101 protein-coding genes, 2 tRNA genes and 2 pseudogenes (1 of these 105 cut by a window edge) are annotated in these 113,671 nt (G+C 59.0%); 46 read left to right on the top strand and 59 right to left on the bottom strand.

The genetic code is table 11. The annotated features are described in order from the left end of the window. Positions 1–340: the final stretch of an alpha/beta fold hydrolase gene (locus ACOAP0_RS00915; protein WP_498375993.1), read on the top strand. Its footprint begins 548 nt before the window's first position; 340 of the gene's 888 nt are visible here — the last part of the coding sequence; its start codon lies beyond the left edge, outside the window; it ends in the stop codon at positions 338–340. A 24-nt stretch (positions 341–364) separates the two neighbouring features. Continuing rightward, positions 365–2,602 carry a RelA/SpoT family protein gene (locus tag ACOAP0_RS00910; RefSeq protein WP_498375994.1) on the top strand — a complete coding sequence of 746 codons (2,238 nt, stop codon included), beginning with the start codon at positions 365–367 and terminating at the stop codon, positions 2,600–2,602. Between the two features lie 11 nt (positions 2,603–2,613). Here the strand turns inward: ACOAP0_RS00910 and ACOAP0_RS00905 are convergent, their stop codons facing one another. The 6 genes from ACOAP0_RS00905 to ACOAP0_RS00880 form a co-directional block, all read right to left on the bottom strand. Beyond that, complete coding sequence (locus tag ACOAP0_RS00905) at positions 2,614–3,105, bottom strand: heme-degrading domain-containing protein (RefSeq protein WP_498375995.1); 492 nt, start codon at positions 3,103–3,105, stop codon at positions 2,614–2,616. 78 nt (positions 3,106–3,183) lie between these two features. Then, complete coding sequence (locus ACOAP0_RS00900; protein WP_498375996.1) at positions 3,184–3,591, bottom strand: MAPEG family protein; 408 nt, start codon at positions 3,589–3,591, stop codon at positions 3,184–3,186. Between the two features lie 63 nt (positions 3,592–3,654). Then, positions 3,655–4,668 carry an AraC family transcriptional regulator gene (locus ACOAP0_RS00895; RefSeq protein ID WP_498375997.1) on the bottom strand — a complete coding sequence of 338 codons (1,014 nt, stop codon included), beginning with the start codon at positions 4,666–4,668 and terminating at the stop codon, positions 3,655–3,657. Positions 4,669–4,694: 26 nt separating this feature from the next. Beyond that, a complete protein-coding gene (locus tag ACOAP0_RS00890; RefSeq protein WP_498375998.1) occupies positions 4,695–5,531 on the bottom strand; it encodes an oxidoreductase in 837 nt (278 codons plus the stop codon). A 125-nt stretch (positions 5,532–5,656) separates the two neighbouring features. Then, complete coding sequence (locus tag ACOAP0_RS00885) at positions 5,657–7,555, bottom strand: hypothetical protein (protein ID WP_498375999.1); 1,899 nt, start codon at positions 7,553–7,555, stop codon at positions 5,657–5,659. A gap of 3 nt (positions 7,556–7,558) precedes the next feature. Further along, entirely contained in the window at positions 7,559–8,050 is a 492-nt protein-coding gene (locus ACOAP0_RS00880) for an EVE domain-containing protein (RefSeq protein ID WP_498376000.1), read from the bottom strand. 149 nt (positions 8,051–8,199) lie between these two features. Between ACOAP0_RS00880 and ACOAP0_RS00875 the strand changes: the two genes are divergently transcribed. Further along, the gene (locus tag ACOAP0_RS00875; protein WP_498376001.1) at positions 8,200–8,889 is read left to right on the top strand and encodes a YgdI/YgdR family lipoprotein; all 690 of its coding nucleotides are present in this window, start codon (positions 8,200–8,202) and stop codon (positions 8,887–8,889) included. A gap of 28 nt (positions 8,890–8,917) precedes the next feature. Here the strand turns inward: ACOAP0_RS00875 and ACOAP0_RS00870 are convergent, their stop codons facing one another. The 4 genes from ACOAP0_RS00870 to ACOAP0_RS00855 all read right to left on the bottom strand — a co-directional run bounded on the left by ACOAP0_RS00870 (position 8,918) and on the right by ACOAP0_RS00855 (position 13,326). Further along, positions 8,918–9,622 carry a carbon-nitrogen hydrolase family protein gene (locus ACOAP0_RS00870; RefSeq protein WP_498376002.1) on the bottom strand — a complete coding sequence of 235 codons (705 nt, stop codon included), beginning with the start codon at positions 9,620–9,622 and terminating at the stop codon, positions 8,918–8,920. Between the two features lie 55 nt (positions 9,623–9,677). Beyond that, on the bottom strand, positions 9,678–10,964 hold the full coding sequence (locus tag ACOAP0_RS00865) for an amidohydrolase family protein (RefSeq protein WP_498391288.1): 1,287 nt from the start codon (positions 10,962–10,964) through the stop codon (positions 9,678–9,680). 98 nt (positions 10,965–11,062) lie between these two features. Next, a complete protein-coding gene (gene upp, locus ACOAP0_RS00860) occupies positions 11,063–11,716 on the bottom strand; it encodes a uracil phosphoribosyltransferase (RefSeq protein ID WP_087493997.1) in 654 nt (217 codons plus the stop codon). A gap of 20 nt (positions 11,717–11,736) precedes the next feature. Next, positions 11,737–13,326 (bottom strand): helicase HerA-like domain-containing protein, encoded by a 1,590-nt coding sequence (locus tag ACOAP0_RS00855; protein WP_498376004.1) that lies wholly within the window; start codon positions 13,324–13,326, stop codon positions 11,737–11,739. A gap of 58 nt (positions 13,327–13,384) precedes the next feature. On the opposite strand from ACOAP0_RS00855, the gene ACOAP0_RS00850 reads away from it, so the two are divergent. The 12 genes from ACOAP0_RS00850 to ACOAP0_RS00795 all read left to right on the top strand — a co-directional run bounded on the left by ACOAP0_RS00850 (position 13,385) and on the right by ACOAP0_RS00795 (position 26,888). Then, the gene (locus ACOAP0_RS00850) at positions 13,385–14,104 is read left to right on the top strand and encodes a YebC/PmpR family DNA-binding transcriptional regulator (protein ID WP_087493995.1); all 720 of its coding nucleotides are present in this window, start codon (positions 13,385–13,387) and stop codon (positions 14,102–14,104) included. A gap of 9 nt (positions 14,105–14,113) precedes the next feature. After that, positions 14,114–15,421, top strand: coding sequence for a phosphoribosylamine--glycine ligase (gene purD, locus ACOAP0_RS00845; protein WP_498376005.1), 1,308 nt, complete (start codon positions 14,114–14,116; stop codon positions 15,419–15,421). Further along, on the top strand, positions 15,390–16,079 hold the full coding sequence (locus tag ACOAP0_RS00840) for a 1-acyl-sn-glycerol-3-phosphate acyltransferase (protein ID WP_498376006.1): 690 nt from the start codon (positions 15,390–15,392) through the stop codon (positions 16,077–16,079). Before purD ends, ACOAP0_RS00840 begins: the two co-directional genes overlap by 32 nt. Further along, positions 16,072–16,995, top strand: coding sequence for an oxygen-dependent coproporphyrinogen oxidase (gene hemF, locus ACOAP0_RS00835; protein WP_498376007.1), 924 nt, complete (start codon positions 16,072–16,074; stop codon positions 16,993–16,995). The genes ACOAP0_RS00840 and hemF overlap by 8 nt, the downstream gene beginning before the upstream one ends. After that, complete coding sequence (nadD, locus tag ACOAP0_RS00830) at positions 16,986–17,609, top strand: nicotinate (nicotinamide) nucleotide adenylyltransferase (protein WP_498376113.1); 624 nt, start codon at positions 16,986–16,988, stop codon at positions 17,607–17,609. Before hemF ends, nadD begins: the two co-directional genes overlap by 10 nt. Further along, positions 17,609–18,328 (top strand): ribosome silencing factor, encoded by a 720-nt coding sequence (gene rsfS / locus ACOAP0_RS00825; RefSeq protein ID WP_498376008.1) that lies wholly within the window; start codon positions 17,609–17,611, stop codon positions 18,326–18,328. The genes nadD and rsfS overlap by 1 nt, the downstream gene beginning before the upstream one ends. Positions 18,329–18,336: 8 nt before the next feature. Then, positions 18,337–18,804 carry a 23S rRNA (pseudouridine(1915)-N(3))-methyltransferase RlmH gene (gene rlmH / locus ACOAP0_RS00820; RefSeq protein WP_498376009.1) on the top strand — a complete coding sequence of 156 codons (468 nt, stop codon included), beginning with the start codon at positions 18,337–18,339 and terminating at the stop codon, positions 18,802–18,804. A gap of 2 nt (positions 18,805–18,806) precedes the next feature. Continuing rightward, a complete protein-coding gene (locus tag ACOAP0_RS00815; protein WP_498376010.1) occupies positions 18,807–19,427 on the top strand; it encodes a Maf family protein in 621 nt (206 codons plus the stop codon). Beyond that, positions 19,409–20,884: a ribonuclease G gene (gene rng, locus ACOAP0_RS00810; protein ID WP_498376011.1), complete on the top strand. Its 1,476-nt coding sequence runs from the start codon at positions 19,409–19,411 to the stop codon at positions 20,882–20,884. The genes ACOAP0_RS00815 and rng overlap by 19 nt, the downstream gene beginning before the upstream one ends. Positions 20,885–20,893: 9 nt before the next feature. After that, positions 20,894–23,344 (top strand): glycosyltransferase family 4 protein, encoded by a 2,451-nt coding sequence (locus ACOAP0_RS00805; protein WP_498376012.1) that lies wholly within the window; start codon positions 20,894–20,896, stop codon positions 23,342–23,344. Positions 23,345–23,361: 17 nt separating this feature from the next. Beyond that, positions 23,362–25,275 carry an acyltransferase family protein gene (locus ACOAP0_RS00800; RefSeq protein WP_498391287.1) on the top strand — a complete coding sequence of 638 codons (1,914 nt, stop codon included), beginning with the start codon at positions 23,362–23,364 and terminating at the stop codon, positions 25,273–25,275. 122 nt (positions 25,276–25,397) lie between these two features. After that, the gene (locus tag ACOAP0_RS00795) at positions 25,398–26,888 is read left to right on the top strand and encodes an O-antigen ligase family protein (RefSeq protein WP_498376014.1); all 1,491 of its coding nucleotides are present in this window, start codon (positions 25,398–25,400) and stop codon (positions 26,886–26,888) included. 9 nt (positions 26,889–26,897) lie between these two features. Here the strand turns inward: ACOAP0_RS00795 and ACOAP0_RS00790 are convergent, their stop codons facing one another. The 5 genes from ACOAP0_RS00790 to ACOAP0_RS00770 are packed head-to-tail and all read right to left on the bottom strand — an operon-like array spanning position 26,898 to position 31,795. Beyond that, positions 26,898–27,674 (bottom strand): hypothetical protein, encoded by a 777-nt coding sequence (locus ACOAP0_RS00790; protein WP_498376015.1) that lies wholly within the window; start codon positions 27,672–27,674, stop codon positions 26,898–26,900. 3 nt (positions 27,675–27,677) lie between these two features. Then, on the bottom strand, positions 27,678–28,565 hold the full coding sequence (locus ACOAP0_RS00785) for a DUF6492 family protein (protein WP_498376016.1): 888 nt from the start codon (positions 28,563–28,565) through the stop codon (positions 27,678–27,680). Next, a complete protein-coding gene (locus ACOAP0_RS00780; RefSeq protein ID WP_498376017.1) occupies positions 28,562–29,278 on the bottom strand; it encodes a polysaccharide deacetylase family protein in 717 nt (238 codons plus the stop codon). The genes ACOAP0_RS00785 and ACOAP0_RS00780 overlap by 4 nt, the downstream gene beginning before the upstream one ends. Continuing rightward, a complete protein-coding gene (msbA, locus tag ACOAP0_RS00775; RefSeq protein ID WP_498376018.1) occupies positions 29,275–31,008 on the bottom strand; it encodes a lipid A export permease/ATP-binding protein MsbA in 1,734 nt (577 codons plus the stop codon). Before msbA ends, ACOAP0_RS00780 begins: the two co-directional genes overlap by 4 nt. Beyond that, positions 31,001–31,795: a glycosyltransferase family 2 protein gene (locus ACOAP0_RS00770; protein ID WP_087493928.1), complete on the bottom strand. Its 795-nt coding sequence runs from the start codon at positions 31,793–31,795 to the stop codon at positions 31,001–31,003. Before ACOAP0_RS00770 ends, msbA begins: the two co-directional genes overlap by 8 nt. Positions 31,796–31,890: 95 nt before the next feature. Between ACOAP0_RS00770 and ACOAP0_RS00765 the strand changes: the two genes are divergently transcribed. From ACOAP0_RS00765 to ACOAP0_RS00735, 7 genes are all read left to right on the top strand, one after another. Next, complete coding sequence (locus tag ACOAP0_RS00765; RefSeq protein ID WP_498376019.1) at positions 31,891–32,742, top strand: glycosyltransferase family 2 protein; 852 nt, start codon at positions 31,891–31,893, stop codon at positions 32,740–32,742. A gap of 13 nt (positions 32,743–32,755) precedes the next feature. Continuing rightward, a complete protein-coding gene (gene tolB, locus ACOAP0_RS00760; protein WP_498376020.1) occupies positions 32,756–34,015 on the top strand; it encodes a Tol-Pal system beta propeller repeat protein TolB in 1,260 nt (419 codons plus the stop codon). Between the two features lie 27 nt (positions 34,016–34,042). Next, positions 34,043–34,585, top strand: coding sequence for a peptidoglycan-associated lipoprotein Pal (gene pal / locus ACOAP0_RS00755; RefSeq protein ID WP_087493925.1), 543 nt, complete (start codon positions 34,043–34,045; stop codon positions 34,583–34,585). Positions 34,586–34,588: 3 nt separating this feature from the next. Beyond that, positions 34,589–35,383, top strand: coding sequence for a tol-pal system protein YbgF (gene ybgF / locus ACOAP0_RS00750; RefSeq protein WP_087493924.1), 795 nt, complete (start codon positions 34,589–34,591; stop codon positions 35,381–35,383). Continuing rightward, on the top strand, positions 35,380–36,186 hold the full coding sequence (locus tag ACOAP0_RS00745) for a tRNA threonylcarbamoyladenosine dehydratase (RefSeq protein WP_498376021.1): 807 nt from the start codon (positions 35,380–35,382) through the stop codon (positions 36,184–36,186). The genes ybgF and ACOAP0_RS00745 overlap by 4 nt, the downstream gene beginning before the upstream one ends. Positions 36,187–36,230: 44 nt before the next feature. Beyond that, positions 36,231–36,306: transfer RNA gene (locus ACOAP0_RS00740), tRNA-Lys, on the top strand. Between the two features lie 17 nt (positions 36,307–36,323). After that, positions 36,324–36,399 (top strand) — tRNA-Lys (locus ACOAP0_RS00735). 78 nt (positions 36,400–36,477) lie between these two features. Here the strand turns inward: ACOAP0_RS00735 and ACOAP0_RS00730 are convergent. Beyond that, positions 36,478–37,362: pseudogene (locus ACOAP0_RS00730) on the bottom strand (ATP-binding cassette domain-containing protein); the annotation flags it as partial. 145 nt (positions 37,363–37,507) lie between these two features. Between ACOAP0_RS00730 and ACOAP0_RS00725 the strand changes: the two are divergent. Next, on the top strand, positions 37,508–40,423 hold the full coding sequence (locus ACOAP0_RS00725) for a Tn3-like element IS1071 family transposase (RefSeq protein ID WP_003049965.1): 2,916 nt from the start codon (positions 37,508–37,510) through the stop codon (positions 40,421–40,423). A 245-nt stretch (positions 40,424–40,668) separates the two neighbouring features. Here ACOAP0_RS00725 and ACOAP0_RS00720 read toward each other — a convergent pair whose 3' ends face one another. The 6 genes from ACOAP0_RS00720 to mltG form a co-directional block, all read right to left on the bottom strand. Beyond that, positions 40,669–41,328, bottom strand: coding sequence for an ankyrin repeat domain-containing protein (locus ACOAP0_RS00720; protein ID WP_498376022.1), 660 nt, complete (start codon positions 41,326–41,328; stop codon positions 40,669–40,671). Then, positions 41,325–42,116 (bottom strand): TatD family hydrolase, encoded by a 792-nt coding sequence (locus ACOAP0_RS00715; protein ID WP_498376023.1) that lies wholly within the window; start codon positions 42,114–42,116, stop codon positions 41,325–41,327. Before ACOAP0_RS00715 ends, ACOAP0_RS00720 begins: the two co-directional genes overlap by 4 nt. 70 nt (positions 42,117–42,186) lie before the next feature. Further along, positions 42,187–42,549 carry a PilZ domain-containing protein gene (locus ACOAP0_RS00710; protein ID WP_087493824.1) on the bottom strand — a complete coding sequence of 121 codons (363 nt, stop codon included), beginning with the start codon at positions 42,547–42,549 and terminating at the stop codon, positions 42,187–42,189. Then, on the bottom strand, positions 42,546–43,571 hold the full coding sequence (locus ACOAP0_RS00705; protein ID WP_498376025.1) for a DNA polymerase III delta subunit-related protein: 1,026 nt from the start codon (positions 43,569–43,571) through the stop codon (positions 42,546–42,548). The genes ACOAP0_RS00710 and ACOAP0_RS00705 overlap by 4 nt, the downstream gene beginning before the upstream one ends. After that, complete coding sequence (gene tmk / locus ACOAP0_RS00700) at positions 43,568–44,224, bottom strand: dTMP kinase (RefSeq protein WP_498376026.1); 657 nt, start codon at positions 44,222–44,224, stop codon at positions 43,568–43,570. The genes ACOAP0_RS00705 and tmk overlap by 4 nt, the downstream gene beginning before the upstream one ends. 10 nt (positions 44,225–44,234) lie before the next feature. Beyond that, positions 44,235–45,251: an endolytic transglycosylase MltG gene (gene mltG, locus ACOAP0_RS00695; RefSeq protein ID WP_481873344.1), complete on the bottom strand. Its 1,017-nt coding sequence runs from the start codon at positions 45,249–45,251 to the stop codon at positions 44,235–44,237. 10 nt (positions 45,252–45,261) lie between these two features. Between mltG and ygfZ the strand changes: the two genes are divergently transcribed. Continuing rightward, positions 45,262–46,191, top strand: coding sequence for a CAF17-like 4Fe-4S cluster assembly/insertion protein YgfZ (gene ygfZ, locus ACOAP0_RS00690; protein WP_498376027.1), 930 nt, complete (start codon positions 45,262–45,264; stop codon positions 46,189–46,191). A 104-nt stretch (positions 46,192–46,295) separates the two neighbouring features. Continuing rightward, on the top strand, positions 46,296–46,931 hold the full coding sequence (locus ACOAP0_RS00685; RefSeq protein WP_087493829.1) for a protein phosphatase CheZ: 636 nt from the start codon (positions 46,296–46,298) through the stop codon (positions 46,929–46,931). Between the two features lie 13 nt (positions 46,932–46,944). On the opposite strand, the gene ACOAP0_RS00680 is transcribed toward ACOAP0_RS00685, so the two are convergent. Together ACOAP0_RS00680 and ACOAP0_RS00675 are read right to left on the bottom strand one after the other, a co-directional pair. Then, positions 46,945–47,811, bottom strand: coding sequence for a YbgC/FadM family acyl-CoA thioesterase (locus tag ACOAP0_RS00680; RefSeq protein ID WP_498376028.1), 867 nt, complete (start codon positions 47,809–47,811; stop codon positions 46,945–46,947). A 12-nt stretch (positions 47,812–47,823) separates the two neighbouring features. Next, positions 47,824–48,816, bottom strand: coding sequence for an alpha/beta hydrolase (locus ACOAP0_RS00675; RefSeq protein ID WP_498376029.1), 993 nt, complete (start codon positions 48,814–48,816; stop codon positions 47,824–47,826). Between the two features lie 55 nt (positions 48,817–48,871). On the opposite strand from ACOAP0_RS00675, the gene gbd reads away from it, so the two are divergent. Further along, the gene (gene gbd / locus ACOAP0_RS00670) at positions 48,872–50,008 is read left to right on the top strand and encodes a 4-hydroxybutyrate dehydrogenase (RefSeq protein ID WP_498376030.1); all 1,137 of its coding nucleotides are present in this window, start codon (positions 48,872–48,874) and stop codon (positions 50,006–50,008) included. Between the two features lie 29 nt (positions 50,009–50,037). On the opposite strand, the gene ACOAP0_RS00665 is transcribed toward gbd, so the two are convergent. The 4 genes from ACOAP0_RS00665 to ACOAP0_RS00650 form a co-directional block, all read right to left on the bottom strand. After that, complete coding sequence (locus tag ACOAP0_RS00665) at positions 50,038–51,024, bottom strand: alpha/beta hydrolase (protein WP_498376031.1); 987 nt, start codon at positions 51,022–51,024, stop codon at positions 50,038–50,040. Continuing rightward, the gene (locus ACOAP0_RS00660) at positions 51,021–52,184 is read right to left on the bottom strand and encodes a phospholipase (RefSeq protein WP_498376033.1); all 1,164 of its coding nucleotides are present in this window, start codon (positions 52,182–52,184) and stop codon (positions 51,021–51,023) included. The genes ACOAP0_RS00665 and ACOAP0_RS00660 overlap by 4 nt, the downstream gene beginning before the upstream one ends. Before the next feature lie 7 nt (positions 52,185–52,191). Further along, positions 52,192–52,998 carry an HDOD domain-containing protein gene (locus ACOAP0_RS00655; RefSeq protein ID WP_481873337.1) on the bottom strand — a complete coding sequence of 269 codons (807 nt, stop codon included), beginning with the start codon at positions 52,996–52,998 and terminating at the stop codon, positions 52,192–52,194. Between the two features lie 75 nt (positions 52,999–53,073). Next, the gene (locus ACOAP0_RS00650) at positions 53,074–55,515 is read right to left on the bottom strand and encodes a Tex family protein (protein WP_498376034.1); all 2,442 of its coding nucleotides are present in this window, start codon (positions 55,513–55,515) and stop codon (positions 53,074–53,076) included. A 117-nt stretch (positions 55,516–55,632) separates the two neighbouring features. Here ACOAP0_RS00650 and ACOAP0_RS00645 point away from each other — a divergent pair, with 117 nt between their 5' ends. From ACOAP0_RS00645 to ACOAP0_RS00630, 4 genes are all read left to right on the top strand, one after another. Next, on the top strand, positions 55,633–56,904 hold the full coding sequence (locus ACOAP0_RS00645) for a methyltransferase (protein ID WP_498376035.1): 1,272 nt from the start codon (positions 55,633–55,635) through the stop codon (positions 56,902–56,904). A 40-nt stretch (positions 56,905–56,944) separates the two neighbouring features. Beyond that, complete coding sequence (locus tag ACOAP0_RS00640; protein ID WP_498376036.1) at positions 56,945–57,358, top strand: VOC family protein; 414 nt, start codon at positions 56,945–56,947, stop codon at positions 57,356–57,358. Positions 57,359–57,473: 115 nt separating this feature from the next. Next, a complete protein-coding gene (locus tag ACOAP0_RS00635) occupies positions 57,474–58,442 on the top strand; it encodes a DUF2971 domain-containing protein (RefSeq protein WP_498376037.1) in 969 nt (322 codons plus the stop codon). A 321-nt stretch (positions 58,443–58,763) separates the two neighbouring features. Further along, entirely contained in the window at positions 58,764–59,087 is a 324-nt protein-coding gene (locus ACOAP0_RS00630; protein WP_498376038.1) for a type II toxin-antitoxin system HicB family antitoxin, read from the top strand. Positions 59,088–59,195: 108 nt separating this feature from the next. On the opposite strand, the gene ACOAP0_RS00625 is transcribed toward ACOAP0_RS00630, so the two are convergent. Beyond that, positions 59,196–59,357: a hypothetical protein gene (locus ACOAP0_RS00625; protein ID WP_198301883.1), complete on the bottom strand. Its 162-nt coding sequence runs from the start codon at positions 59,355–59,357 to the stop codon at positions 59,196–59,198. A 137-nt stretch (positions 59,358–59,494) separates the two neighbouring features. Between ACOAP0_RS00625 and ACOAP0_RS00620 the strand changes: the two genes are divergently transcribed. Beyond that, positions 59,495–60,448, top strand: coding sequence for a histone deacetylase family protein (locus ACOAP0_RS00620; RefSeq protein WP_498376039.1), 954 nt, complete (start codon positions 59,495–59,497; stop codon positions 60,446–60,448). A 1-nt stretch (position 60,449) separates the two neighbouring features. Here the strand turns inward: ACOAP0_RS00620 and ACOAP0_RS00615 are convergent, their stop codons facing one another. The 15 genes from ACOAP0_RS00615 to ACOAP0_RS00545 form a co-directional block, all read right to left on the bottom strand. Continuing rightward, entirely contained in the window at positions 60,450–60,929 is a 480-nt protein-coding gene (locus tag ACOAP0_RS00615; RefSeq protein ID WP_498391508.1) for an EAL domain-containing protein, read from the bottom strand. A gap of 26 nt (positions 60,930–60,955) precedes the next feature. Beyond that, a complete protein-coding gene (locus tag ACOAP0_RS00610) occupies positions 60,956–62,770 on the bottom strand; it encodes a putative bifunctional diguanylate cyclase/phosphodiesterase (RefSeq protein ID WP_498391286.1) in 1,815 nt (604 codons plus the stop codon). Positions 62,771–62,799: 29 nt separating this feature from the next. Then, positions 62,800–63,414 carry a methylamine utilization protein gene (locus tag ACOAP0_RS00605; RefSeq protein WP_498376040.1) on the bottom strand — a complete coding sequence of 205 codons (615 nt, stop codon included), beginning with the start codon at positions 63,412–63,414 and terminating at the stop codon, positions 62,800–62,802. A 74-nt stretch (positions 63,415–63,488) separates the two neighbouring features. Continuing rightward, a complete protein-coding gene (locus ACOAP0_RS00600; protein WP_498376042.1) occupies positions 63,489–64,397 on the bottom strand; it encodes an SDR family oxidoreductase in 909 nt (302 codons plus the stop codon). Between the two features lie 40 nt (positions 64,398–64,437). Then, a complete protein-coding gene (locus ACOAP0_RS00595) occupies positions 64,438–65,001 on the bottom strand; it encodes a GNAT family N-acetyltransferase (RefSeq protein WP_498376043.1) in 564 nt (187 codons plus the stop codon). Beyond that, entirely contained in the window at positions 64,998–65,936 is a 939-nt protein-coding gene (locus ACOAP0_RS00590; RefSeq protein WP_498376044.1) for a glutathione S-transferase family protein, read from the bottom strand. Before ACOAP0_RS00590 ends, ACOAP0_RS00595 begins: the two co-directional genes overlap by 4 nt. Positions 65,937–65,953: 17 nt before the next feature. Then, positions 65,954–67,636: an isovaleryl-CoA dehydrogenase gene (locus tag ACOAP0_RS00585; protein ID WP_498376046.1), complete on the bottom strand. Its 1,683-nt coding sequence runs from the start codon at positions 67,634–67,636 to the stop codon at positions 65,954–65,956. 82 nt (positions 67,637–67,718) lie between these two features. Further along, entirely contained in the window at positions 67,719–68,183 is a 465-nt protein-coding gene (locus ACOAP0_RS00580; RefSeq protein WP_087493845.1) for a PaaI family thioesterase, read from the bottom strand. Beyond that, complete coding sequence (locus tag ACOAP0_RS00575; protein WP_087493846.1) at positions 68,180–68,971, bottom strand: SDR family oxidoreductase; 792 nt, start codon at positions 68,969–68,971, stop codon at positions 68,180–68,182. Before ACOAP0_RS00575 ends, ACOAP0_RS00580 begins: the two co-directional genes overlap by 4 nt. Before the next feature lie 95 nt (positions 68,972–69,066). Next, positions 69,067–69,291, bottom strand: a complete 225-nt coding sequence (locus ACOAP0_RS00570; RefSeq protein ID WP_087493847.1) for a hypothetical protein — start codon at positions 69,289–69,291, stop codon at positions 69,067–69,069. After that, complete coding sequence (locus ACOAP0_RS00565) at positions 69,291–71,123, bottom strand: acyl-CoA dehydrogenase (protein ID WP_498376047.1); 1,833 nt, start codon at positions 71,121–71,123, stop codon at positions 69,291–69,293. The genes ACOAP0_RS00570 and ACOAP0_RS00565 overlap by 1 nt, the downstream gene beginning before the upstream one ends. Before the next feature lie 83 nt (positions 71,124–71,206). After that, entirely contained in the window at positions 71,207–72,382 is a 1,176-nt protein-coding gene (locus ACOAP0_RS00560; protein ID WP_498391285.1) for an acetyl-CoA C-acyltransferase, read from the bottom strand. A 20-nt stretch (positions 72,383–72,402) separates the two neighbouring features. Then, positions 72,403–73,896: a M20 family peptidase gene (locus ACOAP0_RS00555; protein WP_498376049.1), complete on the bottom strand. Its 1,494-nt coding sequence runs from the start codon at positions 73,894–73,896 to the stop codon at positions 72,403–72,405. A gap of 14 nt (positions 73,897–73,910) precedes the next feature. Further along, positions 73,911–76,010: a 3-hydroxyacyl-CoA dehydrogenase NAD-binding domain-containing protein gene (locus tag ACOAP0_RS00550; RefSeq protein WP_498376050.1), complete on the bottom strand. Its 2,100-nt coding sequence runs from the start codon at positions 76,008–76,010 to the stop codon at positions 73,911–73,913. A 155-nt stretch (positions 76,011–76,165) separates the two neighbouring features. Further along, complete coding sequence (locus ACOAP0_RS00545) at positions 76,166–77,794, bottom strand: 3-(methylthio)propionyl-CoA ligase (protein WP_498376051.1); 1,629 nt, start codon at positions 77,792–77,794, stop codon at positions 76,166–76,168. 137 nt (positions 77,795–77,931) lie between these two features. On the opposite strand from ACOAP0_RS00545, the gene ACOAP0_RS00540 reads away from it, so the two are divergent. The 5 genes from ACOAP0_RS00540 to ACOAP0_RS00520 are packed head-to-tail and all read left to right on the top strand — an operon-like array spanning position 77,932 to position 81,541. Next, positions 77,932–79,416: a protein adenylyltransferase SelO gene (locus ACOAP0_RS00540; protein WP_498376052.1), complete on the top strand. Its 1,485-nt coding sequence runs from the start codon at positions 77,932–77,934 to the stop codon at positions 79,414–79,416. Between the two features lie 42 nt (positions 79,417–79,458). After that, the gene (gene msrB / locus ACOAP0_RS00535) at positions 79,459–79,866 is read left to right on the top strand and encodes a peptide-methionine (R)-S-oxide reductase MsrB (RefSeq protein ID WP_498376053.1); all 408 of its coding nucleotides are present in this window, start codon (positions 79,459–79,461) and stop codon (positions 79,864–79,866) included. Next, positions 79,863–80,444 carry a septation protein A gene (locus ACOAP0_RS00530; protein ID WP_087493903.1) on the top strand — a complete coding sequence of 194 codons (582 nt, stop codon included), beginning with the start codon at positions 79,863–79,865 and terminating at the stop codon, positions 80,442–80,444. Before msrB ends, ACOAP0_RS00530 begins: the two co-directional genes overlap by 4 nt. Then, positions 80,441–80,737 (top strand): BolA family protein, encoded by a 297-nt coding sequence (locus tag ACOAP0_RS00525; protein WP_481873314.1) that lies wholly within the window; start codon positions 80,441–80,443, stop codon positions 80,735–80,737. Before ACOAP0_RS00530 ends, ACOAP0_RS00525 begins: the two co-directional genes overlap by 4 nt. Before the next feature lie 21 nt (positions 80,738–80,758). Beyond that, the gene (locus tag ACOAP0_RS00520) at positions 80,759–81,541 is read left to right on the top strand and encodes a foldase protein PrsA (RefSeq protein WP_498376054.1); all 783 of its coding nucleotides are present in this window, start codon (positions 80,759–80,761) and stop codon (positions 81,539–81,541) included. 52 nt (positions 81,542–81,593) lie between these two features. On the opposite strand, the gene ACOAP0_RS00515 is transcribed toward ACOAP0_RS00520, so the two are convergent. After that, entirely contained in the window at positions 81,594–82,340 is a 747-nt protein-coding gene (locus tag ACOAP0_RS00515) for an acetyltransferase domain-containing protein (protein ID WP_498376055.1), read from the bottom strand. Between the two features lie 21 nt (positions 82,341–82,361). After that, positions 82,362–83,537, bottom strand: a complete 1,176-nt coding sequence (locus ACOAP0_RS00510; RefSeq protein WP_498376056.1) for an MFS transporter — start codon at positions 83,535–83,537, stop codon at positions 82,362–82,364. Positions 83,538–83,557: 20 nt separating this feature from the next. Here ACOAP0_RS00510 and ACOAP0_RS00505 point away from each other — a divergent pair, with 20 nt between their 5' ends. Then, on the top strand, positions 83,558–85,090 hold the full coding sequence (locus tag ACOAP0_RS00505; protein WP_498376057.1) for a hypothetical protein: 1,533 nt from the start codon (positions 83,558–83,560) through the stop codon (positions 85,088–85,090). A 5-nt stretch (positions 85,091–85,095) separates the two neighbouring features. On the opposite strand, the gene ACOAP0_RS00500 is transcribed toward ACOAP0_RS00505, so the two are convergent. Genes ACOAP0_RS00500 through ACOAP0_RS00485 form a run of 4 tightly spaced genes read right to left on the bottom strand, consistent with a single transcriptional unit; the run spans position 85,096 to position 86,796 of the window. After that, complete coding sequence (locus ACOAP0_RS00500) at positions 85,096–85,425, bottom strand: hypothetical protein (RefSeq protein ID WP_498376058.1); 330 nt, start codon at positions 85,423–85,425, stop codon at positions 85,096–85,098. Further along, entirely contained in the window at positions 85,418–85,840 is a 423-nt protein-coding gene (locus ACOAP0_RS00495; protein ID WP_498376060.1) for a GtrA family protein, read from the bottom strand. Before ACOAP0_RS00495 ends, ACOAP0_RS00500 begins: the two co-directional genes overlap by 8 nt. A 9-nt stretch (positions 85,841–85,849) precedes the next feature. After that, positions 85,850–86,068, bottom strand: a complete 219-nt coding sequence (locus ACOAP0_RS00490; protein WP_498376061.1) for a hypothetical protein — start codon at positions 86,066–86,068, stop codon at positions 85,850–85,852. After that, positions 86,035–86,796 (bottom strand): glycosyltransferase family 2 protein, encoded by a 762-nt coding sequence (locus tag ACOAP0_RS00485; protein ID WP_498376063.1) that lies wholly within the window; start codon positions 86,794–86,796, stop codon positions 86,035–86,037. Before ACOAP0_RS00485 ends, ACOAP0_RS00490 begins: the two co-directional genes overlap by 34 nt. Positions 86,797–86,855: 59 nt before the next feature. Between ACOAP0_RS00485 and ACOAP0_RS00480 the strand changes: the two genes are divergently transcribed. Then, positions 86,856–88,874: a peptidase U32 family protein gene (locus ACOAP0_RS00480; protein ID WP_498376064.1), complete on the top strand. Its 2,019-nt coding sequence runs from the start codon at positions 86,856–86,858 to the stop codon at positions 88,872–88,874. Positions 88,875–88,877: 3 nt separating this feature from the next. On the opposite strand, the gene ACOAP0_RS00475 is transcribed toward ACOAP0_RS00480, so the two are convergent. The 3 genes from ACOAP0_RS00475 to purL form a co-directional block, all read right to left on the bottom strand. Then, positions 88,878–89,114 (bottom strand): hypothetical protein, encoded by a 237-nt coding sequence (locus ACOAP0_RS00475; RefSeq protein ID WP_232459909.1) that lies wholly within the window; start codon positions 89,112–89,114, stop codon positions 88,878–88,880. Then, the gene (locus ACOAP0_RS00470) at positions 89,111–89,749 is read right to left on the bottom strand and encodes an NAD(P)H-dependent oxidoreductase (RefSeq protein ID WP_498391284.1); all 639 of its coding nucleotides are present in this window, start codon (positions 89,747–89,749) and stop codon (positions 89,111–89,113) included. Before ACOAP0_RS00470 ends, ACOAP0_RS00475 begins: the two co-directional genes overlap by 4 nt. Before the next feature lie 130 nt (positions 89,750–89,879). Continuing rightward, positions 89,880–93,905 carry a phosphoribosylformylglycinamidine synthase gene (purL, locus tag ACOAP0_RS00465; protein WP_498376066.1) on the bottom strand — a complete coding sequence of 1,342 codons (4,026 nt, stop codon included), beginning with the start codon at positions 93,903–93,905 and terminating at the stop codon, positions 89,880–89,882. A gap of 158 nt (positions 93,906–94,063) precedes the next feature. Between purL and map the strand changes: the two genes are divergently transcribed. Next, positions 94,064–94,873, top strand: coding sequence for a type I methionyl aminopeptidase (gene map / locus ACOAP0_RS00460; RefSeq protein ID WP_087493911.1), 810 nt, complete (start codon positions 94,064–94,066; stop codon positions 94,871–94,873). Positions 94,874–94,885: 12 nt separating this feature from the next. Continuing rightward, on the top strand, positions 94,886–97,483 hold the full coding sequence (locus tag ACOAP0_RS00455) for a [protein-PII] uridylyltransferase (RefSeq protein ID WP_498376067.1): 2,598 nt from the start codon (positions 94,886–94,888) through the stop codon (positions 97,481–97,483). A 12-nt stretch (positions 97,484–97,495) separates the two neighbouring features. Here the strand turns inward: ACOAP0_RS00455 and ACOAP0_RS00450 are convergent, their stop codons facing one another. From ACOAP0_RS00450 to ACOAP0_RS00425, 6 genes are all read right to left on the bottom strand, one after another. Continuing rightward, positions 97,496–99,088, bottom strand: coding sequence for a sensor domain-containing diguanylate cyclase (locus ACOAP0_RS00450; protein ID WP_498391283.1), 1,593 nt, complete (start codon positions 99,086–99,088; stop codon positions 97,496–97,498). 120 nt (positions 99,089–99,208) lie between these two features. Further along, the gene (def, locus tag ACOAP0_RS00445; protein WP_498391282.1) at positions 99,209–99,748 is read right to left on the bottom strand and encodes a peptide deformylase; all 540 of its coding nucleotides are present in this window, start codon (positions 99,746–99,748) and stop codon (positions 99,209–99,211) included. After that, the gene (gene ligA / locus ACOAP0_RS00440; protein ID WP_498376070.1) at positions 99,745–101,835 is read right to left on the bottom strand and encodes an NAD-dependent DNA ligase LigA; all 2,091 of its coding nucleotides are present in this window, start codon (positions 101,833–101,835) and stop codon (positions 99,745–99,747) included. Before ligA ends, def begins: the two co-directional genes overlap by 4 nt. A 15-nt stretch (positions 101,836–101,850) precedes the next feature. After that, positions 101,851–102,888: a cell division protein ZipA C-terminal FtsZ-binding domain-containing protein gene (locus ACOAP0_RS00435; protein ID WP_498376071.1), complete on the bottom strand. Its 1,038-nt coding sequence runs from the start codon at positions 102,886–102,888 to the stop codon at positions 101,851–101,853. Positions 102,889–102,910: 22 nt separating this feature from the next. Next, positions 102,911–106,426, bottom strand: a complete 3,516-nt coding sequence (gene smc, locus ACOAP0_RS00430) for a chromosome segregation protein SMC (protein WP_498376072.1) — start codon at positions 106,424–106,426, stop codon at positions 102,911–102,913. 128 nt (positions 106,427–106,554) lie between these two features. Beyond that, entirely contained in the window at positions 106,555–106,926 is a 372-nt protein-coding gene (locus ACOAP0_RS00425) for an Hpt domain-containing protein (RefSeq protein ID WP_498376073.1), read from the bottom strand. An 83-nt stretch (positions 106,927–107,009) separates the two neighbouring features. Here ACOAP0_RS00425 and dapC point away from each other — a divergent pair, with 83 nt between their 5' ends. The 6 genes and pseudogenes from dapC to ACOAP0_RS00395 all read left to right on the top strand — a co-directional run. Next, positions 107,010–108,221 carry a succinyldiaminopimelate transaminase gene (dapC, locus tag ACOAP0_RS00420; RefSeq protein ID WP_498376074.1) on the top strand — a complete coding sequence of 404 codons (1,212 nt, stop codon included), beginning with the start codon at positions 107,010–107,012 and terminating at the stop codon, positions 108,219–108,221. Positions 108,222–108,270: 49 nt separating this feature from the next. Beyond that, the gene (dapD, locus tag ACOAP0_RS00415) at positions 108,271–109,095 is read left to right on the top strand and encodes a 2,3,4,5-tetrahydropyridine-2,6-dicarboxylate N-succinyltransferase (protein WP_498376075.1); all 825 of its coding nucleotides are present in this window, start codon (positions 108,271–108,273) and stop codon (positions 109,093–109,095) included. 23 nt (positions 109,096–109,118) lie between these two features. Beyond that, positions 109,119–110,288, top strand: a complete 1,170-nt coding sequence (locus ACOAP0_RS00410) for a PilT/PilU family type 4a pilus ATPase (RefSeq protein WP_232459910.1) — start codon at positions 109,119–109,121, stop codon at positions 110,286–110,288. After that, positions 110,288–111,475, top strand: coding sequence for a succinyl-diaminopimelate desuccinylase (gene dapE / locus ACOAP0_RS00405; RefSeq protein WP_498376076.1), 1,188 nt, complete (start codon positions 110,288–110,290; stop codon positions 111,473–111,475). Before ACOAP0_RS00410 ends, dapE begins: the two co-directional genes overlap by 1 nt. Beyond that, a complete protein-coding gene (gene prmB, locus ACOAP0_RS00400; protein WP_498376077.1) occupies positions 111,472–112,374 on the top strand; it encodes a 50S ribosomal protein L3 N(5)-glutamine methyltransferase in 903 nt (300 codons plus the stop codon). The genes dapE and prmB overlap by 4 nt, the downstream gene beginning before the upstream one ends. A gap of 110 nt (positions 112,375–112,484) precedes the next feature. Beyond that, positions 112,485–113,552 (top strand): annotated as a pseudogene (locus ACOAP0_RS00395) (ABC-F family ATP-binding cassette domain-containing protein); the annotation flags it as partial. Between the last annotated feature and the right edge of the window lie 119 nt (positions 113,553–113,671).

The following is a 113,671-nucleotide window of genomic DNA, read 5'->3' as shown; positions in this document are numbered from 1 at the left end:
GGCGCAGTGGCTGGAGTTGTCACGCCACATGGTCAAGACCCTGCCGGACGGCAAAGTCGGGCTGCACTACGACCCTGCGATAGCCATCCCGTTCAGGGCGGTGACAGAGGAGCTGGCGCTAGCCGGCCAGGCCCAGCTGTGGCAGTTGTATGACGCCATCACGGCAGACACTTTGTTGATTCGCGGCGCGGAGTCCGACCTTTTGTCACCCGAGACGGCACTGGCCATGACGCAGCGTGGCCCCAAAGCCCGCCTGGTGGAGTTTGCCGGTGTGGGCCACGCCCCGACCCTGATTGCACAAGACCAACAGGACGCAGTGACTTCTTTTTTGCTGGGGTAACGTTCCCCGCCTTGTGAGCCTTCCATGAAAAGTTTGTACGCCGGGGACATTGCCACGGCCACCCCTCAAGTGATTGCGGCCACCGCAGACAGCCTGCCCGAGCAGGTCGGAGCCCTGCAGCGCGCTCGCGCCTTTGCAGAGCCTTTGTTGGCGACGGAGTCGCTGGATACCGGCGAAAACGTACTGCAACACGCGGATGCCGTAGCCGCTATTCTGCACACCATTGGCGGCTCGGAGGCCATGCAGGCTGCCAGCTACTTGGTGTATGCCTGTGACCACCTGAACAAGCCCCACGAAATCATCGCCAAAGCTTTCGGCGACAACTTTGCCGACCTAGCCCTGGAAACCACCAAGCTGGTGCGCTTGCAGCGTATGGCCCGGCTGGCCCAGCAGTCGGCCAGCCACAGCAGTAGTGCGGCACCCATGGCGCAAACCGCCGCAGCACAAACGGAGAGCGTTCGCAAGATGCTGTTGGCCTTCAGCAAGGACCTGCGTGTGGTCATGCTGCGCTTGGCGTCGCGCTTGCAGACCTTGCGGCACTTTGCGGCGACCAAGTTGCCGGTGCCGCCGGGGCTGGCTTCTGAGGCCCTGCAGGTGTTTGCGCCCCTGGCCAACCGGCTGGGCATCTGGGAAATCAAATGGGAGATGGAGGACCTGTCGTTCCGCTTCCTCGAGCCCGATACCTACAAGCAGGTCGCCAAACTGCTGGACGAAAAGCGGACTGAGCGGGAAGCCTCGGTGGAGCGACTGCGCCAGCAGTTGGCAGATGAACTGGCAGCGCAAGGTGTGCACGCCACCGTGCAGGGCCGGCCCAAACACATTTACAGCATCGTCAAAAAGATGCGGGGCAAATCGCTGGGCTTCGATCAGGTGTACGACATCCGGGCGCTGCGCATCGTGGTGCCCACGGTGCCGGACTGCTACGCGGCACTCAGCCTGGTGCACACCCGCTTTACACCGATCACTGAAGAATTTGACGACTACATCGCCCGGCCCAAGCCCAATGGGTACCAGTCGCTGCACACCGTTGTAAGGGATGCAGGCAGCCAACCCATTGAGGTGCAAATCCGCACCCAGGCCATGCACGACCATGCCGAGCATGGTGTTGCCGCCCATTGGGCCTACAAAGAAGCAGGCGCCAAAGGCTATGGCGGCAGCGTGACAGCCGCTGGTGAGTACGACGCCAAGATCGCCGTGCTGCGCCAATTGCTAGCCTGGGAGCGCGATCTCTCTGGAGCCCACGCAACGCCTGACGGCCAGGGCATGTTTGACGACCGCATTTATGTGCTGACGCCGGATGCCGCCATTGTGGAGCTGCCGCAGGGGGCAACCGCGGTCGACTTTGCCTACAGCGTGCACACCAACCTGGGCCACCGTTGCCGGGGCGCCAAGGTGGATGGGGCCATGGTGCCGCTGAACACCCCTCTCAAAAACGGCCAGACCGTGGAAGTGACCGCCGTGAAAGAAGGCGGCCCCTCGCGCGATTGGCTCAACCCTGAGCTGGGCTACCTGGTCAGCCACCGCGCGCGGGCCAAGGTGCGGGCCTGGTTCAATGCGCTGGCCATGGGTGAGACCATGGCCAAGGGCCGCGAGGCGGTAGAAAAGCTGCTGCAGCGTGAAGGCAAGACCGCTATCAAGCTGGATGACCTGGCCAGCCAGTTGGGCTTCAACAATGCCGACGCCTTGTTTGAGGTGGTGGGCAAAGACGAGTTTTCGCTGCGCAACATCGAGCTTCTGCTGCGCCCGCCAGAGCCCGTCGGCACGCAAGACGACTACATGCCGCTCAAAAAGCCACGGGCCCTGTCCGGCGGCAAGGGCGGGGTGCTGGTGGTGGGTATCGACTCGCTGATGACGCAGTTGGCCAAGTGCTGCAAGCCGGCTCCGCCGGATTTGATCAGCGGCTTTGTGACCCGTGGCAAGGGCGTGAGCGTGCACCGGTCGGACTGCTCGAACTTGCGCAACATGGTGCAGCGCAGTGGCGACCGCCTGATCGAGGTGGAGTGGGGCGCCCCGAGTGGCAAAGACGGGAACGTGTATCCGGTGGACGTTGCAGTTGAGGCTTTGGACCGCCAGGGCCTGCTGCGCGACATCTCGGAGGTATTCGCCAAAGAAAAGATGAATGTCATCGGGGTGCAGACCCAGTCTGTCAAAGGCACCGCCTGGATGACGTTCACCGTGGAAGTGGCCGAATCCGGCCGCCTGACCCGGGTGCTCAAGATCGTGAACGAGCTCTCCGGCGTGCGCTCTGCGCGGCGGCGCTAACCGGTTCCGCGTTAATCCAGCGCCACTTCGTGCAAAGGGACTCCGCAAAGCTCGGCCAGTGCTTTGATGGCCATGGCGTGGTCGTCCCGCTGCGGGATGCCTGAAACGGTCACCACCCCGACCACACCCACGCCGCGCACCCGTATGGGCACGCTGCCACCGTGCGTGGCGTAGTCGCGCAGGGGCAGGCCTTGTTTGGCCTCCAGGGTGCTGCCTTCTTTTTCCAGCTTGAGGTTGAGCGCGTAAGAGCTGGTATGCAGCAACTCCACCGAGTTGCGCTTGCGCCGCGCCCAGTCCGCGTTGGTGGGGCCGGTGCCGGGCATGCTGTAGAAGAACACGGTGTCCTTGCCCAGGCGAATTTCTATCGCCAGCGCTACGCCGGCCTCTTCGCTAAGGGCCTTGATGCGGCTGCCCAGCGCCCATGCGGTGCGTTGGTCAAAGGCGTCAAACTGCAGGCGCTCTTCCTGGAGGGCAAGGCGGGCGAGGTCAGTGTTTATGATCATGGTGTTTGCTATCAATTCAGGAGCTACCTGCGCATATTCCATGGGCGTCAAGTGCTCGTTGGATGATGAATGGGTCCCTCAGGCCGCCAGCAGCTGAATGGCCATCCAGAGGCAAATCACCAGCTGTACGCTCCAGAAACTGGCTCGCACAAACACCTGCAGCGGGCCTGTGCCCCACAGATGCGCCAGGGTCTGGCCGATGCGGGCGTAGAGAACGAAGGGCGCGATCGTTTGAATGGTGTTGGACTTGTCCATGAGGCTGGCCGCAAGCACGAGCACCGCAAAAACCGGCAGGTTTTCCATGCAGTTGGCGTGGGCGTCTTCGAGGCGTTTGACCAGGCTGGCGTCGTCCTGCGGTTTGTTGCCCCGCGGCCAGTGGTTGATGGGCGTGCCCCGCAAAAAGCGCAGGCCGCGGTACAAAAACACCAGCGTGATCAAGGCCAGCGTCCAAAGTGCAAAACCCACCAATGCTTGCAATGCAGTCATGAAACATGTCTCCTTTGTTGTGATGTGAAACCATAGCAGACCGCCCCCTAGGGGCAACCCGCATTACACGGGGGCAGCCTGGCGCGGCATGTTGCTGCGGTACTGACCGGGTGTGCTGCCGGTCCAGCCCTTGAAGGCGCGAATGAATGAGTTGCCGTCCTGAAAGCCCAGCAGCCACGATACCTCTCCGGGCGTGATGGCATCCTGGTGCAGGTAGTGCTCGGCCAGCTCCCGGCGGGTGCGGTTGAGCACATCCTGAAAGCTCAGGCCTTCTGCGAGCAACTGCCGTTGCAAGGTCCGCCGGCTGGTGAGCAGTTTGGTGGCCACATCGTCAATGCCGCTACGCCCGCCGGGCAGCAGCTCCAGCAAGGCGCTGTGCACCCGCTCAGAGGCTTTGGCCGTGTGGTCCTGATCGGTGATGCGCTTCATCAAGGCGGGCTCAAAGCTCTCCCACATGGCGTTGTCTTCGGTCAAAAACGGGCGTGCTGCGTCTTGAGGGCTGAAGGTAATGCGGTTACGGTCGGCGGCTTGCAAGGCGCAGCCGAAGAAGGCCTCCAGCGGGGCGCAGTCATCCGGTAATTGCACCAGCTCCACCCGCAGGGGCACCACCTGTTTGCGGGTGGCCAGACGCGCCAGCTGGGTAAAAAACACCATTTCGGTGGCCGCAAGGCTGCGGGGCAGATGCCCCTCATAGCCGTAGCAGCTCAAGTCTGCCGAGGTGCCGTTGGAGGTGACTTGCACTTCCAGAATCATGGGCCCGATAAGGCGCTTGAAGCTGGAGAGCCGCTGCAGTGCCACATTCATGTTGGGGGCACACAGGCTGGCGAAGATGGGCGGATCAAACGCCTCGACCGAAATGGCCCGGCCGAAGCGCAGGGGCAGGTCGTCGCCACCGGCCACTTGCTCCATGCCGTTCCAGAGCTTGAAGAAGTCTGCCGGGCTCAGGCTGGCATCCGGGCGCGAAAACATGTCGCCCGGCAGGCCTGCCCACGCGAGCACCTCACCCACGGGGAGCGCCATGTCGGCCAGAAGCAGCTTCCAGCCGCGTTGAATGGCAAATTTGCTGGCGTGTTTCACAGGGTGCTCCTGTCAGGTGGCGATGATTACTTCATCTGGCTCATGACCGCCATGTCAAAGAAGCGGTCACCGAACCATTTGCGGATGAACATCAGAGGTTTGGCCATTTTGCCTGCCACGTAGCGGGTTTTGGGCTTGGGTGTGGCAATGGCTTCGGCGATCACGTCCGCAATCACGGAAGCCGGGGACGCAGCATTGGGCTTGCTGTAAGCGTCTCCGGTGGCCTTGGCCACGATGTGTGCCAGCTTGGCGTAAGGGCCTTTGCCGGAGCGTTCCAGCAGCGGGCCGGTCATCACGTCGCCGAACTCGGTGGCAATGATGCCGGGCTCCACAATCACCACCTGTATGCCGAAGGGCGCCAGCTCCAGGCGCAGGCAATCGCTCCAGCCCTCCAGGGCGTGCTTGGTGGCGTGGTACCAGCTACCCAGCGGGGTATACATCTTGCCGCCCATGGACGAGATGTTGATGATGCGCCCGCGCTGTTGGCTGCGCATATGGGGCAGCACCAATTGGGTCAAGCGTGCCAGGCCGAAGAAGTTCACATCGAACTGGTAGCGCGCATCGGCCATGCTGGTGTCTTCCATGGCACCGTAGATGCCGAAGCCAGCGTTGTTCACCAGCACGTCCACGCCGCCGTGGGCTGCGGTGATTTGCGCGATACCGGCTTGCATCTGGGCTTCATCAGTGACATCCATTTTGAGGGGATGTGCACCCAGAGCCTGCAGGTCTTGCATCAGCTCGACGCGGCGCGCAGCGGTGTAGACCACATGGCCTTGGCGAAGCAGTAACTTGGCGGCTTCTTTGCCCATGCCGGATGAAGCACCGGTGATGAGGACGACTTGGGAGCGTGAAGATGTAGACATGGCGTTTTCCTGTGAATGCAGAGAGGGTTGTTGACGGAATGGCTGAATCGTAGGCGGCAAGACGCGCCACGTCACTCGCCATTCGCGCCAAGGCGCATGCAAATCGCGCCTGCCCTTGCCGGCGATCAGCGGGGCGCGGGGGTGAATTCCATGCGCACCCAGGCATTGCCGGTGACGGCTTGAAGGAAGCGGATGGCGGTGCGGTTGAAGGTGAGCCCTTCTTCCGTCACCGTCTCTGTCTGAAGCTCGAAGGCCTGCGAGGCGCTGATTTTGGCCCGCAGGTGTTCCCGTTTTTGCCAGAAGTCCAAGGTGTCGTCCGCTACACGCTGGAACTGGCCGGTGCTGATGATGGCTGTTTCAAAGGGCTGAGGGGTGCTGAAGCGAAAAGCCTCCTCAATGATCACTTTGGGCTCTGGCCCCCGAATATGCTGTGCGGAGCGCTCCAGTTTTTGTAGCGAATCCAGTGCATAGGCGGGCTTCATGTCGATGCGCATCATGCTGGCGTTGGCGTCGCCTCGTTGCTCGAGAACTGGCGCTTTGACCTTGGTGGACTCGCGTTGCAACTGGCCCGCCACCACGGGAACCGGGTGGCCCCAGGAGTTGATGCCGCGGATGGTGAAGCGGTCTTTGCTGAAGGTTTTGGAGGAGTACACCGTGGCACCCGCATCGCCCACCGGCTGTTCGGCGCCAAGGGCGATGGTGTAGGAGCCCACATCATTGTGGCTGTGGTTGCCGTTGCCGCCCGCCTTGATGGCAAAGCCCAGGGTCTCGCCCGGCCCGGGGCGGGACACCAGCACGCCCACAGTGTTGAAGTAGGTCTGCAAGCCCACTGTCGAGGCGCTGCCAGGTCCTGCAGGCGCCGGCTTGCTGAACAGCTTGATGGATGCCTGCACCAGCGGGCTGGAGTTGGCCGGGGCATTGACACTCACGCTTTGGCTGAACAGGGTTTGCGGCTGGCCCAGACCATAGGCCTCGTTGGCATAGGCGCGGGTGGTGTCATCCATGCGGGTGTTACGCCCAGCGTCTCCAAACAGCGCCACATTCCCCGGCGTCATCTCAAACCGGTACCCATAGAGCGCCACTTCGCGCACAAGCGGGTGGTCAAACAGGTCGAGCCGGTTAGCGGTGGCCTGCATCAGCATTTCCCGCAACTCTGTGTAGTGCGAGAAGCCATAGTTCCAGTAGCCGGGGCCCTCCAGCGCGTAGCCGTCCGGCGGGAAACCACCCAGGTAGTTGCGGATGTAATGCTCCGCGCCCGCCACAAACACTGCACGGTCTTCACGGTCGGGCAGCAGCGCCAATGCAGTGCCTGTCACCCCTTTGAGGCACACCGCGCTCCAGTTGTGGTCTGCCTTGAGCCACCAGTGGTCTTTGCCTCCGGTCTCGTAGCTGGCGCGCACCGGGGCGAGTACGCGTTGCACCACGGTATCCCGCACCATCTTTCGTGTCGAGCCATCCAACTTGTCGCCCAGCAGGTAAAGCGTCTGAGCCAGTTCGTTGGCTGTGTCGGCGGCAAACAAGTCCACCTCAAAACGCTGCCCGCGGAAATTGCGCAAATCCTTGTCATGGGCCGGCCACGTCCAGGTGGGTTGTGTGCTCAGGGCTTGGAGCAAGCGTGAGATGGAGGGCAGGTAGCTGCCGGCCCATTGGCTGCATTCCGCCAGCACCAGCACATGCAGCCCCGCTTTGCGCGCGTTCATCATGCGTTCGCCATTGCCACGAACGCCATTGCGGCTGTATTCGAGGTAGGCCTCGTCGTCCCACGGAGGCACGGGCTGCGCGACGATTTTTCCAGCGGCTTTGGTGACCTCTTGCAGGCGCCGTTGAACGTCTGCTTGCCCCCAGGCGGAGCGATCCTGACAAGCAGGCCCCAAACCGGATGGTTTTTCAGGCAATTGTTGGGTGAGGCTGGCCACCCGCTCGGGCGCAATGTCTACGAAGCGACCGGCATGGGCACTTGAAAGCAGCGCACCTGCCAGCCAAAGAACGCACGCCCATAACTTTGGAAAACGCGGCCTCTGCATCGTTCAGGCTCCCGGATGTCCGAGCACGCTCACGATTTGTTGCCAATGCGCAGGCTCCACCGGCGTGATGGACAGCCGGTTGCCTTTTTTGAGAATGAGGAGATCGGCGAGGGCCGCATCAGCCCGAAGCTCCGGCAACGTGAGGTTGCGCGTCTTGTGGACTACCTGTACATCGACCAGGAGCCAGCGGGGCGCTTCGGGCTTGCTCGCCGCATCGAAATAGGGCGACGCGGGGTCAAATTGGGTGGGGTCTACCTTGATGCCGGACGCGACCCGCGCAATGCCCACCACACCGGGCTGCGCACAACTGGAGTGGTAGAACAGCACCCCATCGCCCACCTGCATGCTGTCGCGCATGAAGTTGCGGGCTTGGTAGTTGCGCACGCCGGTCCAGCCCACGGTGGCGTCGGGCATGGCCAGCACGTCGTCAATCGAGGCCTCGGCGGGCTCGGCTTTCATGAGCCAGTAGTGAGTGGCAGAAATCGGCAGTGGCATGTGTGTAACCAGTACAAGAGTTTTTTGCTTTCGTCCGCGGAATTGTGAAACACCTCGGCTATAAACACGAGGCTCCGATTTCCGGGCGGCGGATGCAAGTGCTGATGCTATTTTGCGTGCGCAACAATTAAACAAAAAGGGATGAATCAATGATCAAAAAACTAATCACCTTGGGCGTACTGCTGTTTGCGGTGTTGCTGACCGGTTGTGCAACACGTACCAAGATGGCGTTTGAAAACGATGGCGACAAAATCACGGCCAGTAGCAAGCCGGTTTTGCTAATGACAGTCACGCTTAAGAACTCGTACAAAACCTCATATCAACCCAAGCTGTTGGTCGTCAATGTGGAAAAGCCGGACGCCAAGGATTCCAAGGATCGACTGAACTTCACCATGGACGACAAAGCCCGGGTGGAGTCAAACAAGGCGGAGATAGGCAACAGCTATTTCGTACGTATGGAGCTTGATCCCGGATCCTACAAACTCCTGGGTCTGACCAGCACCGCAAGCGGCTTTCTGATAAATGGCTACTTTTTTGCCCCCTTACATAGCGACATTGTTGCTAAGAAATCTGGCGTTTATTACTTGGGTCACGTAGACGCGACTGTCCGGGAACGTAAGGGCGAGGAATTCAAGGCGGGTTCCCAAGTTCCGTTGATTGATCAAGCGGTGGTTGGCGCTTCGGGTGGTACCTTTGACATCGCAATTAGCGATGCCTTTGCGACTGATGAGGCCTTGTTTCGCAGTAAGTTTCCGGCTTTGAAAGGTGTCACTATCGTCAAGGACATCTTGCCAGCTTTTGACCGTGCCCAAGCCCAAGCCTGGTGGGAAGCTCACTAATTACAGTGAGCTGCCTAGGGGCCCTTCTTCAGCGATCGGGATTGGCAATCACTAACCAGTCTCCGTTACCCTTGGCACTCGCTAGGCAGGTGCCTGATGAATCCCAGATTCCGCTTCTCCCCGCCGACAAATAGCACCCCGATGGTCCCCCGTGGTTGGCGATCACGACCGTCATGGCGTGTTCCCGCGCATAGCTGGCCCACAGGGGGGCTTCGGCGGCATAGCCATTGGCAGAAGTGAGGATGCCGGCTGCGTAGACGCAGGCGCCTGCAGCAGCAGCTTGCGCTGCATGGCTGGGGTAATTGGTGTCGGCACAGATCGCACTGGCGATCTGCTGACCTGCCCATGCCTGCAGGCCTACCTGCACTGAGCCGGCGGTGGCGAACCGGGTTTCGCTGCCATGCAGGTGGTGCTTCGCGTAAACGGAGTGTTGGCCATCCGGTCGCAGGGTGATCGCGCCTATGAAGGGCAGGGGGCTGCCGCTGTCCACCGGAGCGCCCACGGTAATGGCCATGCCTGTGCGTTGGGCTGCTTCGCGCAGGGGCGCCAAGAGCGCGTGGTCCGCGTGCAGCACCAAGTCGGGCATTGCGGCCAGTTCGTAGCCGGTGAGGGACAGTTCCGGGAAGACCAGCCACTGCACGCCATGCTGCGCAGCGGCTTCCACAAAGCGCAGGTGGTTTTGCACATTGGCCACCACCTCCAGCGGGACCGAGGTGCTTTGCGCAGCAGCCATCGAGAACGCTATGTTTTTGCTAGCTGCTCGCGCAATATCCATGAGCGCTAGAGACCTATTTGGTATGCAAGAAAGATGTGCTCTCCGGCCGGCCTGGCAGTGTCAACGCCGCTGTCCGCGCCGGAGTTTGTGCCACCAACGCGCCCCTGCGCCAGACCTTGAGGCGGGTGGCTTTGAGGCGGATGGCCTCAATCGGGTTTTGGGCTTGCAGCAACACCAGGTCTGCGTGGCAGCCTTTTTCGAGGCCATAGCCTTCCAGGTGCAGGATGCGGGCGGGGTTGGTGGTAACTGCGTCGAAGCATTGCTGCATGGCTGGCTGGCTGGTCATTTGCGCCACGTGCAGGCCCATGCTGGCGACCTCCAACATGTCGCCGCTTCCCATGCTGTACCAGGGGTCCATGCAGCAGTCCTGACCAAAGACCACCGTCATACCGGCTGCCATGATTTCAGGCACCCGGGTCATGCCGCGGCGCTTGGGGTAGGTGTCGTGCCGGCCCTGAAGCGTGATGTTGATGAGCGGGTTGCTCACCACGCTCAATTGCGCCTCCGCCATCAGCGGCAGCAGTTTGCTCACGTAGTAGTTGTCCATGCTGTGCATGGAGGTGAGGTGCGAGCCGGTCACGCGGCCGTGCAGGCCCAGACGATTGGCTTCATAGGCCAGGGTTTCGACGTGGCGCGAGAGCGGGTCGTCCGACTCGTCGCAGTGCATGTCGACTAGTTTGCCTTGCTCAGCAGCCAGCTCGCACAGCAGTTTGACGCTGGCTGCCCCATCAGCCATGGTCCGCTCGAAGTGCGGAATGCCACCCACCACGTCTACACCCAGGCTCAGCGCCTTCTTGAGGTTCTCGACACCCCCTTTGCTGCGCAACACGCCGTCTTGCGGAAAAGCGACCAGCTGCAGGTCGATATAGGGCGCGACCTTCTTTTTGACAGCCAACAGGGCTTCCACCGCCAGCATGCTCGGGTCACTGGTGTCCACATGGCTGCGGATGGCCAACAGACCGTTGGCGACGGCCCAGTCGCAGTAGGCCAGCGCGCGATCCACCAGCGCATCAAAAGTGAGATGGGGTTTGAGCTCGCCCCACAGCGCAATGCCCTCCAACAAGGTGCCACTCTGGTTCAGTCGCGGCAAGCCCAGGCTGAGCGTGGCGTCCATGTGGAAGTGCGCATCCACAAATGGGCTGCTGAGAAGCATGCCGCGAGCGTCCACCACCTCAGCCGCCGGAGCGGCCTCGGGCGTGAGCCCTTGTGTCACCTCGGTGATGCGGCCGCCTTGTACCGCCACCGACATGTGGCTGCGCCCGTCTGGCAAGGTGGCGTTGTGGAAAAGCAGGTCGAGCATGGTGAAAACTCCCGCACCCTGTGAGGCAGAGTGCTATCAAAAACCTAGCTGCCCGCGCATATTCCACGGGCGCCAACGGCTATTTTTTTGCAAATCGCCTACTGCGTACCGAATATGCGATCGCCCGCATCACCCAGGCCCGGCATGATGTAACCGTGGTCGTTCAGGCCACGGTCGATGGCAGCGGTGAAGATGCGAACATCGGGGTGTTCCTTGTACATGGTGTTGATGCCTTCAGGGCAGGTCAGCAGGCACAGGAATTTGATGGACTTGGGGTTGCAGGCCTTGAGGCGCGTGACGGCCGCAGCCGCTGAGTTGCCGGTGGCCAACATGGGGTCCACGACGACGACATCGCGTTCTTCCATATTGCTGGGCATCTTGAAGTAGTACTCCACCGCCTGCAGGGTTTTGGGGTCGCGGTACAGGCCCACGTGGCCTACGCGGGCGCCCGGCACCACGGAGAGCACGCCGTCCAGAATGCCGTTGCCGGCACGCAGCACGCTGGCAAATACCAGCTTCTTGCCGTCAATGACCTTGCCGGTGGTGGTTTCCAACGGGGTTTCAATTTCCAGATCTTGCAGCGGCATGTCGCGGCAGACTTCGTAAATCATCAGGCCGGCCAGTTCGTTGAGCAGCCGACGGAAGCTGCTGGTGCTGGCTTCCTTTTTGCGCATGAGGGTGAGCTTGTGCTGCACCAGCGGGTGGTCGATGAGGGTGACGTTGGCACGTGCCGCGGGATCGATGGTGACCATGTTCTTGTTCCTTGTGGTGGTTATCGCTTGCTGCCGCCCAGGATGCTGCCCAGCACCCCGCGGATGATCTGGCGGCCCACTTCGCGGCCGATGGAGCTGGCTGCACTCTTGATGAGCTGCTCGCCCACGCTGGCGCGCGAACGGCGGGCGCCGCCACCCAACATGTCGCCAATGCTGTCCAGGATGCCGCCGCCGGCGGGCGCTGCCTCCGGCTCCGCAGCAGGCGCTGCGCGGCCGGCACGGGTACGCGGAGCGGCAGGGGCTGCATCGCCTTCAGCTTCCGCTTCCGCTGCAGCCGGCGCACGGTTTTGCGTGCGACCCTTGAGGGCTTCGAATGCAGATTCGCGGTCTACCGCTTTTTCGTACACACCGGCCACGATGGATTCGGTGATCAGCGTCTTGCGTTGCTCGGGGGTGATAGGGCCAATCTGGCTGGCCGGAGGAATGACGAAGACGCGTTCGGTGAGAGAAGGGCGGCCTTTTTCATCCATCAGGCTCACCAGCGCTTCACCAACCCCCAGCTCGGTGATGGCAGTTGCCACGTCCAGACCGGGGTTGGCGCGCATGGTGTCTGCAGCGCTCTTTACGGCTTTCTGGTCGCGCGGGGTGAAGGCGCGCAAGGCGTGTTGTACGCGGTTGCCCAGCTGGGCCAGTACGCTGTCGGGAATGTCCAGGGGGTTTTGCGTCACAAAGAATACGCCCACGCCCTTGGAACGAACCAGTCGCACCACCAACTCAATGCGCTCGATCAGCACCTTGGGCGCGTCGGCAAACAACAGGTGAGCCTCGTCGAAGAAGAACACGAGCTTGGGCTTATCGAGGTCGCCCACCTCAGGCAAAGCCTCGAACAGTTCGCTCAGCATCCACAACAAAAAGGTCGCATACAGACGGGGCGACTGCATGAGCTTGTCTGCCGCGAGGATGTTGACCACCCCTTTGCCCGAGCCATCGGTCTGCATGAAGTCTTCGATGTTGAGCATGGGCTCGCCGAAGAATTGGTCGCCACCTTGCTCTTCGATCTGCATCAGGCCACGCTGGATGGCGCCAATGCTGGCGGCGCTGATGTTGCCGTATTCGGTGGTGTAGCTGGCGGCGTTGTCGCCCACGTCCTGGCACATGGCGCGCAGGTCTTTCATGTCGAGCAGCAACAAGCCGTCGTCATCCGCAATCTTGAACACCAGTTGCAGCACGCCGGCCTGGGTTTCGTTGAGGTTGAGCATGCGGGCCAGCAGCAACGGTCCCAGGTCGCTGACCGTGGCGCGCACGGGGTGGCCTTGTTGGCCGAACACGTCCCACAGCGTGGTGGGGAAGGCGGAAAACGCGGGTTCTTCAAAACCCCGTTCCTTGATGACCTTGGCCAGCTTCTCGGTCAATGCACCTTTTTGGGAGATGCCGGTCAGGTCGCCTTTGACGTCGGCCATGAACACCGGCACGCCCAGGGCGGAAAAGCCTTCGGCCAGGCTCTGCAGGGTGATGGTTTTGCCGGTGCCGGTGGCGCCCGTGATGAGGCCGTGGCGGTTGGCCTTGTCGGGCCGGAGGAAACATTGCACTGCAGACTTGCCTGCGGCGTGCTGGGCAATCAGGATGCCTTCGTCTTGGATGGAAGCCATAGATGTCTCAAAAAGTACAATCGAGGGAGTAGCGTAACGAATTTTTAAAGGGTTTCGTGTGGCAGGACATAGCAAATGGGCCAATATTCAGCACCGCAAGGGGCGTCAGGACGAGAAGCGAGGCAAGATTTGGACCCGTATCGTCCGTGAAATCACGGTAGCGGCCCGACAAGGCGGGGGCGACCCGGCCATGAACCCGCGTTTGCGTCTGGCCATCGAAAAGGCCAAAGCCGCCAACATGCCTGCAGACCGGGTGAAATACAACGTCGACAAGGCCACCGGCTCACTGGACGGCATCAGCTACGAAGAAATCCGCTACGAGGGTTACGGCATCGGTGGCGCGGCCATCATCGTGGACACCATGACGGACAACAAGGTGCGCACCGTGGCTGAAGTGCGCCATGCGTTCAGCAAGCATGGCGGCAACATGGGCACCGAAGGCTCGGTGGCCTTCCAATTCAAGCACGTGGGTCAAATGATTTTTGCCCCTGGCACCAGCGAAGACAAGGTCATGGAAGTGGCGCTGGAGGCCGGCGCCGAGGACGTGATTACGGATGACGAAGGCGCGATTGAGGTGCTGACCGCGCCGGCTGACTTTGAGGCCGTCAAGGCCGCTTTGGAGGCTGCCGGCCTGACCGCTGAAGTCGCCACGGTGACCATGCGTTCTGATTCCACGATTGAGCTCTCCGGCGAGGACGCCGAGCGCATGCAAAAACTTCTGGATGTACTGGAAGACCTGGACGACACCCAGGACATCTTCCACAACGCAGCACTCTGAACCATAGATATGAACGTACTCGTAATTGGCGGCGGTGGCCGTGAACATGCGCTGGCCTGGAAACTGGCCCAGTCCCCCAAGGTGCAGATGGTCTATGTGGCGCCCGGCAACGGTGGCACCGCTACCGACCCGCGCCTCAAAAATGTGCCCATCACCGATGTGGTGCAACTGCGCCAGTGGGCGCAGGACAACAAGATTACCTTGACCTTGGTGGGCCCCGAAGTGCCTTTGGCAGCCGGAGTGGTCGATGAGTTTCGCGCCCACAATATGCGCATCTTCGGCCCGACCAAGGCCGCCGCTCAGCTGGAAAGCTCCAAGGCCTTCAGCAAGGCATTCATGCGCCGCCATGGCATTCCGACGGCCGAATACGCCACCTTCTCCGACCCGGTGGCTGCCCATGCTTACGTCGACAAGATGGGCGCGCCCACGGTGGTCAAGGCCGACGGCTTGGCTGCCGGCAAGGGCGTGGTGGTAGCCATGACCGTGGGCGAAGCCCATGAAGCCATTGACTTCATGCTGGTAGACAACACCCTGGGCGTGGCCCATAACGACGGCGCGGATGGGGTGGCAGTGCCGCGTGTGGTGATTGAAGAGTTTCTGGAAGGCGAAGAGGCCAGCTTCATCGTCATGGTGGATGGCAAAAACGTGCTGCCCCTTGCTACGAGCCAAGACCACAAGCGCTTGCAGGATGGTGACCAGGGCCCCAACACGGGTGGTATGGGTGCTTATTCGCCCGCACCGGTGGTCACCCCGGATGTGCATGCCAAGGCGATGCGCGAGATCATTCTGCCCACGGTCAAGGGTATGGAAGCCGACGGCATTCCGTTCAGCGGCTTTTTGTACGCCGGGCTGATGATCGACAAGAACGGCCAGCCCAAGACGCTGGAGTTCAATTGCCGCATGGGCGACCCCGAGACCCAGCCCATCATGATGCGCCTCAAGACCGATCTGGTGGACGTGCTGATGGCCGCCACCGAGCCCGGCCCGCACGGAAAACTCGATGAAGTCGAGTTGCAGTGGGACCGTCGCACTGCGCTGGGCGTGGTGCTTGCTGCTCACGGCTACCCGATGAACCCGCGCAAGGGTGATGCCATTACCGGCATCCCCAAAGAAAGCGAAGACGCCGCCGTGTTCCATGCCGGTACCACCCTGCAAGACGGCACGGTGTTGACCTCCGGAGGCCGCGTGCTCTGCGTGACGGCGTTGGCCGACAGCGTCAAGCAGGCGCAGCAGCGTGCCTACCAAGTGATCGACGAGATTCAGTTCGACGGCATGCAATTCCGCCGTGACATCGGGTACCGCGCCGTCAAAGGCTGATCCGGTGGAATCCGCCGGACATGCGCCACACCCCGTGCAGCTGCAGGGCAGCCCTTTGGCCCGAAAAATTCTCGGGCTCCTGGGCTGGAGGGTGGACTTTGATGGGCTCCCGGCGCTGCAGGGTGTGATGGTGGTGTACCCCCACACCAGCAACTGGGACTTCATCGTGGCCATCCTGGCCAAGTGGGCCGTAGGGCTGCAGCTCAATTTCTGGGCTAAGGACACCCTATTCAAGTTCCCGCTGTTCGGCCGCTGGCTGAAGTGGGTAGGGGGCATACCCGTGCACCGGCATTCGCCCCAGGGAGTGGTGGGACAGGTCGTGGAGGGCGTTCAACGCGCCCGGCAACAATCTGAACTCTATTGGCTGGGTCTGTCGCCTGAGGGGACCCGTAAACGCACCGAAGGCTGGCGCAGTGGCTTTTACCAAGTGGCACTCAAGGCAAATGTGCCTGTCGGAGTGGTCTGTTTGGACTATGACCGCAAAGTGGTGGATGCCACCCGGTTCATGAGCTTGAGTGGGGACCCGCAGGCAGACCTCGCCCACATGGCCGGCCTGTTGCAAGGCGTGCGTGGCAAACATCCAGAGGCGGCAGCGCCTGTGACATTTCTGGCGGCCAAGCGGCCGGACCCGCATGAAAGAAAGCAAGACCATGTCTGACACCATAGCGACCCCTGAGCGGGTGCGCGCCTACCTGATGGGTTTGCAAGACCGCATCACAACCGCTATCGCCGCGATGGATGGCGGCACTTTTCTTTCCGACGCATGGGAAAAAGCGCCAGGGGAGCCGTTGCAAGGCAATGGCATCACCCGCATTCTGGAAGGTGGCGCCGTGTTTGAGCGCGCCGGATGCGGTTTCTCGCATGTGCGGGGCCCCAAACTGCCGCCCAGCGCGACCCAGCATCGTCCGGAGTTGTCCGGCGCGCCTTTTGAGGCCATGGGTGTTTCGCTGGTCTTCCACCCGCGCAACCCTTATGTGCCCACCGTGCACATGAATGTGCGCATGCTGGCTGCCAAGAACCCGCAGGGTGACACCGTATGCTGGTTTGGCGGTGGAATGGACCTGACGCCCTATTACGGGCTTGATGAGGACGCGGTGCATTTTCATCAGACGTGCAAGGACGCGTTATCGGATTACGGGGACGACAAGTACCCCCGCTTCAAAAAATGGTGTGATGAGTATTTCTTCCTGAAGCATCGCAATGAGCCTCGTGGCGTGGGCGGCATCTTTTTTGATGACTTTTCAGAGTTGGGTCAGGACCGCAGCTTTGCGATGTTGCAGTCGGTGGGTGATGCCTTTTTGGCGGCCTACCTGCCCATTGCCGAGCGCCGCAAAGATATGGCCTACACCCAGCGCGAGCGGGACTTCCAGTTGTACCGCCGCGGGCGCTATGTGGAGTTCAACTTGGTGTGGGACCGGGGCACCCATTTCGGCCTGCAGTCAGGCGGACGTACAGAGTCAATTCTGCTGTCCATGCCGCCGCATGCCAGCTGGTCCTACCAGCATGTTGCGGCTGCCGGCTCGCCGGAAGAGGCGCTGACCTCTCACTTCCTCACGGCGCGGGACTGGGTTTGACAGCTCCTGCCACCCGCCCCCTGCGCATTGGCGTGTTCGGGGGGGCGTTTGACCCACCGCACCTCGGGCATGTGGCGCTGGCCAAGGCCGCCATCGCTGAGCTGTCGCTGGACAAGCTGTTGGTCATACCGACCGGGCATGCGTGGCACAAGGCTAGAGCCTTGAGTCCTGCGGAACACCGCTTGGCCATGGCTACCCTGGCCTTTGCCGATATTCCGGAAGTGCAGGTAGATGCGCGCGAAACCCGGCGCACTGGTGCCAGCTACACCGTAGACACCTTGCGCGAACTGCATGCGGAAAATCCGGGGGCGGCCCTGCACTTGCTGATCGGCCAAGACCAGGCGCGAGCCCTGCATACTTGGCATGAATCCGAGGCGCTGCCGGCACTTGCTATAATTTGTGTAGCTGCCCGCGCAGATTCAACGGGCGCCAAGTGTCAATTTGATACCTTTAGTGCCGAAATCCCCGGCCTGACTGTGCTGCACATGCCTCCCATGGCTGTCAGTGCCACCGAAATCCGACAACGTGTAGCCTCCGGCGAGAGCATTGCCCCACTGGTTTTTGAACCGGTTGCGCGTTATATTGACCAACACCTTCTTTACCGACCTCACTGATGACTACTTCCACCGTTGCCAAAAACACCCAGAAACTTCAACGTGCCGTCGTCGATGGTCTAGAAGATGTGAAGGCGCAAGATATTGTGGTGTTCGACACTGAGCACCTGTCTGCTTTGTTTGAGCGAGTGATCATCGCCTCCGGCACCAGCAACCGCCAAACCAAAGCCTTGGCTGCCAGCGTGCGCGATGCGGTGCGCGAAGCCGGTTTTGCCAAGCCGCGTATTGAAGGCGAAGGCAATGGCGAGTGGATCATTGTGGATTGCAACCAGGTCGTGGTGCACATCATGCAGCCCAATTTCCGCCAGTACTACCACCTCGAAGAGCTGTGGGGTGAGAAGCCCGTTCGCCTGAAGCTGGGTGCGGCCAAGCCCGTGGTCGCCAAAGCCAGCGAAGAAGCCAAGCCTACTGTCAAAAAAGCCGCTGCGAAGGCCGTGGAGCCGAGCATGCGCCGTTCCAGCGCAGCCAAGAAGGGCGTGGAAGAAGCCTTCCCGTCCAAAGCTGCTCTGAAGAAGGCTGCAGACAAAGCCGCTGGCGTGAAAGCACCTGCCAAGAAAGCCGCCTCCAAAACCAGCGCTGCAAAGCCTGCGGCCAAGGCGGCGGTGAAGACGGTGGTGGTCAAGCCCGAAGTCAAAAAGACGGTCGCCAAAAAAGCTGCGGCCAAGCCCGCTGCCGCCAAGAAGGCGCCTGCGAAGAAAGCCGCTCCCCGTAAAGCCTGAGGTTCTGCGTGAAGCTGGTCATCGTCGCTGTCGGTCAGCGGGTACCGGACTGGGCGCAAACCGCGTGGGACGACTACGCCAAGCGATTTCCCCATGAGCTCAAAGTAGAGCTCAAAGCCATCAAGACGGAGCCGAGAGGCTCCAAAACGGTGGAACAGCTTTACGCCGCTGAACGCAAGCGCATCGAAGAAGCCATCCCCAAGGGGGCGCGCATTGTGGCGCTCGACGAACGCGGCACCAGCTTGCGCACCACGGCGCTGGCCGTCCGTCTGAAAGAATGGCAGCTGGGCGGCACCGATGTGGCGCTCATCATAGGCGGCCCGGACGGTCTGGAGCCCGAGTTCCGCCAGGCCGCGCACGAGCGCATACGCCTCTCCGACCTGACCTTGCCCCACGCCATGGTGCGGGTGCTGCTGATTGAGCAGCTTTACCGGGCTTGGTCGGTCAACGCCAATCACCCGTACCACAGGGAATGACCATGAGTGCCCCGGATTACATCTATCTCGCCTCCCAGAGTCCGCGCCGTCGCGAGTTGCTGAGCCAGATCGGCGTTGCGCACGAGTTGCTCTTGCCCACCCCAGATGAAGATGCTGAGAGCCTGGAAGTGGTGTTGGAGGGCGATACGCCTGCGGTCTATGTGCAGCGGGTGACCACTCTTAAATTGATAGCTGCTCGCGCACGTCTGGCGGGCGCTAGAGGCCAAAATCGTCCTATTCTTTGTGCAGATACCACCGTCGCCTTGGGTGACACCATCCTTGGCAAGCCAGCGGATGCAGAGGATGCCAAGCGCATGTTGCGCGCCTTGGCAGGCGGAACCCACCGCGTGTTTACCGCTGTCGCGGTGGCATGGGGCGACAAAACGGCGCAGGCATGTTCGGAATCGGTAGTCACTTTCTCTGCCATGAGCGAAGACGACATTGACGCTTACGTGGCCAGTGGCGAGCCCATGGGCAAGGCCGGTGCGTACGGTGTGCAGGGCAGGGCGGCCGCGTTTATCGCGCGCATTGAGGGCTCTTACTCTGGCATCATGGGCCTCCCTTTGTTTGAAACAGCGCAGGCCTTGCGCGAGGTGGGCTTTGCATGCAACAAGACATCCTGATCAACTGGTCACCGCAAGAGACGCGGGTGGCCATCGTGGAACACGGTGCAGTGCAGGAACTGCATGTGGAGCGCACGCTGGAGCGCGGTCTGGTGGGTAATGTGTACCTCGGCAAGGTGGCCAGGGTCTTGCCCGGCATGCAGTCGGCCTTCATCGACATCGGCCTGGAGAGGGCTGCCTTTTTGCATGTTGCGGATGTATGGCACCCGCCCGCAGAGGGGGAGTCGCTGAGTGCCTCCCGCGCGTCACAGCCCCAGATTCCGATTGAGAAGCAGGTGTTTGAGGGCCAGTCCCTCATGGTGCAAGTCATCAAGGACCCGATCGGTACCAAGGGCGCCCGCCTTTCTACGCAAATCAGCATTGCCGGCCGCCTGCTGGTGTTTTTGCCGCAAGACGACCACATCGGCGTGTCGCAAAAAATCCCTACTGCTCAGCGTGATGAGCTGCGCAGCCGCATGCAGGCGCTTGCCGGCAAAGAGGGCGGCGGGTTCATCTTGCGCACCAATGGCGAAGATGCGTCGGACAAGGAGCTGGGCGACGATATCGCCTACCTTCGCAAGGCGTGGGCCCGGATCAAGGATGCATCGCTTCGTCTGCCGCCGCAAAGTTTGTTGCACCAGGATTTGAACCTGTTGCAGCGTGTGTTGCGTGACTTGGTGGGCGAAACGACGCAGACGATTCGCGTGGATTCGCGCGAGCAGTTTGATGCGCTAAAGACCTTTGGAGCGGAGTTCATGCCCGCAGCGGCTGAGAAGTTGCAGCACTACAAGGGTGAGCGCCCCATCTTCGACCTGTATTCGATTGACGAGGAAATCGCCAAAGCGCTGGCGCGTCGGGTGGAGCTCAAATCGGGCGGCTACCTGATCGTGGACCAGACCGAAGCCCTGACTACGGTGGATGTGAACACGGGCGGCTTTGTCGGTGCGCGCAACTTTGACGACACCATTTTCAAAACCAATCTTGAAGCGGCACAGGCAATCGCACGTCAATTGCGATTGCGCAATCTGGGCGGCATCATCATTGTTGACTTTATCGACATGGCCCGCGAAGACCACCGGGAGGCTGTGTTGGCGGAATTCCGCAAACAGCTGGGGCGTGACCGGGTAAAGACGATGGCGGGTGGCTTCTCGCAGCTGGGCCTTGTTGAGATGACGCGCAAGCGCACGCGTGAATCGCTGGCTCACATGCTGTGCGAGCCCTGTCCGACCTGCGAAGGCAAGGGCATAGTCAAGACGCCGCGTAGTGTGGCCTATGACATCCTGCGTGAGATTTTGCGTGAAGCCCGACAGTTCACCCCGCGTGAATTCCGGGTGGTGGCGTCGCCCAAGGTGATTGAACTGCTGTTGGATGAAGAAAGCCAGCACTTGGCAGGCCTCTCTGAGTTCATCGGCAAACCTGTGTCGCTGCAAAGCGAGGCAGCCATGGCCCAGGAGCAATACGACATTGTGTTGCTGTGATGGTGGCTTGTGACTGAGCGTTTGCGTATCGCGGTCTTGAGCCGCAATTTTTCAGTGACCGGGGGGGGGGCTGAGCGCTATTCCATCTCGGTGGTGGAGCAGCTCGCGCAACAGCATGAAGTGCATGTGTTCGCGCAGACCATTTCGCATGATTTTCCCGGAGTGACCTACCACCAGGTGCCCAAGCCCCTGGAGCGCCCGCGCTGGATTAACCAACTCTACTTTGCCTGGAAGACCTGGCGCGCCACGCGCACGGGTTTTGACATCGTGCATTCCCATGAAAACACCTGGCATGGCAATGTGCACACCGTGCATGTGCTGCCGGTCAAGCACACACTGTTTGCCGGCGAGCAGGGCTTTGCGTTGGCTCTGCGGTGGTTGAAAGTGCTGACCAGCCCGCGACTTCTGGCTTACCTGTGGCTGGAAGAGCGGCGATTCGCTTTTGCCCGCAAAAAGAAGGTGGTGTGCGCATCAGCCACGCTGAAAGAAGTGGTGGAGCGCGCATTTCCAAAATCGCGCCCGATGCTGGAGGTCATCACGCCAGGCGTGGATGCAGTGCCGGGCCCGGCCACACCAGATGCCAAGGCCGAAGCGCGGCGGGCGCTCGGCGTGTCGACAGACGTGCCGATGCTTCTTTTTGTCGGCAATGACTTCGTAAAGAAAGGCCTCAAAACCTTGCTGGAAGCGTTGGCCCATATCAAAGGCAAGGTGGAATTGCTCGTGGTCGGCCGCTCGGAAAAAGCGAAGGAGTATGAGCAACAGGCGGCGAATCTTGGACTACGTTCACGCGTTCATTTCTTGGGTAGCCTGAAAGACATGTCGCTGGCCTACGGGGCCGCTGACATGCTGGTGCATCCCACCCTGGAAGATTCGTACGGCATGGTAGTGCTGGAGGGCATGGCGTATGGACTACCGGTGCTAGTGAGCGATGCACCGTTCAGCGGGATTGCCCGGGATTTAACAGCGGGTAGCAATGCGTTATTGCTCTCCGAGCCGGCAGACACTGTCGGGCTTGCGAGAAAGATAGATGCTTTGTTGCTTGACCAGTCTACTGCCGGCTCGCTGAGCACTAGCGCGGTGGAATTTGCGAAAGCTAACTCATGGGATCAAGCTGGCCTGCGATATGACAAGGTGTTTTGCGAGGTCACTCGTAAGTACAAACAACGATGGCTGGTGCTTTCCCATGCTTTCAATATGGACGGCCGCGCAGCGAGCCAGACCATTACTGACAAGTTACCGCACCTGGAGGCAGCTGGCATTGAGTTGGTCGTACTTAGTGGTGTTTCAGGGAGTCAGGATCGGCACTATGAGCACTATCAACTGTGGCCCGCAGGTCCTGCAGGGATCCGATTTGAAATGCGCCATGTACTGCGCAAGCAGTTTGCTTCTCCCTTTGCGTACAGATTGGTGATGGTTTTGCTTTCGTTGCCGCTGCTGCCATTTATGTTGGTAGAGAAGACGCTTCGCCCTGTTGAGAGCTCCTGGTCTTGGTGGCTCTCCGCCTATCTGAAAGGCCGGCAATTAGCCCGGGGGCGCAAGTTCGACCTGATTTATTCAACCGGCGGTGCGTTTGCGGCGCATCTTGCTGGCAGCGCATTGAAGCAGGCCACGGGCGTGCGGTGGTTGGCTGAAGTGCACGACCCATTGGTCATGCCGGGCAGCGAACCGGTCAGCAAGCAGGATTTGATGCAGGCCGAGGTGGAGCGCCTTATTTGTTTACAGGCGGATGTCGCTATTTGGTTCACTGACCAGGCTTTGGCTAGTGCAAAGCGGCGACACCCCCAACTGGGTGATCGCGGCAAGATGATGCTGCCGGGAATCGACGCGCCATTCAAGGAAATGCCACCTTATGTGCCGGGCCCCAAGATGGTGATTGGACATTTCGGTTCACTGTCTCCCACACGCAACCTAACTCCCATCATTGACGCATTGGAATCCTTGGTAGCTCAACGCCCGGAGCTCCGCGACAAAATTGAACTGCAATTGACCGGTGGGCCATTGGATGCGGTGTCTGAAGCTGCGCTCACAAATTCAAAGGTGAGGGACCTTGTAAGGCACTTGGGCAGGATAGAGGCAGATCCAGCCACTGGATTATCCGGGCGCGAGCAGATATTGCGGCGTATGCGGAGTGCTGATGTCTTGCTATTGCTACATGGTACGGAGCCGATTTGCGCGGAATACATTCCGTCGAAACTGTATGAGTATCTTTGGATGCAGCGGCCGATTGTGGCAACTGTCAAAAACAATCCACAGATGGCGGGGATCATTTGCGGACAGGGGCACATTGCCTCAGTTGGTTCTGATGCTTCTGACCTGTCAGAACAGTTGGATTCTTTCTGCAACCGTTGGCATGCTGAAGGGCTACCAGATACAGGACAATACAGCCCATTCACTACACAGGCAGCTACTAGGAAGATCCTAGATTGGGTGCAGGCGCTGTGGTCTCCCTTTCGTCTTTAAGCCTTTAAGGCAGTTCCATGCGTATTGATTACCGTCCCGATATCGATGGCTTGCGGGCTGTTGCAGTTCTTTCCGTGCTGGGTTTTCATGCCTTTCCGTCGCTCCTGCCAGGCGGCTTCATCGGTGTTGACGTTTTTTTCGTCATCTCTGGTTTCTTGATCACTAGCATCCTGTACATGGAGATGCATCGCGGCAGGTTTGGCCTGATTGGGTTTTATGCACGGCGAGTTTTGCGTATTTTCCCAGCATTGTTCCTTGTGCTTCTGGCCTGCCTGTTGGTAGGTTGGTATACCCTGCTGGCAGATGAGTACAAGCAGTTGGGCAAGCATATTGCCGCTGGTGCGGGTTTCATTGCGAACCTAACACTCTGGTTCGAGGCTGGTTACTTTGATCGTGCGTCAGAGGTCAAGCCTTTACTGCATCTTTGGTCGCTAGGGATTGAGGAGCAGTTCTACATTGTCTGGCCTCTGCTGTTGTGGGGGATGTGGCGCCTGTCCCGATATATGCGAGGTGTGACCTTGGCTCTATTGACAGTGTCCCTGCTCTACGCTTCTGTCTTAGTATTTGTGGACCAAACGCAAAGCTTTTATGCCCCTTGGACGCGTGCATGGGAGCTGCTTGCCGGCGCCCTTATAGCTTTGCAGTGGTTTCAGACCGGAACTTTACCCAAATGGATGCGGCATCCCGCTACTCAATGGGGCGCATTGCTAGCCTTACTGCTCGGAATGTTTCTGTTGCATTCCGAATACCCGTTTCCGGGGGCAATAGCACTAGTTCCGGTGCTCGCGGCCACCGTACTCGTTGCGGGCACAGAGCAGGGTCGGGGCACAGTGAGCAGACTGCTGTCTTCACGCCCGATGGTGTCAATCGGGCTTATCAGTTACCCCTTATATCTCTGGCATTGGCCGTTGCTGAGTTTTGCACACATTTTTGAAGGCGGCCAGCCGCCGGTACAAGTGCGTCTGGCGCTCTTGCTGATTGCTTTTGTATTAGCAGTATTAACCTACTGGGGTGTAGAGCGCCCTTTTCGCGGGCTGCCGCGGCGCTGGGCCGTTGGCGTGCTGGTGATTTTGGTCGTATTTGTTGGTCTGCTGGGAAACAACATCGACCATCGCGATGGCCTGGAACGCATACGCCATCGCAAGATGATTCAACTCAGCGAACAGGCTCAGCAGGATTTCGTGGATTTCGAGAAGGTAGGGCTGATCACAGAAGACAGGTGTGAAATCCCGTTCCGCTTCCCCGAGCGGGAGGTTTGTCTATTCACCCGCCGTGAATCACCCGTTAATGCCGTAGTGGTAGGAGACAGCCATGCCGTGCATGCTTTCTGGGGGCTAAGTCAGGCCTTGGCGTCCAGCGGCGACAACCTGCAGGTTCGCGGGCGTGGCGCTTGCGCTCCTTTGCTGGGACTGGGCACTACTGCCCCGCCGTACCACTGCCAGCCGGGTGTGAACGAGACTTGGCAGACCATCGCTGCCGATATGCGTATCCGCAAAGTTTTCATTGTTTACCGGGGCCGCTATCTGCTCAATGATGCGACTCAGGAACAGGTGCTGGCTTACAAGTTGGCCTTGGATCGCACCCTGCGAATGCTGGAAAATGCGGGTAAGCTTGTCTACTATTTCCTGCCCTTGGCGGAACCCGGTTTTGACCCTCGCCTATGCCTAGGCAAACTGCCCATGGCTCGCACCCCCCCGCGTTCATGCGATATCGATGTGACGGCTGACAAAACGCAAACTCGGGTCTTGCGGGAGGTTGTTGCAGAGGTCATGGAGCAGCATCCCCGCGTGCGATTGCTGGACCCGAAGCCTGCCTACTGCGGCAAAGACAGCTGTGCTATCATCCAAGATGGGCATAGCGTATTCAAGGACGAGAACCATCTGTCCCACTATGGTTCGATGCTTGTGGGGTCTCACCTCAAGCTGGACTAAGACCTGGTTTCTTTCCACATTCTTGGAGCGCAACAATAAGTAAGTTGATCGTTAAAGACGACTGACCGCACTTCTTTAGATTTAGATCCGCAATGCATACAAGCCGCTTCCAATGGACATTTTTGACACTGTTAGTTGTCTTTTTATCCATACTTTCGATTTCTGGCACGATCGCGCTACGCAATCTTCTTCATGTTGCGATGCTGGGAATGCTGCTTTGGTGTCTGCTGTTTTCGCCAGAGCACCAGACCCAGCAACCACGGGAAGTCGCTCGTCTAGTACCCTGGCCGCTTTATGCTTGGTGCGCCTTCTTGCTGCTGTTCCCCCTCTGGTCTGCGGATCCGTCGGTTGCTTGGATTAACCTTCGCGGGCAGTGGGGCGAGTCTATTCTGACCTGGGTGCTGGCGTGGGGGGCCATCTTTGTGCTGAGGTCGAGTCGACTGGGCCTATGGGAATTGGCGTTGGTCAGTGCGGCGCCGGTTTTTCTGCATATTTTGCTTTTGTGCATGGCCTGGATAGGGCTGCTGGGCCCGGTTTTCTTCGCCGAGCCCTCTCTGGCGAGTCTGTGGTTCACCATACGCGATGCTTTTTCCTCTTCCGAAGCGTGGAAATGGCAGCTAAAGCCGTTCCCTATGGGTTTTCGTGGAGTGGAGCCGATGCACGGCAATCTGGGATACGCAGCCTCACAGGCCATGGCAATAGCTTTGGCATGCGCATGCCGTGCTTGGTCCGAGGGGGCCGGCGTGAAGATGGTCAAGGCTTGCGCGTTAATAGGAATTTGTTTCCTTAGCGTTTTGATCGCTGGTTCCCGTGGTGCAGTGTATTTCAGTCTGATCCTTATCGTCATGGCAATTGTTCTTCACTTTGCATCTAGTCGGATGCGCAATGGAAGTAGTTTGAACAGACGCTGGAAGCCGACGATTAGGCAAGTGCTCTACGGTCTGGCGGGTCTATCCAGCCTCTTGATTTTTGTAGGGGCACTATTGCACACAGCTCAAAGAGATGAGCGCTGGTATTCCATGTGGGATAAGCTCGAACTGGGCTGGGTCATGGGGAACTCAACACGTATTTTGTGCGAAGGTCTATCAGATGTTGATGAGGCAGTCATCCTTAGCCGCTATGGTAACAAAGGGGAAAATTACGTCGAAGTGCTAAAGGCCGGACTTCTGGAGCAGGATGGCGCACGGGTTTTATTAATGCGCGCGGGTTCCGATATGGTCGTGCAATTCCCATGGGGGTTGGACGGCTCACGGCAGGCCTACCAAAAGCGTATCCTTCAGGTGTGCGGCCACCCTCCGGTGCTCGCTTTTTCCCATGCACACCAGGCTTGGATCAATCTTGGGCTGGCTTTTGGCTGGCTAGGCATGCTGCTGTTTGCTTGGCTCCTTGTGTCGTTTGCTATCCAGGGTTGGCGGACTCTTGCGACTGAGGACTGGACTGGAGGGCTTGCGCTGTTTTTGCTAGCCTCATTCTGGGGGTTACGCGGGTTTGTAGACGCGGTATATCAGGATCACTATCTGCAGATGCAGGCCTTTTTTCTGCTGTTTCTGAGCTTGAACAATACGTCCCGTCGAAGCCGGGTCTCACGCGGAAATCCTAAGTATGGGGCCTAGGGGCCACACTCAATCGTCAATAAAGAGTGCATTGAATGCCGGGTTGCGACGCACCAACCAAGACCTTGGTCGTTCCTTCAGTCTCCGTTTCAGCGGGTTCTGATAAGCGCGGCCGATTCCACCTCCTACGCCCTCAATCACGGGTGGGCGTGTAGTCAGGATACCTTGCAGTTGCTGCTTCTGCACAATTTCAAAAAAACACTGCTCCAATCCACGGCCCTGGTGCTGGTCTATGGAAAGGTGTGCATCGATGAAAAGCTGGGTATAGGTTGCGACAGAGACTACGTAGAAGCGGGTATCAATGTAATCAAACACAGGTTTCTGGAAAGCGGAGAAGACATCCAGGAATACGCCCTTTAGCAGCAGAGACCCATTCCAAATTTCCATGAGTTCAAGGTAGTTCGATACCCACAGTTTCGAAGTGCACTTGGCGAACGCACCAGCATGCCGAATGGACCAGGAGTTCTCTATGGCGTGGCGGACGATTTCTCCCTCTCCCCAGCCCCTTCCTCTTTGGAGAACCATGGCTTGATCATTCATGAAGTAGAGGCACTCCACTTTTGCTTGGGGAAAGTGCTGTGCCATCAGCCCCGTGAAGTCAAAGCCCGAGCCATCGCAGAGGACCAGTGGTAGTTCGGGGCAAATACGCAGCCATTCCCGCACGGATTCCAGTGCATAGCGAACCCTAGCCTCGGTGTTTTTAAGTGCTACTCCCGGGTCGTGCGCTATCACACTGGACGTGAGCAGGATGGGAATGTTCTGAAGTGTGGGGGGTGGATGGTTCATACTCTACGTGCGCCCTAATGCGCGTCGAAGCCGTCGACCGAATCTAGACATAGTGTGGCCCCCTTCACTAGGCCAGTCCATTTCTCGTTCCCAAGCCGATTGATATGTGACCCCGCAGTAAAACTCTGCGAGGTCAGACTCTCTTATGCCCAATCTACGGTCTGCCTTCAATTGCCACGCGTAGGCATACATTTTGAAAAACGGTTGCGATGGTAGGAGGTCGATAGCCTTGTATCTGAGCAAGGCTTCACCGTACCAACGCATTTCAATGGGATACGCAAGAATGAGGTCTGCCAGCGAGGTCCCACGAGGCTTTACAAAATTCTCATCTAGACTTTCCCATACCTTCCTGTTCCAAACCGGGCAGTTAGGTCCGAAGTTGTAGTACTTGCCCGGCCTTTCAATTACGTCCTGCACGCTTTTCGCTTCGGTGCGAAAGTTGTCAATTACGCGCTGTTTACCTGCAGCTAGTGCTGGAACAAGTAGTTCCCTGCACTCGTCTACTACCGAATAGGGGGTCCCATTGTCTGAAATAAACTCACCCTGCCTAAATGGTCGAATAAACAGGCAGTCAGAATCAAGGCACAAATAATTGACGGCCAGTCCTAAGCGCCAGAATTCTGATTTGATTATTTGTTGCGCTAAATGTCCCGGAATGGATGAAAACTTCGCCAGTGAATGTGCCGGGTTACTTAAGATGATCTCCTCGTCGTCAATCAGTGTTACTTTCCGTTCTCTTAGATATTGAGCAAAAAGTACCCGGTCGTTTTTGGGGCATGACACGATAAATTCAATGTCTTCGACATTGAATTGTTCCAAGGATTGAGTCAGCCTTAGCACGCGCTTTACATCGGTGCTATAACTTTTGCAGTAGATGACAAACCGCTTCACGATTTGTTGTCCTCGTAATTGGTGGAAACTTTCAAGAAAAACTGTAGTGGATTAGTAGCCCTCGCCACCATGATTCGCTTGAGTGCATAAGGGTTATCACCGGTTTGGAATCGTCCTCGGCGGGTGCTTGTAGCAGTGACATAGCCTGCGGATCGCACCATTTTTTCATGTTCAGGTTTGAACCAACCGTATGGGTAACAGAAGTGTCGGACTTCAATATCCAGCATTTGTTGAAGTTCATTCTTCGACTGCACAATCTGTTTGAGTGCTTCCTCCTCTGACAGATCCATGAGGTTTGAATGTAGTTGGGTGTGGGAGCCCACATCCATTCCACTCTCACTCCAATAGCGCCAGTTTCCCAAACTCATAAGTGGTTTCTGAGCAACTTTTCCTTCATCCCAAATATTTGTCCCTCCAATCATGCTGCTCACCCCGTAGCAAGTGGCTGTAAACCCATTGGCCTTCAGGATTGGGAGGGCATAAGTTAAATTATTTTGATACCCATCGTCAAATGTGAGGCCCACTACTTTGCCTTGCTTGGTGCCAAGGATGTAGGGCTCTAGGTCTCGCATTGATAGTCCTTTGTATCCTAGAACGCGAAGCATGCGCATTTGCCAGGAAAAAGAAGCGGGGGATACCACCAAACCACGCAACGGCGTACCGCTGGGGGGCGGTACATCAATCTGGTGATACATAAGGATTGGGATCTTCATGTCTGTATACGTTGGAGATTTGCGTAATGCCCATTGTGTCGGACCAACGTTACATGGTCTCCAGTTTCCACAATGCGTCCTTGATCCATCACCACGATCAGGTTTGCTCGTTCAATCGTACTGAGTCGATGTGCAATTACTAACGTGGTGCGGTTGTTCATCAGGCCAGCCAAGGCCTCTTGCACGACTCTCTCTGATTCCGTATCCAGCGCTGATGTGGCCTCATCAAGAATCAAAATGGGTGCGTTTTTGAGTATCGCCCTTGCAATTGCAATGCGCTGACGTTGTCCACCGGAAAGGGACGCTCCATTTTCCCCTACGAGAGTGTCGAGCCCTAAAGGTAATCGGGCAATGAACTCCCAAGCGTGAGCGGCAATTGCAGCATCCTTTATCCGTGAGTCATCGGTGTTGCGGGACTGACCGAATGCGATATTCGCTCGGATGGTGTCATTGAGGAGAACAATATCCTGACTTACCAGAGCTATATGTTCGCGCAGGTTGGCCAAATCCAACGTTGAAATGTCAACGCCATCAATTGATATTGATCCGGTGTCGGGCGAGTAAAAACGCGGAATGAGAGCTGCAAGTGAACTCTTCCCCCCCCCCGAGGCACCCACCAAGGCGACGGTTTGCCCGGAGCGGACCTCGATGCTAACACTCTCTAAGGCTAGCTTGTCGCTGCCCGGATAGCGAAACGTTACGTTGTCGAATTTGATGTTTCCCTTACAGTTTTTCAATTCCGCTGTGCCGGCATCAGACTCTACAGGTCCATCCAATACGCCGAATACACTTTCGCACGCGGCTAGACCACGTTGAAGTATGGGACTAATTGTTGTCAGTTGTTTGATCGGTGAAATCAGTAACAACATGGCCGTAATGAAAGATACGAAGCTTCCGGCAGAATCACCTGCTTGCCCCATAGAGCGACTTAGCGCCATAAAAATAATGAATGCGATTGCAAACGAAGCTGTCATGTGCGTGATCGGAGTTAAAGCCGAAGCTGGCACGGCCTCCTTCATCATGCTGCGACGAAAGCTTTCTGTAACCTCAAAAAACCGGTCTTTCTGTTGTTCCTGCCCCCCGTATATCTTGATGACTTTATTTGCTGCGGTGGTCTCTTCAACAGTATGGGCAACGGCACGTAAGGATTCCAAACTGGCCTTGCTAGCTTTACGAATCCGTTTTCCGAAGCTTTGAATCAAAACAGCAATTACTGGACCCACGGTGAGTGTCACGAGCGTCAGCTTCCAATCCAAGTAAAGAAGATAGCTCAACAATGCAATTGCGGTCAGCGTCTCGCGGATGGCGGTGACCAATACGTTTGTGGCTGCTTGGTTAATGTTGTCTACGTCGTATAGTAGACGGGCAATCCATTGCGAGGCCGGTTGAGTTTGGAAGATATGTGTGGGTGCTTCCACCAATTTGTTAAACATTGCCCGCCGGAGGTCCACCACCAATCGGGTTGATACCCAGGTCATCAAATAATTGGTCAAGAAAGAGAGGGCTCCCCGCACCACGAATAGCAGCACGATGCTCAACGGGATCAGCCACACCATTCGAGCGTCATTGGTCTTGAATCCGCTATCCAACAAATGTCGCATGATGGCGGGAAACACTGGCTCTGTCGCTGCTGTGCAGATCATGCAGAGTACTGCGAACAGAAAAGCCCGCCAGTACGGTTTGAGGAAACCTAAAAGGCGGATGTAGTGGGCGCGGTCTGCTTCACTCATGGAAGGACTTCAACTCCGTGGGAGCCCTTTTCCATACATCTCCACGCTGAATCTCAATAGCTTTGACGTAACGATAGAAAGTACCCTCAAAGTTGCCGATTGCGATCACCAAGCCTGCCCAACCGTCCAAAAATCCAAGCTTAAACAGGTAATGCTTCCAGAAGGCCCATTTCGCATGAAGCAATGCGGTCCACATAGATAGTTTCTTGTGTTGTATCTTTTCAGCCCCTAGGCTGGAGTAACGATTTGCCTTGTGCATAACCTCGGCCATGTTCTTGAAGGGGAATTGCCAAATGGCAGACTTCATGTGCCCGATAGGTAACTTAGAGTGCAACACATAACCCTCGTGCACGGGCTTCATGTCATATGTCATTGCCCCACGGCGAAATAGTTGGGGTTGGCGATAATTGGGGTACCAACCAGAGTGCTTGATCCAGCGCCCCATAAAGAAGTTACGTCGAGGTGTGTGATAGACCTCATGCGTCTCATCGCGCGATATCAACTGCTTTATTTCTGCTGCAGCTTCCGGTGTGCAGCGTTCATCCGCGTCAAGGCTAAAAATCCAATCTTTGGTGCAGGCGTTTATTGCTTGATTTCGGAGGTCACCAAATCCCTTGAAGTCAACTTGTACTACCCGTGCTCCCAAGGCAGTCGCAATATCTGCGGTACCGTCAGTGCTGTACGAATCTACTAGGATGATTTCGTCTGCCCATTTGACGCTCTGGATGGCGGCACTAACTTTTTCAACTTCGTTGAAGGCGATGATGTAGACAGATATGGTGGGCATGGGGTGGTAACATCCAAAGTGACCTGAGCCCCTGAGCTTTCAAGCCAGCGCCGAGAGTGATTTCCGGCATCAAGGGCGGCTAAGTCTAGTCGAAAATGCCTTCCAAAGAGCTAATCTCCATTGTCATTACAACCTACAACCGCAGTGATGCGCTTGGTTGCGTACTTGCAGCACTCGATCACCAATCGGATCGTCATTTCGAAGTGATCGTTGCAGATGATGGCTCCAATCAACAGCACCTTTCAGAAGCTCTCGCTATTGAAAGTCTGGCGAACTTCCCAGTCAAACACGTATGGCATCCGGACGTTGGTTTCACTGCCGCTAAGGTGCGCAATTTGGGAGTGGCCCAAGCCGCGGGTGGTTATTTGATCTTGCTCGATGGGGATTGTGTTCCTGAGATCGACTTCGTAAAGCGCCACCGAATGCTGGCACAGAACGGGCACTTTGTGAATGGTAGTCGTGTCCTTCTCAGCCAAGGACTGACCCAAAGTGCAATTGCCCGGGAAGTTAACTTGTCCAATCAATCCACGTGGCAGTGGATAGCGAGAAGATTTCGCGGGGAATCCAGCAAGTGGACCGCTAAGTTCCGATTGCCTGATTTGTCCATTCGTCGTCAGACCGCTTTCAGGTGGAAGGGCATTCGAAGTTGCAATATGGCTTTACATAAAGCGGATTACATCGAGATCAACGGATTCGATGAAACCTTTGTCGGCTGGGGGCATGAAGACGCGGACTTTGTTCTGCGTTTGCACAATGCGGGGCTTTGTCGTAAGAACGGCTTTTACTCGACGGAGGTCTACCACCTTTGGCATCCGGAGAGCAGCCGTGACCGGGAAAATGCAAATGCGCAACGAGTCCGGGAACGAATCGGAAACAAGTTGATCCAAGCCCCCGTTGGTTACCAGCAAAGCTTGGGTTTTGAACAGCTTAGGGTCTACACACGGTGATAATCGAAACACGATGAAAAAATTCTGGTTAATTTGCTTCTTTGGTTTGGCCGCATTACAGGCTCAAGCGCAATTTCGGGTTGAAGTTTCCGGAGTGGGAATGACCCAAATCCCAGTTGCAATTGCTGCTTTCCGTGGTGAGGATCAATCCCCTCAGAAAATTGCAGCCATCGTGCAGGCGGATCTGGAACGAAGCGGTCAATTCAAAGGGGTGGAGTCCGGCTCTGGTTTGGATGAGAGTGCCCGTCCGGATTTGAACGTTATGCGACAACGTGGGGCTGATGCCCTTGTTGCAGGTAGCGTCACGCGATTGGCTGACGGGCGCTTCGATGTTCGATTCCGCTTATGGGATGTCGTAAGAAATCAGGATTTGGGGGGACAGAGCCACGCTGTGCTGCCGGGTGATCTTCGCTTGGCGGCTCACCGGATCGCTGACTTCGTTTACGAGCGTTTGACTGGGGATAAAGGGGTTTTTTCCACGAGGATCTCTTACGTTACGAAGGCGGGGCCGACCTATAACCTGTGGGTCGCAGACGCGGATGGCGAAAATGCTCAAAGCGCATTAAGTAGCCCGGAGCCGATCATTTCCCCATCCTGGGCCCCCAATGGCAATCAACTCGCCTATGTGTCCTTTGAAGCTCGAAAGCCGGTGGTTTATGTTCACGACGTTGCGACCGGCCGTCGTCGTCTCGTCGCGAGCTTTAAGGGGTCCAACAGTGCGCCCACGTGGTCACCGGACGGTCGGTCCATTGCGCTCACTCTCAGTCGTGATGGAGGGTCGCAGTTGTATGTGATGGATGCCAATGGTGGGGAACCCAGGCGCCTGATGCAATCGCCTGCGATCGATACAGAACCCGTTTATACGTCTGATGGAAAGACAATTTACTTTGTGAGTGACCGGGGCGGCTCCCCGCAGATTTACAGGGTTCCAGCTGGCGGTGGGAGTGCAGAACGAGTAACCTTTTCTGGCGGCTACAACATCTCTCCAGCCCTGAGTCCGGATGGAAAGTGGTTGGCGTATGTGTCGAGGGTCAACGGTGCATTCAAGTTGCACGTGATGGACATTGTCAGCGGAAGTGTTTCAGCCATTACTGATACTGCGGCTGACGAAAACCCGAGCTTTTCTCCCAATAGTCGCCTCATTATTTACGCAACTTTGTTGCAAGGAAAAGAGGCGCTAATGACAACCACTTTGGACGGCCGCATCAAGGCCCGACTGGCGGGCCAGGGTGGTGATATTCGTGAGCCCGATTGGGGCCCCGCTCAGAAATAATTTTGAAATTTAACTTGGAGTTTGAGAATGAAAAAATTGGTTTTGCTCATGTCGGTTGTGGCTCTTTTGAGTGCTTGTGGTTCTGCGGTTAAGCTGGACAAGGTGCCAGTCGAAGACAAGTCTGGTCAAACGGTGAATGCAGGTTCGGCAGCCACTGGAACCAATGACGGTGCCGGCGTAGCAAAGAGCAATGTCGCCACTGTTACCTTGGACAAAAATGCACAGGATCCAGCGTTGAGTGCTGCATTGAAGACGGTTTACTTTGACTACGATAGTTTTGTCATTCGCTCCGAGTTCCAGGCCACGTTGGAAGCACACGCCAAGTACTTGAAAGCGGACAAATCCCGCAAAGTAAGCATTGAAGGCCATACCGATGAACGTGGTGGCCGCGAATACAACTTGGCTCTGGGCCAGAAGCGGGCAGAGGCAGTGCGCAAGGCTTTGCAACTCCAAGGCGTGTCTGATGCGCAAATGGAAGCTATCAGCTATGGCAAGGAAAAGCCGGCCGTTCTGGGTAACTCCGAAGCCGCTCTGGAAAAGAACCGTCGCGCCGAGTTCAGCTACCGATAAGTCATGATGTCTCCTTTGACGAAGCGTTTTGCTCACGCTGCATCAGTAGCACTTTTGTTGTGCTTAGGGGCAGGGCAGTCATTTGCAGGCCTGTTTGACGATGAAGAGGCACGTCGCGCGATTCTTGATTTACGCCAGCGAATTGAGGTTTTGCGCGCTGACAGCGATCAAAAAATTGCTGATGAATCCAAGCGAAATGCGGATGATGCGGCTCAACTTCGCCGTTCACTTCTGGAGCTTCAAAATCAGCTTGAGGCTAGTCGTGCAGACACGGCCAAGCTTCGTGGCCAGGTAGAACAGCTCGCGCGGGATCTGGCGGAGGCACAGCGCAAACAAAAAGACTCTTCGCAACTTCTTGAAGATCGTCTGCGAAAACTGGAGCCTTCGAAAGTGTCCGTGGACGGTCGCGAGTTCTTTGCAGAACCCTCTGAGAAGCGCGATTTTGAAGCAGCGCTTGCTGTATTTCGCAAAGGCGACTTTGCTACGGCGCAGTCAGTGTTTCTCGACTTCCTGAATCGTTATCCGACCTCTGGATACCGTCCTTCTTCATTGTTCTGGCTGGGTAGTGCGCAGTACGCGACCAAGGACTACAAGGACGCACAGGCTAATTTCCGTAGCTTGGTGCAGCAATCAGGCGATCATTTGCGCGCGCCTGAGGCGTTACTCGCACTGGCTAACTGTCAGTCTGAATTGAAAGACACCAAGGCGGCCAGAAAGACTTTGGAAGAACTGATTGCGAGTTATCCATCGTCAGAAGCTGCGAGTGCTGCCAAGGACCGTTTGGCTCGTTTGAAGTGACCGGCATTGCTTCAGGGGCGGTTGAGGCGGCTGACCTCAACCGCCGGTTTTCCGGCATAGACCGGCTCTTTGGAGTTGAGCCGGCCGGGTGCTTTCGCAATTCGCATGTCGCTGTTGTAGGGATCGGCGGTGTGGGCTCCTGGGCTGTGGAAGCTCTTGCCAGGAGCGGAATTGCTGCGCTGACATTGATCGATATGGATCATGTGTCCGAATCCAACATTAATCGGCAGTTGCACGCTTTGACCAGCACAATCGGTATGTCCAAGATCGAAGCGATGCGGGAACGCATTGCAGATATCAATCCTGCGTGCCGGGTGGTGGTGGTCGACGACTTCGTTGACGAGGACAACTGGCCCGCAATTTTGGGTGGACAAGTAGATGCAGTCATTGATGCATGTGACAACGTCAAGGCGAAAGTTGCAATGGCTGCATGGTCGCGTGAGACCAAGGTCCTATTTGTGTCTGTCGGTGCCGCAGGTGGTAAGCGTTTGGCGCATCTCGTGGATATTTCTGATTTGAGTCAAACCACGCATGACCCCCTTTTAGCCCAGCTACGCTACCGTCTTCGGAAATCACATGGGGCGCCCAAAGACGGGAAAAACATGAAGGTCGCTTGCGTCTACAGCAAGGAGGCAGTTCGTGGTCCGGATGCCTCCTGCGCTGTGGAAGGCAATGGAACGCTGAATTGCCACGGCTACGGTTCCTTGGTAAGTGTTACGGCCACCTTTGGAATGTGTGCGGCAGGCTGGGTGATCGATAAATTATCGGTTCCAACTCATTTGGCCTCAAAAAAGACGCTATAATTTGAGGCTACGCAGGGTTCAATAAGCAATTAATGAGCACTGTCGGGACCATAGCTCAGTTGGTAGAGCAGCGGACTTTTAATCCGTTTGTCGTGGGTTCGACCCCCGCTGGTCCCACCAAGATTTTGACGATTTAGGGGAATTTAGCTCAGCTGGTAGAGCAGCGGACTCTTAATCCGTAGGTCGAGAGTTCGAATCTCTCAGTTCCCACCACCTACAAAGTGGACCTTAAAACCCGCCTTCATTCGAAGGCGGGTTTTTTTATTTGGGGCTTACGCCCCGACGGCCGGATCAGACCTCCAACTTGGCAGTGAGGTCGAGCCAAACCTCCTCCAGATTTTGGAGCTCCACATTCACTGCTTTCAATCTTTTTCCCGCTTCTGCAATCTCTGAAGGGTGCGGGTTGGTGGAGAGTTTGGCCTCCAACTCTGCGCCCTCGGCATTGAGAGTTTCCATACGCGCCTCGGTTGCGGCGAGGTCTTTTTTCCACTTTTTCAGTTCGTCTGCAGTTGGGCCAACTTTCACAGCAACAGGGGCCGTCACAGATACTGCAGGAACACCAGCCTTGGCCTCCTCTTTGGCAAGCTCTCGCTGACGCTTGGCTTCATCCAAAAGGTATTTCTGGTAATCATCCAGATCGCCATCGAAGGGCTCGACCCCACCTCGAGAAACCATCCAGAACTCATCGCAGACCGAGCGCAACAAGGCCCGGTCATGACTCACCAGCATCACGGTGCCTTCGAATTCGTTCAGCGCCATGGCCAGCGCTTCGCGTGTTGCCAGATCTAGGTGGTTGGTCGGCTCGTCAAGTAGCAGCAGGTTAGGGCGTTGCCACACGATCATGCACAGCACAAGTCGGGCCTTCTCACCACCGCTCATGCTGCCTACGGCCTGCTTGACCATGTCGCCGCTGAAGTTGAATGTTCCCAAGAAGCTGCGGAGGTCCTGTTCACGGGTCTGCTGTCCGGCAATTTTGCCGGCAGCGGTCATGTCCTTCACCAACCGGATCATGTGCTCCAGCGGGGTTTCGTCAGGGCGGAGCACGTCCAGTTCCTGCTGGGCGAAATAGCCGATGTTCAGGCCCTTGCCTTCGGTCACTTCGCCACCCAGAGGCGCGAGATCTCGGGCCACGGTTTTGACCAGCGTGGACTTACCTTGTCCGTTGGCACCCAATATGGGGTCTCCTCGTTTTCAGTGCAATAAGTGACGGTACGCAAAGCTAGCACTGGCGCGGGGGTGGTCTGGGTAGACCGTTGATTTCATTGACTTTCCTGTTCGCTTTGTAAACGGGTATGGTGGCCTCCCACTTTTGAGGTTCACGATGCAGGGTTGGCACACAACGTTTTTGGGGATGCGTGGGCTCCCCCGCGATATCAGCGACTTCGAGATGAAGGCATTTTTCACCTTCGATGGTGCCGAGCGCGACGCAATCAATGCACGCCGAGGTGATTCCCACAAGCTTGGTCTGGCGCTCCATATTGGTTTCCTGCGCATGAGTGGGCGTTTGCTCGGTGCCTTTCGGGTAATTCCAGTAGCCTTGTGGCGCCACCTTGGCAACGAGCTTGGCATTGCAGCACCAGAAGTCGCCTCGCTGAGAGCCATGTATGAACGCGGGCGCACGCTATTCGATCACCAACAAGTAGCCTGCACGGTCCTTGGATTCCAGTGGATGAGCGAGCACCAGCGCCGCTCACTGGTACGTGAACTGCGCGACGAAGTGGCGCGCTGCGCCGACCGCGATCAGCTACTCGTGCGGGCGCGTCAATGGCTGTACAAGAACAAGCTGGTGATCGTGCACGAGCGGGCAATTCGGACACTGATTGCGGCGGCACTTGCCCAGCTTGAAGTTGAAACAGGCACCGCCATCGCCGCCAGCGTTGATCCAGCAACACTTGATCGCTGGCGAGCCTCAGTTTCAGAGCTGCGCCCAGATGGACAAACCCAGCAGAGTTGGCTATGGGCTGCACCGGCGAAACACTCAACCCGCCAAATCAGCGAGGTACTGGAGCGCATCGACCTGCTTTACACGCTGGACGTTCATAAGCACCTGGCAGACATCCCCGATCTCATCTTGCGCCGCTACGCGCGCCGACTTGTCTCCAGGCCGCCCTCAGCCGGAGCCAAGATCAAAGAGCCAGCGCGCACCGTGGAGGTCGCATGCTTTCTTCGGTATTGCCTGTTCACCACCACAGACCAGTTGATCCTTATGGTGCAGCGCCGGATCGCCGATCTGTGGCGTCAGGCTGCCGCCGATGTCCCCGCTACCGTCAATTGGGCCGCAATGTACAAAACGCTGCTCGGCGAACTTGTTGCCTTGAGCGCGCAAGGTGCGGTGCCAGATGCTGAGTTGCGTGCCCGTCTTGAAGCCTTGATCACCGAAACCCAGAAACGCAAACCACCGAGCAGGGCCTCCCTGGTCCGCGAGGGATTGATTGATGGAATTCGCCCCGTGCGGTCGTTGCTCGTCGCCATTGCAAAGCTGCCCTGGCAGGCCACCGGCGAGCATCCTGCCATCGAGTACCTTGCCAAGCTGCAAGCTTTATATCTCAAAGGATCCAGAAAGCTGCCAGTTGAAGTGGTGGCACCAAGTCTGGGAATGATCTGGCAGGTTTCGATCTCCAGCCCAGACCGGGAACGGGCGTTTCAGGCGTTGGAGGTGGCCACCCTGTTTGCCCTGCGCCGCGCGGTGCGCAATGGCTCGGTCTGGATTGAGCACAGCCTGAGCTTTCGGGGTCGTGCGCGCTTGTTCTTCACGGACGAGCGTTGGCAGGCAGAGTCCAAGAAACACTATGCCCGTCTATCGTTACCCAGCAAGGCTGCCACTTTCTTGAAGCCTTTGCTGGCCAGAGTAACTGCCGGTGTCGATGCGGTGGCCGCTGCAGCCCGCAGTGGCGTACTGCGCGTGGATGATGAACTCCATTTGTCGCCATTGCCCGCAGAGGACGAAGACCCAGAAGTGACCAAGCTGCGCGCGGCTTTGGATCACCGCATCGGTGAGGTTCAATTGCCGGAAGTGATTCTGGCCGTTGACGCCCAGGTGCGCTTTAGCTGGATCATGCTCGGACGTGAGCCGCGCTCTACCGACGAGCTGCTGATGGTCTATGCCGGCATCATGGCCCACGGCACCAGTCTGACTGCGGTCGAATGCGCGCGCATGATTCCGCAATTGTCTGCCACCAGCATTCGCCAGGCCATGCGCTGGGCGCGGGACGAACGGCGTCTGAGCCAGGCCTGCCAGGCTGTGCTGGAATTCATGCAGCGACACCCGATTGCCGCCACCTGGGGGCGGTCCGATTTGGCATCTTCTGACATGATGAGCATGGAGACCACCAAACGGGTGTGGCAAGCCCGGCTTGATCCTCGGCGCAACACACCTTCCATTGGAATCTACTCCCATGTAAAAGACCGGTGGGGCATCTTCCATGCGCAGCCCTTTGTGCTCAATGAGCGCCAGGCGGGCGTGGCCATTGAAGGTGTCATCCGCCAAGAAAAGCTGGAGACCAGCCAGCTTGCTGTGGATACCCATGGCTACACCGACTTTGCCATGTCACATGCCCGTTTGCTTGGTTTTGATCTTTGCCCGCGGTTGAAGGAACTCAAACAGCGCCACCTCTTTGTGCCACGCGGCACCAAAGTGCCCGCAGAAATCGCTGCGGTGTGCGAAGCCAATGTCGACGTCGCTTTGATCGAAAAGCATTGGGATAGTCTGGTGCACCTGGCAGCCTCGGTCATGAGCGGACATGCCAGTGCGGTGGCAGCTCTTGCGCGGTTCGGTTCTGCCGCCCAGGGCGATCCAATCTATGAGGCTGGCGTGCAATTGGGGCGGTTGCTGCGTACGGCGTTTTTGGCTGACTACTTTGTCAAGGACGCTTTCAGGAACGAGTTGCGCCGGGTGCTCAATCGGGGCGAGGCTGTTAACGCCCTCAAGCGCGCCATTTATACCGGCCGGATCAGCCCGGCGCAGGCCAAACGTGTCGATGAAATGCAGGCTGTGGCCGATGCGTTGAGCCTGATGGCCAACATCGTGATGGCGTGGAATACCTCACAGATGCAGGCGGTCCTGGATCGCTGGTCGAACCGCCGCCAGGTCATTCCACCGGAACTGATCGGGAAGATTGCGCCCACCAGGCTGGAGAGCATCAACTTGCGGGGTGTGTTTCGCTTCCCGGTTGACCGCTATGCTGACCAAATCCTGCCTTCGCGGCCAAATGCATCGATAACTGGCACCAATGGATGAAACCGACCACGGTTTGACGCCACGAATCGCAGATTTGAAAGTGAACAGGAAAGTCAATGAAATCAACGATCTACCAACACCACCTCCGCGCCAGTGCTAGCTTTTCGTACCGTCACTTATTGCACTGAAAACGAGGAGACCCCTTGGAGCATCATTTTCCGACCCAACGGTTCCGACTGTCCAATTCGAAATCCGCTAATTCAATTTTTTATGCAACTTAACATAATATACATCGTATGAAGTAACTACCAAGCACCTTTGGGTCGTCGTGCCCGTATAAAGGCTGCAATGATGGCTGCGGATTCCTCTTTCTTTACTTGCTGGGCAAACTCCAAAGCCCCTAGACCCTTGTCATTCTTTAAGCCAGGATCTGCACCGGCTTCCAGCAAAAGCTTTACCGCGGAACTATTCCCATACATTGCGGCCATCATTAACGGCGTTGTCCCGTTGGGAGAAGTCGCATCCACATAGGCGAATTGATCCAACAAATAATGCATGACGGCAGTATGGGCATTCGTCGCTGCATAGTGCAATGGAGTCCATCCGGGCTTATTTACATCAGCGTCCAGAGCGACCAATGCTTCACAGAGTGCCAGATCACCGGCAAAGGCTGCAAGCATCAAGGCGCTTTCATCCTGGGGGCTACGAGCTTCCACCTTGAGTTCCGGATGGGCCAAGAGAAGCTTCACAATCTTCGGCGCTGGTGCCTTGATAGAAACCAACAGTGCCGGCAAGCCACGGGGATTGACTGTGTTGGGATCAAAACCACGCTGCAGCAACGCTTCAACGACGACCGCGTTGTCCTTGTCTATGGCGAGAAAAAAGTCTTCATAGGATCCGGCTCTACAGATGGAAAATCCAATAAAAACATAGGTAAAAACCAGAAACTTAATGTAATTTCTCATGTCTCTACCTTGAATAAACCCTCAAAGTTCCGGCTGGTAACGGACGCAATATCTTCAATGGAACAGTCCCTGATCCGGGCAAGTTCTTGTGCGACGAAGGGCACATAGGATGGATTGTTGGTCTTCCCGCGGTGGGGCACTGGAGCCAAATAGGGACTATCCGTCTCGATCAACAGGCGATCGAGGGGAACCATGGCAACAACATCCCGGATGCTCTGCGCTGACTTGAAGGTGACAATTCCAGAGAAAGAAATGTAGAAGCCCAGGTCCAACGCACGGCGGGCGACCAAGGTATCTTCAGTAAAACAATGGAACACGCCACCGGCGCTCTGGCTATCTCCGCACTCACCCTCCTCCTTGAGCAACCTAAGGGTGTCCTCAGATGCATTTCGCGTGTGGATAACCAGCGGTTTACCCAATTGGCGCGCTGCTCTGATGTGGAGTCTGAAGCGCTCACGTTGCCATTCCATATCAACAATGCTTCTGTCGCCGAGACGGTAGTAGTCCAGACCCGTTTCGCCAATCGCAATTACTTTGGGAAGTGAGCCGAGAGACAACAGCGTTTCTAGGTCCGGTTCCCTGACCCCTTCGTTGTCAGGATGTACGCCTGCGCTAGCCCAGATGTGCGGAACGGAAAGTGCAAATGAATGAACAGCTTCAAACTCTTCCAGAGTCGTGCAAATACACAAAGCACGGTCCACTTTGGCGGCCCGCATTGCTTCGGAAATACTGGGCCAACTGAGTGCCAGCTCTGGAAAAGTAAGGTGGCAATGGGAGTCTGTAAACATGCGGTACCCGATGTGATCTCGGGTGCATGCATAGGAACGGAGTCGCAGGCAGTCCCGATGAAGTGAATCTTTAGACTGTTTGGGTTGGGCGGTCAGATGCCATATGAGCACCCAAAATCTCTTCGATCTTGAGCTTGAGCGCCCTCGACTTCTCGTCCTTGGGAAAAAGAATGCCAACGCCCTGGGTTCTTCCCCCGGCAGCTTTTGCTGGGGTGATCCATGCCACTTTGCCGGCTACAGGGTAGCGCTGCATATCTTCAGGCAAGGACAAAAGCACGTAGACATCGTCACCTAAGTTGTAGTCACGGGTAGTAGGTATGAAAACCCCACCCTCGGTAAACATGGGAATGTACGCAGCGTAGAGTGCAGCCTTTTCCTTGATGGAGAGCTGGATAACGCTGGGCCGGGCGCTGGGGGTAGAGGTGCTGCTCATTTTTTCCTTGGGTCGCCAGAGTTTAGGACGGATTGCGCCTGAGAGACAAGAGCTTCCGCCATCAACCCTGCGTTGAAGGGATGTTCCATGGTTTTCATTGCACCAGCTAACTGTTTGGACCATTGAGCTAGCAACTTGATATCCGTCTTTATGCCTTGCAATGAGGTCTTTGGAAAGAACCGGGGCTCAGCCCCGGAAAACTGAAGCATCAAATCGTGGCAAACCTTGTGTGCAGCGTCGATCTGAAGCGCAGCTCCCCAGTCCTCGAAGACAGTCGTATCTCCTGCCAGCAAGGCTTTGGGTATCAGGGGCCAGGCTTCCAGCGCGGAACCGGCACTCGCGATAGCCAAGGCATCGTCTGGCCTGCCGCCTGAAGCCTGAAGTGCCAAAGGAATCACGTCCCGTGAAAGGCCCTGCGCCACCAGCCAATCGCTGGCCTCATCTGGGGATGGCCATTCCATGGTGTGAGCTATACACCGGCTACGAATGGTAGGCAACAACTGATGCGCAGATTCACTGGCCAATACAAACCGCACATCGCCCACCGGCTCTTCCAAGGTCTTCAGCAAAGCATTCGCCGTGATGTGGTTCATGTCTTCCGCGGGGAATACCAGCACCACTTTCCCCCTGCCCCTCGCGCTTGTTCGCTGCGCAAACTCTACGGCTTCCCGCATGGCGTCAACACGAATCTCTTTACTCGGTTTGCGTTTCTTGTCGTCGATTTCGGATTGCGCTTTCTCACTGAGCGGCCATAGCAGCTCGAGCATGGTGGTCTCCGGCATCAACACACACAAATCTGCGTGGGTGCGCACATCGATGGCATGGCAGCTTCCGCAGGTACCACAGGCGCCATGGGGGCCAGGGGATTCACATAGCCATGCTCTGGCCAAAGCGAGGCCCAGAGCGTATTGCCCGAGTCCCGAGGGGCCCTGCAATAGCCACGCATGACCTCGCTGGCTCAAGAGCGAATCCGTCTGACGCTGAATCCAAGGCGCCACAGGATAAGTGTTGCCGTCTGTCATGTGGAGAAGTAGCCACGTTCAGATAATGCAGCCATCACGTCACGTCGGACTTCTGAAGGCGCCTGGTCTGCATCAATTCGTGCAAAACGCGCCGGGTCGGACGTCGCCCGGCGTGCATATCCCCTAGCGACTTGGTCAAAGAACGCCTCTGGCTGCGACTCAAATTTGTCCGGAACCCGGGCGCCAGCCAGTCGGACAGCAGCAACGGCCGGGGGTAAATCGAACCAGATGGTGGTTTGAGGCTTCAATAGGTCTGCCGCGGAGTTGCCACCGTGCGAAGGCAACTTACCCTGCACCCAATACTCCAGGGTTTCCAACATTTGCCAGTCAAAGCCTCTTCCTGCACCTTGGTATGCAAAACTGGCGTCCGAAAAACGGTCGCACAACACGACATCCCCTTTGTGCAGCGCTGGAACGATCACCTTTTGCACATGGTCACGACGCGCTGCAAACACCAGCAGGGCCTCGGTCATGGCGTCCATCGGGTCGTTCAACACCATGTTGCGCAACTGTTCGGCCAAGGGCGTTCCACCCGGTTCCCGGGTCAATGTGACGGTACGGCCTGCATCCAAAAAAGCTTGTCGCACAGCATCAATGTGTGTGGACTTGCCCGCACCATCGATACCTTCAAAACTGATGAATAGTCCTTGCATAGCCGGCAACTCAGCGCCCTCTTTGGTATTTGTCAACTGCCCTATTGTGCTCGTCCAGGGTATTGCTGAAGTGGCTACTGCCATCCCCGCGGGCCACGAAATAGAGGGCCTTGGAGCTCTGCGGGTTGACCGCCGCCAGTAATGCCGAGCGGCCGGGAAGCGAAATAGGTGTGGGTGGCAGGCCGTTGCGTGTGTAGGTGTTGTAAGGCGAGTCGGTCTGCAAATCAGTACGACGCAGGTTGCCATCAAACTTGTCACCCAAGCCATAAATTACCGTCGGGTCTGTTTGCAAACGCATGCCGATCTGCAGGCGGTTGTTGAACACGGCTGAAATCAATCCTTGGTCTGCAGTGCGCCCTGTTTCCTTTTCGATGATGCTCGCCAGTACCAGTGCCTGGTCAGGGCTCTGCAGCGCCAACGAGGGAGTCCTGAGTTTCCATGCCGCTTCCAGGTGTTGATCCATGGAGCGCATGGCCCGCCGCAACACAGCCAGATCACTGCTGCCCTTGGAGTAGGTGTAAGTGTCCGGGAAAAAGCGCCCTTCGGGGTGTTGACCACTCCTGTCCAAGGCTTCCATCACTGATTCATCAGACATGGTTTTGCTGTCAGGTCGCAGACCTTCGGCCTTGGCTAGTGCCTGTCTGGCTTGGCGGAAGGTCCAGCCCTCCACCAGGGTCACGGAACGTAAGGCTTCATCACCTTGAACTACCTTTTGCAGCAGAGTCATGGGCGTGGTGCCCTCCGGCAACTCGTAGCTGCCCGCCCGGATGTTGCGGGACTTCCCTGAAATCCGGAACCACCAATACAACAGGTCGGGCTGGACCTTGACTCCGGCTGCGGCGACCAAACGAGCCACGTCTCTGGGGCTGCTACCTGGCTCAATATTCAGGTCCACGCTGGCAGCGCTTTGCGCCAGTGGTGCATGGACCCACGCAAATCCTGCGGCAAACAGGGCAGCTACTGCCAGAACAACCGCAATCAAAAAGCGCACAGCCCTACTCTCTGTCTGGATGAAACGGGGAATCATAATTCAGCCTATGACCAGTCAGAACCTGTTGCCCTCCCCTTCCCTGCCCGACGGTGTCGCGCGTTTGAGCCATTTGGGCGTGATCCGCATCCATGGCGAAGACTCCGCCAAGTTTATTCACGGCCAATTGACGCAAGACTTTGCGCTTCTAGGGCTTGACCAAGCCCGTCTCGCCGCCTTTTGTTCCGCCAAAGGGCGCATGCAGGCATCATTTATTGGCTTCAAAGCCCCCGACGGGGATGTGCTTTTGGTCTGCAGCCGGGATCTGCTGCCCACCACCTTGAAGCGACTGTCGATGTTTGTCATGCGTGCCAAGGCCAAGCTCACAGATGCGTCGGACGAGCTCTCCCTTTGGGGCCTCGCGGGAAATGCTACAAAAAATATAGCTGCTGGCGCATATCCGGCGTGGGCTAAGTGGGATATTGAGCAGGATTCAATCATTAACCTTTACCCGGCGGCAACAGTGCACAGGCAGCTCATGGTCAGCCCGGTGAGCCGTGCAGCGCCCGAAGGGGCGGAAATGGAATTGCCGGTGTGGCAATGGGGTGAGGTGATGAGCGGAGTCGCCACATTGTCCAACCCGGTCTTTGAGGCATTCGTGCCCCAAATGTTGAATTACGAATCTGTGGGGGGCGTGAGTTTCAAAAAAGGCTGCTACCCGGGCCAAGAGGTGGTGGCGCGTAGCCAGTTCCGCGGCACGTTAAAACGCAGGGCTTTTGTTGCCCGGAGCACATCCCTTCTCACGGCTGGTCAAGAGATCCTCGCTAACGGTGATGCCGATCAGCCCGTTGGTCTCGTAGTCCAGGCTGCGCCTGATCCGCAGGGTGGTTATGTGGCCATCGTGTCGCTTCAGTTGTCGGCTACCGAAGGGCCTTTGAGTGCGGGCGATAGCGAAATTCAGCTGCTGCCGCTTCCTTATCCCCTGTTGGAAGACATTTGAACGGTATTCACCCGCTGAATTTTTGTCTAGACGGATGACGTTGCTTGATTAGCCCCCCATAATAGATAAAGAAAGACAACGCGCCGAAGGGAATCCGTTCGCTTATGTCCACACCGCTCACCAAAGAAGAAGCATTCGCCCGACTGGGATCGATCACCCGTGAGATGCACGAGGCTCTGTCGGTGCTGGGGAATAACCAGCTCCACAACATCGTGGAGGAGATACCGAACGCGCGCGATCGCCTGGCCTATGTCGGGAAAATGACCGAGGACGCCGCCAACAAGGTGTTGACCCTGGTAGAAGTGGCCAAACCGGCATGTGATGATCTTTCCGGCCGTGGCAATGAGTTGGGCGAAGCCCTGAACCGATTGGCCCAGGCTCCCGACCTCAATACCGACAAGGCGCGCGGCATGCTGCTGACATGCGCAAAGTTTGCCCACTCTACTGCTGAGTTTTCGGGCAAGCAGGCTGAAGTGCTGAGCGACATCATGATGGCGCAGGACTTTCAGGACTTGTCTGGTCAAGTGATCAAAAAGGTCATCGACATCATCACCCGTACCGAAATGCAGTTGGTGCAGTTGCTGATCGACAGCTCCCCTGAAACAGTCGCTGTGCCGAAGTCCGGCGAGGCTGGTGCTGCGGCCTCTGTGGACACCCATGTACTCGAAGGCCCCCAGACGGCAGAGACTGCGCTCAAGCAGGACGACGTGGACGACCTGCTGGCATCACTGGGTTTTTAAGTTTTCCAGGGCTTCAGGCCCACTGCAATTCCATCGTCTGGTGCGCAATGCCGGCTTCCATGTACTCTGCGCCTTGCCGGACAAATCCTTCCCTGAGGTAAAAGCCCACCGCGCTTACTTGCGCATGCAAGACGATGCCAGTGTCTCCCCGGTCTTTGGAGACGGCCATCAACGCATGCAAAACCTGCCGGGCCAGACCCTGGCCCCGCAATGCTTTTTCGGTGGCCATGCGCCCGATTCGGCCCATGCCAGGCTCATGCTTCATGAGACGCCCGCTCGCCACGACCTGGCCCAGTCCGTTCTCAGCTACGGCATGGATGGCGGTAGCGTCTGCCTCGTCGCACATGAGCGCTTCATCAATCCCCTGCTCGTCTGCAAACACACGGTGGCGTAGTGGAGCAATCTGCTCCGCCAGCGCCCCCCATGCCCCGGTGTGAGCACGAACAGAAGGCTTGCCCGCTTCATAGTCCGTCATCAAGCGGCGTAGCGCATCGGGAACTGAGCGCGAGGTTTGGGTCGCGGGGTCTGCGAACACGTAAACCAACTCGGCCGTGATCAGCAGCTTCTCGCCCTGAAAAATCGCCCCCCTGAAGTTGATGGAGCTGGTGCCAATTCGCTCGCAACGCAAGCCCACGTGCAACAGATCGTCGTAGTGGGCAGAGGCGTGGTATTCCACAGTGGCCTTTTTGACGTAGAGGTCGCCCTCCAGCATCACCATCGCAGCCTCATAAGGTACCGCCAAGGCGCGCCAATAGTCCGCCATGGCAGTGTCCAGATAGGTCAGGTAGTGGGCATTGAACACAATTTTTTGCATGTCCACTTCAGACCAACGCACCCTCAGGGTGTGAAAGAAGCGGATGTCATTGCGCACAAGGGTCATGGCTGAGCCTCCTCAAGTCAGGTGAAAAGCGGCGCGCAAGGCGCGGGCCGCATCCGCATGGGCCGTCGCGGCCTCGCTGATGGCACGGCCCATTTTGATGAACTCATGAACGACGCCACGGTAAATCTCCAGGTCCACAGCGACACCCGCCATGCGTAGCCGGTCTGCATATTGCACCCCCTCGTCCACCAGCGGGTCACACTCCGCGAGCCCGATCCAAGCCGGTGCCACTCCGCTCAGGTCTGCCTCGAATCCGTCCGCGCGTAAGCCGTCCAGGGGGGCGAAGCGCCAATCATCACGGTCGGCAGGTGTGCGGATGTATTGTTCAAAGAAATAGGTAATGTTTGCTTCATCCAGCACAAAGCCCTTGGCAAATCGCTTGTGGGAGGCCGTGTTCTGGTGGCCGGCGCAGCCCGGATAGAACAAGAGCTGCAATGCCAAAGGCAGCGCATGGTCACGCGCTTCGATGGCACAAGCCGCCGACAAAGTGCCCCCTGCACTGTCCCCACCGATGGCCACTCGTGCTCCGTCCAAGCCCCTGGTTGCTCCATGGTGTGCAATCCATTGCAGTGCATCCCAGCTGTCCTCATGGGCGGTGGGAAATTTGAACTCCGGCGCCAGCCGGTAGTCCAGCGACACCACCGCGCAGCCCGCCAGGTGGGCCAATCGGCGGCACAAGCCGTCATGGGTGGCTATGTTGCCAACGGTAAAGCCGCCGCCGTGCAAGTACAGCAGCACCGGCAAGGTGTCGTGGGTGGGCGCATAGTGGCGTGCCGGCAATGAGTAGCCATCCCGCGCAGGGATGGTGAAGTCCTCCACACGGGCCAGCTTTTGCACCGGCAGCTCCAGCACATTGGCTGCCGCCGCGTAGGCCGCTTTGGCCTGTGCTGCATTCATCGCGTGCATGGGTACATGGCCGGCGCGGGCGATGCTGTCCACCACTTTCAGGGTGGCCGGTGTGAGCAACGTGCGCGGGTTGGCGTGGTGGTCAAAATGGTGACTCATGGCAGGCAGAAGAATCGCTACAGTGGGGATTCGTTCAATCCTACACGGCGGCACCATGGCTTTGATCTATTACGTGACCCAGATTCAGTTCGAGTGTGGCGCCATCCGGCAATTACGCAGCGAATGCGAGCGCACCGGCATCACTCGCCCATTGATCGTGACCGATGCAGGTGTCAAAGCGGCCGGAGTTCTGCAAAAAGCATTGGATGCCTTGGGCGGCATGCCCGTGGCGGTTTTCGACCAGACCCCCTCCAACCCCACAGAGGCCGCGGTTCGAGCGGCGGCAGACCTCTACCGCGCGCAGGGCTGCGATGGCCTGATTGCGGTGGGCGGCGGCTCCGCGATCGATTGCGCCAAGGGTGTTGCCATTGCCGCCACGCATGAAGGCCCCCTCACCTACTACGCCACCATCGAGGGCGGCTCGGCGCGCATCACCGAGCGGGTCGCTCCCTTGATCGCGGTACCCACCACCAGCGGCACCGGCAGCGAAGTGGCGCGCGGCGCCATCATCATCGTGGATGACCATCGCAAGCTGGGCTTTCATAGCTGGCACCTGGTGCCCAAAACCGCGATTTGCGACCCGGAACTCACTTTGGGCCTGCCACCGCGTCTGACGGCGGCCACCGGCATGGACGCCGTCGCGCATTGCATGGAAACCTTCATGGCGGCGTCCTTCAACCCGCCGGCAGACGGCATTGCGTTGGATGGTCTGGAGCGGGCATGGGCACACATCGAACGTGCCACCACCAACGGCAGTGACGTGGAGGCGCGCACTCAGCTCATGAGTGCCAGCATGCAAGGCGCCATGGCCTTTCAGAAAGGGTTGGGTTGCGTCCACTCCTTGAGCCACAGTCTGGGCGGTGTGGACCCTCGCCTGCACCATGGCACCCTGAATGCCATGTTTTTGCCCGCAGTCATCGCCTTCAATGCGGCGGCTGAATCCGTGCAAAAGGACAAGCGCCTGCAACGGATGGCCCACGCCATGGGTGTGGCGTCCGCCTCTGACCTGGGCGAGGCGGTAAAAGACATGAACGCCCGGTTGGGCTTGCCCACCGGTCTGGCTGCCATGGGCGTCACCGAGGACTTGTTCGACCGCATCATCAGCGGTGCTCTGGCGGACCACTGCCACAAAACCAACCCCCGTCTTGCGACCGCAGACGATTACCGGCACATGCTCAGTAGCGCGATGTAAATGCTTGTGGGGCCCTCGTGGCCCCCAAGTCAGCGGGCCAGCACCGCGGCCACGACCGGGCTGAGCCCGCCCATGAATTGCTCGACAGCCTGCGTATAGGCCCCCGCAGTGCCCAGTTCTTTGTTGATTTCCCCGTGGCTCAGGTCATGCCCTGACACCTGTACCCGCACGCCCAGCGAGGTGGCATGGGCACTGAATGCTTTGGCTTGGGCGCAGGAATCTTCGCGCCGGGTGGAACATACCGCCAACATGGGCTTGGCTGAAGCCTGAAGCTGCTGGTAGGGGGATGCGGCTTTCCAGAAATCCGGATCGGTACCGAAGGCCGGGTCATAAAGCTTGAAGTGGCGCTCTTTCATGATGGGGGCCACGTCCAGCGCCGCACTGTCGAGCAACACCGAGCCCAACCAGGGCTGTGCGCCCGCTTGGGGGCCGTAAATGGAAGACGAAGACAACAAGGCAATCAAATGTGCACCGGCGGAGTGCCCCATCAGTACAAACTGCTTGGGGTCGGCGCCCCAGCCCTGCGCTTTGGACTGTGCACTGGCCAAAGCCCGTGCCACATCGCGCACCTGGTCCAAAGGATCGGCGTCGGGCAGCAAGCGGTTGTTCACGGAGATGAACACAAACCCCTTGGCCAGCCAACGGTTTGCCTTGTTATCCACCACATTGCTGTGGCGCTTGTCGCCGGTACGCCAGCCGCCACCATGCACCATGAAGATCACGGGGGCTGCGGTGCCCGAGGCGGCCTCCGGCAGGTAGATGTCCATCTTCTGCTTGGGGTCGCTGCCGTAGGCCACATCGCGCAGCACTTTGAGCCGGCTGTCGCTCACGGCGGTGCCATCCGGGTCTTCCATAGACTCCTCGGCAGCGCCCTTGCCCATGCTCTCGCGCCGTTCCAGGATCTGCTGTTTGATGCGGTCCAGCAAAGGTCCGGCATGCAGGGGCATGGCCTGGGTCAGCAGGAATACGCCCAGCAAAGTAGCGAGAGCAAGAGGCGGAAAGCGCAGGTTTGTCATAAAGGGTGCACCAGGTTCATGTCGGGCTTGTCCAGCCAGGCGATGAACTCGTCCACCATCTGCTGGCTGGCACGGGTGGCGGCTGTCCATGCCTTGACCCGTGCATCCAGATCATTGCCGTAGTGCGTAAAGTCTGTGCGGTCCGGTAGTTTGCTGTTCGGTAAAGTTTTTACCCAGTCCGGGTTGGGTGCCAGCAGCACCATGGTGTCCAGAAACGGGCTGCTGCGGTGCCGCCACTTCAAGCCTTTGTCCAGCCAGCCTGGCACCACGCTCTTCTGGAAATGCGGGTACAGCACAAGCCTTGGGGCATTCATTTGGCCGCTGGCGCCCGTCGACTGTGCGCGAGCAGCTCCTGAATTGATAGCGCCTTGCATGCTGCCGGCACCCGGGTAGTTCAGGTGCAAGTGGTAGTCGGTGATTCCGCCGTCCCAATAGGCGCCTTTGGGGGCACCCGGAATGTCCTGGATGGCCCGCAGCACAAAGGGAATCGAGCAGCTGGCTTGTAAGGCCGGGTTGAAGTTGCCTTCACTCAAGGCCACCTGGCGGGTGCGGTAATCACCGGTAGCAAACGGCAAAGCCGCTGCCCCACCCTGACCGACCACCGTACTGGAAAACACCACCCGCTCCAGCCAGGCACCCATGGCTTTGCGCCGCACCGTGTTAGTCAGGAAGGCGCCGAGGTAGCCCAGTGGCGTGCGCAGCCCGTGCTCGGTGTGCAGCAAGTGGCGTCCGCGCGAAGTCACGATATGCAGCCGGTAGCGCGGGTGCTTGAGCACCTCGGGAATACGCCCGCCGTAAAACGATTGCAGGCTGCGGCCGAAGGTTTCGCTCACCTGGTCCGCCGTCACCCGCTTCTGGCCAGGTGCCAGCTCGTAATGCTGGTGAATGTAGTCGTGCTCCAGCCGTTCAAACGCAGCCACCGGGTTGTCCAGGCAAGCGGTTGCCATGCGCCAGGCACCAATCGACGCACCGACCAGATCCACCGGTTGATCAGAGCGAGGCAGCCATTCCCCAAACAAAAAACGGTCCATCGCGCCCAGAATCAACCCCTTGGGGCCACCGGCGGCACCGGGTATGGTGGCGACATGTTGAGGTTGCAGGCCCTGGGCCGCCAAAGACGCGCGGGCCACCGGGCCCGCATAAATTCGAAGTGCTTTCATGTTTCAGTCAGGTATGGGCTGCCCAGTCAAAAGGGTCTTGTTGCAGCACCATGTCGATGTTCAGGCCCAGCGCCACACCCACCGCGTCGGGGTAGGTCACGGCCAGGCCTTTGTCGTTCAAGTGGGCTTCCTTGCCGCGTGCGCGCCACGCCGCCAGGTGGATAACGCCGGCCAGGGGCTCGTAGACGTTGTTTTCGAATGGCGCGTATTGGTGCTCGATGGCGTCCACCATGGGCTTGGGGAATTGCCACATGCGGGCATAGCCGGCCCCCACGCTGGCATAGCAGTAGCCCAGCACACTGCGCTCTACAAACGCACGGTTCAGGCCGAGGGCGGGCACTTCGTTGTCCAGCATGGCGCACACCTCGGGCATGGCCAGGTGCATGGCGAGTTCGCCTACCGCGTGAATCAGCCCGGTTGTGAAGGCGGCTTGCGGGTTGAGCCGCACCAAGGTGGCCAACGAGCGCGAGAGCTTGGCCACATTCAGGCTGTAGTCCCAGAACTGCGGCAAATGAATGCCGGGCACCGCCTTGGGCGAGGCCGCCGCTGCTGCAGCCTGCGCCATGGTCTGCACATGGCTCAAGTCCAGCAGGGCCAAAGCTTCCGATACGGTGCTGATCTTGCCGGACTGCTGGAAGAAGCTGGAGTTCGCGAGCTGCAGCAAACGGGTGGTCAGCGCCGGGTCGGTGCTGATCAGCCGGTTGATTTTGTGGAGGTCTGGCTCCGGGCGCTCCAGTTCGCTCAGCAGCAAGGCGACCACTTTGGGAATGCTGGGCAGGTGGAACTGCTGCTCCAGCAACGCGCTGAGATTCATGACGTGCCTTCCGCAAACTACAAACGATGACCGCTCGATTATGGCCTGCAGAGGGCGCCGCGTGCTGGCAAAGACTCAGCGCTTGAGCTTGGCGAATGCCGCTGCCATGGCGTTGCCGGCAGCCGGGGCGCTGTCTTGGTAGCGGCCGACTTGGCGCTCGCCACGGGCGGGGCCCTGGTAGCGGTTATCACCGGCTCTTTGGCCTCCAGCGCCCTTGGCGCCTGCGGGAGCAGCTCCTATTTTCATAGTAAGGCCGATGCGCTTGCGGGCCACATCCACTTCCACCACCTGCACCTTGACGATATCGCCAGTCTTCACGACCTCGCGGGCATCGTTCACAAACTTGTGCGCCAGCTGGCTCACATGCACCAAGCCGTCCTGGTGCACGCCCAGGTCAATAAAGGCGCCGAACTGGGCCACGTTGCTCACGGTGCCTTCCAGAATCATGCCTTCCTTCAGGTCGGCAATGTCTTCCACGCCGTCGTTGAAGCGCGCCACCTTGAAGTCCGGGCGTGGGTCGCGGCCGGGCTTTTCCAGCTCGGTGAAGATGTCTTTGACGGTGATCACACCAAACTGCTCGTTGGCAAACAGCTCAGGCTTGAGCGTCTTGAGCATGTCGGCCCGGCCCATGATCTCGGCGACTGGCTTGCCGGTTTTGGACATGATTTGCTCCACCACCGGGTAGGTTTCGGGGTGCACGCCGGTCATGTCCAGCGGGTTGCTGCCCCCGCGAATGCGCAAAAAGCCTGCACTCTGCTCAAAGGTCTTGGCACCCAAACCGGTCACCTTCATCAAATCCTGGCGGCTGCTAAAGGCGCCGTTGGACTCGCGCCAGCGCACCACGGCCTTGGCTACGGTACCTGACAGGCCCGAGACACGACTGAGGAGTGGCACCGAGGCGGTGTTCAGGTCCACACCCACCGAGTTCACGCAGTCTTCCACCACGGCGTCCAGGGTTTTGGCGAGTTCGCTCTGGTTCACATCGTGCTGGTACTGGCCCACACCGATGCTCTTGGGGTCGATCTTTACCAGCTCGGCCAGCGGGTCTTGCAGACGGCGGGCGATGGAGGCCGCACCGCGCAGGCTCACGTCCACATCGGGCATTTCTTGAGAAGCGTATTCACTGGCGGAGTACACCGAGGCGCCCGCCTCGCTCACTACCACCTTGTCGACCTTGATTTCAGGCGCGCCGGCCTGGGCGGCCATCTTGGCCAAGAGTTTGATCAAATCTGCAGCCAGCTTGTCCGTCTCGCGGCTGGCGGTGCCGTTGCCGATGGCAATCAGGTTCACGCTGTGCTTGGCGCACAGCTTGCCCAAGGTATGCAGCGAGCCTTCCCAGTCTTTGCGGGGCTCGTGGGGGAACACGGTCGCGGTGTCCACCAGCTTGCCGGTGGCATCGACCACCGCCACTTTCACACCGGTACGGATGCCGGGGTCCAGGCCCATCACCACGCGCGGGCCGGCGGGCGCTGCCAGCAACAGGTCGCGCAAGTTGTCAGCAAACACCTTGATGGCCACCTTCTCGGCGTCTTCGCGCAGGCGGGCAAACAAGTCGCGTTCGGTGGACAGGCTGAGCTTGACCTTCCAGGTCCAAGCCACACACTTGCGGATCAAGTCGTCGCCGGGGCGGCCCTGGTGGCTCCAACCCAGCTTGAGCGCTAGGCGCCCTTCCGCCAAAGACACGACGGCTCCAGGTCGTTTTGCTACAGAATTTGTAGCTGCTTGCGCAGATGTTGCGGGCGCTACAGCCTGATTTGATACAGAAACCGGCTCGGGCAACACCAGCTTCGCATCCAGAATGTCCAGCGAGCGGCCACGGAACACCGCCAGCGCACGGTGGCTGGGCACGCGGCCGATGGGCTCGTCGTAGTCAAAGTAATCACGGAACTTGGCCACGTCGGCGTTGTTCTCGTCCTTGCCATCCATGAGCTTGGAGCGGAACAGACCCTCTTGCCACAGCCACTCGCGCAGGTCCTGCACCAGCACCGGGTCTTCAGCCCAGCGCTCGCTCAAGATGTCGCGCACGCCGTCCAGCACCGCCAGCACGGTGGTGAAGTCGTCGCCGGCTTCGGTTTTTTCCTTGAGCACAAAGGCCTGTGCCTCGTCCATGGGCACCAGCTGCGGGTTGGCATACAGCTTGTCCGCCAGCGGTTCTATGCCGGCTTCGCGGGCAATCATGCCCTTGGTGCGGCGCTTGGGCTTGAAGGGCAGGTAAATGTCTTCCACTTCCTGCTTGGTCGCAGCCGCGTCGATGGCGGCCAACAAGGCGGGTGTGAGCTTGCCTTGTTCTTCAATGCTTTTGACCACCGCTTCCTTGCGGTCGCGCAGTTCGCGCAGGTAGCTCAGGCGGGCTTCCAGCTCGCGCAGCTGGATGTCGTCCAGACCGTCCGTCACTTCTTTGCGGTAGCGGGCGATGAAGGGCACGGTGGCGCCGCCATCCAACAAGGCCACGGCGGCCTCCACCTGCTGGGGGCGTACACGGATTTCTTGCGCAATTTGCGCGATGATTTTCTGCATTGCGAAAAAAGCCGGTCTGGCACCGGCAGGGGAAATCGATCAAGGGCGGGAGTGTGCCACACGGCCACCGCGTTTCTGGGGTACAAACGCAGTACCTCCTTTTCAGACGGCAATCCGATGCTTTCTTCCCCCCACAGCGTCGGCTCTACGCCCTCTGCCGCCCCCCGCCCGCTTTTGCACTGGACCGAACACGGCCAGCCCTGCTCCGCCCTTTGGCGCTCGGAGCGCGGCGCTGCAGCCCCGGCCAAGGTGGTGTTGGCCGACGACACCATGACCGCAGACGCCGCCTACCAGCTGGCCTGCGGCGGAACAGCCCTCTTGTGGCGCGGCGACTTCAACAACGCCCGCCAACTGCTGCAAGCCCTGCAGCGCCGCATAGACACCCCGCCCCGGCGCAAAAGCCGAGGCGCAGCACCCGCCAAAGCACAACCCGCGTCTGCCGACGCAGCGATGGACCCGCAAGTGTTTCACCTGCACCGCCAGGCCCAAGCCCAGCGCGCCCGCATTCTGGCCATGGTGCTGCTGCCGTTTGATGCGGACTACGCCATCCCCCTGCGCCGCGCGCCGGACGCCAAGCTAGCCTGCACCCAGGCCTGGGGCGCAGCGGCGGTGGACGAACCGGCCAGCGTCGCCTCCCTGCGCGACCTGCTTGGCATGCGCAGCGCCAGCGAGTGGCGCAAAAACGGCGTAGAAATCGCCGCCTTAGGCACGGGCCCCGAGAACCGCATTCACCCGCACTACGGCGTGTTCTCGCCGGTGCGAGGTGAATATGTAGACTTGGTGGCCGCCGCGCCCCTGCCCGCCCAGTCAGGCAAGGACGTGCGCGACGCCCTGCCCTTTGTTGCCTTTGACATAGGCACAGGCTCCGGCGTGTTGTCGGCGGTGCTGGCCCGGCGACAGGACATGCACATCGTCGCCACCGACCAGGACGCTCGCGCCATGGCCTGCGCCACGGAAAACTTTGCCCGCTTGGGGGTAACTGCCGGCATTGACCTGCAGCAGACCGACATGTTTCCGGCAGGCCGCGCAAACTTGGTGGTGTGCAACCCGCCCTGGCTGCCGGCGCGCCCGAGTGCGCCTGTCGAATACGCGGTCTACGACGAAAACAGCCGCATGCTGCTGGCGTTTCTGGCGGGTTTGCCGGCCCACCTGCTGGAGGGCGGCGAAGGCTGGCTCATCATTTCCGACTTGGCAGAGCGCCTTGGCCTGCGCAGTGCCACCATGCTGGCGGATGCCATCGGTGCCGCCGGCCTCGTGGTGCTGGGCCGCTGTGACGCCCACCCGCAACACGGCAAAGCGCTGGATGCGCAGGATGCTTTACACCGCGCCCGCAGCCGCGAAGTCACCACGCTGTGGCGGCTGGGCGTGGCACCTGCGGCGCTGCAATAAGGCGGCTACCATTGGACGCACTGTGTTTTGTGAGGATGCCATGCGCGCACTGTTTCATCTGGCTTTTCATGTCCGCGATCTGAACGAGGCCCGTGCCTTCTACGGCACCGTGCTGGGCTGCCGCGAAGGCCGCAGCACCGACACCTGGGTGGACTTCGACTTCTTCAGCCACCAGATTTCACTCCATCTGGGCGAGCCCTTCCACACCACCAACACTGGCAAGGTCGGCGCGCACATGGTGCCCATGCCGCACTTGGGAGTGATTCTGCTGATGGACGATTGGAATGCGCTGGCAGAGCGCCTCAAGCAGCACAACGTGGCCTTTGTGCTGGAGCCCCAAGTCCGCTTTGCAGGCCAGCCTGGCGAGCAGGCTACGATGTTCTTTCGCGACCCGAGCGGCAACCCGATTGAGGTGAAAGGGTTTGCGTCTTGGGATGCGGTGTATGCCGCTTGATCGCTGAGCCACATAGACACAAATATCGCAAAATCAACGAGGCTTTCCATTACTGACAAGCTGCGGCGTTTGCTGGGATTTTTATGCCTGTTCAAACTTAGATAACTCAACAGATATGAGCGAACCAACCTTCCTTGATCGAGCTTCAGAAAAGCTCTGGGTAGACTTTGAAGAGGAGTTATCTTTCCCGTCTTCACGCCCCTTGCTTGCGCATTACACGTCTATCCAGACTTTTGAGCAGATCGTTACCAAAGAGCAGTTCTGGTTTTCCAATCCACTCTTTATGAATGATCTCGAAGAGCTACAGTTCGGGATGAACGAAGGCGCGAATGAACTACACAAAAATGAAGCAATTCGGCTTGCATGTGGAACACCGGAGAATCACCGAAAGCTGTTGGAAAGCTTTGACTACCTGTTCAACGACTTTGATTCCAAACACGTATTAAATACTTACATACTTTGCTTTTCAGAGCATGCCCCAGAGGATAACGACGGCTTGCTATCCATGTGGCGAGGATACGGAAACTCAGGCGCAGGGGCTGCACTTGTAATCGACACTGCAAAAATCAACGTAAATCCAAAGTCACCGCTGATCGTTGGCAAGGTGCATTACGCCTCGAAAGTCGAACGGAAAAAATGGATCAGCGAAAAGCTCATGAGCCTAGCCGATGTGATCTCAGTCCACGCAAAAGTGGAGGACGACTTCTTCAATGCTGCTTGGGCTTGGATGCATCGCCTCAAGATGTTCGCTCTTTTTACAAAGCATCATGGATTCCACGAAGAACAAGAGTGGCGAGTCGTGTACATGAGCGACAAAGACCCCGAACAGTCCTTCAAGAAGTACTTTGGTCACTTAGCTACGAATCGAGGAATCGAGCCAAAACTCAAGCTACCCATCAAGCCCATACCAGAGTTAAAAACAGAAAACCTCTCGTTGGGAGACTTGGTGAATCGAATAATTCTTGGTCCATCCGTTTCAAGCGCACTAGCCGCCAATGCATTACGACAAATGCTCAGAAACACTGGGCAACCTGACTTAGCAGAGCGGGTCGTTGCTTCTGAAATTCCTTTTCGCTCTGCGTAGTAGAGTCGTGAAGAAGTTGCCTGACTGGGCTTATATGGACTCCCCCACAAGCGCAAAAAACTGATCGATGTTTTGGTTTTGAGGGAGGCGCCTGTCGCTACAAGAGGCTGGAAATGAGCCGTAAGCTCTATCAGTGTCTATCGGTGTGGAGTGAACCAGAATTGGGTGCTGAGGTGAGCGAGAAGGCAGTCGTGTGGCGGTTGTATTGTTTGGCGAAGTGCGGGTTTTTCACAGGCCTCACCCCTCCCTCAACACGGACAAGGGTGCTGTCGCAAGTATTCGCAAGCGGCTAGAGCAACACGGAGCAACACCATGAACGTAATGACAGTGGACGGCTATCACGCCAAGATTGAGTTCGACGAAGAGCTGGACCTCTTTCGCGGGGAGATTCTTGGATTGAATGGCGGAGCAGATTTCTATGGTGAAACTCCCAAGGAGTTGCGCGCTGAATTCAAGAAGTCTTTGCAGGTTTTCCTGGATGTCTGCAAAGAAAAAGGGATCGAACCCAGAAAGCACTTTTCGGGGAAATTCAATCTGAGAATTTCACCTGAGTTGCATGAACAACTGGTGATTGCCGCACAGGCAGAAGGCAAAAGCATCAACATGGTGGCTCAAGAAGCCTTGCAAATCCGCGTGATGTCTTGAGCTGCACGCATTGCCGAAAAGCGCGACTTCCCCAAAAGCAAAAGGCCCTCAATAGAGGGCCTTTTTGTTTTGCATGCGGCGACGCGGGGTCGCCAGCGGATGCAGGGCTTAGCGGTGACGCTTGCCGGGGTTCTTCTTGCTGCGAGTTGCAACACCACGTTCCAAGCTGATGCGCTGACCGCGGCCTGCAGTAGGCAGGGTGTAGCCTGGCAGGGGCTTGGGTGCGGGAGTGGCTTTGCGGTCGGCTTCGGTAAAGATTTTGTTGCCCATGTGGCGATCCTGTTGAGGTTGGTGTGAAAACACGTATTTTCTCATTTTTTCGGGCGCTATTTCCAAGCCCTTGATGGAAGGCCCCAACTCATAGCCCTCAAGGCCCGTGGATGGGCGTGGTTTGCCACAATCCCCGCATGCAGGCCTTTTACTCCGACCAGTTCGTTTTGCCCTTGCCCGAGGGCCACCGCTTTCCCATGGCCAAGTACCGCATGCTGCGGGACCGCATCGCCGATGAGCTGCCCTCCATCCAGTTAACAGAAGCACCCGCTGCCACCGAGGGCGAGTTGGCGCTGGTGCATACGCCGGCCTACATAGATTCCATTCTTCAGGGCACCGCCGAGCCTGCAGTGCTGCGCGAAATCGGCTTCCCCTGGAGCCCCGCCATGGCCGAACGCGCCCTGCGCTCGGTAGGCGCCACTGTGGCTGCGGCACGTGTGGCAATGATTGAGGGCTTGGCGGCCAACCTTGCCGGCGGCACGCACCACGCCTATGCCCACAAGGGCGGTGGCTTTTGTGTGTTCAATGACCTGGCAGTAGCCGCCCGCGTGCTGCAAGCCGAATGGGGCCGCAGTCGCCACCCCGATGGCAGCCGCCGGCAACCCCTACAAGTGGCGGTGATTGATCTCGACGTGCACCAAGGCAACGGCACGGCCAGCATCTTCCGGCACGACGAATCGGTGTTCACACTTTCACTGCACGGAGACAAGAACTTTCCCTTCCGCAAAGAGGACAGCGACCTCGACATTCCGCTGCCCGATGGTTGCGCGGACGCGGAGTACCTGAGCACCCTGGAGCATGCCTTGCAAGAGCTGGAAGGCCGCTTCACCCCTGGCCTGGTGTTCTTTTTGGCGGGTGCGGACCCGCATGAAGGCGACCGGCTGGGCCGCTTGAAGCTCACGGCCGATGGCTTGGAGGCCCGTGACCGCCGCGTGCTGGACTGGTGCTGGCAGCGCCGCATCCCCGCAGTGATCACCATGGGAGGCGGCTACGGGGTGAATCTGGAAGACACTGTGGGTGTGCAGCTCACAACGTACCGGGTGGCTGCGAGCTACCGCAGCCGCTGGGCCGGCCTGCTAGAGGCCGCGTAGATCAAGCGGCCTGCGAGGCCTGGTGTTTGGCACGCCAGGCAATGAAATCAGGCAGCGGGATCGGCTTGCTCATGAAGTAGCCCTGCGCCTCGTCGCATTGCAATTCCACGAGTTTGTCCAGAATGGCCTGGTTTTCAACCCCTTCAGCCACCACGCTCAGGCCCAGGTTGTGCGCCAGATCGATGGTGGAGCGCACGATCTTGGCGTCGCTCTCGTCGTTCTCCATGCCCATCACAAACGATTTATCGATCTTGAGTTCATTGACCGGTAGCCGCTTGAGGTAGGCCAAGGACGAATACCCGGTACCGAAGTCGTCAATCGAGAGTTTGAATCCACGTTCCGAGAGACGATTCAAGGTGGCCTCCGCACGCTGGGGGTCGTCCATGATGGCGCTCTCGGTGATTTCCAGGCAGAAGGCGTTGGTCGGTGCGTTGTGCTTGAGCATCATGGCATCCAGCTTGGCCGGGAAGTCCTGGTCCAGCAGGTCACGGGTAGACAGGTTGATTGCTACCCGCAGGGGGGGCGGCCGTCAGCCCGCAAGCGCGGCAACTCTTTGGCAACTTCTTCAAACATCCACAAAGTGAGTTGGCGGACAAAGCCTGTCTGCTCCGCAAACGGAATGAACTGCATGGGCGGCACCAAGCCACGCACAGGGTGCTGCCAGCGTACCAGTGCTTCGGCAGCAATCACCGTGTTGTCAGACAGGTTGAGCTTGGGCTGCAGGTAGAGGCGCAACTGACCGTCTTCCACTGCATGGCGCAGCTCGGTCAGCAAGGACAGGGTCTGGGTACTGGAGGAATCCAACGCAGGGTCGTAAATCTGGATGCCGGTCGTCTTGCGTTTGGCCACGTACATGGCAATCTCGGCACGGCTGAGCAGCATGTCCACATCCTGCGCATGCAGGGGCCAGGACGCCAGGCCGATGCCGGCACTCAGATCGACGGTCTGGTCTTCCAGCTTGAGCGGGGCCTCAAAGGCGGTGGCAATGCGGTGGGCAATCGGGGTGGCCTGGGTGGCATCCTGATCTTCCACCATGACGGCGAATTCGTCCCCTCCCAAACGCGCTACGGTGCCCACATCTGGCGTAATGTGGGTGGACAAGCGGTCTGCCACGGCCTTGAGCAGCTGGTCGCCGAAGGCATAGCCCAGTACATCGTTGACGTGTTTGAAGCGGTCCAGGTTCAGCATGATCACGGTAACGGGATGAGCCGGGCCGCCCCCTGCACTGCTGGCCTGAATGGATTGCTTGATGAGGTCGCGAAACTGGGTGCGGTTGGGCAGACCAGTCAGTCGATCCCAATAAGCCAGCTGCATGATTTCATGTTGCTGGCCCTGGATGCTGGTGCGCATCTGGTCAAACGCGCGGGACAAGTCCCCGACCTCGTCCCGGTGGCGCATGGCCGGCAAAGAATGCGAATAGTCTCCGCGGCTGAGTTGCTCTGCCGCTCCGGCCAAGGAACGCAACGGAACAGTTACACGCTGCGCAAGCAGGGCGCTACCTATTGCAAAAAGTGCCAGACCAACCGCGGTGATCAGCAACAAAGCCAACTGCACTTTCCGGTAGGGAGCCACGACGTCATCGAGCGAGCGAAGCACGTAGGTCTGAATGCCTTTCGCCTGTGCACGCACCGCACTGTTTTCTACCACCAGCGTGTCATGCCCCAACACCAGGTCCGCGGAAGAGCCCAGCTCAGTGAGTTGGGGGTGCAGAGACGCCGGAAGACTGCTCAGCAACAGCTTGCGACTTTCACTGAGCAATGCAATGTGTACCCCGGAGAGCTGAAACATGCGATCCGCTTCAGCCTGCTCCAGTCCAAAGCCCATCAGCACCCAGCCTATGGTGAGTGGCGCTTTGACCGGCACCATCACAAACTGAAAGAGCTTGGAATCAATCAGCTCGATCTTGTAGGTCAATTCGCCCTGCCCCAGTTCCATCGCCACGCGATGCAGAACCGGGGACAGCTTGTCCTGGGCGGCCATCTCAAAACCTGTGGCCTGCAGCGCAAACTGCGGGTCGAGAAATGCCGTGACTGTTGCATTCACCCGTCCACCATGGTTTTCCAGAGTGGATCGCAGGGTCTCAGTGTCTCCGGAGCTCAGTGCCGAGCGGAAACCGAAATCCTTGGCTACCACCTCTGCACCGAAGCGCAGTCGTTGGGCGTTCTGGTCGAGCAGCTGCCACCACACTTTGTCGCCGATCACCAATTCCTGCTTCACCTGCCCACGCACGTTGCGTTCGACGTTGACTTGCACCACGCCGTACACCGCAGCCTGGATCAGCAACAAAAGTACCAGTGAGAACGCGACGAATTTGGTTCCCACTCCCCACCGGTCGTAAATCCTACCCAGAATCAAGCCGCACTCCCCGCGAGTTTGATGACGACGGGCGCATTGCCACCGCCGACGGTTTGGGCCTGCTCTGCGGCGGCTGCGCCGGTCGGCAAACTGGCGTGCCAAGTGCGCAGCTTGTAGCTGCCGGCGGGTGCATCGATGGTGAGATGGCCCTGGGCGTCGGTTTTTCCGAAATAGGGCGTGTCCACCACCACCACCCACGCGACCATGTTGTCGTGGATGTTGCAGCCCAGCACCGCGATGCCGCTCTTGTCGAACACCACGGGGTTAGCAGGTACACCGGCGTACAGCTTCAAATCAAATGTCTTTGCGGGGGAAAACGAATACACATGGTGCCGCACCGTGTCGTTATTGGGAAAAAGAATCGAGGTGCCCGTGGTTACCACCGTTACCGCAGGGGAAAACTGCTTGGCAGCCTGCACCACCTCAACGCCCTTGAGGGGTTTGGAGGCCGACTTGGCGTCTGCCGACTCCAGAAACACCACCGCATTGGGCAGGGGTTTGCCGTTCTTATCCTGCACCTGAACTTGCAGGCCCGCAGCTGAAGCACTGAGCCCCACGGAGGCCAGGCCTGCGAGTAGAAGAAACCGGCGTGTAAGGGCTTTCCAGCGCATCGATGGCTCCAAGTTGGCTGCATCAAAAATGATGCCTCTGCGTTGGAGATTACTCTACCTCAAGCTGCCGCGCTTCAGGCTGGAGTTCGCAGGGCTTTTCGCAGTTCTATGCCCAATTCGGGCTTGTGGGCAAACGGGTCGGTAGGGTTGCGGGCCAGCATCACATCTTCCATGCGGGTCTGGACGGACCCGATGGCTTTGGGGTGGCTGTAGATGTAGAAACGGCCTTCGGCCACGGCATCGAACACCATTTGCGCCACCTGTGCGGCAGTCACCTTGCCACTCGTCACTGCCTTGTCGGTCATGGCCTGGCCGATCATCTGGCTACGGGTGAGTTGGGCTGGAGCCGCATCCGAGGGGCGGTTGCGCTCGCTTTGGCTGATGCCGGTCGGCACAAAGAAGGGGCACAGCACGCTGGCAGACACTTGGTCGGTGACCAACGCCAAGTCCTGGTACAGGGTCTCGCTCAGGGACACCACGGCGTGTTTGCTCACGTTGTAAACCCCCATGTTGGGGGCGTTCAGCAGGCCGGCCATGCTGGCAGTGTTGACGATGTGGCCCTGCCAAGCAGGGTCCTGCTTGGCGGCTTCCAGCATCATGGGGGTGAACACCCGCACCCCGTGGGCCACGCCCATGAGGTTGACGCCCAGCACCCATTCCCAGTCGCGAGCGGAGTTCTCCCAGATCAGGCCACCTGCCCCTACGCCGGCATTGTTAAACACCAGGTGCGGCGCGCCAAAGCGCTGCAGCGTGGCGGCCCCCAGCGCCTCCACCTGTGCAGCCTGCGACACGTCTACCCGCATGCCCAGCACCTGGGCGCCTGCGGCTTCCATTTCGGCAACCGCCTTGTCCAGCGCGTCTTGCTGCACGTCGGCGAGTACCAAATTCATGCCCAGCCGGGCGCCTATGCGTGCGCACTCCAGCCCGAAGCCGGAACCTGCGCCGGTCAGTACCGCGGTTTTGCCTTGAAAGTTTGAAATCACAGGGGTTCTCCTCGTTATAAGTATTTGAAAACGGTGCTTTTCAGGCGCCGCGTAGCATTTCCAGGTGCGGAATGCCGTCTTCGATGTAGGGCTTGCCCACATCCACAAAGCCGTGTCGCTCGTAAAAGGCCTTGAGGTGGGCTTGCGCACCGATGCGAATCGGTTGTGCGCCCCACTCGCCTTCCAGCGCTTTGACGGCCTCAGCCATCAACAAGTGGCCGAGACCACCACCGCGGGCGTCGGGCTTGGTCACCACGCGGCCAATGCTGGCTTCGTCGAACGTTACGCCGGCGGGGAAGCAGCGCACATACGCGATGAGTTCTGTCTTGGTTTGCCCAACAGACCCGCCGGGGAGTGAGGGCGGCAGCGGGCTCTGCTCCGTGTCCCCCGCCCGCTGTGCGGGCTCCTCCTTAACCTGCGCAGAACCCGCAGCCACCCTCACTCCCAGAAGGTGCATGGCTTGTTGGTCGAGGTTGTCCATGTCCTGGAACACACAGTTTTGTTCGACCACAAACACCTCGCTGCGCAGTCGCAGCAATTCGTACAACTGGTCGCGGCTCAGTGCATCAAAAGCGAGCCACTGCCATTGAATATCCAAGCTCATGCCTGCGCCGCCTTGAGCACATAGCCGATGCGCGGAAAGTGCACATGCACGGTGCCGGCGCGCTCGTCCACGCGATTCAACGTAAAGCGGGTGCGGGTGGCTGCGACCAAGATACCGGCCGTAGTTTCCTGGCCGAAGGTCTCGGCGGCGATGGTCACTTCGCTGCCCAGAGGGATGCCGTGCTCATCCTGGAAGTAGGTGTCCAACGGGGCTGTAGCGCCCGCATCATCTGCGCAAGCTGCTATGGCTTCTGTAGCAGACAGCTTCTCGAAGCTGCCGTGACCGATGGCCGCCATGCGTGCCATCCATGCCTGTACCGAGGGGGTTGCGTTCAGGATGTCGGCCATCACCGGCACCCGTTTGGCGGTAAACCACAACGGGTGGTAGGCGGCAAAGTCGGCCACGCAGGGGGCTTGCCCCAACAAAAAGTCCTGGCCTTCGAGCATGCTGGCGATGCGGCGCAGGTAGCTCTTGTAGGCCGCAGCAGCGTCACCGGGGCGCAGGCGCGTCATGCCGCTGGACATGGCGGCGCGGTCGGCACCGAAGGCCTTTGCGGCTTCGGGGGGCGCACCTTCAAACATGCTGGCCGCCCCCTTGGGTTGCAGGTTGTAGGCCATGGCGGCCCAGAACAAAGTGCTGTCCGCCCACTGCGCAACGATGCGGCTGAGGCCCTTGTCGTTTTCGGGGTAGAGGGTAGGCGTGGGCCGCAGCTGCTCCAGCACTTCGCAGATCAGGGCGCTGTCGCAGTACACATCAGCGCCGATCTGCAAGAACGGCGTTTTGCGGTAGCCGCCGGTCAGTGCCACCACATCGGGCTTGGGCATGATGGCCGGGATGATGACGGACTTCCAGGCCAGCTGTTTGTAGCCCAGCACCAGACGCACCTTTTCAGAAAAAGGCGAGGTGGGGTAGTGGTGAAGAATGAGGTCGGTCATGGGTTTCTCCAGAAAAATCAATAGGGCATGGCGCGCTGCAAGATGGCGTCACAATCCACCGCAGCACCCAGGGTTCCGAAGCTGTAGCCCCAGTTGCCACCCAGCCGGGAATCACAAAACGCCTCGAACACCGCAGAGGGAGCCGTTTGGTACAAGAGCGCAGCTTGCACGGCAAGTGCCACGTCTTGTGCGAGGCGGCGAGCTTCCATCTCGGTAGCCATGAGTTCCACCCGCGTAGGCAAGGACGCTGCCAGCCTGTCGAGCGCGGGGTGGGCTCCACGGGCGGGAGCAAGTTCACGGGCCAGGGCTGCGGCGGTATCGCCCTTGCGCAGGGCGCGAAGCAGGTCCAGCGCCATGATGTTGCCGGCGCCCTCCCAGATGGAGTTGAGAGGCATCTCGCGGTAGATGCGGGCCATGGTGCCTTCTCCGCCCTCTTCCACATAGCCGTTGCCCCCAAGGCATTCCATGGCTTCTTGGGCAAAGGTCGCGCCGCGCTTGCAGATCCAGTACTTGGCCACCGGCGTCAGCAGGCGGCCCATCAGCAGTTCGTGCGGGTCAGATGCATGGTCAAAAGCGCTTGCAAGCCGCATAGCGAGTGCGCAAGCCGCTTCGCATTCGATAGCAAGGTCGGCCAGCACATTGCGCATCAGCGGTTGCTCGATCAGGGCCTTGCCAAAGGCCTGGCGCTGCGAAGTGTGGTGCAGCGCGATGCTGAGCGCCTGGCGCATCAGGCCGGTGGTGCCCAGGGCACAGTCCAGCCGGGTCATGGTGCCCATTTCCAGAATCTGCGGCACCCCGCGCCCCTCCACGCCCACCAGCCAGGCAGTGGCGTGCTGAAACTCCACTTCCGAGCTGGCATTGGCGTGGTTGCCCAGCTTGTCTTTCAGGCGCTGGATACGGATGGCATTCACCGTGCCGGGTGAATGCGGATCCGCGAAGTCTGGCAGGATGCGCGGCACAAAAAAGCAGGACAAGCCCGCGGGGCTTTGCGCCAGCACCAGAAAGGCGTCGCACATGGGGGCCGAGAAAAACCACTTGTGGCCCAGAAGCTTGAAGCGCGGGCCCCATGCATCTTCGCCATCGGGGATGGCTTGAGTCGTGTTGGCCCGTACGTCAGAGCCGCCTTGCTTCTCGGTCATGCCCATGCCCATGGTCAGGCCGCGTTTGTGGCGGTAGAGCTTGAACCCGGGGTCATAGGCCCGCGCCATCAGGCCCGGTGCCCAGGCTTCAAACACGGCCGGGTTGCCCCGTAGCGCCGGTAGCACCGCGTAGGTCATGGAAATAGGGCACAGGATGGAAGGCTCCGCCTCGATGAACAGCATGAACGCAGCCGCCCGCCGCAAGTGGGCGCCCTCACCCGCCGCCGGGTCCCAGGGGCTGCCATGCAGGCCGGCCTGGGCGGCGGCATCCATCAGCGCGTGGTAGCTGGGGTGGAACTCGACCTGGTCCACCCGGCGGCCCAGCCGGTCATGGCTGTGCAGCACCGGTGGATGGGTGTTGGCCAGGCGCGCATGGGTCTGCATGGCGCGGCTGCCCATTAGCTCCCCCAGCGATTGCAGCGCAGACGTATCCATGCCCGGAGCATGAAACGCCAGTGCGCTCTGCAAGGCTCGGTTGCCCGCCAGCAGTTGGGTATCTGCCAAGGGCTCGGCCTGGTTGAACACCGTGTGGGTGGCCGGGAAATCGGTCTCGCTGTGCATGCTGACTCCTCAAACGCTATTCTTTTGATAGCTGCTCGCGCTTGCTTAACGGGCGCCAGAGGCCATTTCGGCCCATAAAGCGCTAGTCGGTGGCAATGCCGGTGCCCGGTGCGTTCAGTGCGTTCACGCTGCGTGCGCCGGTGGCCAGGCGTTTCATGTACTTGAAGGTGCCGGTGGCGTGGGCACAAGCTTTTCCGTTTGCGTCATAGACCGTGGCCTGGGTAAAGGCCATGGTGGCGGTGCGGTGCATGAGTTCGCCCTTGGCGGTCAGGGCGCCGACAGCGGGTTGCATGAAGCTGGTCTTCATCTCGATCGTGACCACACCCAGCTCAGGTGTTTCACTGCGGGCCGCACTGGCCATGGTCACGTCCAGCAGGGTCATTTGCGCGCCACCGTGGGTGACGTTGAACGAGTTCAGGTGTTCAGGCCGCGGGGTGTAGCGGATCTCAGAGCGCCCGCCCTCAAACACCGTGAGCTCGAAACCCAGGTGGGTGACGAAGGGAATCTCAACGCCGAAGCCCACCGCTTTTTCCCAGAGGCTGGTCATCCGCCCGTCACCACGCTCACGCCGCCGTCCACCGCCAGCCATTGGCCGGTGATGTGTTTGCCGGCGTCGGATGCATACAGGACGCACAGGCCCTTGAGGTCTTCGTCGTCGCCCAGGCGCTTGAGGGGTGCGGCAGCGGCCAGGTTTTCTTCGCCCATGGCCTGCAACAAACCGGCTGTCATCTTGCTGGGAAAGAAACCCGGGCACACCGCGTTCACGGTGATGTTGTACTTGCCCCACTCGGCTGCGAGTGCGCGGGTGAAGTTGATGACCGCGCCCTTGGAGGTGTTGTAGGCAATGGTTTGCATGGCCGGCGGATTGCCGTTCAGCCCGGCAATCGAGGCCAGGTTGATGATGCGACCGGTTTTGCGCGGGATCATGCTCTTCTTGGCGATGATCTGGCTCAGCAAAAAGTAGCCCCGCACATTCAGGTTCATCACCTTGTCCCAGGCCTCCAACGGGTGGTCCTCAGCGGGTGCACCCCATGAGGCGCCGGCGTTGTTCACCAGAATGTCGACGTGGCCCAGGCGCTGCAGGGTTTCATCCGCCAAGCGCTGAATCTCGGACTCTTTGGCGCAGTCGGCAGCGACCCAACGCGCGTCGATGCCCGCGGCTTGCAACTCGGCACACGCTTCTTCCAGATCTGCCGCTTTGCGCGAGCTGATCAGCACCTTGGCGCCGGCTTCGCCCAAGGCATGGGCCAGCTGCAGGCCCAAGCCGCGGGAGCCGCCGGTAATGAGCGCGGTTTTGCCGGTGAGGTCAAAGAGTTGTTGGATGGTGCGTGTCATGGTGTCTGCCCTTGGTTGTCAAAAACGTGGACGGCATTGTGCGCAGTGCCGTGCACGCCGCCTGTCCCGGCGGCGATATGCCGTCACTCCGGGGACTATTCCTCGCGCAGGCGTGAGCGGATGAACACCATCACCACGCCACCGGCCACCGCCAGGCCGCCCAGGTTGTAGAACAGCGCTGCGTCCTGCGCCTCTTGCTGGTCGATGAAATAGCCCAGCACCATGGCCAACAGGCCGCCGTAAATCAGCGTCCAGATCAGGCGCTCCATGCGCACCAAGCGGGCGTTGGTGGTGCCGTTGTATTTCTTGAAAAATGCCATCAGAAAGCTCCTTCGGGGAATGTTGCACAAGTCAGATCCCTCGATTGCACCACACCCAGCCAGGCATTTATCTTCGGCAACTCATAGTGGAAGAAGAATTTTGCGCACCCCACATGCCCCTGAGTCTCCAAAGAATCCTGCTGCGGGTCGTTGTCCAGCGCGCAGCCGGCCACGTCCAGCCAGATCCACGCGAGCACGGTGTGGCCGAAAGCTTGCATGTACGGCACGGCATTGGCCAAGGCCTCGCCGGGCACACCGGTGGACCACGCCTTCTGGGTGGCAAAACCCACATCCTGCAGCGCGCGGGCCAAAGCCTTGGCATGGGGCGCCAGCGAGGGAATGCCATTGCAACGGTTGACGGTGGCCATGATGCGGTGGCTCAGCAGCGTGAGGCCTTTGCCCTCCTCCATCAGCACCTTGCGCCCCAGCAGGTCCATGGCTTGAATGCCATGGGTACCTTCGTGGATCATGTTCAGGCGGTTGTCCCGCCAGTACTGCTCCACGGGGAAATCGCGTGTGTAGCCATAGCCGCCGTGCACCTGGATGGCCAGTGAGTTGGCCTCCAGGCACCATTCGCTGGGCCAGCTTTTGGCAATCGGGGTCAACACTTCAAGCAACAAGCGGGCTTCTTCGGCGTCTTGCGCGGTGCCGGTGTGCTGCTCGTCAATCAGGCGGGCACAGTACAGCTCCAAAGCCAATGCGCCTTCGCAATAGGCCTTTTGCGTGAGCAGCATGCGCTTCACATCGGCGTGCTCAATGATGCGGGTTTGCGGAGCGGCGGCGTCCTTGCCGGCACCGGTAATGGGGCGCCCTTGCGGGCGATTTTTGGCGTAGTCCAGTGAGGCGTAGTAGCCTGCCATGCCCAGCATGGTGGCGGCAATGCCCACGCCGATGCGGGCCTCGTTCATCATGTGGAACATACACGCCAGACCCTTGCCCGGCTGCCCCACGAGGTAGCCCACGGCTCCCGCTTGGCCATCCAAGGGGAACTTGCCCTCGCCAAAGTTCAGTAAGGTATTGGTCGTACCGCGCCAGCCCAGTTTGTGGTTCAGCCCGGCGAGGGCCACGTCGTTGCGCACGCCCGTCAACTCACCCTGCGCATTCACCATCTTCTTGGGAACGATAAAAAGCGATATGCCGCGGGTGCCCGGAACCAACTTGCCGTCCGCATTCGGAATTTTGGCGAGCACCAGATGCACGATGTTTTCCGTGAGCTCATGCTCGCCGCTGGAGATCCACATTTTGTTGCCACGCAGGCGGTAACGCGCGCCCAGCGGGTCGGACTCAAAGCCCTCTCCATCCGGCACTGCGCGGGTGGCCACATCACTCAGAGACGAGCCGGCCTGCGGCTCGCTCAGGCACATGGTGCCGGACCATTGACCGGAAAACTCCTTGTGGGCGAACACCTGCTTTTGCAATTCGGTGCCGTGCGCCATCAGCAAATTGGCATTACCCACCGACAGCAGGCTGGAGCCAATGCTGACCGACGCGCAGGCAAAAAATGCATTGGCTGCGGCCTCCACGCTGTAGGGCAGCTGCATGCCACCTATGTCGTAATCTTGCGCAGCGCTCAACATGCCGGATTCGGCATAGGCTTTGAACGCATCGTGGGTGGCCTGCGGCAGCGTGACCTTCTCGCCATCAAAGTGAGGCTCCTGCGTGTCCACCAGCCGGTTGAATGGCGCGTATTTTTCCCGCGCAATGCGCTCGCAGGTGTCCAGCACGGCGTCAAAGGTTTCGCGGTTGTGGTCCGCAAAACGCTCACGGCTGGTGAGGCCGGTGGTGTCCAGCCAGTCGTGGAGCAGGAAATCGAGGGTGGTGCGCAGGGTCATGGACAAGGTCTCATAGAAAAAAAGCCGGACTGCGAATTGTGCGCAGGCCGGCTCGATTCAGATGGCAAAAGCTGTCGTGCGGGTTACAGCACTTCAAACACGCCAGCAGCGCCCATGCCGCCGCCGATACACATGGTGACGCAGACCTTTTTGGCACCGCGGCGCTTGCCTTCGATGAGGGCATGGCCGGTCAGGCGTTGGCCGCTCATGCCGAAGGGGTGACCCACGGCAATGGCGCCGCCGTTCACGTTGAGCTTGTCTGCGGGGATGCCCAGCTTGTCACGGCAGTAGAGCACTTGCACGGCGAACGCTTCGTTCAGTTCCCACAAGTCGATGTCGTTCATGGTCAAACCCAGGCGCTTCAAGACCTTGGGGATGGCAAACACTGGGCCGATGCCCATTTCGTCCGGCTCGCAACCGGCCACAGCAAAGCCCAGGAAGCGGCCCAGAGGATTGAGGCCTTTCTGCTCGGCCAACTTTTCGTGCATGACGACGGTAGCGCCTGCGCCGTCGGAGAGCTGGCTGGCGTTACCGGCAGACACGAGGCCACCCGGCAATGCAGAACGCAAATCCTTGATGCCTTCGTAGGTGGTGCCGGCGCGTATGCCTTCGTCATCGCTTACGGTGACTTGCTTGGTCATCAGACCCATGACCTTGTCGGCCACGCCCATGGTGACGGTGATGGGCGCGATTTCATCCTTGAACAAACCTTTTTCCAGCGCAGCGCTGGCTTTCTGCTGGCTGGAAGCGCCGTATTCGTCCATGGCTTCGCGGCCGATGTTGTAACGCTTGGCGACCTGCTCAGCAGTTTGCAGCATGGCCCAGTAGACCTCCGGCTTGTTCTTGGCCAACCAAGGGTCTTGCAACATGTGCATGTTCATTTCCTGCCCGGTGCAGGAGATCGCCTCCACGCCACCGGCCACATACACATCGCCCTCGCCGGCGATCACGCGCTGGGCAGCGGTGGCAATGGTTTGCAGGCCGGAGGAGCAAAAGCGGTTGATGGTCATGCCCGACACAGTGACCGGACAGCCGGCACGCAGGGCGATCTGGCGGGCAATGTTGGCGCCGGTCGCGCCTTCAGGCGTGCCACAGCCCATGATGACGTCGTCCACCTCGCCGGCCTCAATGCCTGCGCGCTGGATAGCGTGCTCGACCACGTGGCCGCCCATGGTGGCGCCATGGGTCATGTTGAAAGCGCCCTTCCAAGCCTTGGTCAATGGCGTGCGTGCGGTCGAAACGATAACTGCTGATGTCATGGTGGGTCTCCTGAATGGGTTTAGTTGCGGGGCGCCTTGGCACCCTGCGTCAAAAAGCGGTGGTAAAAGCGGATCAGCTCGGCGTAGTTGCTGACTGCAATGCGTTCGTTGGTGCCGTGAAAGCGCCCCAGATCTTCCGGTGATGCCCGCACCGGCGAAAACTTGAAAATGTGATCGCTAATGTCGCCGAAATGGATGGAATCGGTGCCACCCACCATGAGACCGGGCGTTACCAGCGTTCCCGGAAACACTTCGCGGATGGTGCGATTGATCAGGGCGTACTGCGCGGAATCGGTGGGTGCGACCTTGGATGCATCCACTGCACCGGGCAAAGCAAACAGCTCGAACTTGTCGGTCTTGGTGGCGTCGGCCACCAGCGCTCGGGTGCGCTCGATGATCTGTTCTTTGGTGTCGCCCGGCAGCAAGCGGAAGTTGACGGTAGCCTCGGCGTTACCGGGCAGCACGTTTTCCTTGTTGCCGGCATTCACGATGGTTAGTGCTGTGGTGGTGCGCAAAACGGCGTTGGTGCTGGCGCTGGCCTCCAGTTGCTTTTGCACGACCGGACCGAACAGCCACAAATTGCTCAGTGCCACACGGGAAAAACCGCTCATCTCGGGTGCGATGGTGGCAAACATTTCACCGGCGACCCCACGGATCCCGCCGGGCAGCTGTTCATCATCGAGTCGCTTGAGGGCTGCGCTCATCATGGCGATGGCACTCGTGCCCTTGGGTGGCGGCATGGACGAGTGGCCGGGCTTGGCCCCCATCTTGAGCACTACGGACAAATAGCCTTTCTCCGCTACCCCTACCACTGCGACCGGGGTCTGAATGCCGGGCATGATGCCTTGGGTGATTAACAAGCCTTCGTCAATCACCATCTCCAGCCGGACTTTGCGCTCTTTGAGCAGTGCGGCAATTTTGGAAGCACCTCGCAGGCCGCCCACTTCTTCGTCTGCCCCGAAGGCGAAGTAGATGGTGCGCTCGGGCTGGAATCCACTGGTGACCAGCATCTCCAGCGCCTCCATCTGCGCCATGAGGTTGCCCTTGTCGTCCCAGGCGCCCCGGCCCCAGATAAAGCCGTCTTTCACGGCTCCGCTGAACGGCTCGGTAGCCCAGTCTTTCTCGGTCCCCGGAGCGATGGGCACCACGTCCTGGTGCGCCATCACCAGCATGGGTTTGGCTTCCGGATTGGTACCCTGCCAGGTGTAGAGCAGGCTGTAGTCCGCCACCACTTCGCGCTTGAGAACGGCGTGCGCCTTGGGGAAGCGGTTTTGCAGCAGGGTGTGCAGTTGCTTGAACTGGTCGGCGCTCAGGTTAGCGTCGTCCCGCGAGGTGATGGTGCGCAGGCGCACCGCCTCGCCCAAGCGTTGGGCTGCTCCGGCTTCGTCCACCGGCAGCACAGGGATGGCTTCGACCGTCAGCTGCCGGGAGCCTTGGCGCCAAGTGTTGATGCACAACACCAGCGCCAGCACCACCAGCACACCGACCAGGCCCAAGGCAATTTTCTTGGCCATGGTGCAGCCGCCGTTCAGTTGAAGGTTTTGCCTTCAGCGGCCAGCTTGGCCAACAAAGGAGCGGGTTGCCAGAATTTGGCATCGTCCAGCGGGTTCTGGGCAAAGCGGTTCATGGCTTGCACCACATTGAACAGGCCGACTTCGTCGGCGTAGTTCATGGGCCCACCGCGGTGGGCCGGAAAGCCGTAGCCGAAGATGTAAACGATGTCGATATCGCTGGCCTTGGCGGCGATGCCCTCTTCCAGAATGTGGGCGGCCTCGTTGACCAGGCTGAACACCAGGCGCTGCACGATTTCTTCGTCCGAGATCTTGCGGGGTGTAATGCCCAGCGCCTTGCGGTGCTCTTCAATCATGGCCACCACTTCCGCGTTCGGGATGGCGTCGCGCTTGCCGGGCACATAGTCATACCAGCCGGCGCCGGTCTTCTGGCCGAAGCGGCCTTTTTCGCACAGCAAGTCCGCAGTCTTGCTGTACTTCATGTGTGGCTTCTCAAGATAGCGGCGCTTGCGAATGGCCCAGCCGATGTCGTTGCCCGCCAGATCGCCCATGCGGAAGGGGCCCATGGCCATGCCGAATCTCTCCATGGCCTTGTCCACCTGCTCGGGGGTGCAGCCTTCATCCAGCAGGAAACCGCCCTGGCGGCCGTACTGCTCGATCATGCGGTTGCCGATGAAGCCGTCGCACACACCGGACACCACAGCGGTCTTTTTGATCTTCTTTGCGACCGACATGACGGTCGCCATGACGTCTTTAGCGGTCTTTTCGCCGCGCACTACTTCCAGCAGCTTCATCACGTTGGCAGGGCTGAAGAAATGCAGGCCCACTACGTCCTCGGGGCGTTGGGTGAAGTTGGCGATTTTGTTGACGTCCAAGGTCGAGGTGTTGGAGGCCAGGATGGCACCGGGCTTCATCACGCGGTCCAGTTCCTTGAACACGGCTTCCTTGACGCCCAGCTCTTCAAACACCGCCTCGATCACCATGTCGGTGCCGGTGAGGTCGTCGTAGCTCAAGGTGGTGCTCAGCAGGCTCATGCGCTGCTCGTACTTGTCTTGCTTGAGCTTTTTCTTGACGACTTGGGCTTCGTAGTTCTTGCGGATGGTGGCAATGCCGCGGTCCAAGGCTTCCTGCTTCATCTCCAGCATCTTGACGGGGATGCCAGCGTTCAGGAAGTTCATGGCAATGCCGCCACCCATGGTGCCTGCGCCGATCACTGCTACCGAGTTGATAGCGCGCTGCGGAGTGTCCGAGGGCACATCTGCGATTTTGGATGCTGCACGCTCCGCCAGGAACAGGTGGCGCAAGGACTTGCTTTCCGCAGTGAACATCAGGTTGATGAACGCCTCGCGCTCGACCTGCATGCCTTCGTCAAACTTCTTCTTGGTAGCGGCTTCCACCACGTCCACGCACTTGGCAGGGGCCGGGAAGTTTTTGCTCATGCCCTTGACCATGTTGCGGGCGAACTGGAAGTACGCATCGCCTTGCGGGTGCTTGCACTTCAGGTCGCGCACCAGTGGCAAGGGGCGCACATCGGCCACCGAACGGGCAAAGGCCAGGGCTTCTTCAGCCAGGCTTTCGGGAGAAGCTGACAGCTTGTCGAATAGCTTCTGGCCAGGCAGCATGGCGAGCATTTCGCTCTTGACGGGCTCGCCGCTGACGATCATGTTGAGTGCGGGCTCCACGCCCAACACGCGTGGCAGGCGCTGGGTACCGCCTGCACCAGGTACCAGGCCGAGTTTGACTTCCGGCAGTGCAATGCTGGTGCCGGGTGCTGCAATGCGGTAGTGGCAACCCAATGCCAACTCCAAACCACCGCCCATGGCCACGGTGTGGATGGCTGCGACGACCGGCTTGGCAGAGCTTTCCAGCACCTTGATCACGCTGATCAGGTTGGGCTCTTGCAGGGCCTTGGGGCTGCCGAATTCAGTGATGTCCGCACCGCCGGAAAACGCCTTGCCGGCGCCGGTGATCACAATGGCTTTGACCGCGGCATCGGCATTGGCCTGGGCCATGCCGTCTGCAATTCCCTGGCGGGTGGTAAGGCCCAAACCGTTGACTGGCGGGTGGTTCAGGGTGATGACGGCGATATCGCCATGGACTTGGTACTGGGCGGTCATGCAGGCTCCGTGGGTGAGGTTTATCTCAAAATAGAACGATCGTTCTTTTTTTAAAGATTGTAGGGACTTTGCCCGCCTCGCAAAGCCCCTTTGTCACCGCTGGGACAAAGGGTTTTCCCTAGGGAAAATACCTGTTTTTCCCGCCCGGAACCAACTCAGGTATTGGGCAGTTTGTAGTCACGCAATAGTTCTCGCAACTTGGTCTTCTGCATCTTGCCCGTGCCCCCCAAAGGAATGGCTTCGACGAACACCACGTCGTCCGGCACCTGCCATTTGGCGGTCTTGCCGTCGTAAAAAGCAATCAGCCCATCACGGGTGACTTCACTGCCCGGCTTTTTGACCACCGCAATGATGGGGCGCTCGTCCCACTTGGGGTGTTTCATGCCAATGCAGGCGGCCATGGCCACTGCAGGATGGGCCATGGCAATGTTTTCCACATCAATGGAGCTGATCCACTCACCGCCGGACTTGATCACGTCCTTGCTGCGATCGGTGATTTGCATGAAACCATCGGGGTCGATCGTGGCAACGTCCCCGGTGGGGAACCAACCATTCACCAGCGGCGAGCCGCCCTCGCCTTTGAAATACTCGCTGATGACCCACGGTCCTTTAACCAGCAAGTCCCCATAGGCTTTGCCATCCCAGGGCAACTCGGCGCCCTCGCCGTCCACAATCTTCATGTCCACACCATAAATCCCACGGCCTTGCTTGAGGCGAACCTTCATTTTTTCTGCGGGATCGAGGGTCAGGTGCTTGTTCTTCAAGGTGCAAACCGTGCCCAAAGGGGACATCTCGGTCATACCCCAAGCATGGAGCACTTCCACACCGTAAATATCATTAAAGGCAGTGATCATGGCCGGCGGGCAGGCAGAGCCACCAATCACCGTGCGCTTCAGGGTTGAGAACCGCAGCCCTCCTGCTTGCACATGCGACAACATCATCTGCCACACGGTCGGCACACCTGCTGCGAAACTGACTTTCTCAGCCTCGATCAATTCGAAAATGGATTTGCCATCCATCGCAGGGCCGGGAAACACGAGCTTGGCTCCGGTCATGGCAGCCGAGTAAGGCAGGCCCCAGGCATTGACGTGGAACATGGGAACTACGGGCAACACCGAGTCACGGGCACTCATGTTCAGCGAATCCGGCAGGGCGCTGGAGAACGCGTGCAGGATGGTGGAGCGGTGGCTGTACAACGCTGCCTTGGGGTTGCCGGTAGTGCCACTGGTGTAGCACATGCTGGAGGCGGAGTTCTCGTCAAACTCGGGCCAGGTGTAGGTGGCGGGCTGTTGGGCGATCCAGGCCTCATAGCTTTGCAGACCGGGAATACCGGAGTCCGCTGGCAACTTGTCCGCATCGCAGAGCGCAATGAAATGCTTGATGGTGGTGCAGCGGCTATGCACGGCCTGCACAATGGGCAGGAAGCTCATGTCGAAGCACAGCAGCTGGTCTTCGGCATGGTTAGCAATCCAGACGATCTGGTCCGGGTGCAAGCGCGGGTTCAGAGTGTGCAACACACGACCGGACCCGCTCACCCCGAAATAGAGCTCCAGATGGCGGTAACCGTTCCAGGCCAAGGTGGCCACACGGTCGCTGAAGGTGAGGTTCAGACCATCGAGAGCATTTGCGACTTTGCGGGAACGGGCGGCGACCTCGCGGTAGTTGGTGCGGTGGATATCGCCTTCGACCCTGCGCGAAACCACTTCGCCTTCGCCATGGTGGCGCTCGGCGAAGTCCATCAAGGTGGAGATCAGCAACTGCTGGCTTTGCATCAGACCTAACATCAAGTCACCTCTATCTAAGTTTTATGGGGATCACACCAACGCTGGAAACATGCGCTTGCAACTCCGGCGACACACATAGTACTGCGCGCAAGTCCCCTTGGAGACGCTGAATTAGTCATATGCGGGACAATTCACATATGCCTCATTTGCCACCCGCGCCAGAGCCGCTGGACCTCTCTCTCCCATGGAATAACCGCTTCGCGGGCCTCGGTGAAGCTTTCTACGCACCTCTGGAACCCACGCCCCTGCCCGCTCCCTATTGGGTAGGCACCAGCGCATCAGCCGCCCGCTGGGCAGGGCTGGATGCGAGCCATCTGGACAACCCAGAAGTGCTGCAAGCCCTTACGGGCAACCGGCTTCTACAGGGCAGTGAACCGTTGGCCAGCGTGTACAGCGGCCACCAGTTCGGACAATGGGCCGGGCAACTGGGTGATGGCCGTGCCATCTTGTTGGGGGAACTGAATGGCTTGGAGGTGCAGCTCAAGGGCGCCGGGCTGACACCGTTTTCCCGCATGGGCGATGGCCGGGCGGTATTGCGCAGCAGCATCCGCGAGTTTCTGGCCAGCGAGGCCATGAACGGCTTAGGCATCCCCACCTCGCGCGCGCTGTGCGTGACCGGGTCGGATGCTCCGGTGCGGCGCGAGACGATTGAGACTGCGGCTGTGGTGACGCGCGTGGCCCCCAGCTTCATCCGCTTCGGGCATTTTGAGCACTTTTGCCACCACGGGATGCCGGGCGAGTTGAAAATCCTGGCCGACTTTGTGATCGACCACTACTACCCCGACTGCCGCACTGACGCACGCTGGAACGGCAACCCCTACGTCTCGCTGCTTGCCGCCGTGACGGAGCGCACCGCCCACATGGTGGCGCGCTGGCAAGCGGTGGGCTTTTGCCATGGGGTGATGAACACCGACAACATGAGCATCCTGGGCCTGACCATCGATTACGGCCCCTTCCAGTTCATGGATGCCTACGACCCCGGTCATATCTGCAACCACTCTGACACGGGCGGCCGCTACGCCTTCTACAAGCAGCCGAATGTGGCCTACTGGAACCTGTTTTGCCTGGGCCAGGCCATGATGCCTTTGATTGACGAGCAGGAGCATGCGATTGCCGCGCTGGAGACCTTCAAGGACATCTACCCCCGCGCATTTGCGGAACGGATGGCAGCCAAGCTGGGCTTCAGCGAAGTGCAAGAGGCGCACAAGCCGGTGATTGAGGGCATCCTGAAGCTGCTGGCCGCTGACAAAGTGGACTTCACAATCTTCTGGCGCCGCCTGAGCCACTGGGTGCGGGATGAAGCCTCGGCAGGCAATTCGGTGCGCGACCTCTTCCTAGATAGGGCCGGTTTTGATGCCTGGTTGCTATCATATTCAGAGCTACTCGCGCATATTCCACGAGCGCCAGCGGCAAATTTGATGCTTAAATCGAACCCGAAGTTTGTGCTGCGCAATCACTTGGGCGAGCAAGCTATTCAAGCGGCGCGGCAAAAAGATTTCAGCATGGTGGCTGATTTGCTGAAAGTTCTGGAGGCGCCGTACGACGAACACAGGGAGTTCGATGCGTGGGCAGGCTTTCCCCCGGACTGGGCCGCGCAAATCTCCATCAGCTGCAGTTCCTGAACTTTCAGGGCTGCTGTGCATCCACCTATTGAAGGAGTTCCCATGACATTCCCCATCCAGAAAACCGACGCCGAATGGAAAGCCTTGTTGGCCGAAAAAGGGGCCGAGCCGGTCGCATACCAAGTGACGCGCCACGCTGCCACCGAGCGCCCCTTCACCGGCAAGTTTGAGGCCCACTGGGCCGACGGCAGCTACCACTGCATGTGCTGTAGTGCCAAGCTGTTTAACTCGGACACCAAGTTTGACGCCCATTGCGGTTGGCCCAGCTTCTCGCTGGCGATCCCGGGCGCCATTACCGAGATCACCGACCGCAGCCACGGCATGGTGCGGGTAGAAACGGTGTGCAGCCAATGCGGCGCGCATCTGGGCCATGTGTTTCCCGACGGCCCCACCGAGACCGGTTTGCGCTATTGCATGAACTCGGCCTCGCTACACTTCACGCCAGAATGAAAACCTTACTCGACTTCATCCCCATCCTGCTGTTTTTCGCAGCCTACAAGCTGCATGACTGGTTTGGCATCAGCAAAGACGAAGCCATTTACTTTGCCACCCCGGTGCTGATGGCCGCCACGGTGGCCCAGATGGCGATCATTTACTGGATCGACAAAAAGCTCACCACCATGCACAAGATCACCTTGGGCATGATTCTGGTGTTCGGCACTATCACTTTGGTATTGCACGACAAACGCTTCATCATGTGGAAACCCACGGTGTTGTACGCGGGCATGGCCATCGCACTGGCCGTGGCCGTGTGGGGCATGAAGCACAACTTCTTGAAGTCCATGCTGGGCAGCCAGCTGGAACTGCCAGACGCCGTGTGGCACAAGCTCAACATCGCCTGGATTGCTTACACCGCTTTCATGGCGATCAGCAACGGCTATGTCGCCGCCTATTTCAGCGAAGACGCGTGGGCCAATTTCAAGCTTTGGGGCTATGTGTTCCCGCTGGCCTTTCTGATCGGACAGGGGCTCTACATTTCGCCTTACTTGAAAGGCGATGACTCCAAGCAGGACCCGCCCACCCCATGAGCGCCAACGTACCCACCGCCGCCAACCTCGAGCAACGGCTGCGCGAACGTTTGCAACCTGTAACACTTCAGGTGATCGACGAAAGCTACCAGCACGCAGGCCACGTCGGGGCCAATGACAGCGGGGTTGGAACCCATTTCCGGGTGAAGATTGCTTCACCTTTATTTACCGGTGTGAGCCGCGTAGCAAGGCATCGCCTTGTGTATGATTCGTTGCAAGATTTCATTGATCAGGGCCTGCACGCCTTGGCCATTGAGGCCGAAGCCTCGCCCTCTGGCAACTCTCAGATTTAAAGCATTCCTGAAGGAAACGGTATGAAGAAGTACATTTTGTCCGCCTTGGCTGCAGCCAGCCTGATGGTGGTCGCCTCCTCCGCCATGGCGCAAAACGTCGCCATCGTGAACGGCAAGGCAGTTCCCAAGACACGCATCGATGCCTTGGCCCAGCAGGTGGCCCGTTCCGGTCGCCCTGTGACCCCTGAAATGCAAGGTCAGTTGCGGGAAGAAGTGATTGCCCGCGAAATCTTTGTGCAGGAAGCCCAGGCCCGCGGCTTGGACGCCAGCGACGAATACAAGAACCAGCTGGAGCTGACCAAGCAGTCCATCCTGATCCGTGAATTGTTCGGCGACTTCCAGAAGAAGAACCCTGTCACTGACGAAGAGACCAAGGCAGAGTACGACAAATTCGCGTCTGCCAACGCCGGCAAGGAATACCGCGCACGCCACATCCTGGTAGAAAAAGAAGACCAGGCCAAAGCCCTGATTGCCCAGCTCAAAAAAGGCGCCAAGTTTGAAGATCTGGCCAAAAAGAACTCCAAGGACCCGGGCTCCGGCGCCAATGGTGGTGACCTGGATTGGGCCAATGCCAGCAGCTACGTGAAAGAGTTCTCTGACGCGCTGACCGGCTTGTCCAAGGGCAAGATGACAGACGCCCCTGTCAAAACCCAGTTCGGTTTCCACATCATCCGTTTGGAAGACGTGCGTGAAGCCCAGCTGCCCAAGTACGAAGACGTGAAGCCCCAGATCGCCCAGCAGCTGCAACAGCAAAAGCTGGCCAAGTTCCAGGAAGACCTGCGCGCCAAAGCCAAGGTCGAATAAGTCCGGAACTCCGGTTCACCCAAAAAAGCGGCTCAGGCCGCTTTTTTGTTGCCTAAAACCCAAAGCCGGCCAGCCACAAGAGGCCCAGCATCACCGGCTGGTGAAGCAAGTAGTAGCTCAGGCTGTAGCGGCCCAAGCGGGCCAATGCCCTATGGGCTCTGGTGCCGGGCGTTTTGGGGGGCAGATTGGGGGATCGGTTCAGCAGCAACTGCATGCCCGCAAATCCCAGCAACATCACGCCCAGCCAAGGGAACAAGGGCACATAGTCTTCAGTGATGGGCAAGCGGGTAATCAAACCCAGCCAATTCAGCCCACGCGCATCAAAATCCAAGCCGAACAAGCTGCTGGCGCCCGTGGATAATGCGCGACCAGCTATCAAATGCGTAGCAATAACCAGCCCCCCGGCGCCTGCACACCACACACCCAACGGTGCCATCAGGCGCACGAGCAGCAGCATGACGGCCATGCCGTGCAGCACCCCGAAATAGATGTAGCTGTTGGGAAACATGAACCATGACCCCAGCGATACCAGTCCGGCCGCACCCGCAATCTGCAGCCATCGCCGACCGAACTGGCGCCAGCTTTGGCCTTGGCGCTGTGCAATAGCCTGCCCTGCCCCGGCGCACAACAGGAACAGGCTCAGGATGCAGGTGCGCTGCCAGGTCCAGAGCGGGTCGTGATGAAAATCCTGCTGGATGACGCGGGCGTTGTTCAGGTCGAAGCAGAAATGAAAGACCGTCATCCACACCATGGCGAAACCACGGATCGCATCCAGATTCTCAAAGCGGCGAACTGTCATGCCGACAGTCTAAACGGCAGCTCAGAGCACAACCCGGATGTCTTGTTGGCGCCTGCCCCAACGCAAGATGGTGCTTCCGAGCACAGCCAGAACCACTACCGGAAGTGCGAGTCCCCATGTGGGCTGCTGAGTCAGAACAAACGCAAAAGTGGGCGGGCCCAAGGTCGCCCCCAGATTGCCCATCTGGGCGACAGCCCCGTTGGCACGCGCTTGTTGTGCCGCATCCTTGTTCAAAAACGGAATCAACGCGAAGGCCGTGCCTCCCGCCAATCCGGAGACACCCATCAGCAACAAAGCAGCTGCCGTGTAACCCCATTGGGCAGACGCTGCCAAAGCGCAAGCAATACCCGCCAAGGCCAGCAAGGGATACACCCAGCGAAGCAGGCGCATGGGGCTTTGGCGCCGCGTAAGCCAGCCCGCACCAAAGGTGCCTGCCATGCCGGTAAACGGCAACGCTGCAGCGGCCCACTGTTGGCCGGGCGGTAAGGCTTGGGGCAGAAAGGTCAGCAATGCGACGGCCATGCCGGTGTAGCAAAAGAAGCACAGGCCCGGCAAGGCCGTGGACCACTGGGTGTAGATGCGCACATGGCGCGCCAAGAGACTGGTGCGCACGGGATCCGGCATACGCGCAGCGTCTTCAGGAACTAAGCGCCAGACCCCTGCGCTTGCCAGAAACAAGAGTGCCGCATGCAAGGCAAACAGCGATTGAACGCCGTACAACGCCAGAAAAGAGGGGCCGAAGGCGGCGCACAAGGCAAACGCGGTACCTACAAAGGTGCTCCACAAGCCCATCGCCACCGAGCGGTGTTGTGGCCCGGCTGCAGCCGCCATCAGCGTGGGGGCAGCGACCACCACGGACAGATGGGAGGCGCCCTCGAGCACACGGGTTGCAAAGAAAGCATAAAAGGGCAAATCCAGCGCTTGAAGCGCAGCCAGAACGGCCCCCAGCGACAAACCACCTGCCAGCAGCCGCCGGTACCCGACCTTGGTAGCCAGCAAGCCCATACTGACACCCAGAGTCAGCCCCACCACCCCGACCATCGACAGTACCCACCCCATCTGTGCGGCGCTCACTCCATAGTGGGTTTGGAGGAGCTGGAAAGCGAGGGAGATTTTGGCGAACTGCAGGGCCGCCAGAATGCCACAGCCCCACAACAGGAAAATGCGAGGCCAATGGGTAGTGGGTAATGTGCTCATGGGAGCGGGTGAGTGTAGCGATGTCGCTTACCATTCCGGCCATGAATATCAAGTCGGCTCTTAAGACGGGTGAAGCAATCGCAAGCCACCCGAAAACAGTCAGTATTCTTTTGGTCTTGGGTTTGTGCCTGCTGGTGGGGCAGCACTGGGGAATGATGCTGTCCAACTCCGACGACCCCTGGATTACCCGGTCCACCTTTCAGGAGGTTTTGGATACAGCATCGGCACAAGGCCGCTTCTGGTTGGTCCCCATTAATCTGCTGGCTGGCTTGCCCTATCAGTCAGGCAATTGGATAGTCGCCAATAGCACCAAGATGTTGGTGAATGGTGCAGTATTCGTTCTATTTGTTGTGTTTTGCTGTCGGCTGTTCGGGCGTGTGCCGGGGTTGTTGGTCGGACTTGTCTGGCTGGCATTAATTGATGTCAGCCCCGGCTACTACAGCCCGTTCCATGGCTTTCTGCTGATGTTCAACTTGCAGTTTGCCGCCTTGTTTGCAGGCTTGATCTGGTACCTGCATATCCTCGACTCCAACCGGCCAGATCGGGTGGTTATTGGGCCCTACTTGTTGTTTGGTTTTTCGCTGTTGGCATACGAACCCATGCTGTTTTATGCGGGGATTTTTCCGGTCGTATTTTTAAGTCGTTTGCGCTCACCATGGCCTGCCAGCCTCGATGTGCGTGGGTGGAGCGCCCTTTTGTTCCAGTTTATGAAAAAGAACTGGATGCTGCCACTCGTAGTCACTGCTTACATTGCCGCTTATGTGATTTACCGCAAATTTCAGTCCACTCCGGGCAGAGGTTTGGATGTGGGCGGAAACCCCCTTGATATTGCTCTTACGGTTTACAGGTTTTCTATCAATGGTTTCCATTTCCAACCAAAAGCCTTGGCCAACTTTATTCCCGGGGTTTCTGCGGATTACAACTTGTGGCTTTCTGTGGCGTTCGCAACGTGCATTGCATTCGGCGCACTTTTTCTGCTACCACGCCCAGAGCTAGAAGAGTCGGGTGCGCGCCTTGCAAGGCCTTTACCTTTGCTCATCATTGCGTTCTTTGTTCTCTGCCCTAACCTTTTGCACGGTTTTGTTGAATCCTATCGCCAGTGGGCTGCAGAGGACCCGCACTATGTGGGCAACTATTTCAGCTCCTTCCCTTTGGCCATTTTGATCTCGATCGGTTTGATGCAGCTCACGGGTGGTAGCAAAGCCATGCAAGAGAAGGCGCTCTACGCGATCGTGGTGGCACTGCTTTCAACCTCTGCCTGCGACAACTATGTTCGCTGGAGCAATCTGGCTGAAATCAACCGCCGTGACGCCAGGCTTTGGAGTGACGCCATTGCCGATCTCCGCGGATCGGCACTTCTGAAAACTCAGAAGAGCCTGATATGCGGACTCAATGCACCTGAAAAGGTGTCAGGCGATGACCGATACTGGTCTGGAATCTTGACCGAGACGTTAGAAACGAAGGTTGAATACAGGTCCAAAGCATTGGACGGCTTGAATTGCACCATCAAGGTTGACTTCAATCAGTACAGGTTCAAGTCCCCCCGCGTCTGAATGGGTCACTTCATTTGACGGAGTGACTCCAGCCGATCTTTGTAGCGCTTGATCACAGCAGCGTCTGCATTGTGCATTTCCAAAAGACCGATAGCAAGACGCATCTCCCGGATCGCAAAGTCATACCGCTTTTCACTCTCCCAGATCTCACTGGCCATGAAGAGGCCCTCGGGGTTTTGCACAAACGAGAGGATGAAAATACGGTTAATGGCAGTATCAAAGCGGGCCAACCCATCGGTATTGGGTGTCAGATACGATATCAATGCACCAATGGCAACCACCACGACGATAACTTTGGTAACGAAGCTTGTTCCGGTTTTGGGGATATCACTCATGGTTCGGTCTTTCTGGGGATTCGTGGATGGGCAATGTCGGGTTGTGTGTATGGCGGTAAGTCCAGAAATGATGCATGAGAAAGTTCACTGGCGGCATGACACACACCACCGCGGCTATCCCTGCCTGGTAAGGGAATCCCAAAGCATCCACCAGACCTGAGACGCCAGCTGCAATAGGTAAACCGATAAGTGCAACCACCACGAATTTCAGCATCACCACCCGGTCTAACGAGCTGGAAAAACTCCAGAGCGTGTTGATAAAAAATGAAACCACCGTTGCCACCACAAAGGCCACCCCATTGGCGACACTGGGCCGGTACGAGACGAAGTGGATCCACGCAGCCGCAATTGCTGCATGCAACAGAGTGTTAAAAACCCCAGTGGCAGCGAATCTGACGAACCGGCGGGTCAACATTGGTCGGCTTCAGCCTTGCGAATCGTGACGGCGGCGCACAATGTACAAGGGACGGCGCTTGGACTCCATGTAAATGCGACCGATGTATTCACCCAACATCCCGACACTGATGAGTTGGACGCTGCCGAAAAAGATAGTGGCAACTAAAAGCGATGCGTACCCCGGCAAATCGACGCCGAAGACCACGGTTCTGATCACAATGAACAGAGCATAAAGCAGACTGACCAAGGCCCCACTCCACCCAGATAAGACCAGAATTTCAATGGTGATGTGCTGAAGCTTGTGATGCCTTCCAATGCAAAATTCCAGAGCTTCCATCCGGAAAATTTGCTGCTGCCCGCAGACCTGACCTGGCGCGCGTAATCAATTGTGGTCGCTTTAAACCCTACCCATGCAAACAAGCCCTTCATAAAGCGCTGTTGCTCCGGGAGTTGCCTTAGTGCGTCCAGCACCGTCCGATCCATCAGACGAAAATCTCCCACATTCTCAGGAATCTGAACGGAAGAGAACCGGTTATGAATCCGGTAAAACATCTCCGCTGTCTTGCGTTTGAGAAAACCATCCGAACTCCGGTCAATGCGCCTGGCCAACACTACGTCATAGCCACTCAGCCAAGCGTCCACCATCTGAGTAATCAACTCCGGTGGATCTTGAAGATCCGCATCAATGGGGATCGCGGCATCACCTGCTGCGGCATCCAAACCCGCAGTTAACGCCGCCTCTTTGCCGAAATTGCGCGACAGCTCAATCACCTTGAAGCGTTGATCTCGTTGAGACAGAGAAATCAACATCGGCAAGGTACCGTCTCGGCTGCCGTCATCTACGCAGATAACCTCGAAGTCAACGTGTTGAATCGGTTCGATAGCCGCAGCAATAGCGCTGTAGAAGAGCTCGACGCCAGTTTCCTCGTTATAGAACGGAGCAATAATGGAAACCAGTTTTCTTTGCGGAGTCATTCGGGGATTCTTCGGATGTGCGTTGGATTCTAAAGGGCGCTGCGGGATAATTCCGCCCCATGTCTTTGCAAGATTTCCAACTCGAATTGCTGGCGCCTGCCCGCACGGCTGACATCGGTATCGAAGCCGTGAACCATGGCGCCGATGCGGTCTACATCGGCGGCCCCGGCTTCGGGGCCCGCTCGAGCGCCGACAACAGCGTGGCCGACATCGCGCGGCTGGTGCAGCACGCGCACCACTTCAACAGCCGCGTCTTTGTCACCATGAACACCATCCTGCGGGATGACGAACTGGAGCCTGCGCGCAAGCAGGCCTGGCAACTCTATGAAGCTGGCGTGGATGCCCTCATCGTTCAGGACATGGGTCTGCTAACCATCGACATGCCGCCAATCCAGCTGCATGCCAGCACCCAGACCGACATACGCACGCCTGAAAAAGCGCGCTTTTTGCAAGACGTGGGCCTGAGTCAAATCGTGTTGGCCCGCGAGCTCACCACCAAGCAGATAGCCGCCATCCGCGCGGCGACCGATCCGGAGCAGTGCACGCTGGAGTTCTTTATCCACGGCGCTCTGTGCGTGGCCTATAGTGGCCAGTGCTACATCAGCACAGCCCACACCGGGCGTAGCGCCAACCGGGGCGAATGCAGCCAGGCCTGCCGCCTTCCCTACCAGGTGGTGGACGACAAGGGCCGCTTTGTGGCCCACGACAAGCATGTGCTGTCCATGAAGGACAACAACCAGAGCGAGAACCTGGCCGCTTTGGTGGACGCAGGGATTCGCAGCTTCAAGATCGAAGGGCGCTACAAGGACATGGGCTATGTGAAAAACATCACCGCCCACTACCGCAAGCTGCTGGACCGGCTGATCGAGGACCGTCATTACTCTGACCAACCCTTGGCCCGAAGCAGCAGTGGCAGCACCACCTTCACCTTCGAGCCCGACCCTAACCAGAACTTCAACCGCGAGTTCACCGACTACTTTGTGCAGGGCCGCCAGATCGACATCGGGGCATTCGACACTCCCAAGAACCCGGGCCAGCCCATAGGCTACGTCACCAAGGTCAATGCCGACAGCGTGGAACTGGAGCTGATGGACCGCAGCAAACACTTAAGCAATGGCGATGGCCTGTGCTATTACGACCTGCAAAAAGAACTGGTGGGCTTGGCCATCAACCGCGCAGAATCCATCAACGCGGCCAAGGGCTTGTGGCGCGTGTTCCCCAAAGACCTGATGGCCGGTTTCAAAGACCTGCGCAAAGGCGTGGAGGTAAACCGCAACCGTGATGTGAACTGGACCCGCACGCTCGACAAAAAGAGCAGTGACCGGCGCATCGGCGTATGGGCCGTGTTGGGCGAAGTCCCGGATGGCATTGCCCTCACCCTGACCGATGAAGACGGCTTCACCGCCACCGCCCGCACCACCCTGCCCCGCGAGCTGGCCAAGGATACTGGCACGGCGATGGATACGCTGAAGGACAACGTCAGCAAAATGGGCGCAACCATCTTTTCGGCGCTCGATGTGCAAGTGCAGTTCAGCCAACCCTGGTTTGTGCCCGCCTCTGTGCTCAACCCTTTGCGGCGTGAAGCAGTGGAAGCGCTGGAGTGCGCCCGCGCAGCGGGTTTTGTGCGCCTGCTTCCCGGTGTTGCCGTGGAGCCACCTGTGGCCTACCCCGAAGACACGCTCAGCTATCTGGCCAATGTGTTCAACCAGGCGGCCCACGGCTTTTACGCCAAGCATGGTGTCAAAGTGATTGCCCCGGCCTATGAGGCGGTGGAAGAACTGGGTGAGGTGAGCCTGATGATCACCAAGCACTGCGTGCGCTTCTCATTAAGCCTTTGCCCCAAGCAGGCCAAAGGCGTGACCGGTGTGCAAGGCCAAGTGAAGGCGGAGCCTTTACAACTCATCAACGGCAAAGAAAAGCTCACTCTTCGCTTTGACTGCAAACCCTGCGAAATGCATGTGGTGGGCAAGATGAAAACCAGTGTGGCCAACCAGAGTCGCAAAGAGCTGCTGGAAGCGGCACAGGGCGTGCCCATGACTTTCCACAAGACCCGACCCAAGCAGGAGTTCGGGCACTAAGGGCTAGCGCGGGCCCGGCGTCGGGCCTTCGTTTTCTGCAGGTGAATTCAGCAGATGCCACGCAAACCGCAGGCCCAGCACCGCATTGCCAATGGCAAAAACCGCGACGATCACCGAAGCGATCGGTGACAGGTTGCGGTTCTGAACAATCCAGACCAGCGCCGTCGACAATCCATTGAGCGCGAGCATCAGCCAAAAGGCTGCTTTGCTCGGCTGGATCAGACGGCGCAGGCGTATCACTTCACTTCGGTCACAAAGTTGTCGCGGCTGCGGCGCACCTTCTTCAGGTTGACCAACCAATCACCTTCATCGGCGCGGTAGCCTAAAGGCATGATCACCACGCTGCGCAGGCCACGCTTGTCCAAGCCCAGGATCTCGTCCACGGCCTTGGGGTCAAAACCTTCCATAGGGGTGGCATCGACTTGTTCTTCCGCCGCAGCAATCAGTGCAGTACCCACGCCAATGTAGGCCTGGCGGGCAGCGTGCTGGTAATTCACCTCGGCATCACGGGGCACGAAGGTGCCCAGAATCATCTTGCGGTAGTTTTCCCAACCTTCATTGATAAAGCCGCGTTCGGTGTTCACCAGGTCGAACATCATGTTGATGCGGTCCGCAGTGTAGTTGTCCCATGCTGCAAATACCAGAAGGTGTGAGCCATCGGTGATTTGCGCCTGGTTCCAGGCAACCGGCACGATCTTTTCACGCACTTCCTTGTTGCTCACCACAATCACTTCATAGGGCTGCAAGCCGCTTGAGGTGGCGGTCAGGCGGACAGCTTCCAGGATACGGTCCAGCTTTTCCTGGGGGACTGCCTTGGCGGGATTGAATTTCTTGGCAGCGTAGCGCCACTGCAGTTTGCTGATCAGATCGGACATCAGGTACTTTCTAAAGTTGAGAGGCGGCAACCACCTTGGCTGCAGCCGGAAGTCGACAGCTGGGGACTGTAAATCCAAAAACAAGGGGCCCGCAGGCCCCTTGATTCAAACTGACGTCCCGCTCAGGGGATTAACCCACCCACTTGCGCGCATTGCGCCACAGCTGCATCCAGGGGCTGAATTCACTCTTGTCCAAGCTGGTCCAGCTCATTTGGATGTTGCGGAACACACGCTCGGGGTGCGGCATCATGGCGGTGAAGCGGCCGTCTGCGGTGGTGACCGCGGTCAAGCCACCGGCGCTGCCGTTCGGGTTGAACGGATAGGCCTCGGTCGCTGCACCGGTGTTGTCCACATAGCGCATGGCGGCGATAGCCTTGTCGGCATTGCCACGGTACTTGAAGTTGGCGTAGCCCTCACCGTGCGCCACCGCAATCGGCAGGCGCATGCCGGCCAGATCGGTGAAGAACAAGGACGGTGACTCCAGTACTTCCACCAGCGAGAGACGGGCTTCGAAACGCTCGCTCTGGTTGGTGGTGAAGCGCGGCCAGTCTTGCGCGCCGGGGATGATGTCGGCCAGCTCGGCAAACATCTGGCAGCCGTTGCACACGCCCAAGCCGAAAGTGTCCTGGCGGGCAAAAAAGGCCTTGAACTGCTCAGACAGCACGTCGTTGAACGTGATACTGCGCGCCCAGCCGATGCCGGCACCCAAGGTGTCGCCGTAGCTGAAACCGCCGCAAGCGACCACGCCTTTGAAGTCCTGCAGTTTGGCGCGTCCGGTCTGCAAGTCAGTCATGTGCACGTCATAGGCCTCAAATCCGGCTTCTGTGAAGGCGTAGGCCATTTCAACATGGGAGTTGACGCCCTGCTCGCGCAGCACGGCCACCTTGGGTCGGCTCGTGAGGATGGCAGGCGCTCCTGATTTGATAGCTGCTTGCGCATATTCCACGAGCGCCAGGGCCTTATTTGGCATGTAAACATGCATGCCGGGATCGTTTTCAGCGCCGGCTGCGGCGTGTTCGGCATCGGCACAAACAGGGTTGTCGCGCTGCTGAGCGATCTTCCAGCTCACGGCGTCCCACACCTGGTGAAGGTCGGCCAGCTTGGCGCTGAAGATGCTCTTGGCATCGCGCCAGATTTGCAGCTCGCCCTTGCCAGCAGCAATGGCATCGGTTGCCGGACGTGTCTTGCCGATGAAGTGGCTGAACTTGGACAAGCCATGCTCGCGCAGAGTGGCCATCACTTCCGAGCGCTCTGCCGTGCGCACCTGCAACACGACGCCCAGCTCTTCGCTGAACAGGGCCTTGAGCGTGGCTTCTTCACGGCGGGCACCCACCTGCCCTGCCCAGTTTTTGCTGTCGCCCACGTCCATGCGGCTGTCCGAAATGCCGTCACCCTCGGTGACCAGCATGTCCACATTCAGGGCCACACCCACGCGACCGGCAAAGGCCATTTCGGCCACGGTCGCCAGCAGACCACCATCGCCACGGTCGTGGTAAGCCAGCACCTGGCCCTTGGCGCGTAATGCATTTACCGCGTTGACCAGGCTCACCAAGTCCTTGGCGTCGTCCAGATCGGGCACCTTGTCGCCGACTTGGTCCAGGGTCTGCGCCAGGATGCTGGCGGCCATGCGGTGCTGACCTTTGCCCAGGTCGACCAACACCAATGTGGTGTCTTCAGTCGCGTTGAGCTGGGGCGTCAGCGTGCCGCGCACGTCTTGCAAGGTGGCAAAACCACTCACGATCAGGGAAACAGGGGAAGTGACTTTCTTGTCCTTGCCCTCGTCCTTCCACTGGGTGCGCATGGACAGGCTGTCCTTGCCCACAGGAATGGAGATACCCAAAGCCGGGCACAGCTCCATGCCCACGGCCTTCACGGTGGCGTACAGCGCCGCGTCTTCGCCGGGTTCGCCGCAGGCGGCCATCCAGTTGGCGGACAGCTTCACGCGTGGCAAGTCGATGGGGGCAGCCAGCAGGTTGGTGATGGCTTCAGCCACCGCCATGCGGCCGGAAGCGGGTGCATCCAACGCGGCCAGCGGCGTGCGCTCGCCCATGGACATGGCTTCACCGGCAAAGCCTTTGAAGTCAGCCAAAGTGACCGCGCAGTCCGCCACCGGCACTTGCCAGGGGCCGACCATCTGGTCGCGGTGGGTCAGGCCACCCACGGTGCGGTCACCGATGGTGATCAGGAATCGCTTAGAAGCGACGGTGGGGTGCGCCAGCACGTCGATCACGGCTTTTTGCAGGTCCACACCCGTCAGGTCCAGCGGTTTGAACTGGCGAGCCACGGTCTTCACATCGCGGTGCATCTTGGGCGGCTTGCCCAGCAGCACATTCATTGGCATGTCCACCGGAGACTCCGCGCCCTCGTCCACCAGTTGCAACTGGCGCTCTTCGGTCGCCACACCAATCACCGCGAACGGGCAGCGCTCGCGCTCGCACAGCGCTTCAAACTGCGCCAGCGACTCGGGAGCGATAGCCAGCACATAGCGTTCCTGGCTCTCGTTGCACCAGATTTCCTTGGGTGCCATGCCGGACTCTTCGAGCTTGACGGCACGCAGGTCAAAGCGCGCACCACGGCCTGCGTCGTTGGTCAGCTCGGGGAATGCGTTGGACAGGCCGCCCGCGCCTACGTCGTGGATGGCCAAGATGGGGTTCTGCTCGCCTTGCATCCAGCACTGGTTGATCACTTCCTGGGCGCGGCGTTCGATTTCGGGGTTGCCGCGTTGCACCGAGTCAAAGTCCAGCTCGGCCGCGTTGGCGCCGGTGGCCATGGAGCTGGCGGCGCTGCCGCCCATGCCGATGCGCATGCCGGGGCCGCCGAGCTGGATCAGCAGGCTGCCAGCGGGGAATTCAATCTTGTGGGTCTGGTCGGCATCGATGATGCCGAGGCCACCCGCGATCGTGATGGGCTTGTGGTAGCCGCGTGCCACGGTGTCCACATCGCTAGCAACTGTCTGCTCGTACTCGCGGAAATAGCCCAGCAGGTTGGGTCGGCCGAACTCGTTGTTGAACGCCGCGCCGCCTAGGGGGCCTTCCACCATGATTTGCAGCGGGCTGGCAATGTGCTCGGGCTTGCCCAGTGTGCTTCCCCATAGCTTGGAGACGGTAAAGCCGGTCAGGCCTGCTTTAGGCTTGGAGCCACGGCCGGTCGCACCTTCGTCACGGATTTCGCCACCCGCACCCGTAGAGGCGCCGGGGAATGGGGAGATGGCTGTGGGGTGGTTGTGGGTTTCCACCTTCATCAGGATATGGTTGGTCTTGCTATGCTTTTCGTAGCTTGGCGCGCTCACTGCACCTGCGCCAGTGGCCGATTTGGCTGTAAAGCGCTCGACCTGCACACCTTCCATCACCGAGGCATTGTCCGAGTACGCCACCAGCATGTACTGGGGGTGCAGCTGGTGCGTGTTGCGGATCATGCCGAACATGCTCTTGTCTTGCGCCACGCCGTCGATGGTGAACTGGGCGTTAAAAATCTTGTGGCGGCAATGCTCGCTATTTGCTTGCGCAAACATCATCAGTTCCACGTCGGTGGGGTTGCGGCCCAGCGTGGTGAAGGCGTTCACCAGGTAGTCAATCTCATCAGCGGCCAGGGCCAAACCGAATTGCGTGTTGGCTTTCACCAAGGCGTCTTTGCCGCCGGCCAACACGTCCACATGGTCCATGGGCGCGGGTTGAAGGGCGTTGAAAAGCTCTTGTGCTTGAGCGCGATCCAACATGGCGCTCTCGGTCATGCGGTCGTGCAGCAGGGCGGCCACGGCCTGGAGCTGCTCCGGAGTCAGAGCACTTTTGCTCAATAGGCCGTTCTTCAAGGTCAGGCGGTACTCCACCAGACGCTCTACGCGCTTCACTGCCAGGCCGCAGTTGTGGGCGATGTCGGTAGCCTTGGAGGCCCATGGGCTCACGGTGCCGAAACGGGGGCTCACCACGATCGCGGGGCCTTCAGACGGACCGGTGTACGGATCACCATAGGTCAGCAAGGCGGCCAGTTTGTCAGCCAGGGGCTTGTCCAGAGCCACTTCGGTGGCGGCCAGGTGCACAAAACGGGCAGCAATGCCGGAAATCTTGTCGCTCACACCTTCCAAGGCGGGCAGGAGTTGTTGGACACGGAAATTGCTCAGGGCGTTACCGCCCTCGAAAGAGGTGATGTGCAGGGTCACGATGGTGGCCTTGTAATGGGCTGGAGCGTTGGGGAGTGGTGATCCACACACGGCCGCTGACTGGGGACGCGCATGGAAGCTCCGGATTTTACCCGCCAGTGGACGCCGCTTTTACCCACCGGCTCGCGCGGCTCCGCCGGATGGGATAATCCTGCCCCATGACTATCACTTACAAAGACGCCCAAGGCATTGCCGGCATGCGTATCGCGGGCAAACTGGCCTCCGAAGTACTGGACTACCTCACGCCCTTCGTCCAACCCGGCGTGACGACCAACGAGCTCGACAAGCTGGCTCACGACTACATCACGCAGGTGCAAGGCGCCATTCCCGCACCCCTGAACTACACCGGTGGCGGCAACACGCCCTACCCCAAGTCCATCTGCACCTCGGTGAACCAGCAGGTGTGCCACGGCATTCCCAATGACAAGCAGCTGAAAAAAGGCGACATCGTCAACATCGACGTCACTGTCATCAAAGACACCTGGCACGGCGACACCAGCCGCATGTTCCTGGTGGGTGATTGCTCCATTGCGGCCAAGCGCTTGTGTTCCATTACCTACGAAGCCATGTGGGTGGGCATCCAGATGGTCAAGCCCGGGGTCCACCTCGGTGACATTGGCCATGCCATCCAGAAATTTGCTGAAGGCAAGGGCTTCAGCGTGGTGCGCGAGTTTTGCGGACATGGCATCGGTCAGGTCTTCCATGAAGAGCCTCAAGTGCTGCACTACGGCCGCCCCGGGACACTGGAAAAGCTCAAGGAAGGCATGACCTTCACCATCGAGCCCATGATCAATGCCGGTGGCAAAGAGATCAAGGACGGTCCTGAAAAAGACGGCTGGAGCATTGTCACCAAGGACCGCTCTTTATCGGCACAGTGGGAGCACACGGTGTTGGTCACGCCGACCGGTTACGAGGTGCTGACCCTTTCCGCCGGCAGTCCTGCGACGCCAGATTTTGTGACCGCCTGACGCCCTCTGCGAATGACCGAGCTGCAAGCCCTGCGCACCGACTACCGGGCGCGCAAAGCACAACTGCTGGATCTGGTTGCCTCCCCCAAAGCGACAGTGCGCCAGGTGCGCAAGGTCTTGCAGCGCATGGCGGACCTGACGGACGAGGTGCTGCGGCAGCTCTGGTCGGGCGCTGGCTTGGCAGAACCCTATGCGCTGCTGGCGGTGGGCGGATACGGCCGGGCGGAGTTGTTTCCTCACTCCGACGTCGATGTGTTGGTCTTGCTACCCGATGGCCATTCGGCCGACACCGACTCTGAGCTCAAAAAGCGCATCGAGGGCTTCATTGGCAACTGCTGGGATGTGGGTCTGGAAATCGGCTCCAGCGTGCGCACCTTGGCGGACTGCTTGCAAGAAGCCGAAAAAGACGTCACGGTTCAGACTGCCTTGCTGGAGTGCCGCCTCATCACCGGCAACGCAGAATTGGTGCAGGCTTTCCGTACAGCCTTCACCGAGGCCATGGACCCCAAGGCTTTTTTCGTGGCCAAGACGCTGGAAATGCGCCAGCGACACACCAAGTTTGAAGACACGCCCTATTCACTGGAACCGAACTGCAAGGAATCCCCAGGTGGCTTGCGTGACTTGCAGGTCATTTTGTGGGTGGCCAAGGCGGCCGGCTACGGCGACAACTGGGCGGATCTGGCCCGGGGAGGCTTGGCCACCGAATTCGAGGTCAAGCAGATTGAGCGCAATGAGGCTTTGCTGCTGCTGATCCGTGCCAAGCTGCATTTCATCGCCAAACGGCGTGAAGACCGCCTGATTTTTGACCTGCAGAATGCCGTGGCCGAGTCTTTCGGCTACACCGCCGGCTCGCCGGAGGGGGACCGCAAGCAGTTGGTGCGCGCCAGTGAGGCGCTGATGAAGCGCTACTACTGGGCAGCCAAGGCCGTTACCCAGCTCAACCAGATTCTGTTGATGAACATTGAGGAGCGGTTGAACCCCTCCACCCATGCGCCCCGCCGCATCAATGATCACTTCAACGACAAAGCCGGCATGATCGATGTGGCCAGCGACGATCTCTATCGCCGCAACCCGCACGCCATTCTGGAGACCTTTCTGGTCTACCAGACCACTGTGGGCATCAAAGGCCTGTCAGCCCGCACCTTGCGTGCTCTGTACAACGCCCGTGACCTGATGGACGCCAAATACCGGCGCGACCCGGTGAATCGCGCTACTTTCCTGCAAATCATGCAGGCGCCGGACGGTATCACCCATGCCATGCGGTTGATGAACCAGACCTCGGTGCTGGGGCGCTACCTGTGGGTGTTCCGCAAAATCGTCGGGCAGATGCAGCATGACTTGTTCCACGTCTACACCGTGGATCAGCACATCCTAATGGTGCTGCGCAATGCGCGCCGATTCTTCATGGTGGAACACGCCCACGAATACCCGTTCTGCTCGCAACTGGCCTCCGGCTGGGACAAGCCCTGGATTTTGTACATCGCATCCTTGTTCCACGACATTGCCAAGGGACGTGGCGGTGACCACTCCGAGCTCGGAATTATGGAAGCGCGCCGGTTCTGCAAGGAACACGGCGTGCCTGCCGATGACGCCAAATTGATTGAGTTTTTGGTCGGCGAGCACCTGACCATGAGCCGGATTGCCCAGAAGTCCGATCTGTCGGACCCGGACGTTATCCAGGAATTTGCCAAGCGGGTGGGCAATGAGCGTTACCTCACCGCCCTGTATCTGCTGACAGTGGCTGATATCCGCGGCACCAGCCCGAAGGTCTGGAATGCCTGGAAGGGCAAGCTGCTGGAAGACTTGTACAAATACACCGCGCGTGCCTTGGGTGGCCGCGCACCGGATGCCGACGCGGAAGTAGAACAACGCAAGCGCGAAGCCTTGGTGATGGTGGCGCTGTACGCCCTGCCCTTTGAGGCCCATAAACCTTTGTGGGACACCCTGGATGTGGGCTACTTCATGCGGCATGATGCGGCAGACATTGCCTGGCACACCAAGCAGCTGTCGCGTCTGGTGGCAACCGACCAGCCGATTGTCCGTGCGCGCCGCTCGCCGGTGGGCGAAGGCTTGCAGGTCGTGGTCTATACGCAAGATCAACCGGATTTGTTTGCACGTATCTGCGGTTACTTCGATCAAGGCGGCTTCAGCATTCTGGATGCCCGTATCCACACCACCAAAAAAGGCTACGCGTTGGATACGTTTCAGGTGGTGACCTCGGCCGACATGGACGAGCACTACCGTGAAATGACCAGCATGCTGGAGAACGGATTGGCGCAAGCCATTGCGGAGGCCGGGCCGCTGCCGGCGCCCAGCCGAGGCCGGGTGTCACGCCGCGTCAAGAGCTTTCCGATTGCTCCGCGGGTGTCGCTCAAACCGGACGAGAAGGCACAGCGCTGGCTGCTGAACATCTCTGCCAGTGACCGGCTGGGCCTGCTTTATTGCATCGCCCGGGTACTGGCCAAGCACCAGATCGTGGTGCAACTGGCCAAGGTGGCTACGCTTGGCGAGCGGGTGGAAGACACCTTTTTGATCCATGGCGCACAGCTTCAGCACAATCGCGCGCAGATCGATATAGAAACGGAAATCCTGGACGCTTTGGCGGTTTAACTTAAGGCCGCTTCAGCCGTTGTAGAAGCTTGCACGCATGCGTCCGTCGCGCTTGGCCACGTACAGGGCTTTGTCCGCCTGCGAAATTAGCGCTCCGGCGCCTCCGGGCTGAACCTCCGACCAGGTCGTGCCACCCACACTCACCGACAAGCGCGGACTGGTAGGGGATTGGGCATGGGGAATCTCTAGCTTGGACATTTCCAGCATGATTTTTTCCGCCACAGCCAAGGCGCCTGCCTCATCAGTATTCGGCAAAAGGATGGCGAACTCCTCACCACCGAATCGTGCAGCCAGGTCCTGTTGACGCGAACACGCAGCCAATACGGATGCCACCTTTTTCAGCGCTACGTCCCCTTCGGGATGGCCATAGAGGTCGTTGTATTTTTTGAAATGGTCTACATCAATGAGCAAGAGGGACAAAGGATCTGCATGTCTTGCCAAGCGACTCATTTCCAGGGGTAGCCGCTCATCCAATTTCCGGCGATTGGCGATACCCGTCAACGAATCGGTGCGGGACATGCTTTCAAGCTTTCGCACCTGCTCGTGAAGCACTAACAACAAAGAGTTGATTCCCTTGGTGAGTTCTCCGATTTCATCCGGGCGGTCGTACTTCAAGACGCTGTCCCAGCGCTTGCTCTCTCCAAGTGAGGCCAAATCTGTACGCAACCGGGCCACAGGGCGCACCAGCCATCGCTGAATGACGCTGATCAACACCACCCCTGAAACAAAAGCCACCATCGCCCATTGCAGCATCATGTCTGAGAGAAGTTTCTCTGCTTTGACCATCCATTGGCGCTCAATCTGCATGTCCACTTGCGCTACAGAACGACCATCGACGCCTGACAACAGGCTTTGCATGTCGATCACAGTGTCATGGCTGCTCAGCTGCAGGTCATGGGCCGGCAGATATTGGAAGCCCGGAATCTCAAGCGGGATTTCTGTCCCAAAGAAGGCAGGCTTTGCGTCATTGGGTGCATTCATGCTGAAATCGATTCCGGCGTTCGCCGCTATGTTTTTCAGATCCTCCGGATCCAACTCCCTCATCATGGCCACTGTCCCAGACGGGGTATGGGTTCCGTCACTGTGGACGACACCTGTCCAGCAAATGCTGACAGGACGTTCCAACATCCAGGACAAACCGCACTTTGTGGTCGGGACATGGGGGGCAGCCCCCTGCCAACGCCCCAGTAACGAGCTCAAAAGGTCCCGCATTTGCGGAATACGTCCATTGCTCAGCGCCCTGCCACCGAAACCAACCACTGCCCCACTGGCATTCACCAGCAAGACCGCGTTCAAGTTGGAGGCTGCTATCGCTGCCGGCCCGATATTGCTGACCTGAAACTTTTGATTGGGTTTGAGCAGATGTTCATACATCTCGTCCCAGTACGCCCAGTCGTGGTTCAACACACTGAGGGAAACCAATTGCTCGTCAATACCACTTAACACCCGTTTCGCCGCGTCATAGGCGGCCTTGCGCTCTATGGTCTCAAAGGTCGGCAAAAGACTCCGCTTCATCAGGTAGAGACCGACACTTCCCATGAGTCCGAACACCAGGATGAACGAAGCCACAATCCGCGAGGCAAGCCCGAGACCGGCCAAATTCATTCGCAGGTGAGTTTTGAATCGTCGATACATCCGCATTCCTGCAAGGTTGCGGTAGAGCTTATTCCCAAAACTGCATTTGGTACAGCACAGCGCCTCCAAGCGAGGACATCGAGAGAGCCCTCAATCGTCTTCTGCGGCTGCGATGCCCGGAAACAATACCTCGGTGTAGCCGAACTGACTGAAGTCCCGCACACGCATAGGGTACAGCTTGCCCCACACATGGTCGCACTCATGCTGCACCACCCGTGCATGAAAACCATCCACGGTGCGGTCAATCGCGTCACCATACTGGTCAAAGCCGGTATAGCGGATGCGCGACCACCTTGGCACCACGCCCCGCAAGCCCGGAACGGATAGACAGCCCTCCCAGTCGTTTTCCTCTTCATCTCCCAGCGGGGTAATCACAGGGTTGCAGAGCACGGTGGGCGGCACGATGGGTCGGTCCGGGTAGCGGGGATTGCGTTCGTTGCCGCCGAAGATCACGAGTTGCAAATCCACACCGATCTGCGGCGCAGCCAAGCCCGCACCGTTCGCAGCCCGCATGGTGTCCAGCATGTCGGTGACCAGCAGGTGCAGCGCATCGGAGTCGAACTCAGTGACCGGTTGCGCCACGCGCAAAAGGCGTGGATCGCCCATCTTGAGAATGTCGCGTACGGTCATTTCAGCAACTCCAAGAGGCCTGCTTCATCCAACACGGGAACACCCAGCTCATTGGCTTTGTCCAGTTTGCTGCCGGCTTCCGCTCCTGCGACCACGAAATGCGTTTTCTTGCTCACAGAGCCACTGACCTTGCCACCGGCGGCTTCAATGAGGTCTTTGGCAGCATCCCGCCCCAAGGTGGGCAAGGTGCCGGTGAGCACCAGCGTTTTGCCAGCCAAAGGTTTGGGACCGGCATCGGCAGGGGCACCTTCGGGCCAGGTGACCCCGCAGGCCCGTAACTGCTCCACCACTTCCCGGTTGTGGGCCTGGTCAAAAAAGGTGCGAATGCTTTGGGCGACGATGGGGCCCACGTCAGACACAGCCAACAGCGCTTCCTCGTCCGCCTCCATGATGGCGTCCAGCGTGCCGAAGTGGCGGGCGAGTTCCTTCGCGGTTGCTTCGCCCACGTGACGGATACCCAGCCCGAACAAGAAGCGCGGCAAGGTGGTTTGTTTGGACTTTTCCAAAGCATCCACGATGTTTTGTGCTGACTTGTCGGCCATGCGGTCCAGGCTGGCCAATGCGCTCAAGCCCAAGCGGTAGAGGTCTGGCAGATTGCGGATGACGTTGGCATCCACCAGTTGCTCGACGAGTTTGTCGCCCAAACCTTCCACCTCGACTGCTCGTCGTTGCGCGAAATGCAGGATGGCCTGCTTGCGCTGGGCACTGCAGAACAGGCCGCCGGTGCAGCGGTAGTCGGCCTCACCCTCCTCCCGCACCGCAGCGGACTGGCACACCGGGCAGATGCGGGGCATGGTGAACTGGGGTGCATCCCCCTCCCGCTTTTCAGGCAACACAGAAACCACTTCCGGAATCACATCTCCCGCACGGCGCACGATGACGGTATCGCCCACCCGAACGTCTTTGCGGCGGGCCTCGTCCTCGTTGTGCAAGGTGGCGTTGGTAACGGTGACGCCACCCACGAACACCGGAGCCAACTTGGCCACAGGCGTCAATTTGCCGGTGCGCCCCACTTGCACGTCAATGGCCAATACCGTGGTCAGCTGTTCCTGCGCCGGGTACTTGTGAGCCACAGCCCAGCGCGGCTCACGGGTGACAAAGCCCAGCCTTTGCTGCAGAGCCAGGCTATTGACCTTGTAGACCACGCCGTCGATATCGAAAGGCAAGCTATCGCGACCAGCGCCGATGCGCTGGTGATACGCTATCAATTCAGGAGCACCTCGCGCAGTATCCACCTGCGCTGCAACCGGAAAACCCCATGATTTCAGGGTCTGGAGCATGGCGTAGTGACTGCCGAAATCAGGCCCGCCTTCGGCAGCCGGGGTGACTTCACCGAGTCCATAGGCAAAGAAGCTTAGAGGCCGCTGGGCTGCGATGCCCGGATCCAGCTGCCGCACAGCGCCGGCTGCAGCGTTACGCGGGTTCACAAAGGTTTTTTCGCCCTTCTCACCGGCGGCAATGCGTGCACGCTGGCGTTCGTTCAAGGCCTCGAAATCATCGCGGCGCATGTAGACCTCGCCGCGCACTTCCAGAACGGGAGGCACGCCATCCGGCAATCTCAACGGAATCTGGCCGATGGTGCGGATGTTCTGGGTCACGTCTTCGCCATATTCACCGTCGCCCCGTGTTGCTGCCTGCACCAGCACGCCCTGCTCGTAACGCAGGTTCATCGCCAAGCCGTCAAACTTCAGCTCAGCGACGTACTCCACCGGGGCATCACCCTCGTTCAGCTCCAGCTCTTTGCGGACGCGGGTATCGAACGCGAGTGCACCTGTAGATTCGGTGTCGGTTTCTGTACGAATGCTGAGCATTGGCACTGCATGGCGAACGCTGGTGAAGGCATCCAGCACCTGCCCGCCCACGCGTTGTGTCGGGGAATCAGGTGTCACCCATTCGGGATGTTGAGCCTCCAAATCCTGGAGCTCGCGAAACAGCCGGTCGTATTCGACATCGGGCACCAAAGGCGCATCCAGCACATAGTAGGCATGCCCAAGCCGGTGCAGCTCCTCGCGCAGGGCCTGCAGGCGTTTGTGAGGGAGGGAGTCCGGCACTGCCGGCTCGGGTGAAAACAAGTCCAGCGTTGCCATAAAGCGGATAGAAACTTAGCTGAAGAGGCGGCGGGCAATCGGCGAGCCGGCGGCAATATCCCGCTGCTGCAGCGTGTCGTAAAGCACCTGGAGGTCAGCCGCGATCACGTCCATCGTCTGCGCGGCCAATGGCTGGCCGTTGTCGTCAGTGACTACGCCTTCCATGGCAAGCGCCAACGCATCCGCCGTTTCACGCATGCGATCGAATGGCCGCTCTGCCCTGTCCACCTGGGCCACGTCGAGGTGCAGCGACAGTTCGCGAATGGCGCTCTGGGCCGGGTCGTCGGCCAAAGCAGCTTGGGAGTCAAAGCTCAGCACCAGCACAGGAGGTAAACCCTCCACGGATGCAGGCAGCACCATGCGGCCGGGAATAACGCCCGCCACAAAGCCAAGCCTGGCTGCATTCTGGTGGATGTAGCCAGGGCTCCAGGATGCATTGCGGGCGCGGATGGTGAAGCCGAGTTGGGCGTCATGGGCGCTGGCAAAGTGGTCCAGCTCGCGGGCACGGGCGACTTCATCCAGCATTTCAGGAAACTCTGGCGTAGCGTTGATCGCGTCTGCAAACGCCTGCGTCTTCACCACGAATTCGGAATACTCGATCTCGTTGAGCGCACCAGATCGGTTAGCCAGCTGCACACCGGCTTGGAAGCCGCCGTAGCGCTGACCGGGAGCAGGAACTTCCCACACCAAGGACTGCAGGTTGTAGCCCTCCACAGAGAAGGGCTTGGTGCCCGCACGGCGCGTCGCTGGCATGGCAGCCATGGCCGCTTCGCCGGACACTGCAGGCGTAGCAGGATCGAGTGCAACCGTGGCAATCACGTCGATCAATGAATCCATGGCCGGCCGCACGGGCGGTCGGGGCAGATTGAAGGCTGGCGTTTCGGCATCGACCTCGGTGAGCACAGGCTCTTGTGTGAGGTCGCCATCCACAGGATCTTGGGGCGGCAAGGCCTGGCGGGGGGCATTGCGACGCGACGACCAGGCACCGTGGGCCACCACGACTGCCAGCACCACACCGCCTGCGATTGCCAATCCGATTTGTAAATTGCTCATGTAGGTTTAGCTTTTGCGGTGTTCAAGTGAGCTCTGCGAGGTTGACAGCGGATTCCATGTCCACCGCGACAATGCGCGATACGCCCTGCTCCTGCATCGTGACACCGATGAGTTGTTCAGCCATTTCCATGGCGATCTTGTTGTGACTGATAAACAGGAACTGAGTTCCCTTGCTCATGCTGGCGACCAACTTGGCATAACGCTCGGTATTGGCATCGTCCAGCGGTGCATCCACCTCGTCTAACAGACAGAAAGGCGCGGGGTTGAGCTGGAAAATCGCAAACACCAATGCAATCGCGGTGAGTGCTTTTTCGCCACCCGATAGCAAATGGATGGTCTGGTTCTTTTTGCCGGGCGGCTGCGCGATCACTTGCACTCCGGAATCCAGAATTTCGTCACCGGTAATGACCAGTCGCGCGTTGCCCCCACCGAAGAGTTCGGGGAACATACGACCGAAATGGGCATTCACTTGGTCGAAAGTGCCGGACAGCAACTCACGGGTTTCCGCGTCAATCTTGCGGATGGCGTCTTCCAAGGTGTTCATGGCCTGGGTCAGGTCCACGTTTTGCATGTCCAGGAATTGCTTGCGCTCGCGGGCAGCAGCCAGCTCCTCCAATGCAGCCAGGTTCACTGCACCCAAGGCTGCGATCTCGCGGTTCAGGCGGTCAATGTCACCCTGCATGCCGAACAAGCGTACATTGCCGTCTTTGATGCTTTGTTCGATGGCCTCAAGGTCCGCCTGCGCATCCGCCAGCTGAGCTTCAAACTGCTCAAAGCCAAGGCGCGCGGCCTGCTCCTTGAGCTGGAATTCGGTAATTCGCTGGCGCAGCGGGTCCAGCTCGCGCTCCAGTTGCAAGCGGCGCTCGTCACTAGCGCGCAACTTGGCGGTGAGATCGTCGTATTCGCTGCGCTTGGCGGCCAAGGCCTGTTCCCGCTCCAGCTTCAAGGCCAAAGCGTTTTGCAGGCCGGCTTGGGCCGCCGCGTCGGTCAGGCGGTGCAGCTCGTCCTGCGCACGCTGTTCCTCCGCCTGGATGCTCTGATTCTGTTGAATGGCTGTTTCAATAGCGCGGGAGAGTTCTGCATTGCGCGCTTGCAAGCTGCGCTGGGCAAACACCGCCTCCTGCGCCTGGCGTTCCAGGCTGCGCTGCTGCTCGCGGCACTGGCTCAGTTTGTTTTGCACCTCGATGACACGCTCGTCCAGTTGGGCATGGCGCTCCTGGCTGTCCGCCAGTTGCATGTCCAGCGATTCGAAGCGTGCTTCCGCTTCCACGCGTCGCTCTTGCAAATCGTCCAGCTGGGCTTCGACTTCCGCCATATCGGCATCAATCTGGGCACTGCGCGCACGGGTTTGCTCCAACATCTGGGACAGGCGCAGAGTCTCGACCTGCAACTCATGCACGCGCCCCTGGCTTTCGGCGGCCTCGCGGCGGGCACTGACCAATCGCTGGGCACTCTCGGCGTACGCACTCTCCGCGCGGCTCAGAGCGACGCGGGATTCGTCGGCAATCAGTACTTGAGCACGGAGCTGCTTCTCCAGGTTCTCGATTTCCTGGGCGCGGGCCAACAAGCCGGCTTGCTCTGAGTCCTGGGCATAAAAGCTGACGCTGTGGCTTGTGACCACATGCCCGCTTTTGACATAAATGCTTTCACCGGGCTGCAGCTTCTCACGCTGCGCCAACGCTTCTTCGAAGCTGCCTGCAGTAAAGCAGCCTTGCAACCAGTCGGTCAGAACCGCTTTTTGGCCCGCGTCATTCACTCGCAGCAAGTCTGCCAAACGGGGCAAGGGACCCGCGCGTTCGGGCAAAGTGGCTTGCGGTGGGGTGTAAAAGGACAGTTTGGCTGGCGGCGCGTCCACGGCAAATGCCTTGAGCATCTCCAAACGGGACACCTCCAACGCACCCAAGCGCTCCCGCAATGCGCCTTCCAGGGCGTTTTCCCAACCTTGCTCAATGTGAATGCGGCTCCACAGGCCTTGCAAGTGATCCAAGCCATGCTTGGCCAGCCAAGGCTGCAACTTGCCATCGGTCTTGACCTTTTCCTGCAGCGCTTTGAGCGCCTCCAGACGAGCCGAAAGGTCCGCTTGGCGGGAGGACTCGGTGTTGACGGCAAGCTGCTGTTCTTTGCGAGCCTCATCAAGCTGGGGGACCGCGTCCTGCAAGTCTTGCAGCCGCGCATCCGCCACCTGATGCGCTTCCTGCACAGCTTCCAGCTGCTCTTGCAGACTTGTCAACCGGGATTCGTCCGGTGCAGACAGTGCATTGCGGTCGGTCATCAACCGGTCGCGGCGGGTCTCTAACTGGCGGCTTTGCTCTTCGATGCCGCGTTGCTCCGCGGCAAGCACCTGAATCTGTTGCTGCACCTGCGCCACGGAGCCGCGTTGGTCGTTGGCGGCACCTTGCGCCTTGGCCAATGCCTCTTCCAAGTCTGGCAGTTGCTGGGCCTGTTCTTCCACTTGGGCAGCCAGCAGTTCTGTTTGCTCTTCGCCCAAGGCAGCCAGCTCGGCCAGGCGCTCCATTTCGGCCTGGGCATCATCCTTTCGGGTGGCCCATTGGGCGATCTGTTCCTTGAGGGTGACCAAGCGCTGCTCCACGCGCTGACGGCCTTCCACCACGAAACGTATTTCGGCTTCCAGGCGTCCCACATCGGTACTGGCTTCGTACAACAAACCTTGCGCCTGATTGACCTGGTCACCGGCTCCGTAATGCGCTTGGCGCACCGTCTCCAGATCCGCCTCGATGTGACGCAAATCGGCCATACGGGCTTCGAGCGCGTTGACGGCAGCCAGACCTTCGGACTGCACCTTGGCTTTGTCGGCCAATGCTTCGGCCCGCTTCAAGAACCATTGCTGGTGCTGCTTGAGTGTGACCTCGGATTGCAGTGCGTTGTATTTCTGCGCAACTTCGGCCTGCTTTTCCAGGCGCTCAAGGTTGGTGCCCAGCTCTCGCAGGATGTCTTCCACGCGCGTGAGGTTTTCACGGGTGTCGGAGAGGCGATTTTCCGTCTCGCGGCGGCGCTCTTTGTATTTGGATACGCCCGCAGCCTCTTCGAGGAACAAGCGCAGCTCTTCCGGCTTGGACTCGATGATGCGGGAAATGGTGCCCTGCCCGATGATCGCGTAAGCACGGGGCCCCAAACCGGTGCCCAGGAACACGTCCTGGACGTCACGGCGGCGCACGGGCTGGTTATTGATGAAGTAGCTGCTTGTCCCATCCCGGGTCAGCACCCGTTTGACTGCAATTTCACCGAACTGACCCCATTGGCCGCCGGCCCGATGGTCGGCATTGTCAAACACCAGTTCCACGCTGCTGCGGCTCGCAGGCTTGCGGGAAGTGGTGCCATTGAAAATCACGTCCTGCATGGACTCACCACGCAACTCGCTGGCTTTGCTCTCGCCCAACACCCAGCGCACCGCATCCATGATGTTGGATTTACCGCAGCCGTTGGGGCCGACCACGCCTACCAGCTGGCCGGGCAGCAGGAAGTTGGTGGGTTCAGCGAAAGACTTGAAGCCCGAGAGCTTGATGGAGTTGAGACGCACAGGAAGATGTAGACAGCGCTAAGTAATTGATTTTATTGGAAAAAATGGAGCCTTCCCAGTGGCCCGCGAGCGCTGGATCATACCCTGCAGCAACCCGCACGTCGGCACACCTCCAGCCGCGATGGCACTCAGGCCGGGCTACCCAGATACGCGGCCACCTCTGCTTCCAACACACGCAACTCAGGCGCCAGCGTGGCATACGCGGCAGCTACCGTGGGCGCATCCCCCTTTTTACTCATGAATTCCACTTCGGATACCTTCGCGACCAATTCAGCGGTGCAAAAGATGGGAATAAAGCCCTTAAGCGGGTGCAACAGGTGGTTGGCGCCCTGCACATCCCCCTTCGTCAGCAGTTCCGTGATCGCGGGAACGTCACGCTGCAAGGAGTCCAGAACCATGGGAAGCATCTCGCGCAAAGCGCCTTCGTCACCGATTTGCTCCAATGCACCGGCAATATTGAGATAACGGTTGCCGGCACCATTGGACGGAACTGCAGACATGGCTTACTCCTCAAAATCGATCTGAACGGACCCCAGGGGCCGAAGCCCCAAGTTTAACGACGACTCAGGGATAATGCCGCCCCATGAATCCGAATTTGTCCAGCCTGCAGGCGTACCCGTTTGAGCGCCTGCGCCAGTTGTTTGCGGGCATTGTGCCCAACCCTGCGTTCAGCCCCATCAGTCTGGGCATCGGCGAGCCCCGTCACCCTACCCCCCAACTCATCAAAGACGCCTATTGCCATGCCATCCAATCGGGTGAAAGCGGCTTGGCTGCTTACCCCGCCACTGCGGGTGATCCCAAACTGCGCCTGTCCATGGCGAATTGGATTCAGCGCCGCTATGGCCTGAAGTTGGATGCCGCAACGCAAATATTGCCCATCAACGGATCCCGGGAAGCATTATTTGCCTTCGCGCAGACAGTCATTAATCCGGCAGCTAGCAATGGCACTGTGCAGGTGGTGTGCCCGAATCCGTTCTATCAGATCTACGAAGGCGCTGCTCTGCTTGCAGGTGCGCAGCCATACTTTGTGCCCTCTGTGCCCTCCCGCAATTTCGCCCAGGATTGGGACAGCGTCCCGGAAAGCGTATGGGCGTCTACGCAGCTCATGTATGTGTGCTCCCCCGGGAACCCTGCCGGTGCGGTCATGCCTTTGTCCGAGTGGGAAAAGCTTTTTGCGTTGAGCGACAAGTACGGCTTTGTCATTGCCTCGGATGAGTGCTACAGCGAAATTTACTTCCGCGATGAGGCGCCACTGGGTGGATTGGAAGCTGCAGCCAAATTGGGTCGTGGCGATTTTAAAAATCTGGTGTCCTTCACCAGCCTGTCCAAGCGGAGCAACGTGCCCGGCATGCGCAGCGGCTTCTGCGCGGGCGATGCACACTGGATCAAACAGTTTTTGCTTTACCGCACCTACCATGGCAGTGCCATGAGCCCTGTCGTACAGGCGGCCAGCATTGCTGCTTGGGACGATGAGGTCCATGTAATTGACAACCGCGCCAAGTACCGCGCCAAGTTTGCCCAGGTCACGCCCTTACTCTCCGAAGTGATGGACGTCACCTTGCCGGACGCTGGCTTCTACCTGTGGGCGGATGTCAATGGCAGTGACACCGAGTTCGCCCGTGAACTGCTCGCTCTTTACAATGTGACCGTCTTGCCCGGCAGCTACCTGGCGCGTGAGGCGAACGGGCACAACCCCGGCGCCGGGCGCATCCGCATGGCTTTGGTGGCTGAGACCGCAGAATGCGTGGAAGCAGCGCAGCGCATCGTCCAATTCGTTCGGGGTCGCAGCGCTTGAAGTGCCGGACCTCGAAGCCTTTTTCTCCGATTACAACCCTGAAAAAACCATGAGCCAACAATTGCAATCCGTTATAGAAGCCGCGTGGGAAGACCGCGCCAACATTTCTGTGGCATCCGCACCCGCTGAAGTGCTTGAAGCCGTGGAGCATGTGCTGAACGAACTCGACGCCGGCCGCTTGCGCGTAGCCACCCGCGAAGGCGTCGGACAGTGGACCACCCACCAATGGATCAAGAAGGCAGTGCTGCTGAGCTTCCGCCTCAAGGACAACGAAGTCATCCAGTCCGGTGATCTGGGCTTTTACGACAAGGTTCCCACCAAGTTCGCCGGCATGAGCGCTGAAGCCCTGAAGGCGACCGGTGTTCGAGTGGTTCCGCCTGCCGTGGCGCGTCGCGGAAGTTTCCAGGGCAAGGGCGTGATCCTGATGCCTTCTTACTGCAACATCGGATCGTATGTGGACGAAGGCACCATGGTCGACACATGGGCCACCGTGGGCTCCTGCGCCCAGATTGGCAAACACGTGCACTTGTCCGGTGGCGTGGGCATAGGGGGAGTGCTGGAGCCTATGCAGGCCGGCCCGACCATCATTGAAGACAACTGCTTTGTGGGCGCGCGCTCCGAAGTGGTGGAAGGCGTGATCGTCGAAGAAAACTCGGTGATTTCCATGGGCGTTTACATCGGCCAAAGCACTCCGATCTATGACCGCGCAACCGACACCGTAAGCTATGGCCGCATCCCTGCGGGCTCTGTGGTGGTCAGCGGTAGCCTGCCCAAGGGTGACGGCAAATACAGCATGTATGCCGCCATCATCGTCAAGAAGGTGGACGCCAAGACCCGCTCAACCACCAGCCTGAACGACTTGCTGCGCGACTAAGTTCCCCCAACCGGAAGGCAACCATGGCCACGACCACCACACCCCAGCCTTCAGGCACCATGGAGCGCATCCTGCGCCTCATGAGCGAGAAGAAGGCGTCTGACGTGTATCTGTCGGCGCACGCCCCTGCGCTGATCAAGATCAACGGCCAGTGTGTACCGATCAACAGCCAGACCCTGCCTTCCGACGCGCCCAAAAATCTGTTGGCGGAGGTGTTGTCGCCCCAACAAATTGAGATTTTGGAGCGCGATGGTGAGCTCAACGTAGGCTTCCCGCTGGCCGGCGTAGGCCGTTTCCGGGTGAGTGCCATGCGCCAGCGCGGCACTATTGCAGCGGTGATCCGTTACATCAGCGTGGACGTGCCTCCCCTGCACAGCTTGCAGTTGCCTCCGGTGCTGGCCGACCTGATCATGGAAAAACGTGGCCTGCTGCTGATGGTGGGCGCTACGGGTGCGGGCAAGAGCACGACGTTGGCGTCGATGCTGGACTACCGCAATGAAAGTGTGTCCGGTCACATCCTGACCATTGAAGACCCGGTGGAGTTTTTGTTCAAAAACAAAAAGTCGGTGGTGAACCAGCGGGAAGTTGGAACCGACACCGCCTCGCTGCACGTGGCCTTGAAGAACGCTTTGCGCCAGGCTCCGGATGTGATTCTGATCGGTGAAATCCGGGATCAGGAAACCATGTCGGCAGCGATTGCTTACGCGCAATCCGGCCACTTGTGCCTGGCCACGATGCACGCCAACAACAGCTATCAGGCTCTGAACCGGATTTTGAGTTTTTACCCGGTGGAAGTGCGCCCCACCATGCTGGGCGATCTGGCCACCGCCCTGCGAGCCATCGTCTCGCAACGCCTGCTCCGTACCACATCCGGATTGCGGACACCGGCCGCCGAGGTGTTGCTCAATACCAAGCTCGTGGCCGAAATGATTGAAAAAGGCGACTTTTCAGCAGTGCGCGAAGCCATGGAGCAGTCCATGGCCGAGGGCTCGCAGACCTTCGAAGCCGACATCGCCCGCCTGATTCAAGACGGCTTGGTCGACCGCAAAGAAGGCTTGGCCCACGCCGACTCGCCCACCAACCTCATGTGGCGCTTGCAAAACGATTTCACCAAGGTGGCCAAGGCTGCCGCGGTACCGGAAGAAGATGACGAAGCCTCCTTCACGGAAATTACCCTGGATGTGAAACACTGATGACGCAAACGCTGCAGCTCACCGAGCACCTGTTGTCCATGGCCTCGGTGACGCCCTCTGATGGCGGATGCCAGGCCTTGATCGCCGATCGCTTGCGCCCTCTAGGCTTTGTGTGTGAAACCATTGAAAGTGGGCCTGACGATTTTCGAGTCACCAATTTATGGGCCAAACGGCCTGCAGGGCTCACAGGATCTGCGCGAGTAGCTTCCAAAAGCATAGCAAAAACCTTGGTGTTTGCCGGACATACCGACGTGGTTCCCACCGGCCCTGCGCAGCAATGGGACAGTGCGCCCTTTGTGCCCAGTCACCGTGATGGAAAACTGTTTGGACGCGGCGCGAGCGACATGAAGACCTCCCTGGCGGCTTTTGTGGCGTCAATTGAAGAGTTTTTGGCTGCACACCCTGCCCCTGAACTCAACATCGCCCTGCTATTGACCAGTGATGAAGAAGGCCCTGCTCTGGACGGCACCGTGGTGGTCTGCAAGCAGCTTCAGGCCCGCGGAGAGGTGCTGGACTACTGCATCGTGGGTGAGCCCACCTCGGTGGAAAAGACCGGTGACATGATCAAAAACGGGCGGCGCGGCACCATGAGCGGCAAACTCACGGTCAAAGGCGTGCAAGGTCACATTGCCTATCCGCACCTTGCCAAGAATCCGATCCACCTGTTTACCCCTGCTTTAGCCGAGTTGGTGGGTATCGAATGGGACAAGGGCAATGCGTTTTTCCCTCCGACCACCTGGCAGGTCAGCAACATCCATGGGGGTACCGGGGCGAGTAACGTCATTCCCGGCCATGTAGTGATTGATTTCAACTTCCGCTTCTCCACCGAGTCCACCCCCGAAAGCCTGCAAAAACGGCTGGCCAGCGTGCTGGCCAAGCATGAGCTGGACTACGACCTGGCATGGACCATAGGCGGCCTTCCCTTCCTGACGACGCCTGGCCCCTTGGTGGATGCCGTGCGCGACGCCATCCGTTCAGAGACAGGGTTGGAGACCCAACTTTCCACGACCGGCGGTACCAGTGACGGGCGCTTCATCGCCCAGGTGTGCCCGCAAGTGATTGAACTCGGCCCGCCCAATGCCACCATCCACAAGATCAATGAATACGTGAAGCTCGCGGACATCGAGCCTCTGAAAAACATTTACCGCCGGGTACTTGAGAACCTGAACCAGGCGGAGACCGCATGAATTTGAAAGAACTGGTCGCACAGGCCACCGCGCAGCTCACAGAAGCCGGCGTGTCCTTCGGCCATGGCACCACCAACGCGGCGGACGAAGCCGCTTGGCTGGTACTGCACGCACTCGGCTTGCCGCTGGATACGGGCTTGTCAGACGAGGATGTAGAGTCAAATCGGCCTGTAGCGCCCGAGGAATATGCGCGAGCCGCTACGCTTTTGGGAGCGCGGATCAGCACGCGCAAGCCGGCGGCCTACCTCACACAAGAAGCATGGCTGCAAGGTGTGCCGTTTTATGTGGACGAACGCGTCATTGTTCCTCGCTCTTTGATCGCTGAACTGTTGGTCGATGGCAGCATCGACTACTGGCTCAAAGAAAGCACCCATCACGTGCTGGACCTCTGTACGGGCAATGGCAGCTTGGGCATTCTGGCCACCATGGTCTATCCTGACGTGGAAGTGACTGGCGCTGATATTTCGGCGGACGCCTTGGCCGTTGCACGTGTCAATGTGGATAAGCACCGGTTGCAAAACCGGATGAAATTGCTGGAGTCTGATGGCCTAAAGGCAATCCCCGGCGTGTTCGATCTGGTGCTATGTAACCCGCCATACGTGAATGCAAAGAGCATGGCCGCTCTGCCCGCCGAATATTTGGCGGAACCCTTTATTGCCCTCGACGGCAATCAGGCAGGCGGCAGCGGCGACGGCATGGATTTCATCAGAACCTTGCTCGCAGGCCTTCCGCCCAAGCTGTCGGACGACGGCGTACTGGTGCTGGAAATCGGAAACGAGCGCGAGTATTTCGAAGCGGCCTTTCCGGAGTTGGAAGTGGTGTGGCTCGAAACCAGTGCCGGTGAAGATCAGGTGCTACTGCTGACGCGAGACGCACTGGTCCGCTTCCAGCAGCCTTAAGTTTTTTACCCGGGCGGTATTCGGTAAGCACACGCACCGGACACGCCGAACTGCCTGATGTCATGCATCCGGTAGCCATTTATTGACGGCCTCACGGCCCTTCCCAGAACATGATTACATTAAAAAACGTCACCCTGCGCCGTAGCGCCAAGGTGTTGCTCGAAGGCGCTTCGGTCACCTTGAATCCAGGCGAAAAGGTAGGCCTTGTGGGTCGCAACGGTGCGGGCAAATCCTCGCTGTTTGCCTTGCTGAACGGCAATCTCCACGAAGACGCGGGCGAGTACTACATCCCCGCCCAATGGCGCATGGGCCAGGTGGCACAGGATATGCCCGAAACCGAACAAGGCGCCACCGACTTTGTGGTCGAAGGCGATACGCAACTCGGGGCAGCACGGGCGGAAGTGACAGCCGCGGAAGCGACCGAAGACTACGAACGCATGGCAAACGCTTACACAGCCCTGCACGACGCCGGTGAGTACGACGCAGCTGCGCGCGCACAAGCGCTGATTCTGGGTCTGGGTTTCAAAACCACCGAACTGGACAAACCAGTGAACAGTTTCTCTGGCGGTTGGCGCATGCGCCTGCAACTCGCCCGCGCCCTCATGTGCCCCAGTGACCTGCTGCTGTTGGACGAGCCCACCAACCACTTGGACTTGGACGCGCTGGTGTGGCTGGAAGCCTGGCTGAAGAAGTATGAGGGCACTATGGTCGTCATCAGCCACGACCGCGAGTTTCTGGATGCGGTAACCAACGTGACCCTGCACATCGACATGGGCAAGCTGGTGCGTTACGGCGGGAACTACAGCAAGTTTGAAGACATGCGCGCCGAGCAGATGGAGCTCCAACAAAATGCCTTCGCGAAGCAGCAAGACAAGATCGCCCACCTGCAAAAGTTCATCGCACGCTTTAAGGCCAAAGCCAGCAAAGCCAAGCAGGCCCAAAGTCGGGTCAAGGCCTTGGATCGGATGGAGAAGATTGCGCCGCTGTTGTCGGAAGCCGATTTCAGCTTTGAGTTCAAGGAGCCGGCCAACCTGCCCAACCCTATGCTCTCCATGCAAGGCGTGAGTTTCGGCTACCCGGCGCCTGAGGAAGCGCCCAAGGGCACTCCACCTACAACTATCGTCCATAACGTCAGCAAATCGGTGCTCGCAGGACAGCGTATCGGCATATTGGGGTCTCCTCGTTTTCAGTGCAATAAGTGACGGTACGAAAAGCTAGCACTGGCGCGGAGGTGGTGTTGGTAGATCGTTGATTTCATTGACTTTCCTGTTCACTTTCAAATCTGCGATTCGTGGCG

Source organism: Curvibacter sp. Hmag1.1 (assembly GCF_059769165.1).
This window is presented reverse-complemented; position numbering and strand designations above follow the sequence as displayed.

Bases quoted from the DNA above. Each gene is read 5' to 3' on its own strand.
- ACOAP0_RS00910 (WP_498375994.1), top strand. From the start codon at position 365: ATGAAAAGTTTGTACGCCGGGGACATTGCCACGGCCACCCCTCAAGTG.
- ACOAP0_RS00905 (WP_498375995.1), bottom strand. From the start codon at position 3,105: ATGATCATAAACACTGACCTCGCCCGCCTTGCCCTCCAGGAAGAGCGC.
- ACOAP0_RS00900 (WP_498375996.1), bottom strand. From the start codon at position 3,591: ATGACTGCATTGCAAGCATTGGTGGGTTTTGCACTTTGGACGCTGGCC.
- ACOAP0_RS00890 (WP_498375998.1), bottom strand. From the start codon at position 5,531: ATGTCTACATCTTCACGCTCCCAAGTCGTCCTCATCACCGGTGCTTCA.
- ACOAP0_RS00885 (WP_498375999.1), bottom strand. From the start codon at position 7,555: ATGCAGAGGCCGCGTTTTCCAAAGTTATGGGCGTGCGTTCTTTGGCTG.
- ACOAP0_RS00880 (WP_498376000.1), bottom strand. From the start codon at position 8,050: ATGCCACTGCCGATTTCTGCCACTCACTACTGGCTCATGAAAGCCGAG.
- ACOAP0_RS00875 (WP_498376001.1), top strand. From the start codon at position 8,200: ATGATCAAAAAACTAATCACCTTGGGCGTACTGCTGTTTGCGGTGTTG.
- ACOAP0_RS00870 (WP_498376002.1), bottom strand. From the start codon at position 9,622: ATGGCTGCTGCGCAAAGCACCTCGGTCCCGCTGGAGGTGGTGGCCAAT.
- ACOAP0_RS00865 (WP_498391288.1), bottom strand. From the start codon at position 10,964: ATGCTCGACCTGCTTTTCCACAACGCCACCTTGCCAGACGGGCGCAGC.
- upp (WP_087493997.1), bottom strand. From the start codon at position 11,716: ATGGTCACCATCGATCCCGCGGCACGTGCCAACGTCACCCTCATCGAC.
- ACOAP0_RS00855 (WP_498376004.1), bottom strand. From the start codon at position 13,326: ATGGCTTCCATCCAAGACGAAGGCATCCTGATTGCCCAGCACGCCGCA.
- purD (WP_498376005.1), top strand. From the start codon at position 14,114: ATGAACGTACTCGTAATTGGCGGCGGTGGCCGTGAACATGCGCTGGCC.
- hemF (WP_498376007.1), top strand. From the start codon at position 16,072: ATGTCTGACACCATAGCGACCCCTGAGCGGGTGCGCGCCTACCTGATG.
- rsfS (WP_498376008.1), top strand. From the start codon at position 17,609: ATGACTACTTCCACCGTTGCCAAAAACACCCAGAAACTTCAACGTGCC.
- ACOAP0_RS00815 (WP_498376010.1), top strand. From the start codon at position 18,807: ATGAGTGCCCCGGATTACATCTATCTCGCCTCCCAGAGTCCGCGCCGT.
- rng (WP_498376011.1), top strand. From the start codon at position 19,409: ATGCAACAAGACATCCTGATCAACTGGTCACCGCAAGAGACGCGGGTG.
- ACOAP0_RS00800 (WP_498391287.1), top strand. From the start codon at position 23,362: ATGCGTATTGATTACCGTCCCGATATCGATGGCTTGCGGGCTGTTGCA.
- ACOAP0_RS00790 (WP_498376015.1), bottom strand. From the start codon at position 27,674: ATGAACCATCCACCCCCCACACTTCAGAACATTCCCATCCTGCTCACG.
- ACOAP0_RS00780 (WP_498376017.1), bottom strand. From the start codon at position 29,278: ATGAAGATCCCAATCCTTATGTATCACCAGATTGATGTACCGCCCCCC.
- msbA (WP_498376018.1), bottom strand. From the start codon at position 31,008: ATGAGTGAAGCAGACCGCGCCCACTACATCCGCCTTTTAGGTTTCCTC.
- ACOAP0_RS00770 (WP_087493928.1), bottom strand. From the start codon at position 31,795: ATGCCCACCATATCTGTCTACATCATCGCCTTCAACGAAGTTGAAAAA.
- ACOAP0_RS00765 (WP_498376019.1), top strand. From the start codon at position 31,891: ATGCCTTCCAAAGAGCTAATCTCCATTGTCATTACAACCTACAACCGC.
- tolB (WP_498376020.1), top strand. From the start codon at position 32,756: ATGAAAAAATTCTGGTTAATTTGCTTCTTTGGTTTGGCCGCATTACAG.
- pal (WP_087493925.1), top strand. From the start codon at position 34,043: ATGAAAAAATTGGTTTTGCTCATGTCGGTTGTGGCTCTTTTGAGTGCT.
- ybgF (WP_087493924.1), top strand. From the start codon at position 34,589: ATGATGTCTCCTTTGACGAAGCGTTTTGCTCACGCTGCATCAGTAGCA.
- ACOAP0_RS00725 (WP_003049965.1), top strand. From the start codon at position 37,508: ATGCAGGGTTGGCACACAACGTTTTTGGGGATGCGTGGGCTCCCCCGC.
- ACOAP0_RS00720 (WP_498376022.1), bottom strand. From the start codon at position 41,328: ATGAGAAATTACATTAAGTTTCTGGTTTTTACCTATGTTTTTATTGGA.
- ACOAP0_RS00715 (WP_498376023.1), bottom strand. From the start codon at position 42,116: ATGTTTACAGACTCCCATTGCCACCTTACTTTTCCAGAGCTGGCACTC.
- ACOAP0_RS00710 (WP_087493824.1), bottom strand. From the start codon at position 42,549: ATGAGCAGCACCTCTACCCCCAGCGCCCGGCCCAGCGTTATCCAGCTC.
- ACOAP0_RS00705 (WP_498376025.1), bottom strand. From the start codon at position 43,571: ATGACAGACGGCAACACTTATCCTGTGGCGCCTTGGATTCAGCGTCAG.
- tmk (WP_498376026.1), bottom strand. From the start codon at position 44,224: ATGCAAGGACTATTCATCAGTTTTGAAGGTATCGATGGTGCGGGCAAG.
- mltG (WP_481873344.1), bottom strand. From the start codon at position 45,251: ATGATTCCCCGTTTCATCCAGACAGAGAGTAGGGCTGTGCGCTTTTTG.
- ygfZ (WP_498376027.1), top strand. From the start codon at position 45,262: ATGACCAGTCAGAACCTGTTGCCCTCCCCTTCCCTGCCCGACGGTGTC.
- ACOAP0_RS00685 (WP_087493829.1), top strand. From the start codon at position 46,296: ATGTCCACACCGCTCACCAAAGAAGAAGCATTCGCCCGACTGGGATCG.
- ACOAP0_RS00680 (WP_498376028.1), bottom strand. From the start codon at position 47,811: ATGACCCTTGTGCGCAATGACATCCGCTTCTTTCACACCCTGAGGGTG.
- ACOAP0_RS00675 (WP_498376029.1), bottom strand. From the start codon at position 48,816: ATGAGTCACCATTTTGACCACCACGCCAACCCGCGCACGTTGCTCACA.
- gbd (WP_498376030.1), top strand. From the start codon at position 48,872: ATGGCTTTGATCTATTACGTGACCCAGATTCAGTTCGAGTGTGGCGCC.
- ACOAP0_RS00665 (WP_498376031.1), bottom strand. From the start codon at position 51,024: ATGACAAACCTGCGCTTTCCGCCTCTTGCTCTCGCTACTTTGCTGGGC.
- ACOAP0_RS00660 (WP_498376033.1), bottom strand. From the start codon at position 52,184: ATGAAAGCACTTCGAATTTATGCGGGCCCGGTGGCCCGCGCGTCTTTG.
- ACOAP0_RS00655 (WP_481873337.1), bottom strand. From the start codon at position 52,998: ATGAATCTCAGCGCGTTGCTGGAGCAGCAGTTCCACCTGCCCAGCATT.
- ACOAP0_RS00650 (WP_498376034.1), bottom strand. From the start codon at position 55,515: ATGCAGAAAATCATCGCGCAAATTGCGCAAGAAATCCGTGTACGCCCC.
- ACOAP0_RS00645 (WP_498376035.1), top strand. From the start codon at position 55,633: ATGCTTTCTTCCCCCCACAGCGTCGGCTCTACGCCCTCTGCCGCCCCC.
- ACOAP0_RS00640 (WP_498376036.1), top strand. From the start codon at position 56,945: ATGCGCGCACTGTTTCATCTGGCTTTTCATGTCCGCGATCTGAACGAG.
- ACOAP0_RS00635 (WP_498376037.1), top strand. From the start codon at position 57,474: ATGAGCGAACCAACCTTCCTTGATCGAGCTTCAGAAAAGCTCTGGGTA.
- ACOAP0_RS00630 (WP_498376038.1), top strand. From the start codon at position 58,764: ATGACAGTGGACGGCTATCACGCCAAGATTGAGTTCGACGAAGAGCTG.
- ACOAP0_RS00625 (WP_198301883.1), bottom strand. From the start codon at position 59,357: ATGGGCAACAAAATCTTTACCGAAGCCGACCGCAAAGCCACTCCCGCA.
- ACOAP0_RS00620 (WP_498376039.1), top strand. From the start codon at position 59,495: ATGCAGGCCTTTTACTCCGACCAGTTCGTTTTGCCCTTGCCCGAGGGC.
- ACOAP0_RS00605 (WP_498376040.1), bottom strand. From the start codon at position 63,414: ATGCGCTGGAAAGCCCTTACACGCCGGTTTCTTCTACTCGCAGGCCTG.
- ACOAP0_RS00595 (WP_498376043.1), bottom strand. From the start codon at position 65,001: ATGAGCTTGGATATTCAATGGCAGTGGCTCGCTTTTGATGCACTGAGC.
- ACOAP0_RS00590 (WP_498376044.1), bottom strand. From the start codon at position 65,936: ATGACCGACCTCATTCTTCACCACTACCCCACCTCGCCTTTTTCTGAA.
- ACOAP0_RS00585 (WP_498376046.1), bottom strand. From the start codon at position 67,636: ATGCACAGCGAGACCGATTTCCCGGCCACCCACACGGTGTTCAACCAG.
- ACOAP0_RS00580 (WP_087493845.1), bottom strand. From the start codon at position 68,183: ATGACCAGCCTCTGGGAAAAAGCGGTGGGCTTCGGCGTTGAGATTCCC.
- ACOAP0_RS00575 (WP_087493846.1), bottom strand. From the start codon at position 68,971: ATGACACGCACCATCCAACAACTCTTTGACCTCACCGGCAAAACCGCG.
- ACOAP0_RS00570 (WP_087493847.1), bottom strand. From the start codon at position 69,291: ATGGCATTTTTCAAGAAATACAACGGCACCACCAACGCCCGCTTGGTG.
- ACOAP0_RS00565 (WP_498376047.1), bottom strand. From the start codon at position 71,123: ATGACCCTGCGCACCACCCTCGATTTCCTGCTCCACGACTGGCTGGAC.
- ACOAP0_RS00560 (WP_498391285.1), bottom strand. From the start codon at position 72,382: ATGACATCAGCAGTTATCGTTTCGACCGCACGCACGCCATTGACCAAG.
- ACOAP0_RS00555 (WP_498376049.1), bottom strand. From the start codon at position 73,896: ATGGCCAAGAAAATTGCCTTGGGCCTGGTCGGTGTGCTGGTGGTGCTG.
- ACOAP0_RS00550 (WP_498376050.1), bottom strand. From the start codon at position 76,010: ATGACCGCCCAGTACCAAGTCCATGGCGATATCGCCGTCATCACCCTG.
- ACOAP0_RS00545 (WP_498376051.1), bottom strand. From the start codon at position 77,794: ATGTTAGGTCTGATGCAAAGCCAGCAGTTGCTGATCTCCACCTTGATG.
- ACOAP0_RS00540 (WP_498376052.1), top strand. From the start codon at position 77,932: ATGCCTCATTTGCCACCCGCGCCAGAGCCGCTGGACCTCTCTCTCCCA.
- msrB (WP_498376053.1), top strand. From the start codon at position 79,459: ATGACATTCCCCATCCAGAAAACCGACGCCGAATGGAAAGCCTTGTTG.
- ACOAP0_RS00530 (WP_087493903.1), top strand. From the start codon at position 79,863: ATGAAAACCTTACTCGACTTCATCCCCATCCTGCTGTTTTTCGCAGCC.
- ACOAP0_RS00525 (WP_481873314.1), top strand. From the start codon at position 80,441: ATGAGCGCCAACGTACCCACCGCCGCCAACCTCGAGCAACGGCTGCGC.
- ACOAP0_RS00520 (WP_498376054.1), top strand. From the start codon at position 80,759: ATGAAGAAGTACATTTTGTCCGCCTTGGCTGCAGCCAGCCTGATGGTG.
- ACOAP0_RS00515 (WP_498376055.1), bottom strand. From the start codon at position 82,340: ATGACAGTTCGCCGCTTTGAGAATCTGGATGCGATCCGTGGTTTCGCC.
- ACOAP0_RS00510 (WP_498376056.1), bottom strand. From the start codon at position 83,537: ATGAGCACATTACCCACTACCCATTGGCCTCGCATTTTCCTGTTGTGG.
- ACOAP0_RS00505 (WP_498376057.1), top strand. From the start codon at position 83,558: ATGTCGCTTACCATTCCGGCCATGAATATCAAGTCGGCTCTTAAGACG.
- ACOAP0_RS00500 (WP_498376058.1), bottom strand. From the start codon at position 85,425: ATGAGTGATATCCCCAAAACCGGAACAAGCTTCGTTACCAAAGTTATC.
- ACOAP0_RS00495 (WP_498376060.1), bottom strand. From the start codon at position 85,840: ATGTTGACCCGCCGGTTCGTCAGATTCGCTGCCACTGGGGTTTTTAAC.
- ACOAP0_RS00485 (WP_498376063.1), bottom strand. From the start codon at position 86,796: ATGACTCCGCAAAGAAAACTGGTTTCCATTATTGCTCCGTTCTATAAC.
- ACOAP0_RS00480 (WP_498376064.1), top strand. From the start codon at position 86,856: ATGTCTTTGCAAGATTTCCAACTCGAATTGCTGGCGCCTGCCCGCACG.
- ACOAP0_RS00470 (WP_498391284.1), bottom strand. From the start codon at position 89,749: ATGTCCGATCTGATCAGCAAACTGCAGTGGCGCTACGCTGCCAAGAAA.
- map (WP_087493911.1), top strand. From the start codon at position 94,064: ATGACTATCACTTACAAAGACGCCCAAGGCATTGCCGGCATGCGTATC.
- ACOAP0_RS00455 (WP_498376067.1), top strand. From the start codon at position 94,886: ATGACCGAGCTGCAAGCCCTGCGCACCGACTACCGGGCGCGCAAAGCA.
- ACOAP0_RS00450 (WP_498391283.1), bottom strand. From the start codon at position 99,088: ATGAATTTGGCCGGTCTCGGGCTTGCCTCGCGGATTGTGGCTTCGTTC.
- def (WP_498391282.1), bottom strand. From the start codon at position 99,748: ATGACCGTACGCGACATTCTCAAGATGGGCGATCCACGCCTTTTGCGC.
- ligA (WP_498376070.1), bottom strand. From the start codon at position 101,835: ATGGCAACGCTGGACTTGTTTTCACCCGAGCCGGCAGTGCCGGACTCC.
- ACOAP0_RS00435 (WP_498376071.1), bottom strand. From the start codon at position 102,888: ATGAGCAATTTACAAATCGGATTGGCAATCGCAGGCGGTGTGGTGCTG.
- ACOAP0_RS00425 (WP_498376073.1), bottom strand. From the start codon at position 106,926: ATGTCTGCAGTTCCGTCCAATGGTGCCGGCAACCGTTATCTCAATATT.
- dapC (WP_498376074.1), top strand. From the start codon at position 107,010: ATGAATCCGAATTTGTCCAGCCTGCAGGCGTACCCGTTTGAGCGCCTG.
- dapD (WP_498376075.1), top strand. From the start codon at position 108,271: ATGAGCCAACAATTGCAATCCGTTATAGAAGCCGCGTGGGAAGACCGC.
- ACOAP0_RS00410 (WP_232459910.1), top strand. From the start codon at position 109,119: ATGGCCACGACCACCACACCCCAGCCTTCAGGCACCATGGAGCGCATC.
- dapE (WP_498376076.1), top strand. From the start codon at position 110,288: ATGACGCAAACGCTGCAGCTCACCGAGCACCTGTTGTCCATGGCCTCG.
- prmB (WP_498376077.1), top strand. From the start codon at position 111,472: ATGAATTTGAAAGAACTGGTCGCACAGGCCACCGCGCAGCTCACAGAA.